This is a genomic window from Priestia sp. FSL W8-0524 (genome assembly GCF_038005965.1).
GTDB classification, from domain to species: domain Bacteria; phylum Bacillota; class Bacilli; order Bacillales; family Bacillaceae_H; genus Priestia; species Priestia zanthoxyli.
Map to the genome: position 1 here is coordinate 3444173 of NZ_JBBOUG010000001.1, position 113300 is coordinate 3557472.

The 113300-nt window shown below is 39.6% G+C and carries 127 protein-coding genes and 2 riboswitches; of the genes, 45 read left to right on the plus strand and 82 right to left on the minus strand.

What is annotated here, in order from left to right:
- Nucleotides 1–102: 102 nt before the first annotated feature.
- Together NST66_RS18065 and NST66_RS18070 are read right to left on the minus strand one after the other, a co-directional pair.
- On the minus strand, nucleotides 103–288 hold the full coding sequence (locus NST66_RS18065; protein WP_340843621.1) for a hypothetical protein: 186 nt from the start codon (nucleotides 286–288) through the stop codon (nucleotides 103–105).
- Nucleotides 289–519: 231 nt separating this feature from the next.
- Nucleotides 520–1302 (minus strand): GNAT family N-acetyltransferase, encoded by a 783-nt coding sequence (locus NST66_RS18070; RefSeq protein ID WP_340843622.1) that lies wholly within the window; start codon nucleotides 1300–1302, stop codon nucleotides 520–522.
- Between the two features lie 149 nt (nucleotides 1303–1451).
- On the opposite strand from NST66_RS18070, the gene NST66_RS18075 reads away from it, so the two are divergent.
- Together NST66_RS18075 and NST66_RS18080 are read left to right on the plus strand one after the other, a co-directional pair.
- Nucleotides 1452–1883, plus strand: coding sequence for a hypothetical protein (locus NST66_RS18075; RefSeq protein WP_033580003.1), 432 nt, complete (start codon nucleotides 1452–1454; stop codon nucleotides 1881–1883).
- 434 nt (nucleotides 1884–2317) lie between these two features.
- A complete protein-coding gene (locus NST66_RS18080; protein WP_014458777.1) occupies nucleotides 2318–2449 on the plus strand; it encodes a YvrJ family protein in 132 nt (43 codons plus the stop codon).
- Between the two features lie 14 nt (nucleotides 2450–2463).
- Here NST66_RS18080 and NST66_RS18085 read toward each other — a convergent pair whose 3' ends face one another.
- Nucleotides 2464–3729, minus strand: coding sequence for a molybdopterin molybdotransferase MoeA (locus NST66_RS18085; protein WP_328153397.1), 1266 nt, complete (start codon nucleotides 3727–3729; stop codon nucleotides 2464–2466).
- A 114-nt stretch (nucleotides 3730–3843) separates the two neighbouring features.
- Here NST66_RS18085 and moaC point away from each other — a divergent pair, with 114 nt between their 5' ends.
- The gene (moaC, locus tag NST66_RS18090; protein ID WP_033580001.1) at nucleotides 3844–4332 is read left to right on the plus strand and encodes a cyclic pyranopterin monophosphate synthase MoaC; all 489 of its coding nucleotides are present in this window, start codon (nucleotides 3844–3846) and stop codon (nucleotides 4330–4332) included.
- Between the two features lie 12 nt (nucleotides 4333–4344).
- Nucleotides 4345–4857: a MogA/MoaB family molybdenum cofactor biosynthesis protein gene (locus NST66_RS18095; protein WP_047750056.1), complete on the plus strand. Its 513-nt coding sequence runs from the start codon at nucleotides 4345–4347 to the stop codon at nucleotides 4855–4857.
- A 33-nt stretch (nucleotides 4858–4890) separates the two neighbouring features.
- Here the strand turns inward: NST66_RS18095 and NST66_RS18100 are convergent, their stop codons facing one another.
- The 5 genes from NST66_RS18100 to NST66_RS18120 all read right to left on the minus strand — a co-directional run bounded on the left by NST66_RS18100 (nucleotide 4891) and on the right by NST66_RS18120 (nucleotide 10149).
- Nucleotides 4891–5553, minus strand: coding sequence for a sulfite oxidase-like oxidoreductase (locus NST66_RS18100; protein ID WP_328153395.1), 663 nt, complete (start codon nucleotides 5551–5553; stop codon nucleotides 4891–4893).
- A gap of 24 nt (nucleotides 5554–5577) precedes the next feature.
- Entirely contained in the window at nucleotides 5578–6495 is a 918-nt protein-coding gene (locus tag NST66_RS18105; RefSeq protein ID WP_047750055.1) for an ABC transporter permease, read from the minus strand.
- Nucleotides 6482–7549 (minus strand): ABC transporter permease, encoded by a 1068-nt coding sequence (locus tag NST66_RS18110; RefSeq protein WP_034267581.1) that lies wholly within the window; start codon nucleotides 7547–7549, stop codon nucleotides 6482–6484. Before NST66_RS18110 ends, NST66_RS18105 begins: the two co-directional genes overlap by 14 nt.
- Nucleotides 7524–9056, minus strand: a complete 1533-nt coding sequence (locus NST66_RS18115) for an ABC transporter ATP-binding protein (RefSeq protein WP_340843776.1) — start codon at nucleotides 9054–9056, stop codon at nucleotides 7524–7526. The genes NST66_RS18110 and NST66_RS18115 overlap by 26 nt, the downstream gene beginning before the upstream one ends.
- An 82-nt stretch (nucleotides 9057–9138) precedes the next feature.
- Nucleotides 9139–10149 carry a BMP family protein gene (locus tag NST66_RS18120; protein ID WP_033579996.1) on the minus strand — a complete coding sequence of 337 codons (1011 nt, stop codon included), beginning with the start codon at nucleotides 10147–10149 and terminating at the stop codon, nucleotides 9139–9141.
- Nucleotides 10150–10224: 75 nt separating this feature from the next.
- Nucleotides 10225–10331: riboswitch (SAM riboswitch) on the minus strand.
- A gap of 352 nt (nucleotides 10332–10683) precedes the next feature.
- Here NST66_RS18120 and NST66_RS18125 point away from each other — a divergent pair.
- A complete protein-coding gene (locus NST66_RS18125) occupies nucleotides 10684–10833 on the plus strand; it encodes a hypothetical protein (protein WP_156830712.1) in 150 nt (49 codons plus the stop codon).
- Between the two features lie 90 nt (nucleotides 10834–10923).
- Here NST66_RS18125 and NST66_RS18130 read toward each other — a convergent pair whose 3' ends face one another.
- Nucleotides 10924–11292 carry a hypothetical protein gene (locus NST66_RS18130; protein ID WP_034267584.1) on the minus strand — a complete coding sequence of 123 codons (369 nt, stop codon included), beginning with the start codon at nucleotides 11290–11292 and terminating at the stop codon, nucleotides 10924–10926.
- 13 nt (nucleotides 11293–11305) lie between these two features.
- A complete protein-coding gene (locus NST66_RS18135; RefSeq protein ID WP_340843623.1) occupies nucleotides 11306–12916 on the minus strand; it encodes a putative polysaccharide biosynthesis protein in 1611 nt (536 codons plus the stop codon).
- 332 nt (nucleotides 12917–13248) lie between these two features.
- On the opposite strand from NST66_RS18135, the gene NST66_RS18140 reads away from it, so the two are divergent.
- Nucleotides 13249–13833 (plus strand): YjgB family protein, encoded by a 585-nt coding sequence (locus NST66_RS18140; protein WP_340843624.1) that lies wholly within the window; start codon nucleotides 13249–13251, stop codon nucleotides 13831–13833.
- 27 nt (nucleotides 13834–13860) lie between these two features.
- On the opposite strand, the gene NST66_RS18145 is transcribed toward NST66_RS18140, so the two are convergent.
- The 3 genes from NST66_RS18145 to NST66_RS18155 all read right to left on the minus strand — a co-directional run bounded on the left by NST66_RS18145 (nucleotide 13861) and on the right by NST66_RS18155 (nucleotide 16588).
- The gene (locus NST66_RS18145) at nucleotides 13861–14703 is read right to left on the minus strand and encodes a GNAT family N-acetyltransferase (protein WP_340843625.1); all 843 of its coding nucleotides are present in this window, start codon (nucleotides 14701–14703) and stop codon (nucleotides 13861–13863) included.
- On the minus strand, nucleotides 14700–15365 hold the full coding sequence (locus NST66_RS18150; protein ID WP_340843626.1) for a cyclase family protein: 666 nt from the start codon (nucleotides 15363–15365) through the stop codon (nucleotides 14700–14702). Before NST66_RS18150 ends, NST66_RS18145 begins: the two co-directional genes overlap by 4 nt.
- A gap of 95 nt (nucleotides 15366–15460) precedes the next feature.
- Nucleotides 15461–16588: a 2-methylaconitate cis-trans isomerase PrpF family protein gene (locus NST66_RS18155; RefSeq protein WP_340843777.1), complete on the minus strand. Its 1128-nt coding sequence runs from the start codon at nucleotides 16586–16588 to the stop codon at nucleotides 15461–15463.
- A gap of 184 nt (nucleotides 16589–16772) precedes the next feature.
- Here NST66_RS18155 and NST66_RS18160 point away from each other — a divergent pair, with 184 nt between their 5' ends.
- From NST66_RS18160 to NST66_RS18170, 3 genes are all read left to right on the plus strand, one after another.
- A complete protein-coding gene (locus NST66_RS18160) occupies nucleotides 16773–17633 on the plus strand; it encodes a LysR family transcriptional regulator (RefSeq protein WP_033579989.1) in 861 nt (286 codons plus the stop codon).
- Between the two features lie 297 nt (nucleotides 17634–17930).
- Nucleotides 17931–19247 (plus strand): CitMHS family transporter, encoded by a 1317-nt coding sequence (locus tag NST66_RS18165; protein WP_034267599.1) that lies wholly within the window; start codon nucleotides 17931–17933, stop codon nucleotides 19245–19247.
- A gap of 67 nt (nucleotides 19248–19314) precedes the next feature.
- Nucleotides 19315–19476, plus strand: a complete 162-nt coding sequence (locus NST66_RS18170) for a hypothetical protein (protein ID WP_165636182.1) — start codon at nucleotides 19315–19317, stop codon at nucleotides 19474–19476.
- Between the two features lie 105 nt (nucleotides 19477–19581).
- On the opposite strand, the gene NST66_RS18175 is transcribed toward NST66_RS18170, so the two are convergent.
- Both NST66_RS18175 and NST66_RS18180 read right to left on the minus strand, forming a co-directional pair.
- The gene (locus NST66_RS18175) at nucleotides 19582–20265 is read right to left on the minus strand and encodes a hypothetical protein (RefSeq protein WP_340843627.1); all 684 of its coding nucleotides are present in this window, start codon (nucleotides 20263–20265) and stop codon (nucleotides 19582–19584) included.
- Between the two features lie 142 nt (nucleotides 20266–20407).
- Nucleotides 20408–20860, minus strand: coding sequence for a hypothetical protein (locus NST66_RS18180; RefSeq protein ID WP_028414939.1), 453 nt, complete (start codon nucleotides 20858–20860; stop codon nucleotides 20408–20410).
- Nucleotides 20861–21060: 200 nt separating this feature from the next.
- Between NST66_RS18180 and NST66_RS18185 the strand changes: the two genes are divergently transcribed.
- Entirely contained in the window at nucleotides 21061–21303 is a 243-nt protein-coding gene (locus NST66_RS18185) for a hypothetical protein (RefSeq protein ID WP_048020409.1), read from the plus strand.
- A gap of 84 nt (nucleotides 21304–21387) precedes the next feature.
- Here NST66_RS18185 and NST66_RS18190 read toward each other — a convergent pair whose 3' ends face one another.
- The 4 genes from NST66_RS18190 to NST66_RS18205 all read right to left on the minus strand — a co-directional run bounded on the left by NST66_RS18190 (nucleotide 21388) and on the right by NST66_RS18205 (nucleotide 23729).
- Nucleotides 21388–21522 (minus strand): hypothetical protein, encoded by a 135-nt coding sequence (locus tag NST66_RS18190; RefSeq protein WP_257041728.1) that lies wholly within the window; start codon nucleotides 21520–21522, stop codon nucleotides 21388–21390.
- A gap of 140 nt (nucleotides 21523–21662) precedes the next feature.
- The gene (locus NST66_RS18195; protein ID WP_028409806.1) at nucleotides 21663–22307 is read right to left on the minus strand and encodes a Bax inhibitor-1/YccA family protein; all 645 of its coding nucleotides are present in this window, start codon (nucleotides 22305–22307) and stop codon (nucleotides 21663–21665) included.
- Between the two features lie 145 nt (nucleotides 22308–22452).
- Nucleotides 22453–23034, minus strand: coding sequence for an ATP-dependent Clp endopeptidase proteolytic subunit ClpP (clpP, locus tag NST66_RS18200; protein ID WP_034271305.1), 582 nt, complete (start codon nucleotides 23032–23034; stop codon nucleotides 22453–22455).
- A 29-nt stretch (nucleotides 23035–23063) separates the two neighbouring features.
- Nucleotides 23064–23729, minus strand: coding sequence for a sigma-70 family RNA polymerase sigma factor (locus tag NST66_RS18205; RefSeq protein WP_033579985.1), 666 nt, complete (start codon nucleotides 23727–23729; stop codon nucleotides 23064–23066).
- Nucleotides 23730–23881: 152 nt separating this feature from the next.
- On the opposite strand from NST66_RS18205, the gene NST66_RS18210 reads away from it, so the two are divergent.
- Complete coding sequence (locus NST66_RS18210) at nucleotides 23882–24421, plus strand: DUF2199 domain-containing protein (RefSeq protein ID WP_340843628.1); 540 nt, start codon at nucleotides 23882–23884, stop codon at nucleotides 24419–24421.
- A gap of 39 nt (nucleotides 24422–24460) precedes the next feature.
- On the opposite strand, the gene NST66_RS18215 is transcribed toward NST66_RS18210, so the two are convergent.
- From NST66_RS18215 to NST66_RS18230, 4 genes are all read right to left on the minus strand, one after another.
- A complete protein-coding gene (locus NST66_RS18215; RefSeq protein ID WP_340843629.1) occupies nucleotides 24461–25711 on the minus strand; it encodes a C40 family peptidase in 1251 nt (416 codons plus the stop codon).
- 207 nt (nucleotides 25712–25918) lie between these two features.
- A protein-coding gene (locus tag NST66_RS18220) for an IS3 family transposase (RefSeq protein ID WP_310878861.1) occupies nucleotides 25919–27069 on the minus strand; the annotation gives its coding sequence in 2 pieces (ribosomal slippage) (nucleotides 25919–26799 and nucleotides 26799–27069; 1152 coding nt in all).
- Between the two features lie 111 nt (nucleotides 27070–27180).
- Nucleotides 27181–28380: an MFS transporter gene (locus NST66_RS18225; protein WP_340843630.1), complete on the minus strand. Its 1200-nt coding sequence runs from the start codon at nucleotides 28378–28380 to the stop codon at nucleotides 27181–27183.
- On the minus strand, nucleotides 28349–28801 hold the full coding sequence (locus NST66_RS18230) for a MarR family winged helix-turn-helix transcriptional regulator (RefSeq protein ID WP_013058498.1): 453 nt from the start codon (nucleotides 28799–28801) through the stop codon (nucleotides 28349–28351). The genes NST66_RS18225 and NST66_RS18230 overlap by 32 nt, the downstream gene beginning before the upstream one ends.
- Nucleotides 28802–29054: 253 nt before the next feature.
- Between NST66_RS18230 and NST66_RS18235 the strand changes: the two genes are divergently transcribed.
- Complete coding sequence (locus NST66_RS18235; RefSeq protein WP_028414946.1) at nucleotides 29055–29483, plus strand: hypothetical protein; 429 nt, start codon at nucleotides 29055–29057, stop codon at nucleotides 29481–29483.
- 14 nt (nucleotides 29484–29497) lie between these two features.
- On the opposite strand, the gene NST66_RS18240 is transcribed toward NST66_RS18235, so the two are convergent.
- From NST66_RS18240 to NST66_RS18255, 4 genes are all read right to left on the minus strand, one after another.
- Nucleotides 29498–29875 carry a hypothetical protein gene (locus NST66_RS18240; protein ID WP_028414947.1) on the minus strand — a complete coding sequence of 126 codons (378 nt, stop codon included), beginning with the start codon at nucleotides 29873–29875 and terminating at the stop codon, nucleotides 29498–29500.
- Between the two features lie 149 nt (nucleotides 29876–30024).
- Nucleotides 30025–30675 (minus strand): RNA polymerase sporulation sigma factor SigH, encoded by a 651-nt coding sequence (sigH, locus tag NST66_RS18245; RefSeq protein WP_049165990.1) that lies wholly within the window; start codon nucleotides 30673–30675, stop codon nucleotides 30025–30027.
- Nucleotides 30676–31060: 385 nt separating this feature from the next.
- Nucleotides 31061–31216 carry a DUF3934 family protein gene (locus NST66_RS18250; RefSeq protein ID WP_162837669.1) on the minus strand — a complete coding sequence of 52 codons (156 nt, stop codon included), beginning with the start codon at nucleotides 31214–31216 and terminating at the stop codon, nucleotides 31061–31063.
- Nucleotides 31217–31293: 77 nt separating this feature from the next.
- Nucleotides 31294–31494 carry a cold-shock protein gene (locus NST66_RS18255; RefSeq protein WP_013058502.1) on the minus strand — a complete coding sequence of 67 codons (201 nt, stop codon included), beginning with the start codon at nucleotides 31492–31494 and terminating at the stop codon, nucleotides 31294–31296.
- A gap of 482 nt (nucleotides 31495–31976) precedes the next feature.
- Between NST66_RS18255 and NST66_RS18260 the strand changes: the two genes are divergently transcribed.
- Nucleotides 31977–32651, plus strand: coding sequence for a hypothetical protein (locus tag NST66_RS18260; RefSeq protein ID WP_098999648.1), 675 nt, complete (start codon nucleotides 31977–31979; stop codon nucleotides 32649–32651).
- Nucleotides 32652–32692: 41 nt separating this feature from the next.
- On the opposite strand, the gene NST66_RS18265 is transcribed toward NST66_RS18260, so the two are convergent.
- The 3 genes from NST66_RS18265 to NST66_RS18275 form a co-directional block, all read right to left on the minus strand.
- On the minus strand, nucleotides 32693–32806 hold the full coding sequence (locus tag NST66_RS18265) for a YjcZ family sporulation protein (RefSeq protein ID WP_080754474.1): 114 nt from the start codon (nucleotides 32804–32806) through the stop codon (nucleotides 32693–32695).
- A gap of 545 nt (nucleotides 32807–33351) precedes the next feature.
- On the minus strand, nucleotides 33352–34740 hold the full coding sequence (locus NST66_RS18270) for an amino acid permease (RefSeq protein WP_335426602.1): 1389 nt from the start codon (nucleotides 34738–34740) through the stop codon (nucleotides 33352–33354).
- A gap of 41 nt (nucleotides 34741–34781) precedes the next feature.
- Entirely contained in the window at nucleotides 34782–36176 is a 1395-nt protein-coding gene (locus tag NST66_RS18275) for an amino acid permease (protein WP_028414950.1), read from the minus strand.
- Between the two features lie 528 nt (nucleotides 36177–36704).
- On the opposite strand from NST66_RS18275, the gene pruA reads away from it, so the two are divergent.
- The 3 genes from pruA (at nucleotide 36705) to NST66_RS18290 (ending at nucleotide 40238) form a co-directional block, all read left to right on the plus strand.
- Nucleotides 36705–38273, plus strand: coding sequence for an L-glutamate gamma-semialdehyde dehydrogenase (pruA, locus tag NST66_RS18280; RefSeq protein ID WP_028414951.1), 1569 nt, complete (start codon nucleotides 36705–36707; stop codon nucleotides 38271–38273).
- A 72-nt stretch (nucleotides 38274–38345) separates the two neighbouring features.
- Nucleotides 38346–39260: a proline dehydrogenase gene (locus NST66_RS18285; protein ID WP_340843631.1), complete on the plus strand. Its 915-nt coding sequence runs from the start codon at nucleotides 38346–38348 to the stop codon at nucleotides 39258–39260.
- 174 nt (nucleotides 39261–39434) lie between these two features.
- Nucleotides 39435–40238, plus strand: a complete 804-nt coding sequence (locus NST66_RS18290) for a YwqG family protein (protein WP_049165992.1) — start codon at nucleotides 39435–39437, stop codon at nucleotides 40236–40238.
- A 62-nt stretch (nucleotides 40239–40300) separates the two neighbouring features.
- Here NST66_RS18290 and NST66_RS18295 read toward each other — a convergent pair whose 3' ends face one another.
- Nucleotides 40301–40828, minus strand: coding sequence for a YcxB family protein (locus NST66_RS18295; protein ID WP_340843632.1), 528 nt, complete (start codon nucleotides 40826–40828; stop codon nucleotides 40301–40303).
- 172 nt (nucleotides 40829–41000) lie between these two features.
- Here NST66_RS18295 and NST66_RS18300 point away from each other — a divergent pair, with 172 nt between their 5' ends.
- The gene (locus NST66_RS18300) at nucleotides 41001–41387 is read left to right on the plus strand and encodes a glyoxalase (RefSeq protein ID WP_274862844.1); all 387 of its coding nucleotides are present in this window, start codon (nucleotides 41001–41003) and stop codon (nucleotides 41385–41387) included.
- 123 nt (nucleotides 41388–41510) lie between these two features.
- Nucleotides 41511–41690, plus strand: coding sequence for a hypothetical protein (locus NST66_RS18305; RefSeq protein WP_340843633.1), 180 nt, complete (start codon nucleotides 41511–41513; stop codon nucleotides 41688–41690).
- A gap of 10 nt (nucleotides 41691–41700) precedes the next feature.
- On the opposite strand, the gene NST66_RS18310 is transcribed toward NST66_RS18305, so the two are convergent.
- Nucleotides 41701–41847, minus strand: coding sequence for a hypothetical protein (locus NST66_RS18310; RefSeq protein WP_176343531.1), 147 nt, complete (start codon nucleotides 41845–41847; stop codon nucleotides 41701–41703).
- 190 nt (nucleotides 41848–42037) lie between these two features.
- Here NST66_RS18310 and spoIIP point away from each other — a divergent pair, with 190 nt between their 5' ends.
- On the plus strand, nucleotides 42038–43222 hold the full coding sequence (spoIIP, locus tag NST66_RS18315; protein ID WP_340843634.1) for a stage II sporulation protein P: 1185 nt from the start codon (nucleotides 42038–42040) through the stop codon (nucleotides 43220–43222).
- Between the two features lie 257 nt (nucleotides 43223–43479).
- Here spoIIP and NST66_RS18320 read toward each other — a convergent pair whose 3' ends face one another.
- From NST66_RS18320 to pgaC, 4 genes are all read right to left on the minus strand, one after another.
- Nucleotides 43480–45195, minus strand: a complete 1716-nt coding sequence (locus NST66_RS18320; RefSeq protein ID WP_047750026.1) for a putative bifunctional diguanylate cyclase/phosphodiesterase — start codon at nucleotides 45193–45195, stop codon at nucleotides 43480–43482.
- 380 nt (nucleotides 45196–45575) lie between these two features.
- On the minus strand, nucleotides 45576–46442 hold the full coding sequence (icaB, locus tag NST66_RS18325) for an intercellular adhesin biosynthesis polysaccharide N-deacetylase (protein ID WP_028414957.1): 867 nt from the start codon (nucleotides 46440–46442) through the stop codon (nucleotides 45576–45578).
- A complete protein-coding gene (pgaD, locus tag NST66_RS18330; RefSeq protein WP_033579969.1) occupies nucleotides 46439–46900 on the minus strand; it encodes a poly-beta-1,6-N-acetyl-D-glucosamine biosynthesis protein PgaD in 462 nt (153 codons plus the stop codon). Before pgaD ends, icaB begins: the two co-directional genes overlap by 4 nt.
- Nucleotides 46858–48114 carry a poly-beta-1,6-N-acetyl-D-glucosamine synthase gene (pgaC, locus tag NST66_RS18335; protein ID WP_033579968.1) on the minus strand — a complete coding sequence of 419 codons (1257 nt, stop codon included), beginning with the start codon at nucleotides 48112–48114 and terminating at the stop codon, nucleotides 46858–46860. The genes pgaD and pgaC overlap by 43 nt, the downstream gene beginning before the upstream one ends.
- A gap of 292 nt (nucleotides 48115–48406) precedes the next feature.
- On the opposite strand from pgaC, the gene NST66_RS18340 reads away from it, so the two are divergent.
- The 4 genes from NST66_RS18340 (at nucleotide 48407) to NST66_RS18355 (ending at nucleotide 50656) form a co-directional block, all read left to right on the plus strand.
- Nucleotides 48407–48928: a ferritin gene (locus NST66_RS18340; RefSeq protein ID WP_014458733.1), complete on the plus strand. Its 522-nt coding sequence runs from the start codon at nucleotides 48407–48409 to the stop codon at nucleotides 48926–48928.
- A gap of 22 nt (nucleotides 48929–48950) precedes the next feature.
- Nucleotides 48951–49151: a hypothetical protein gene (locus NST66_RS18345; protein ID WP_014458732.1), complete on the plus strand. Its 201-nt coding sequence runs from the start codon at nucleotides 48951–48953 to the stop codon at nucleotides 49149–49151.
- Between the two features lie 142 nt (nucleotides 49152–49293).
- On the plus strand, nucleotides 49294–49449 hold the full coding sequence (locus NST66_RS18350; protein WP_014458731.1) for a hypothetical protein: 156 nt from the start codon (nucleotides 49294–49296) through the stop codon (nucleotides 49447–49449).
- Nucleotides 49450–49930: 481 nt separating this feature from the next.
- Nucleotides 49931–50656 carry an AbrB/MazE/SpoVT family DNA-binding domain-containing protein gene (locus tag NST66_RS18355; RefSeq protein ID WP_034271259.1) on the plus strand — a complete coding sequence of 242 codons (726 nt, stop codon included), beginning with the start codon at nucleotides 49931–49933 and terminating at the stop codon, nucleotides 50654–50656.
- A 100-nt stretch (nucleotides 50657–50756) separates the two neighbouring features.
- On the opposite strand, the gene NST66_RS18360 is transcribed toward NST66_RS18355, so the two are convergent.
- On the minus strand, nucleotides 50757–52106 hold the full coding sequence (locus tag NST66_RS18360; RefSeq protein ID WP_328141742.1) for a TcaA NTF2-like domain-containing protein: 1350 nt from the start codon (nucleotides 52104–52106) through the stop codon (nucleotides 50757–50759).
- A 156-nt stretch (nucleotides 52107–52262) separates the two neighbouring features.
- Here NST66_RS18360 and NST66_RS18365 point away from each other — a divergent pair, with 156 nt between their 5' ends.
- The gene (locus tag NST66_RS18365) at nucleotides 52263–52997 is read left to right on the plus strand and encodes a class I SAM-dependent DNA methyltransferase (protein ID WP_328141744.1); all 735 of its coding nucleotides are present in this window, start codon (nucleotides 52263–52265) and stop codon (nucleotides 52995–52997) included.
- A 321-nt stretch (nucleotides 52998–53318) separates the two neighbouring features.
- On the opposite strand, the gene NST66_RS18370 is transcribed toward NST66_RS18365, so the two are convergent.
- Nucleotides 53319–54869 (minus strand): ABC transporter substrate-binding protein, encoded by a 1551-nt coding sequence (locus NST66_RS18370; protein ID WP_033580331.1) that lies wholly within the window; start codon nucleotides 54867–54869, stop codon nucleotides 53319–53321.
- A 205-nt stretch (nucleotides 54870–55074) separates the two neighbouring features.
- Here NST66_RS18370 and NST66_RS18375 point away from each other — a divergent pair, with 205 nt between their 5' ends.
- The 3 genes from NST66_RS18375 to NST66_RS18385 all read left to right on the plus strand — a co-directional run bounded on the left by NST66_RS18375 (nucleotide 55075) and on the right by NST66_RS18385 (nucleotide 58064).
- Nucleotides 55075–56571, plus strand: coding sequence for a carboxypeptidase M32 (locus tag NST66_RS18375; protein WP_340843635.1), 1497 nt, complete (start codon nucleotides 55075–55077; stop codon nucleotides 56569–56571).
- Nucleotides 56572–57001: 430 nt separating this feature from the next.
- Nucleotides 57002–57385 (plus strand): CidA/LrgA family protein, encoded by a 384-nt coding sequence (locus NST66_RS18380; RefSeq protein ID WP_033579963.1) that lies wholly within the window; start codon nucleotides 57002–57004, stop codon nucleotides 57383–57385.
- Entirely contained in the window at nucleotides 57360–58064 is a 705-nt protein-coding gene (locus NST66_RS18385) for an LrgB family protein (protein ID WP_340843636.1), read from the plus strand. Before NST66_RS18380 ends, NST66_RS18385 begins: the two co-directional genes overlap by 26 nt.
- Before the next feature lie 66 nt (nucleotides 58065–58130).
- On the opposite strand, the gene NST66_RS18390 is transcribed toward NST66_RS18385, so the two are convergent.
- Nucleotides 58131–59009 carry a 5'-methylthioadenosine/S-adenosylhomocysteine nucleosidase gene (locus NST66_RS18390; RefSeq protein ID WP_033579961.1) on the minus strand — a complete coding sequence of 293 codons (879 nt, stop codon included), beginning with the start codon at nucleotides 59007–59009 and terminating at the stop codon, nucleotides 58131–58133.
- 156 nt (nucleotides 59010–59165) lie between these two features.
- Nucleotides 59166–59269: riboswitch (purine riboswitch) on the minus strand.
- A 230-nt stretch (nucleotides 59270–59499) separates the two neighbouring features.
- Entirely contained in the window at nucleotides 59500–60510 is a 1011-nt protein-coding gene (locus NST66_RS18395) for an aldo/keto reductase (protein WP_033579960.1), read from the minus strand.
- A 277-nt stretch (nucleotides 60511–60787) separates the two neighbouring features.
- Between NST66_RS18395 and NST66_RS18400 the strand changes: the two genes are divergently transcribed.
- Nucleotides 60788–61042, plus strand: coding sequence for a hypothetical protein (locus NST66_RS18400; protein WP_258524412.1), 255 nt, complete (start codon nucleotides 60788–60790; stop codon nucleotides 61040–61042).
- Between the two features lie 124 nt (nucleotides 61043–61166).
- A complete protein-coding gene (locus tag NST66_RS18405) occupies nucleotides 61167–61808 on the plus strand; it encodes a pyridoxamine 5'-phosphate oxidase family protein (protein WP_033579959.1) in 642 nt (213 codons plus the stop codon).
- Nucleotides 61809–61819: 11 nt separating this feature from the next.
- Here NST66_RS18405 and NST66_RS18410 read toward each other — a convergent pair whose 3' ends face one another.
- Complete coding sequence (locus NST66_RS18410; protein WP_167387332.1) at nucleotides 61820–61987, minus strand: hypothetical protein; 168 nt, start codon at nucleotides 61985–61987, stop codon at nucleotides 61820–61822.
- Nucleotides 61971–62453: a DinB family protein gene (locus NST66_RS18415; RefSeq protein ID WP_340843637.1), complete on the minus strand. Its 483-nt coding sequence runs from the start codon at nucleotides 62451–62453 to the stop codon at nucleotides 61971–61973. The genes NST66_RS18410 and NST66_RS18415 overlap by 17 nt, the downstream gene beginning before the upstream one ends.
- Nucleotides 62454–62834: 381 nt before the next feature.
- Here NST66_RS18415 and NST66_RS18420 point away from each other — a divergent pair, with 381 nt between their 5' ends.
- Nucleotides 62835–64064, plus strand: coding sequence for an IS110 family transposase (locus NST66_RS18420; protein ID WP_050691787.1), 1230 nt, complete (start codon nucleotides 62835–62837; stop codon nucleotides 64062–64064).
- 115 nt (nucleotides 64065–64179) lie between these two features.
- Here the strand turns inward: NST66_RS18420 and NST66_RS18425 are convergent, their stop codons facing one another.
- A complete protein-coding gene (locus NST66_RS18425; RefSeq protein ID WP_340843638.1) occupies nucleotides 64180–64719 on the minus strand; it encodes a GNAT family N-acetyltransferase in 540 nt (179 codons plus the stop codon).
- Nucleotides 64720–64780: 61 nt separating this feature from the next.
- Nucleotides 64781–65281: a hypothetical protein gene (locus NST66_RS18430; RefSeq protein WP_033580330.1), complete on the minus strand. Its 501-nt coding sequence runs from the start codon at nucleotides 65279–65281 to the stop codon at nucleotides 64781–64783.
- 250 nt (nucleotides 65282–65531) lie between these two features.
- Between NST66_RS18430 and NST66_RS18435 the strand changes: the two genes are divergently transcribed.
- Entirely contained in the window at nucleotides 65532–65726 is a 195-nt protein-coding gene (locus NST66_RS18435) for a hypothetical protein (RefSeq protein ID WP_048407606.1), read from the plus strand.
- An 18-nt stretch (nucleotides 65727–65744) separates the two neighbouring features.
- Here NST66_RS18435 and NST66_RS18440 read toward each other — a convergent pair whose 3' ends face one another.
- Both NST66_RS18440 and NST66_RS18445 read right to left on the minus strand, forming a co-directional pair.
- Entirely contained in the window at nucleotides 65745–65903 is a 159-nt protein-coding gene (locus NST66_RS18440; RefSeq protein ID WP_162200723.1) for a hypothetical protein, read from the minus strand.
- A 62-nt stretch (nucleotides 65904–65965) separates the two neighbouring features.
- Entirely contained in the window at nucleotides 65966–66136 is a 171-nt protein-coding gene (locus NST66_RS18445; protein WP_165573631.1) for a hypothetical protein, read from the minus strand.
- A 186-nt stretch (nucleotides 66137–66322) separates the two neighbouring features.
- On the opposite strand from NST66_RS18445, the gene NST66_RS18450 reads away from it, so the two are divergent.
- Nucleotides 66323–66709: a MerR family transcriptional regulator gene (locus tag NST66_RS18450; RefSeq protein WP_033579956.1), complete on the plus strand. Its 387-nt coding sequence runs from the start codon at nucleotides 66323–66325 to the stop codon at nucleotides 66707–66709.
- A 36-nt stretch (nucleotides 66710–66745) separates the two neighbouring features.
- Here NST66_RS18450 and NST66_RS18455 read toward each other — a convergent pair whose 3' ends face one another.
- Nucleotides 66746–67708 carry an aldo/keto reductase gene (locus tag NST66_RS18455; protein WP_033579955.1) on the minus strand — a complete coding sequence of 321 codons (963 nt, stop codon included), beginning with the start codon at nucleotides 67706–67708 and terminating at the stop codon, nucleotides 66746–66748.
- 227 nt (nucleotides 67709–67935) lie between these two features.
- Nucleotides 67936–68616 carry a CPBP family intramembrane glutamic endopeptidase gene (locus NST66_RS18460; protein ID WP_033579954.1) on the minus strand — a complete coding sequence of 227 codons (681 nt, stop codon included), beginning with the start codon at nucleotides 68614–68616 and terminating at the stop codon, nucleotides 67936–67938.
- A gap of 83 nt (nucleotides 68617–68699) precedes the next feature.
- Here NST66_RS18460 and NST66_RS18465 point away from each other — a divergent pair, with 83 nt between their 5' ends.
- The 3 genes from NST66_RS18465 to NST66_RS18475 all read left to right on the plus strand — a co-directional run bounded on the left by NST66_RS18465 (nucleotide 68700) and on the right by NST66_RS18475 (nucleotide 71174).
- The gene (locus NST66_RS18465; protein WP_049166009.1) at nucleotides 68700–69437 is read left to right on the plus strand and encodes a MerR family transcriptional regulator; all 738 of its coding nucleotides are present in this window, start codon (nucleotides 68700–68702) and stop codon (nucleotides 69435–69437) included.
- Nucleotides 69434–70678, plus strand: a complete 1245-nt coding sequence (locus tag NST66_RS18470; RefSeq protein WP_230624681.1) for an MFS transporter — start codon at nucleotides 69434–69436, stop codon at nucleotides 70676–70678. Before NST66_RS18465 ends, NST66_RS18470 begins: the two co-directional genes overlap by 4 nt.
- Nucleotides 70679–70892: 214 nt before the next feature.
- The gene (locus NST66_RS18475; protein ID WP_028414975.1) at nucleotides 70893–71174 is read left to right on the plus strand and encodes a hypothetical protein; all 282 of its coding nucleotides are present in this window, start codon (nucleotides 70893–70895) and stop codon (nucleotides 71172–71174) included.
- Between the two features lie 40 nt (nucleotides 71175–71214).
- Here NST66_RS18475 and NST66_RS18480 read toward each other — a convergent pair whose 3' ends face one another.
- The gene (locus NST66_RS18480; RefSeq protein ID WP_165573632.1) at nucleotides 71215–71388 is read right to left on the minus strand and encodes a hypothetical protein; all 174 of its coding nucleotides are present in this window, start codon (nucleotides 71386–71388) and stop codon (nucleotides 71215–71217) included.
- A gap of 132 nt (nucleotides 71389–71520) precedes the next feature.
- Nucleotides 71521–72999 carry a glycoside hydrolase family 32 protein gene (locus tag NST66_RS18485; RefSeq protein WP_033579951.1) on the minus strand — a complete coding sequence of 493 codons (1479 nt, stop codon included), beginning with the start codon at nucleotides 72997–72999 and terminating at the stop codon, nucleotides 71521–71523.
- Between the two features lie 327 nt (nucleotides 73000–73326).
- Between NST66_RS18485 and NST66_RS18490 the strand changes: the two genes are divergently transcribed.
- A complete protein-coding gene (locus NST66_RS18490; RefSeq protein WP_013058548.1) occupies nucleotides 73327–73800 on the plus strand; it encodes a YtxH domain-containing protein in 474 nt (157 codons plus the stop codon).
- 43 nt (nucleotides 73801–73843) lie between these two features.
- Here the strand turns inward: NST66_RS18490 and NST66_RS18495 are convergent, their stop codons facing one another.
- The 3 genes from NST66_RS18495 to NST66_RS18505 all read right to left on the minus strand — a co-directional run bounded on the left by NST66_RS18495 (nucleotide 73844) and on the right by NST66_RS18505 (nucleotide 75478).
- A complete protein-coding gene (locus NST66_RS18495; RefSeq protein WP_033579950.1) occupies nucleotides 73844–74182 on the minus strand; it encodes a hypothetical protein in 339 nt (112 codons plus the stop codon).
- 290 nt (nucleotides 74183–74472) lie between these two features.
- The gene (locus tag NST66_RS18500) at nucleotides 74473–74733 is read right to left on the minus strand and encodes a hypothetical protein (RefSeq protein ID WP_016765166.1); all 261 of its coding nucleotides are present in this window, start codon (nucleotides 74731–74733) and stop codon (nucleotides 74473–74475) included.
- Between the two features lie 136 nt (nucleotides 74734–74869).
- Nucleotides 74870–75478: a hypothetical protein gene (locus tag NST66_RS18505; RefSeq protein WP_340843639.1), complete on the minus strand. Its 609-nt coding sequence runs from the start codon at nucleotides 75476–75478 to the stop codon at nucleotides 74870–74872.
- A 173-nt stretch (nucleotides 75479–75651) separates the two neighbouring features.
- On the opposite strand from NST66_RS18505, the gene NST66_RS18510 reads away from it, so the two are divergent.
- Nucleotides 75652–76017 carry a DUF3221 domain-containing protein gene (locus NST66_RS18510; RefSeq protein ID WP_034263841.1) on the plus strand — a complete coding sequence of 122 codons (366 nt, stop codon included), beginning with the start codon at nucleotides 75652–75654 and terminating at the stop codon, nucleotides 76015–76017.
- An 11-nt stretch (nucleotides 76018–76028) separates the two neighbouring features.
- Here the strand turns inward: NST66_RS18510 and NST66_RS18515 are convergent, their stop codons facing one another.
- The 6 genes from NST66_RS18515 to NST66_RS18540 form a co-directional block, all read right to left on the minus strand.
- On the minus strand, nucleotides 76029–76961 hold the full coding sequence (locus NST66_RS18515; RefSeq protein ID WP_028414980.1) for a patatin-like phospholipase family protein: 933 nt from the start codon (nucleotides 76959–76961) through the stop codon (nucleotides 76029–76031).
- 126 nt (nucleotides 76962–77087) lie between these two features.
- Entirely contained in the window at nucleotides 77088–78998 is a 1911-nt protein-coding gene (locus NST66_RS18520; RefSeq protein ID WP_340843640.1) for an ABC transporter permease, read from the minus strand.
- A complete protein-coding gene (locus tag NST66_RS18525; protein ID WP_155007716.1) occupies nucleotides 78985–79752 on the minus strand; it encodes an ABC transporter ATP-binding protein in 768 nt (255 codons plus the stop codon). The genes NST66_RS18520 and NST66_RS18525 overlap by 14 nt, the downstream gene beginning before the upstream one ends.
- Nucleotides 79749–80105, minus strand: a complete 357-nt coding sequence (locus NST66_RS18530) for a YxeA family protein (protein ID WP_034263848.1) — start codon at nucleotides 80103–80105, stop codon at nucleotides 79749–79751. Before NST66_RS18530 ends, NST66_RS18525 begins: the two co-directional genes overlap by 4 nt.
- 87 nt (nucleotides 80106–80192) lie before the next feature.
- Entirely contained in the window at nucleotides 80193–81227 is a 1035-nt protein-coding gene (locus tag NST66_RS18535) for a sensor histidine kinase (protein ID WP_154989849.1), read from the minus strand.
- A 1-nt stretch (nucleotide 81228) separates the two neighbouring features.
- Nucleotides 81229–81900 (minus strand): response regulator transcription factor, encoded by a 672-nt coding sequence (locus NST66_RS18540; RefSeq protein ID WP_028414985.1) that lies wholly within the window; start codon nucleotides 81898–81900, stop codon nucleotides 81229–81231.
- A gap of 325 nt (nucleotides 81901–82225) precedes the next feature.
- Here NST66_RS18540 and NST66_RS18545 point away from each other — a divergent pair, with 325 nt between their 5' ends.
- Nucleotides 82226–83044, plus strand: a complete 819-nt coding sequence (locus tag NST66_RS18545) for a squalene/phytoene synthase family protein (protein ID WP_155007715.1) — start codon at nucleotides 82226–82228, stop codon at nucleotides 83042–83044.
- Nucleotides 83045–83079: 35 nt separating this feature from the next.
- Here the strand turns inward: NST66_RS18545 and NST66_RS18550 are convergent, their stop codons facing one another.
- Together NST66_RS18550 and NST66_RS18555 are read right to left on the minus strand one after the other, a co-directional pair.
- The gene (locus NST66_RS18550) at nucleotides 83080–85029 is read right to left on the minus strand and encodes an FUSC family protein (RefSeq protein WP_047750005.1); all 1950 of its coding nucleotides are present in this window, start codon (nucleotides 85027–85029) and stop codon (nucleotides 83080–83082) included.
- 156 nt (nucleotides 85030–85185) lie between these two features.
- Entirely contained in the window at nucleotides 85186–85446 is a 261-nt protein-coding gene (locus NST66_RS18555; protein ID WP_013058561.1) for a metal-sensitive transcriptional regulator, read from the minus strand.
- Nucleotides 85447–85824: 378 nt separating this feature from the next.
- Between NST66_RS18555 and NST66_RS18560 the strand changes: the two genes are divergently transcribed.
- Entirely contained in the window at nucleotides 85825–86265 is a 441-nt protein-coding gene (locus NST66_RS18560) for a NucA/NucB deoxyribonuclease domain-containing protein (protein WP_033579940.1), read from the plus strand.
- A 35-nt stretch (nucleotides 86266–86300) separates the two neighbouring features.
- Nucleotides 86301–86708 (plus strand): competence protein ComJ, encoded by a 408-nt coding sequence (comJ, locus tag NST66_RS18565; protein ID WP_340843641.1) that lies wholly within the window; start codon nucleotides 86301–86303, stop codon nucleotides 86706–86708.
- A 101-nt stretch (nucleotides 86709–86809) separates the two neighbouring features.
- Here comJ and NST66_RS18570 read toward each other — a convergent pair whose 3' ends face one another.
- From NST66_RS18570 to NST66_RS18585, 4 genes are all read right to left on the minus strand, one after another.
- On the minus strand, nucleotides 86810–87400 hold the full coding sequence (locus NST66_RS18570; protein WP_028414990.1) for a CPBP family intramembrane glutamic endopeptidase: 591 nt from the start codon (nucleotides 87398–87400) through the stop codon (nucleotides 86810–86812).
- Between the two features lie 395 nt (nucleotides 87401–87795).
- Nucleotides 87796–90114 carry an RNA polymerase recycling motor HelD gene (gene helD / locus NST66_RS18575; protein ID WP_155007714.1) on the minus strand — a complete coding sequence of 773 codons (2319 nt, stop codon included), beginning with the start codon at nucleotides 90112–90114 and terminating at the stop codon, nucleotides 87796–87798.
- A 243-nt stretch (nucleotides 90115–90357) separates the two neighbouring features.
- A complete protein-coding gene (locus tag NST66_RS18580) occupies nucleotides 90358–90483 on the minus strand; it encodes a hypothetical protein (protein WP_016765178.1) in 126 nt (41 codons plus the stop codon).
- A gap of 139 nt (nucleotides 90484–90622) precedes the next feature.
- Nucleotides 90623–91138, minus strand: coding sequence for an enoyl-CoA hydratase/isomerase family protein (locus NST66_RS18585; protein WP_049166019.1), 516 nt, complete (start codon nucleotides 91136–91138; stop codon nucleotides 90623–90625).
- Nucleotides 91139–91380: 242 nt separating this feature from the next.
- On the opposite strand from NST66_RS18585, the gene NST66_RS18590 reads away from it, so the two are divergent.
- Nucleotides 91381–91749: a winged helix-turn-helix transcriptional regulator gene (locus NST66_RS18590; RefSeq protein WP_013084552.1), complete on the plus strand. Its 369-nt coding sequence runs from the start codon at nucleotides 91381–91383 to the stop codon at nucleotides 91747–91749.
- 23 nt (nucleotides 91750–91772) lie between these two features.
- Here the strand turns inward: NST66_RS18590 and NST66_RS18595 are convergent, their stop codons facing one another.
- The 8 genes from NST66_RS18595 to NST66_RS18630 form a co-directional block, all read right to left on the minus strand.
- Nucleotides 91773–92987, minus strand: a complete 1215-nt coding sequence (locus NST66_RS18595) for a cytochrome P450 (RefSeq protein WP_049166020.1) — start codon at nucleotides 92985–92987, stop codon at nucleotides 91773–91775.
- A 169-nt stretch (nucleotides 92988–93156) separates the two neighbouring features.
- The gene (locus tag NST66_RS18600; protein ID WP_013058570.1) at nucleotides 93157–93552 is read right to left on the minus strand and encodes a DoxX family protein; all 396 of its coding nucleotides are present in this window, start codon (nucleotides 93550–93552) and stop codon (nucleotides 93157–93159) included.
- Between the two features lie 155 nt (nucleotides 93553–93707).
- Nucleotides 93708–95129, minus strand: a complete 1422-nt coding sequence (locus NST66_RS18605; RefSeq protein ID WP_049166021.1) for a glycosyltransferase family 2 protein — start codon at nucleotides 95127–95129, stop codon at nucleotides 93708–93710.
- A 44-nt stretch (nucleotides 95130–95173) separates the two neighbouring features.
- Nucleotides 95174–96397, minus strand: a complete 1224-nt coding sequence (locus NST66_RS18610) for a nucleotide sugar dehydrogenase (RefSeq protein ID WP_328173650.1) — start codon at nucleotides 96395–96397, stop codon at nucleotides 95174–95176.
- Nucleotides 96390–97916 carry a glycosyltransferase family 2 protein gene (locus tag NST66_RS18615; RefSeq protein WP_340843642.1) on the minus strand — a complete coding sequence of 509 codons (1527 nt, stop codon included), beginning with the start codon at nucleotides 97914–97916 and terminating at the stop codon, nucleotides 96390–96392. Before NST66_RS18615 ends, NST66_RS18610 begins: the two co-directional genes overlap by 8 nt.
- A 2-nt stretch (nucleotides 97917–97918) precedes the next feature.
- Nucleotides 97919–98119, minus strand: a complete 201-nt coding sequence (locus NST66_RS18620; protein ID WP_033579930.1) for a hypothetical protein — start codon at nucleotides 98117–98119, stop codon at nucleotides 97919–97921.
- 18 nt (nucleotides 98120–98137) lie between these two features.
- Entirely contained in the window at nucleotides 98138–98485 is a 348-nt protein-coding gene (locus NST66_RS18625; protein WP_033579929.1) for a hypothetical protein, read from the minus strand.
- 258 nt (nucleotides 98486–98743) lie between these two features.
- Complete coding sequence (locus NST66_RS18630) at nucleotides 98744–99418, minus strand: C40 family peptidase (RefSeq protein WP_249886560.1); 675 nt, start codon at nucleotides 99416–99418, stop codon at nucleotides 98744–98746.
- A 185-nt stretch (nucleotides 99419–99603) separates the two neighbouring features.
- Between NST66_RS18630 and NST66_RS18635 the strand changes: the two genes are divergently transcribed.
- Nucleotides 99604–100893: a globin-coupled sensor protein gene (locus NST66_RS18635; RefSeq protein ID WP_168761200.1), complete on the plus strand. Its 1290-nt coding sequence runs from the start codon at nucleotides 99604–99606 to the stop codon at nucleotides 100891–100893.
- Nucleotides 100894–100933: 40 nt separating this feature from the next.
- On the opposite strand, the gene NST66_RS18640 is transcribed toward NST66_RS18635, so the two are convergent.
- The 3 genes from NST66_RS18640 to NST66_RS18650 all read right to left on the minus strand — a co-directional run bounded on the left by NST66_RS18640 (nucleotide 100934) and on the right by NST66_RS18650 (nucleotide 103021).
- Nucleotides 100934–101464 carry an HTH-type transcriptional regulator Hpr gene (locus tag NST66_RS18640; protein ID WP_028415001.1) on the minus strand — a complete coding sequence of 177 codons (531 nt, stop codon included), beginning with the start codon at nucleotides 101462–101464 and terminating at the stop codon, nucleotides 100934–100936.
- Nucleotides 101465–101660: 196 nt separating this feature from the next.
- Nucleotides 101661–102524, minus strand: a complete 864-nt coding sequence (locus NST66_RS18645) for an RsiV family protein (RefSeq protein ID WP_340843643.1) — start codon at nucleotides 102522–102524, stop codon at nucleotides 101661–101663.
- Complete coding sequence (locus NST66_RS18650) at nucleotides 102521–103021, minus strand: RNA polymerase sigma factor (RefSeq protein WP_047749995.1); 501 nt, start codon at nucleotides 103019–103021, stop codon at nucleotides 102521–102523. The genes NST66_RS18645 and NST66_RS18650 overlap by 4 nt, the downstream gene beginning before the upstream one ends.
- A gap of 159 nt (nucleotides 103022–103180) precedes the next feature.
- Between NST66_RS18650 and NST66_RS18655 the strand changes: the two genes are divergently transcribed.
- Nucleotides 103181–104590: a polysaccharide deacetylase family protein gene (locus NST66_RS18655; RefSeq protein WP_154992290.1), complete on the plus strand. Its 1410-nt coding sequence runs from the start codon at nucleotides 103181–103183 to the stop codon at nucleotides 104588–104590.
- Nucleotides 104591–104618: 28 nt separating this feature from the next.
- Here NST66_RS18655 and NST66_RS18660 read toward each other — a convergent pair whose 3' ends face one another.
- From NST66_RS18660 to NST66_RS18670, 3 genes are read right to left on the minus strand one after another with little or no spacing between them, the layout of a single operon-like run.
- Nucleotides 104619–105734, minus strand: a complete 1116-nt coding sequence (locus NST66_RS18660) for a GerAB/ArcD/ProY family transporter (protein ID WP_028415005.1) — start codon at nucleotides 105732–105734, stop codon at nucleotides 104619–104621.
- A gap of 17 nt (nucleotides 105735–105751) precedes the next feature.
- The gene (locus NST66_RS18665) at nucleotides 105752–106981 is read right to left on the minus strand and encodes a Ger(x)C family spore germination protein (protein WP_028415006.1); all 1230 of its coding nucleotides are present in this window, start codon (nucleotides 106979–106981) and stop codon (nucleotides 105752–105754) included.
- Nucleotides 106971–108593: a spore germination protein gene (locus NST66_RS18670; protein WP_049166028.1), complete on the minus strand. Its 1623-nt coding sequence runs from the start codon at nucleotides 108591–108593 to the stop codon at nucleotides 106971–106973. The genes NST66_RS18665 and NST66_RS18670 overlap by 11 nt, the downstream gene beginning before the upstream one ends.
- Before the next feature lie 157 nt (nucleotides 108594–108750).
- Between NST66_RS18670 and NST66_RS18675 the strand changes: the two genes are divergently transcribed.
- Nucleotides 108751–108984 (plus strand): hypothetical protein, encoded by a 234-nt coding sequence (locus tag NST66_RS18675; protein WP_050689902.1) that lies wholly within the window; start codon nucleotides 108751–108753, stop codon nucleotides 108982–108984.
- 167 nt (nucleotides 108985–109151) lie between these two features.
- Nucleotides 109152–110324, plus strand: a complete 1173-nt coding sequence (locus tag NST66_RS18680; protein ID WP_223546227.1) for a hypothetical protein — start codon at nucleotides 109152–109154, stop codon at nucleotides 110322–110324.
- Between the two features lie 50 nt (nucleotides 110325–110374).
- Here NST66_RS18680 and NST66_RS18685 read toward each other — a convergent pair whose 3' ends face one another.
- From NST66_RS18685 to NST66_RS18695, 3 genes are all read right to left on the minus strand, one after another.
- Nucleotides 110375–111808, minus strand: a complete 1434-nt coding sequence (locus tag NST66_RS18685) for an amino acid permease (RefSeq protein WP_165636147.1) — start codon at nucleotides 111806–111808, stop codon at nucleotides 110375–110377.
- 231 nt (nucleotides 111809–112039) lie between these two features.
- A complete protein-coding gene (gene rocF / locus NST66_RS18690; RefSeq protein WP_034270538.1) occupies nucleotides 112040–112939 on the minus strand; it encodes an arginase in 900 nt (299 codons plus the stop codon).
- Nucleotides 112940–113028: 89 nt separating this feature from the next.
- Nucleotides 113029–113289, minus strand: a complete 261-nt coding sequence (locus NST66_RS18695) for a hypothetical protein (RefSeq protein WP_311283439.1) — start codon at nucleotides 113287–113289, stop codon at nucleotides 113029–113031.
- Nucleotides 113290–113300 lie beyond the last annotated feature (11 nt).

Here is a 113300-nt window from a genome sequence, read left to right on the forward strand (position 1 = left end):
GATTCGTGTACTTTAGATGTAGCCTATACACGAGTAGTTACTGTAATGTAATAAGCTAAAAAAGTGCTTGGATAATGTTTATCCAAGCACTTTTGAAATTAATTATGTATGACTTTTCTTTTTAATTTGTACACCTGTATAAATAGAATTACCTGTTAATATTACGGTTCCTAGAAGCCATCCCACCGTAGGAGAGTACTCAAATACATTTTTCAAAGCCATCCCTAAAGAAATAGCTGCCATTCCTAACATTAATAAAAGGACGGTAATGCCTTGCTGTCTTTGCATATATACCACCTCAGATGCTTTTTCTTCTAATCATTGTTTCCTCGGCTGCTCTTTTTTCCCTACAATCCAAGCTAAAGATAAAATTGAAACAGTTACAACTACTGCTGTCAACATCCCTATATCCACCTCTTCTTCCTTATAATTACATTGTAACATACCTATCATAATTAGACTTAGTTAACTTAAAATATGTTGTTGGTACAAAGAAAAAAACCATATTTCTAGGGCTTTTCATTTTAATACATATAGAGCGTAACTCTCTTCATTAGAAAATCCAAGTTTACTAGCTAATACTTTTGACGCTTCATTATTATTATCGCAATCCCAAGCAGGCATAACGTTCTTTTCTAAACACTTTTTTACAAACTCTTGACCTACTATCTTTCCCAGTCCCTGTCCTCTATAGCTAGGATTAGTCACAATATCGATTTCAGCTATTGTTCCACTATGAAAGATCGACACACATTCAGCGACAATATTTTCTTTATAAATAACACAAACGCCTAATCCGTTTTTCAGAAAATGACTTTCTGATCCCCAGTAATCCACTATATATGATTCATTAAAATTCTTACTTTTTCTTAAAGCATCGGAGTTAAAATCTTTTAACTCATAAAGATCGGGAAGATTATACTTAGAAGGAACTTTTGAAGGAACAAATCTGTACTTAGAACGCATCATTTTCTTTACGTACGGTTCGAAAGTCTCGTCAAAAAAAGCCTCCCAGTCGGTCGATGGAGTAAAAACAGTAAAACGTTTTTCCTTACCATAAACATTCTCAACAAAGTAACGATAGAGAGATTTATTAAACACCCCATCATTTCCTTTACCAAATACATAATAGTCACCTGCAGGTATTCTAAGAAATCCTGACGTTGGCCTCATACGATCATTTACATACACAGATCCTTCAATAACATGATTAACGACAGAAAAAGCAAATGTAGGAGTCTTAAATGACGCTTTTAAAATGTTATGTATCTTATCATAATCTTTTGGTTCTAAATAATACATTTTATCTACTCCTCCTTAACAAAGTATATGTTTATATATTTGTTAATTAATACCACACAAGACTATTTTACTGTAAACTGAATACTACAGATTTAACAATATCTAATTTATAAAAATATCGTACATGAACATGTTAGCAGGAGGAACTTATGATATCGCTTCATAGAATTTTAAAATTGCGTGATTTAGAGATTTTCCATGTAACAAGAAATGGAAGAATTATATCTTATGTAGTTATTGAAGACACTCGAAATCCATTTACAGAAGAAGATAAAAAACTAGATCCGTTATGTTATATGGATGCAGAAGATATTGACGCAATTTTAAACGTTTTTAGGATTTCGATCATTAATGATGAAAAATTAAACGAAGAAGATTCAGACCTTATAACGTCGTTCTTTTCAGATTTTGTTAATAATACAAATTTAACAAACTTTATTATAAAAGAATACATTCAAGAAGATTTGTATGATCATGAAGTTAATCTAAAATTCTTCAATAAAATGTTAAAGAATATAGGTTCAAATTATAGTATTGAAGAATTTGATGAAATCAACTGGATTTATTTATCTCAGGATTAAGACCGTGTACACAAACCACCCTCTTAGGCACACAGGAAAAAAGAGAACCCCTAGGGAAGTAAGAGTTCTGAAAAAGTCTCTTTTATAGAATATGCAGCTTTTTATACATCCTTAATTTAGTTGGTTCTTCATTAGGAGGAACAATTAAATCGATGAATTAAAAGTGCACCTCTTATTCATATGTTAGAACACATCAAAAGTATTATTTATATTTTAAAATATGTTATAGTTTAATTCCAATAATCGTTCATACTTGAATACGTGTGAATGAACCCTTATAAAAAGCAGCCTCGCTTGCCAATGCCGAGGCTGCTTTTTCTTATTTCTTAAGGACTTTTGTCTTAAAAATGGACGTATGCCCTGTGAACAAATACTTAGAAATCACATATTATAGTGTATCTTCTAATTGAAGGAGGTATGCAATTATAGAAAACTTGGTTAGTTATATTAAAGAATTAGGCTTTCCAGTTGCGCTATCTTTTTACTTACTCGTGCGCATTGAAAGCAAATTAGATCGAATTACAGAACTGCTTCAAATTCTTATTGAAAAAAAGGACAAGCAATAAGCAGACTTCTGCTTTTATACCCAAAGCGAACTTGTACCTTCGTCTTCAAGATCCAGCACGTCCACTTCTATTCCTTTATCATATCCATGCTCTCCGCCTGGAAGAACAATCAGTGCGTTTGCTGCAGCTAATGACGAAATAGCGCCTGACTTGTCCATGCCAACAGGCGTTACTAAGAGCCCTCCGCCTTCGTCTGTCATTTCTCCCCGTACCATTCTTGTGAATGCATTAGGCTCTTTAAAACGGCCGTTTAACACCGCTTTTGTTTTATGTAAATGAGGCGCCGGTGAATGTAAAAAGCTGCGAACAATCGGACGTACAAACAGTTCAAACCCGACATAGCAAGCAGATGGGTTTCCTGATAATCCAAACAGCAGCTGTCCGTTTCGTTCTGCGACTGTTGTGACGCTTCCCGGTCGCATCGCAATTTTGTTAAACAGCACATTGGCACCAAGCTTTTCATAAATAGCCGGCAAATAATCATAGTCACCAACGGATACCCCTCCGGTTGTCAGTAAAATATCCACTTCTTCAAGTGCTTTTTCTACCGCTTCATAGCAGCGGTCAAAATCATCTTCAAGCTTCCCTAAATATTTCGGAATTCCCCCGCTTCTTACGATTTGCGCAAGTGCCATATAAGAGTTGCTGTTGCGGATTTTTCCTGGCTCTAGCGGCTCGTTTACATCAAGCAGTTCACTTCCCGTTGTTAACACGCCAACCACCGGCTGCTTCACCACGGCTACATCCGCATAGCCAAACGTAGCTAAAAAAGCCGTGACGCCCGGATTAATGCGCGTTCCTTTTGAAACGAGCACGTCTCCTTTTTTTGTTTCTTCTCCTTTTAACGCAATGTGTTCCCACTTTGAAGCAGGCCTGCTTAACGCCATATACGTTTTGCCTTCTTTTTCATACGACTTCGTTACTTCAAGCATCACAACCGCATCACATGAATGAGGCACTTGCGCTCCTGTCATAATGCGCACTGCTTGAAACGGCTTTACTTCTTCTTCAAAAACAGAGCCAGCGCCGACTTCACCTACAACTTCGAACTCTACAGAATGTTCATTTGATACTTCTACGCAGTCTTGTGCTCGAACCGCAAAGCCGTCATAAAGCGATTTATTAAAATGAGGCACGTTTTGGTCGGCAATAATATCTTCTCCTAAATAGCGCCCGTAGCTTTCGGTGATCGATACGCGTTCGATGCTGCCTTTTCTTTTATATGTCATAACTTTTTCAATTGCTTCAGGAATTGAAATAGGTGTTCTGCTTTCTAACATACATTCTTCACTTCCTTTATGTCTGTTCACTTTTTACGCTATGGTGTAAAATCATAGCATATCTCACTATTTCTATCATACAACAAAATTTACTGAAAAAGGATGAAAACACCGATGTCTTCTTTTACACATTTTAATGACCAAGGCCGTGCCAATATGGTCGATATTAGCGAAAAATCTATCACTCGCCGCGTTGCAACAGCTCGTTCAAGCATACTCGTTAACAAAGAAATTCACGAAGCCATTGTAGAACATAAAATCGGAAAAGGCGATGTGCTTGCTGTCGCACAAGTAGCAGGGATTATGGCAGCAAAACGCACGTCTGACATTATTCCGATGTGTCACCCTCTTTTATTAAAAGGCGTAAACCTTTCATTTGACTGGGATACAAGCAATGACAAGTATCGTTTATTAATAGAAGCAACTGTTAAAACGGAAGGCTCAACGGGCGTTGAAATGGAAGCTTTAACTGCCGCTTCTGCCTGCGCTCTAACCGTTTATGATATGTGCAAAGCCATTGATAAAGGCATGATTATCGGCGAAACATATCTGCTTGAAAAATCAGGCGGCAAAAACGGTGACTACAAGCGTACGGAAGCGTAAAGGAGGTACATAATGAGCGTACATGAACATAAATCCAAAGCAACTCAGCCCGTTCGCTGCAAAGTCATTACGGTATCCGATACACGTACAAAAGAAACCGATAAAAGCGGCGCGCTAATGATCCAACTTCTGAAAGAACACGAGATGCAGGTCGCTTCCTATGAAATTGTAAAAGACGATCAAACGTCGATTCAACAAGCGATACTTGCCGGATGCAGTGCTGAGGACATTGACGTTGTTCTCACAAACGGCGGCACCGGCATTACAAAACGAGACGTCACAATTGAAGCCGTTCAAGCGCTGATTCATAAAGAAATCGTCGGGTTTGGCGAGCTGTTTCGCATGCTGAGCTACACCGAAGACATTGGCAGCGCAGCGATTATGAGCCGAGCAATTGCCGGGACGATTAACGAAAAAGCCGTTTTTTCTACACCAGGATCAAGCGGTGCTGTTCGCCTAGCTATGACCAAACTGATTTTGCCTGAACTTCGCCACGTTGTGTGGGAATTAAACCGCCAGCGCTAACAAAATGCCTATGCGCAAGCATAGGCATTTTCATTAATCATAGTCTTTATGTACCCACTCATCTTCTGGAATGCCTAAATCTTCTCCAGAAAAACGCTCTTCTTTAAACGGATCTCCTCTAAGATGAAAGCCGTTTTGCTCCCAAAAGCCCGGATGGTTTTCATCAATAGCTTCAAAGCCCCGAAGCCATTTGACACTTTTCCAAAAGTACAAATGCGGCACAACCAATCGCAGCGGATATCCATGCTTAGGTGTAAGCGGCTCTCCGTTAAAGGAATGAGCGAGAAGAATATCGTCTCTCAGTAAATCTTTTACTTCAATGTTTGACGTATAGTCATTATCTCCGTGCAGCATGATGTATTTACTTTTCAACTCCACGCCAACTGCTTTTAAAAAGTCTGTAAACAGCACGCCCGTAAATTCATTATCAAGTCTTGTCCATCTCGTTACGCAATGAATATCACATTTCACCGTTGTTTGAGGCATGTTCAATATATCTTGATACGAAAGCGTCACTTCTTTGTCTACCAACCCAAACACGCGAAGCGTCCACTCCTCTAAGTTATACTCCGGCACGTCGCCTTCATGTAAAATGGGAAAGCGCTCTGTTACTAACTGACCCGGAGGCACTCGTCCTTCATACTTTGGATCAATTTCCGGTGTTTTCATTCGTTTAATACGGTCTGCTTTGTTCATAGGTACCACCTCTTTATTTTTTTATCAGCGTGCACTTTGCTGACTTGTTTGATTCGTTTCGACTCCTTTATCTCGCAGGAAAAACATCGCTGCTAATGTAAGTACATACGGCACCATCATCGTGAACTCGGTCGGTATTGAAAAACCTTGCAGTCGTGTGCTCACCGCATCCATTAAACCGAAAAGTATACTCGATGCTAAAATACCGATCGGATGAGACTGACCGAGCATCATCGCAACAAGTGCAATAAATCCACGCCCTGAAGTCATGCCTTCTGAGAACATAGTGACTTGCCCTAATGAAAGCTGTGCTCCTGCAATCCCACACAGAATTCCGCATGCTGCAATCGCAAACAGCTGATATCTTATTGCTTTTAACCCAAGCGTACTTGCTGCTACTTGATTGTAGCCTACTGCTAGAAGACGAAAACCAAAAATCGTTCGATAAAAAAAGATATAAAAAGCAATAGCTGCTAAAAATGCAAAATAGACAAGCGGTGACTGCCCGGAAACAATGTCGCCGATTATAGGTATGTCTTTAATTAAAGGAATATCCCATGTGCCTATTCCATGCATGTTTTTATCGTAATAGGCACCTTTTGTATGAAAAATAGTCCGGAGTAAAAATGTCGTTAAGCCCAGTGCTAAAAAATTAATAGACACCCCAACAACAATTTCATTCGCTTTAAATATCACGACCATCATCCCAAACAGCAACGCAAAAAGTAAGCTTGCTCCAGCCGCAATCACGATCGCAAAAAAGACATTGTGAGTATAATAGTTACCGGCAATTCCGCTAAAAGCCCCAATCAATATCAGACCTTCTAGCCCTACATTAAATATGCCCACGCGCGCGCAAAGCATTCCGCCTAGCGCCGCTAATAATATAGGCGCAACCATTCGCAGCGTTGCATTTAACAGTGACCAATCAAGCAGCTCCACGAATATCAGCTCCTTTCTTTTTTGCTTTCCACCACTGCTTTGTAAATTTTGCTGAGATAAATAGAATGAGTACAGCTTGCATAATACTCGCAATTTCTAACGGAATTTCTGTATTACGCTCTAGACCCATCGCTCCTGTTTGCAAAGCGGCAAGTAAAAGAGACGTAAAAATAATGCCGATTGGATTCGATTTTGCTAACAGAGCAGCCATCACTCCAGTCCATGCATATCCAGGAACGGTAAGCGCACCGTCTACAAATCGGTACTGTGAACCAAGCACTTCAAACCCTCCTGCTAATCCAGCCAAGCTCCCGCTAATGAACATACTGAACAGCATGACTTTTACTTGATGAATGCCTCCATACGCTCCGAACAAGGGATTTTTTCCTGATGCGTTCACTTCGTACCCAAACACAGAGTAGCGAAGCACCGTCCATAGCAGTAGCGCACCGATTAAAGCAATGATAAATCCGACATGAAGAGGCATTCCTTGAAACACTTTTCCAAGCCACGCCGATTGCTCAATCATAGGCGTTTGAGCGAGAGCTGCTGAGCCTGTTTTATCTTGAAATGGGTGACCTGCTAAATAACTTGCAAATAAAACAGCGATATAATTTAATAAAAGCGTCGAAATGACAAGCTGAATTTTAAACGCGGCTTCCATCCAGCCTGCTAAAACAGAAAGCAACCCTCCTGCCGCAACAGCAGCTGCAATAGCCGCTATAAGCTTGACCATCCCTGGAGCCGGTAGGTAATAAGCAACAATCGCTGCGCTAATCGCTCCAACGACCATCTGCCCTTCTCCCCCTAAATTAAACACACCTGCTCTAAAAGCAAACCCGACACCTAACGCAATTAAAAGAATAGGTGTAGCGCGAGCCAGCGTAGTGGTGAAGAAATAAAAATTACCAAACGCTCCATTCCAGAGCTCTGTATATGTTTGAAGAACCGAACCACCAGTTAAAGAAATAATAATGCCTCCTATTGCTAAGCCAAAAATGACTGCAATAACTGGCTGGATTAATGATTTAAGAAGTTTCTGCAACTGTATCACCTTCTACCGTTCCTCCTGCCATTAATATGCTTAATTTCTCTTCCGTTGCTTCTTCCCTTGTAAGCTCTCCAACAATACTGCCTTCGTACATCACTAAAATTCGATCTGATAGTGAGATAATCTCCGACAGCTCAGAAGATACAAGTAAAATAGCCGATCCATTATTGCGTTTTTGAATCAAAGCGTCGTGAATACGTTCCATTGCCCCAATATCCACTCCTCGCGTTGGTTCGGCAGCAAGTAGAAAAGAAGTGTTTTGGCCAAGCTCTCTGGCAACAATCAATTTTTGCAGATTCCCCCCTGACAGTTCTCCTGCTTTTTGCTTAGATGAAGTGGCTTTAATCGAAAATTCATTTATCCATTCCTCCACGCTCGAATTGAATATCTTTCTTTTCAGCCAGCCCATTTTCGAGTGAGAAGCTTTATACTGATAGCCCATCAGCGCATTTTCTTCGATCGTATCGTCTTTAGAGGCTCCCCACATATAGCGGTCTTCTGGAATATGAGCGATTCCTGCTTCTCTTCTTTCACGCACAGATTGCCCTGTAAGATCTTCTTCTCCAAGTTTAATACTTCCGCTGTCTGTTTCTACTAATCCAGCGATTGTTTGAAGCAGCTCTGATTGCCCATTTCCTGAAACGCCTGCAATACCGACAATTTCTCCTGCTGAAACGTGAAGAGACACATTTTGCAATACGTTTTTTTGTCCTTTTCCTTTTAAAAAGAGATTTTGTACGCTTAAATGAGAAGTGCTTTGTGATGGCACTCTTGCAGGACGCTCTTTTAATTCTCGTCCTACCATCAGCTTGGCTAAATGGTGAGCATTAGTAGATTCTTTATTTGTGACGCCGGCTACTTTACCATTTCGCAGAACCGTGATGCGGTCCGCTACTTCCATCACTTCTTGCAGCTTATGTGTAATAATAATGATGCTTTTTCCTTGTGAAGCCAAAAAACGGATTGTTTTTAATAGTTCCTTCACTTCATGAGGAGTAAGTACAGCGGTAGGCTCGTCTAAAACAATGATTTCTGCTCCTTGATACAGCACTTTTAAAATTTCAATCTTTTGCTGTTCTCCAATTGAGCAATGCTTTACTTTTTTATGAACATCTACTGAAATCTGATAGGTTTGGGTTAATTGCTGAACATCCTCTTTCGCTTGCCTTCTATTAAAAAAGAGACCTTTCTTTGGCTCATGCCCCAAGACAATATTTTCAGCCACTGAAAAATGAGGAAAAACCATAAAATGCTGATGCACCATGCCTATTCCGTTTTTAATCGCATCCGCAGGAGATGAAAACGAGACGGTTTTCCCATGTAGCTGAATACTTCCTGAACTCGGCTTTTCCATTCCGTAAAGCATCCTCATCAACGTTGTTTTACCAGCACCGTTTTCTCCGACCAGCGCGTGAACCTCGCCTTTTTTTAGCCTAAAAGACACGTTATCGTTTGCTAAAAATGAACCGTATTTCTTCGTTAAATTCGTTAACTGCAGCAGCTCACTCATTCCATTCATTGCTCTTTTCCCCTTTAGGTTTTTTTCAAAAATAAGAAAGAGAAGCCAGCCTTACTCGACTTCTCTTCTCAACTCACTTTGCTAACGGATCTTTTACCACTGTTTTTCCATCAATAATCGAATCTTTAATTTCTTTTAATTGATTAATCACATCTTGTCCTACAAAGTCACTAAGAGGCGTCTTGCTGTCTTGAGTCACATACGTTAACCCAACACCTTTTTCTTTTAAGCCGTATGTCACTACGCCCGATTTAAATTTGTCATTTGCGAGTGCTTCTACCGTTTCATAAGCAGCTGCATCAGATCCTTTTAACTGCGATAAAACGATATGCTCAGGATCTACTTCCGTACGGTCAATATCTTGTCCTGCCGTATAAAAACCTTTTTCTTTTGCTGCTTCAAATACACCCAAGTCGCCTACTGCTGATGCTCCGGCGATAAAATCAGCGCCTTTTGAAGCTTGTAAAATAGCAAGTTCTTTTGCTTTAGCTGGATCAGAGAAGCTTCCAACATAGTTTACTAGAAACTCTGCTTTTGGATTTGTTGATTGTAATCCTTCTTTAAAACTTACCGTCCATTTTTTTAATAATGGAATATCATCAGCTGCAACCATTCCTACTTTATTCGTTTTCGTAATCAATCCTGCCGCTGCTCCTAATAAATATGAAGCTTCTTGCTCACGAAATACAACGCTTCTTACATTTGGTAAATCGACCACTGTATCAATAATCGCAAATTGACGCTGCGGATTTTCTTGAGCTACTTTTTTCAACGCATCTTCGGATTCAAAAGAAGATGTAATAATCAAGTCATAATTTTCGGCTACCGCAGCACGCAAATTACTTTCAATGGCTGCTTGGTCCGTAGATTCAATTGTCTTTACATCAATGTTATACTTCTTCCCAGCGCGCTTTGCTCCATCATCCATTTGCTGAAAAAACGGGTTAACTCCAATCTTTTCAGGCAAAACAAGAGCAATTCGCTTCTTTCCTTTCTCTTCACTTCCACTGCTTTTTGTACTTTTTGACTGACAGCCAGTTACGAGTAGTACAAGCGCAACTGCTAAAATAAGAAATCTCTTCATTTAACTTACTCCCCCTATAATATAAAAAAAGCTCTTCCTTTATATAAAGGAAGAGCTCGTTAACCAAACGTCTCTTCCTCATCTTCAAGAACATACTGTTCTTAAGGATTTGGCACCATTCTGTCATAGACAGCGGTTGCCGGGTTTCACAGGGCCAGTCCCTCCACCTCTCTTGATAAGGAAAACAATAGCTATTTGTTTTATGTAATATAGTCAATATTAATAGTTTTTCAACAATTGTCAATATTATTTTTCTTTTTCACGCAAAAAAACTTCAAAAACAGATAGGATTATACGGTTTTAGTCTACTAAAATATAAAATAAAAGTTAAAGCCTTTACCTCACTTCTTGAATCATTCTATACTTCTTCACAAAGCACTTATACTGAATCTGTTGACGGTCAAGAGGGTTTAGTGGTAGCAAATAAGTTCTATTATACCTCTTCGGTTAATGTGTTATTAATTGAAACCACTTTACCAATAATGTTAGACTTTTCCTTAGTAATATTGTTAAGAGGTGTTAACGGTGAAATTAATGAAAGAACTATCTGGCATAGCTATTGGGCTTATTATCGCTTTAGCCGTTTCAAAAACATTTTTTGATACCCCGACCAACATTGGAATCATAGTTATTTTTATTACGAGTATGGTCGTAACAGGGATAGCAAGAGTAAAACTAAGATGAGATAATCTAACAAAAAAACACCACCTTTTATTCGCAAGGTGGTGTTTTCTTTTAATGATTTTAGTATGTAGTAATTCCAAGTGAAGGCTTTTACCCTTCTCCATCAATCATCGTATACTTCCTAGCAAAGCGCTTGTAGTAAATTTGCTCATCCTCTTGTCCATTGTTAAAAACAAGTCGGTTATGATCAATATCTTTCTCTTTTAACACATAGCCTTTTTCATCCATCAGTTGAATATATTCATCTAAATGTCCTTTTTTCACCATATAGTAAAGAACATTATCTGAATCCGTAGTCTTTGCTACATCTTGACTTCCCACTTCTAACTTGAATACGGCTGTTGCTGTTTGAATGGGACGGTAGTCTCCGAACACCTTTTCCCAGTTTAGTAGCAGCAGCGCGCTGAAGATTATGATACATCCTCCAGCGGCTACGGTTAGTACAAATCGTTTTGACACTTCTTTCTCTCCTTTACATTCTTTTTCTTCTATTTAACACAACAGATTGCCCTAAACTTGTTTTGACGCCAAGCCCTAGATACACAGCAGCACCTAAAGCTATTGAAATACAAGACGTGCTAATCGCAAGTGAAGATGCAGACAGCTTATTTTCTAGAAAATAGTGAGAAGCATAATTGCCAATAAGCACAGCGGCTGACATCACACTTACTAATAAAACAGGCGTCAACGCGGCTTTTCCTAGTGATTGAACTCGGTAAGAAATGGATTTTTCAATTAAATAAAAGTTATAGATAACCGATACACCATATCCTCCGTACGTCGCGACAACAGGTCCAATTTCTTTTAAGCTTGAAACCAACAGTACGTTTAATACTATCTTCATAACAATACCTAAGCCCAAGCCAAAAATTAATTTTTTTTGCTGATTAATTCCTTGAAGAATCGCGGCTGTTACGGTAAAAAGAGCAAATAAAATGGCAGCAGGCGCATACCATTGTAAAACAACTCCACCGATTTCAGGACTGTTTTTCGCTCCAAAGATCATCATATATACCGGCTTACCCAATAAACAAAGCCCCACCGCAGAAGGAAGAGTAAAAAACAACAGCAGCTGCAGCGTTTTTGTAATCTTTCCTTTTACTTCTCGTAAATTTCCTTGCACAAAAGAAGATGTAATACCTGGAATCAGCGACATGCTGAAGGCAGTCGCTAGCGATACCGGCACCATTACTAAAATTTGCGCTAACCCAATGACAGAGTTGATTGTTTCGGCTTTAGCTTGTCCATACCCTATTGATTGAAAAAGCATGTTAATCGTAAACGTATCAATATTTTGATAGATTGGAATAGCTAAACCAACTAATACAAACGGAACAGCGTACGTCACAAGCTCTTTGAACATTAAAGAGAACGGAACAGATTTATTATTCTTTCCGCTGTTCACTTCCTTCATAATCAGCCGCTTGCGCTTTAGATACGTCGCACCGAGAATCCCTATTCCCCCTACGCCTCCAATAAACGCTCCAAACGTACCAATTCCAACAGCTTTTGTCATCGTGCTATGAAAGAGATGAATAACAGCGTATGCTCCTGCTAAAATAAACAGTACACGCACTATTTGTTCAATAATTGTACTCAGCGCGGATGGTCCCATGGACTGGTTACCTTGAAAGTAGCCTCGTAATAGACTCATAGGCGGGATAATAATTAAAGCAAAGCTCACCATTCGAATCACGTATACCACGTCTTTTTGACTATTTCCTGAGGAATCTTTTCCGTTAATCACTAGCTCAGCGAGCAAAGGCGCCATTGTATAGAGGACTAAAAATCCTATTATGCCTGTTATCGTCATTAATAGAAGGCCTGCTTTTAATAGATCTTGCCCTGCCCTGTAGTTTCCAAGCCCGTTATATTTCGATACATACTTCGAAACAGCAAGCGGAAGACCCATTGTCGATAAGCTTAGCATCAAGGTATATGGACCGTATGCATACTTATAAAGCGCGTAACCTGACGTTCCGACTAGCGCTGTAAACGGAATAATATAAATAAAACCCAAAATCTTTGTTAGCAAAGAAGACGCTGTTAACAAAAGCGTACCTCTCATCAAATTTTTTTCCATACATCAAAACTCCAGCAATAAATATTATATTTTTAACAAATACTTGATTTATTGTATCATACTTACAGTTATTATCTAGTTTTTTATAAAGACTTAGAACCCTCCCTATATTACGTTTTTTTACATAATAAAGGAATAAAAACAAATCTTTTAACCTATGATAAATGAATCGTTTTTTGCTTTTCACCTTACCTGACGTTTATATTCTGAAAGGCGTGTTACATTATATATATCAGTTACCAACTCAACTAAGACTCCTTGACCATTCTGGCCTACCTTCTCTTTTAGGTAGACTGAGATTGCTAAATCGTTATATATAGGAGGAAAAAATCATGAAAATGAAACAACGACTATCAAAAGCGGCTGCTGCTGCGACGATTACAGGAATTGCTGCGTTTGGATTTGCTCCTGTCGCTCAGCTTGATACACCAGCACATGCAGCTACATCTCAAGAAACAAGCAGTCAAAGTCAAACAGCTGTAAAGAACATTAACGAAATTTATAATGCGGCGGTGCAAGGTGAAGTGCCGCGATTAACAGCAGACTTAAAAATTGGCAAAAGCCTGCGTCAAGATGTTCGAGATCAGTTCGGTCCTCCGCCTGAAGGTTCATCAAATAACTTTGACTACTATCATGCGGAAATGGGCCATCCTGGATATGCATTTGGTTATGACCAAAATAATGTCATTAACGAAATCCGCTATTTTGGTACAAATGTAGAGCGTCAAACAAATTTAGGGTCCATCACGCAAGCTAACTTAAAGAAAGAATTAGGTCAGCCAAACTTTACAAGCAAAGTAAAAGGTGATGGTGCGACTCAAACGAGATACACGTATCACGCCGGCGCCTATGATCTTGAATTTATTTTTGATGATAGCAAAACGTTAAATCACGTTAATTTAGTTAAAAAACCTTAAGTAATAGAAAAAGTAGCAGACAGCCTGCTACTTTTTTTCATGAAATAAAACTAATGCTGAATCAGCTACGTGTTCATACCCAATCTCCATGTAAATCTTGTTAGACGTAGGGTTTGTCGTGTCCGTGTATAGACTTGTTGTTTGAAAACCGCTGTCTAGCATAAGCTGAGAAAGCGTGGACACACAGCTTGATGCATAGCCTTTTTTACGTTCTTCCCGCGGCGTATACACAAAGTTAATCGTAACGTTGTGGGTTGTCGGACGCGTAGCATTAGCAATGGACACATACTTGCCGTTTACTTCCCATAAAAATAGCCGTTCTGCTTTAATAAAAGCTTCTCCTGTTTTGACAGCTTGTTCTTTTGATACAGGCTCTCCAATGACGCCCATAAACTCCCAAATCCATTCCGTCACGAGCGGAAGATGCTCCAACTTTGCTTTTATCAGAACTCCGTCAGCGTCCGCAGCTTTTTTCACTTTGTCTAACCGGTAAATACGCTGATCCATTTTCAACGAAGCTTCTTGATTTTTTAGCGCTGCTAGTTTTTGAGAAAGATATAAAACCGTTTGCCTTTCTCCAACTAAGCCCGGTACGGCGGTTTCTTGTAACAGCTCCGCTACTTCGTTCAGCTCATCATCCGTTAGCTTCTGTATTTGAGACAGGATGATTTGCTGAGGATGGGTTTGCAGTAACACAAGCGCAGCACGGCTGTCTTTTAAAATAACACCCATAAAATTTGGTTTGCTGTTTTCCTGCAAGCTTTGTAAAATGCCAAGCGCTAAGTTGTGAAGAACTTCATTTTTCTCTAAAAACGGCTCGACTTGGTTTTTAAATTCCTGCACTTCCCTGTATCTATGTAATTGGATCATGTTCTTTCTACCTCCGCAAATGCTCTTACCGGAAATGTTCCGGCTCCTTTTATTTTAGGAGGCACGGCGTAAAATAAAAAGGACTCCGTTAGTTGATCTAAGCGACATAAGTGTTCAGCAATCACAATGTCCGCTCCTAACAGCAGCGTATGAGCTGGTCTTGCTTTTCCTTTTGTGTCGTCAATATTCATCGAATCAATTCCGACAAGAGCGGGCTGTTGAGATACTAAATAAGCCGCCGCGCTTTCTGTTAAGTATGGATGGTTTTCTAGATAATCGTCTGTATTCCAGTAGCGATCCCATCCCGTGTGAATTAATATCGCTTTGCCTTTTACGTCTATATGCTGAAAATGAGATTCATCAATAGCCGTTAAAGTCGGGTCGACTGAAACTACTATTCCTTCCAGTCCGGCTGTTTTATCAATAGCCGTTTGAGCCAAATCTGCTCCGTTTTTATATCTGTGAAACGGCACGTCAATATACGTACCGGTATTCGTGACCATTTCAATTTTACCGATTTGAAATTCAGTCCCTGGTTCATACAGCTTTTTAGACTCTTCTCGGCTTAAATAGTCGCAAATAATCGGTGCCGGCAAGCCTTTATGCGTGATAACTCCGTCTTCAATGACGTGGCTTAAATCAATATACGTTCTTTTTTTCATACTACCACCAACTTTTTTCAATATTTAGTAAAAATATTCTAACACAAAAAAACTCTTCCTAGTTTCCTAGAAAGAGTTTTTTTTAGAGAACGTTATTAACTTGATAAACATACATCGTACGCGTGCTTTGTATAAACAAATCCTTCAAAAATAAGACGGGCCGTACGCACTACTTTGATTCCATTAACCTGTCCTTCTTTTAGATCTACACTGGTTTCCATAATTCCCATTGGATGAGCAAGTCGAACCGTATCGCCTTTTAGTTGAACCATTTCTGACAGAAGCGTGCCTTTTGTATAGATAGCCGCCGTTGTACAAATTGCTCCTGTAATCGCAAGCGTTTGATGCGGTTTTTGCATCGACATCATGCGAATTAATACGTCCATTTGAGAAGCCTCTTTGTCTCTGCCAGTCCCGTCGCGGTGGTCCATTGGAGGAGCAATAATCGTCATTTTTGGAACCGCTGGTGATAGTTTAGTTGCTTTGTCTTGAGGTGCGAGCCCCGCTTTTTCCGCTGCAATGGAGCGAATTTCTTCAAATAGCTTCAGCTGTATGTCCTTGTATTCATGCGGAAGTTCTGTTCCTTTTAGGCCAATATCCGCTGCTTTAACAAATACAAGCGGATTTCCTACATCAACAATTGATGCTTTTACTGTTCCGATGGATGTTTGCAGAAGATCAATAGCGTTCCCGGTCGGAAGCAGTTTTCCGGTAACGGCTCCTTCTCCGTTTTCAAACGAAAGATAAATAGGTGAACCCGTACCTGGCACTCCAGGAATCATACATTCTCCTTCTGTTTTCACTTTCCCGTTTTCTACTTCTACTTCCGCTACGATTACTTTTTTAGTATTCGTATTATAAATCCGCACTTTGGTCACCGGTTCCACAGCTTGTACAAGTCCTTGTTCAATTGCGTAAGGCCCCACTGCTGAGGAGATATTGCCGCAGTTTCCTTTAAAATCAACGAGAGATTCGCTGATGCTGACCTGCGCAAACGTGTAATCTACGTCAGCTTCTTCTAAATCTGATTTTTTTATAATCGCAATTTTACTTGTCAGCGAATTAGCTCCGCCTAACCCGTCAATTTGACGTTGATCCGGACTTCCCATTATATCTAGCAAAAACGGTTCCCAATCCGATTTGTTCACAGGCATTTCTTCATGATTGATAAAGACCCCTTTACTCGTTCCACCTCTCATAACCGTTACAGGAATACGCGTCATCTTAATCACCTTTCTCCCCTACTAACAAACGCCGAGGCGTTCATCAAACCATTTTATTTTTTTACTATTTAGAACCGGTTCATTTGCCATTTATCGTATAATAGAGGTGGTCATAAGTAAAATACATAAAATTTATTGTCTTTTTAAAAATTTTTTTATAATCTAAATACAAGGGGGAATTGGGATGGATCAAAAAGATTGGATATTAATTAAAACGCTTCACGAAGAAAAGAACATTACGCGAACGGCTGAAAGGCTCTACGTATCGCAGCCTTCTTTAAGCTACCGGCTTAAAAATCTTGAAGAAGAATTTGGCGTGACGCTTTTTTTCAAAACGAAAAAAGGAATTGAGTTTACATCTGAAGGTGAGCATCTTGTTCGCTATGCAGAAAACATGTGGAAACAGCTGCAAGAAACAAAAGACAGCATGCGTAATATGAGCGAAACCGTTACAGGCACGCTTCGCTTAGGGGTATCGAGTAACTTTGCGCAGCATAAACTCCCAAAAATTTTAAAACAGTTTTCTCTTCACTATCCAAACGTACAGTTCAGTGTCAATACAGGCTGGAGTACGCAAGTTATGAATCTATTAGACTCTTCGCGTGTGCACGTTGGTATTTTGCGAGGCAATTACCCGTGGAACGGAGAAAAATCACTGCTGACAAAAGAGCGGCTTTGCTTAATTTCGAAAAAAGAAATTGCGATCGATGACTTGCCGAACCTGCCTTATATTAACTATAAAACCGATACGTCGCTAAAAGATCTCATTCAAGACTGGTGGCATGACAAGTTTTCAGAGCCTCCGTTTGTAGCGATGGAAGTTGACCGGCAAGAAACGGCCAAAGAAATGGTTAAAAATGATTTAGGCTTTGCGATTTTACCAGAAATTTGCCTTCACTCCAGCGACAATTTATATACATACGGACTTTCATACCGAGATGAATCACCTTTGCTTCGAAACACTTGGCTCATGTATGATCCTTCTTATTTGAATCTAGCGGTCGTGAAAGCATTTATTGACTTTTTAAAGCTAAGTGAAAAATAAAGCAAAAAGCAAAAAAGTTTGGGTCTTGGAAGAAACTTTCTTTTAGACCAAGCTTTTTTCTAGACTATCATTATAAAATTTTTTTATGAACTTTCTAAAAAAACCTATATTTCCTTTATTTTTCAAAATGTACTAACATGAAAACAAGAAACATCAGCGGGGGTAAAGAGCGGATTTAAAAATTCTTAATAATCAAACTACGTCTCATACATGGGGATGAGAGATGTTAGTCACGTTTTTTTACTCTAAAAGTAAACGCTTTCAAAGAAAAGAGGGAAAATAAAGGAGGTTGTTTGAATGCTAGCACTACTAGGTTTTACAATGATTATTGTCTTTACGTATCTCATTATGTCAAAAAGGATGTCTCCTATCGTAGCTTTAATGGTCATTCCACTTCTTTTTGCCGTGATTGGAGGATTTGGCAAAGGCGTCGGAGACATGATGCTAGAAGGGTTAAAACAAGTAGCTCCGTCAGCTGCGATGCTGCTGTTTGCCATTTTATACTTCGGCGTTATGATTGATGCCGGCCTGTTTGATCCATTAATTAAGCAGCTGTTAAAAATCGTAAAAGGCGATCCGCTCAAAATCGTGATTGGAACCGCTCTTCTATCGCTTTTAGTTGCACTAGACGGAGACGGTACAACTACTTATATGATTACGGTTTCTGCTCTTCTTCCACTGTATAAACGTCTGAATATGAGCCCGTTAGTGTTAACGACGGTTGCGATGCTTTCTCTTAGTATTATGAGCAGCATGACACCTTGGGGAGGCCCGGCTACTCGTGCGATTGTCGCCCTTCACCTCGATGCATCAGAGTTCTTTATTCCACTTCTTCCAACGTTAATTGGCGGAGCTTTGTGGGTGATTTTTACAGGCTATATTCTTGGAAAAAAAGAGCGCAGACGACTTGGTGCTATTGACATCGAGCAGTTTGAATTAAAAAGCTCGCTTGCTTTTGCTGAAGACGCGTCTTTAACTTCTCAAGAAGATATTACGCAGCCTAAAAAAATCTGGATTAACTTAGCTTTAACCATTGCACTTATGGTCGTATTAGTTTCTGGTATTTGGTCCGTTTCTGTTTTATTTATGATTGGTTTTGCGCTTGCTCTTATGATTAACTATCCAAAACTTGAGGATCAAAAAGAACGTTTAATGGCTCATGCAGGCAACGCGTTAACCGTTGCAGCCCTTGTCTTTGCAGCGGGTATTTTTACAGGAATACTCTCCGGCACTAAAATGGTTGACGAAATGGCAAGCCTGTTAATTCATTTAGTTCCTGATTCACTCGGTTCGTTTTTACCAACAATCGTTGCTTTGACAAGCATGCCGTTTACATTTGTGATGAGTAACGACGCCTATTACTTTGGTGTTTTACCAATATTCGCTGAAACAGCTGCTTCCTACGGAATTGATCCAATGGAAATTGCGCGAGCTTCAGTACTCGGACAACCTGTTCATCTATTAAGTCCACTCGTTGCCTCTACTTTCTTACTTGTAGGTATGGTAGGTGTTGATCTTGGTGAACATCAGCGCTTTGCATTTAAATGGGCCGTTTTAACGTCTCTTGTTCTCATTGTCCTTGCTATTGTCACAGGCGCACTTACGCTATTTTAATAGGGAATAAAAGCTGCTATAGCTTTTTATTAATAAATTCTACATGATAGGTGGAGGTACTTCTAAAATGTATGTGATTACGTGTTATGTCAGAAAAGATGAAATAAAAATGTACGAGTTTGATAGTAAAGAAGAAGCGCTTTCTCAGCTCAAAAAGCTGAAAGGCTGCAGTATTCTTTCAGAAGTTGCTTACTTTAATGATTCATCGGTTATTCCGATAGCTATTTAATTATGCACCACTCAACCCTATAGGTACAAATTTGATAAGCTTCCTTTCGCTCAAAAGGAAGCTTCTTTTTTATGTTCTTCTCAAGCTCCGGCCTCTTTTCTCTCATCAACGTTTTGTTACGTCTGGTTCGTTTTGTTTTCTTGCTTCAATCATATCAATAATTTGATTGGTATGTGGAGTTAGCACTGCGCACTTTTGATAAAAGGCTCCGTCTACAACAAGCAGCTCTTCGTCCATCCCGCAAAACTTGCAGCGGAGCTCTTGTGGTCCTGCGTATGAGGTGTGATAAACACTATCATTAAAGATGGTGTAAAAAGTATCTCGTTGCTGCGCGTCGTAAAAGCCATATTCTTTATTACTGTCATCACGGTAGTTAACTCCATAGTTCCGTTCAAATTCTTCTTGAGTAAACCCATCCTGCAAAAGTTCATTTTGTACTAGTTCTCTTAAACAATCCTCTATTTCTTCATCGTTAAATGAACAATTATGCGCGTAAACATCCAGTTCTTCAGTGCTGTTCTCTTTTACCATCACTTCACTGCCGCAAATCTTACAGGGGTGTTTAGGACGCTGTTGATTAAAGTAAGAGAGAGTTTGTACTTTTTCCACTGCTATTTCATCGCTCACCTTTTTAAATTTAATCATCACATTTTCTGTTTGACTAACGTTTTCGTTATACAACATCACTTCATATTCATCTATATTCTTTCCGTTTTCTTTTCGACTCGAATGCTCCATTACTTCATACGAAGAAATGGTAAAAAACTCGTTAAAATTCACCACTAGCATGCATCCTTCCAAAAAATTTGCGTTCTCTATGTACCTGCTCTATACTACCATTTTTTCAAAGGCTCGCACCACTAAACGAACTTCTTTTAAATTCATGCATGTATAGCAGTTCACTATAACTCCCAAATATCCGATCAGTTCGCTATTTCACATTCACATCAAATAAATAAGTTGCCTTTCCATGAGGCCATTTACCCGATACTTCGTAAAGATAGTAACCGCTCTTTGAAGACACTTCAATATGATTATCCGTTATTTTAATTTTTTCTTTTTGATTATTTTTGTTTAGTTGATAAATTGTAAGTTTTGGATTGTTTTTTAGTAGAATTGTAACTTTGGTATCTTTCTCTAGCGTGAGGTCATCAAATTCTTTAGCAACCTCTTTTGGTGAGTAAGAATCCGTTTTGGTTATGTGCGCACCATCGTCACCGTTCCATTCATATTCTCCTACTCGCATTTCATACTCTTTGTCATTAACCACAATGCTTCCTGACACTGGAACTTGTTCATCATTAGGTGTAGATACATTGACCTTTTCTTGGTTGCAACCAACTAGTAAGAAAAAGAATAACGATGTAAGAACTACTTTATTCATACTTCCCCTCCTCTTAAGACTCGCTCTTCTCCTCATCTTATTTTTCATCACAAATATATAATACCAAAAATATCCATGAGAGAAACCATGAAAAATCGTCACAATTATGATTTACATCAATCTGTTTGGTTACAACACCTTATGCATATTCTTTTACTATGCGGCATACGTAACACTAACCCTTTTATAAGGAGGATTCCATGAATACGTATGTAATCATCAGTATTGGCGTTGTTGCCAGCGCATTTTTATTTCGTAAATATCGAAAGCAAGTCGTTGAAATATATACAATCAGTGAATTTATTCATGCTAAAAACGGCGCGGTCGCTACAGGCTCCACGTGGCTTGAAAAGTTTTTGAAAGAACCTTACGCTACCGGACCAAACTATGAAAAAACAGAGGATGACGTTAGCGAGGATGGAGATGGGGATGGCGGAGAATAACTAAAACAAAAAAAGAGATTGTGATATAACTACATCAATCCCATCTAAAGATCAACAGATTGGATACATGAGGTGGACTGCTTATTATACCGCTGTTGATTTCCGTGCAAGGCTTCGCTTTCCACGGGCGGCCGCTGAGCCTCCTCGTCGCTTCCGCTCCTGCGGGTTCTCACCTATTCCGCTTCTCCCGCAGGAGTCTCCGCCTTGCCCTCCAATCAACAGCTAGAAGCATCTAAATGGATGACACCTACGCTCATCCTACCAATAAAAAAATCCGAACGGTGAAGATTCTCCATCAAGAATCTTCACCGTTCGGATCGCCCTTCAGTTAGAACACTTTTGTCCCAGCCTATTTCTTATTAATCATCGCTGCCTAAAATACCAAAAAAGCGAAGCAAGTTGATGAATAGATTAATAAAGTCTAAATAAAGAGATAGTGCCAGCAGTGGAACAAGCTCTTCTGTAATTTCACCATGCTTCATTTTGTTAAAATCATATAGTACGTAAAGTGAGAAAACGATGGTACCAATCACTGAGAATGCCATAAGTCCAGGCGTTGTTAATGGACTAAACAGCGAGAAAATGCTGATGCACACTAATGCTAGCAGCGCCACTAATAAAAAGCTACCTAAAAACCCTAGATCTTTTTTCGTTTTTGCGCCAATTACACCCATCACCGTAAAAATAACGAACGTGCTTCCAAACGCATAAAGAACGACTTGCGCTCCCGCTACTGATGCATAGTAGCTGACAATCGGAAACAGCGTGATGCCTGATATAAATGAAAAAGCATATGTAAAGCCATATCCTACGCTTTTTTTCTTTCGTAACATAAATGCGGCAACCAGCATCACAAGTTCAGCAATCGCTAATGGAAGGAAATAAGCCGGCGGCACATATTGACCTACATATAAGCCAACTGTTGAAATAAATAACGAAAAAATAAATGTGACTAATACTTTTTGAAACAGAGACCGCTGCTCTACTCCAATCACTTCTTGCATGTGTAAAACCTTCTTTCTAAAATCTGTTATATTTTATATAATACCTACCTTTTAAAGAAAAATAAAGATAATACTAAGGTCTTTTTTCTTATTTCTATAGACAAGCAAGCATAGACGCTGCCGTCTATGCTTCCTTATCACCTCTTTATTTCGGCAACAGAATACCATCAATAATTCCGTAAGTCATTGCTTCTTCAGCGCTCATAAAATAATCTCGTTCCGTATCGTTTGCCACTTTTTCAACCGGCTGCCCCGTTCGTGTTGATATGATTTCATTAATATGCTGCTTCAATTTTAAAATCCGCCGGGCGCTAATTTCAATTTCAGTCGCCTGCCCTCTAGCTCCTCCTAGAGGCTGATGAATCATAACTTCACTATTTGGAAGCGCATAGCGCTTTCCTTTTGCTCCTGCTAGGAGAAGCAGTGCGCCAAAAGAAGCGGCCATGCCCGTGCAAATCGTTTGAACGTCCGGCTCGATGTACTGCATCGTATCATAAATCGCAAACCCTGCTGAAGTCGAACCTCCGGGGCTGTTAATATACAGTGAAATATCTTTTTTAGGATCATCTGCCGCAAGAAATAAGAGCTGCGCGACCACGCTGTTAGCAATATGATCATTGATTTCATCACCAATTAAAATAATTCGGTCTTTTAACAGCCTTGAATAAATATCATACGAACGTTCACCGCGGTTACTTTGTTCAATTACATATGGAATGGTACTCATATATATCCTCCCTATCACACGTAATATGGCTATGCAGCCATGCAGAGAGTGCATGTCGGAGTATACGTCGGTTTTTGGATGATGCTTTTTAAGGAAGGTAAAGCTTGAATCAAAAGAGCTGGATCCTGCGATTCTAACGTTTTGTAAAACAGCTCTGACAGCTTTTTGCGTTCTTGTTCATTCCAAAAAGAATCTGTAGAAAACGGCTCACTGTCTTTTTCTAACCGCTGCTTAGCACGATGTAAATTGCTTTTCACCGCTGTTTCTGACGTTTGTAAAATCGAAGCGATCTCTTTCAGCTGATAGCGAAAGCCTTCTTTTAAAAAAAAGATAACCGCTTGCTTCGGCGTAAATTGACTAAGCAGCAGTTCGACCGAGTGTCCCTTACTATCAAACGCATGCTTATCGGCTTGTTGTTCCAAAGCTTTTTCTTCGACTATTCCTTCACGCTTTCGTTTTCGCAGCAGGTCAATCCAGTGGTGGTACGCAATTTTATTTAACAGCGCAGAAGACAAATTGTGCTCTTCGCCTTTATATCGCTGAGCTTTTAAAAACGTTTCTTGCGCGATATCATCTCCGTCCCACACATTTTGTGCTAAAAAGCGGCAGTACTGCTGCAGTTTTGGGTAATGCTCGTTCCAGCAGGCCTCATCAAAGCTTTCTGTTTGTTTTTCAATTTTTTTTGAATGTGACATGATTTTCACTCCTTTTGCACTCTCTATTTAGTAAACGATTAAAGGAAGTTCAAAAGATACGGGGAATTAAACTTTTTTATACATTATACGCTTAAGCAGCCATTTTTTTGTATTATAATGAAGATACTTTTATCTGAGGAGTCTAAAATGATATGCGAAGAAGACGATTATACGGCAAGAAGAAAACGAACAAACCTCACTATAAAGACTTAACCTGTGAACACCCTCTGCCCGCTTCGCCTATGAGCTATACAAGTGAAGCTCCTTTTTACTATTATGAGGCGTCAGAAGATGAAAAACAAAACGACTTTGAACTATATTCAGAGATTTGTATCATGAATCAAGAACATTTTTTCGTCAGAGGCTGTGTTGAAATTCCCGTTCTTAATGAAGAAGACCCTTTCATTTGGAACATTTGGGTTTCTTTAAGCGAAGAAAATTTTCATCGAATGATAAATTTATGGGAAAGTGACGAAAGAGAACATGAACCGCCTTATTTCGGCTGGTTTTCAGTTTCAATTCCAGGCTATCCTGAAACGTTAAATTTAAAAACAAATGTGCATACAAGACCTGTTGGAACGAGACCTCTCATTGAATTAGAACCAACCGATCATCCTTTAGCCATCGAGCAGCGGGAAGGGATAACGCTAGAGCGAATCAAAGATATACAAAAACAATTGGCTACCTATTAAAAAACCAAGACAGCCCCAGACTGTCTTAGTTTTTCACTTTTATGGCATGCGCTTTGCTCCGTAGTATTTAGGCGCCCAGTAGCTGTCTACTTTATAGTTTGTAATTTTCACGCCCTCAGATGTGGATACGTGAACGACATAGTCATTTCCAATATAGATAGATGGAATAAGTGAACTTCCTTCAAAAAAGACGAGATCTCCCGGCTTCAAGTCAGATTGTGAAATGGTTTCTCCTGCTTCCCACTGCTGACTTGCATAGCGCGGAATGTCTTTTCCAGCTGCTTCTTTATAAATGTATTGAACAAAACCAGCTGTATCAAAGCCTGTAGAAGGACTTGTCCCACCTTGTGCGTAAGGTACTTCTCCTACATATTTAAGAGATTCCGTCACAAATGGATTGTCTTTTGACAGCGATAAGTCATCGTAGCGCCTTGCTCCGGCGTACTTAGACGTCCAGTAGCTGCTTGTTAGGTAATCAACCGTCACATTTTCGCTACGCTTGGCGTGAATAAACTGATTGCCGCCTGCGTAAATGCCTACGTGTGAAATCCCTTCACGATACGTGTCTTTAAAAAAGATAACGTCTCCTGGCTTTAAATCTGCCCGTGCAACTTCTTCTCCAACTTGCCACTGCTGATCGGTTGATCGCGGAAGGTAGACGTCCGATGCATGTTGAAATACATAGGCAACAAATGCGGAACAGTCAAAACCGTCTGTTGGCGACTCGCCTCCAAATACATATGGCGTGCCGAGATGTTTTAATGCTTCTGCAATAACTTCATTATCTTTTGCAATTTCCGGTGCTCCTGTAATGTGCTTTGCTTTAGCGAAATGTGATGACCAATAGGCACTGCTTGAAATGTTTTTCACCACGACTTTTCCATCTGAAGAAGATGCATAAATCATCTCATCGTCTCCGATATAAATAGCGGCTACGTTCACTTCACCGTTTTCATTAGTGTCAAAAAACAATACATCACCCGCTTGCAGCTCGTTTTTATCAACGTCTGTCCCAAGCGCTGACTGTTCTTTCACGGAACGAGGCAGCGTTGTATCCAGCGCTTGCTTAAACACATATTGAACGAAGCCAGAGCTGTCAAACCCTTCGCTTAGCGTCTCTCCTCCAGATGTATAATCGGCTCCTTCATACGTTTTTGCTTTATCAGCAATCACGTTTTTATCTGTAGCAGCCTGTACTTGCACAACTTTTTCTGCAGGAAAAGCGCCTTCATAAAAAGTGGCAAGGCTAAGCCCTAACGCTGTGACCATAAGAGGTTTCATTACTTTCATGTTTGTTCTCCTTTGTTTTTTATTTCATCCAAGAAGTTTTATATGTAAATGGTTCCCCTGTTAAAGTATGGTGCAGATGGATAGGAATTGGCTAGTACCTTTTGACTTAAATATGCTTCCCTTCCAAAGTCCTGTAAAAAATCCATAAAAAAACTCGGCGCATATTGGGACTGACCCCTGTTTTTGAGACAGGGATCAAAACACCTTTTAAACGACCAGTTGCCGATATTGTACCGGTGACTGGTTGTTTAGTTTTGTTTGAATACGGGCATTGTTATAATAAGTAATATAGTTTTTGACGGTTTGCTCTACGATGGTGGTCGTAGTATATGTCAACTCGTCAAGGTAGAACGTTTCAGACTTTAGCGAGGAATGAAACGATTCGATAGAGGCATTATCTGCGGGAGTCCCTTTGCGGGACATACTCATGGTAATGCCTCTTTCTTTGATTTTTTGTTGATAAGCATACGATGTGTACACGGAACCTTGATCGCTATGCAGCGTGCATCCTTCAGGCAAAGAAGGAAGTTGACTTAACGTATCTAAAACAAACGCTACGTTTTGACAATCACCAATGGAATACGCAATGATTTCTCCGTTAAATAAATCCTGAATACTTGAAAGATACAACTGTTTGGGTCCAAAAGGCAAGTAGGTAATATCCGTCACTAGTTTTTGAAGAGGACGATCAGCTCGAAATTCACGATTTAATACATTCTCTGCAACCTGATAAGGTTGCCCTGTTCGCTGACGTTTCTTCCGTTTTACGCGACATTGCCAACCATACTTCTGCATGGCACGCTGCACAAACTTATGATTAATCTTCATCGTTCGATTGAGTAATGCTGTAATCTTTCGATAGCCATATCGAAACTTGTGTTTATGACATTGTTCACCAACTTGTTGTTCCATCCATTTCTTTAATGTATCCCGTTTTGTATGTTGCTTCCAACGATAGTAAGTGGATCGAGGGATATTAAGATGTAAACAGATTTGATAAATAGGCACCTGACCTTTTAGCTCTTCCACTGTGTTTACTACAATTTCTGGTACCACTTCCTTTCCAATTCCTTGTACTTTTTTAAGATCTCAATCTGTTGCTTTAACTGCCGGTTCTCTGCCTCTAACTTAGACGTCTCGCTTTTAAATTCAGGACCTTTTCCATATGAATACTGCTTGCCTACAGGCTGTCCAAATCGATGCATTTCTCCATTTTTATACCATGTCATCCACGTTTTCAATTGGGTATGATTACGAATATTCAGCTGTGACAATACTTCTTTTACAGGTATACCAGCTAATCTCATTTCAATCGCTTTTAATTTTATTTCTACCGGATAACTGACTCTTGTCCCCATAGAAAAAACACCTCCAAGTTATTGTTAGGTACTACATACCCGTTTTTTAACTTAAAGGTGTTTTTTATTTGTCTCACTCTAGGGGGTCAGTCCCTATTACGCCGAGCTTTTTTATTTCATGCCCACCTGGATATTTGCTGCTTTTTGTTTTTGACGTAAATTTGCAATCCACTTGTAGTAAAGTGTAATCAAAAGAACAAAAATACCAAGCGCAAAGTACAATTTTGAATAGCCTAAAGCACCTGCTGCAATTCCTAATACAAACGAACCAACTGCAATTCCGCTATCATAAAACGTAAAGAACGTGGCAGTTGCATATGCGCTTCGGTGAGCAGGCGCTGCTTGAATCGCCAGCGTTTGGAAGCTAGGAAGCAGCGTTCCGTAGCCTAGTCCTACTAATGCACCTGAAAACAGCAGCATCCAAGAAGAATGCGTAAAGCTTAAGCTAAATAGACCAATCGCAAAGACAACGCATGATGGAATAATCACGATGTTTGGACCAGATTTATCGAATAGTCTTCCGGTAAACGGTCGTGAAATCAGCATCGCAGCTGCGAACACAACAAAGAAAAAGCTTGCTGTTTTAATTAATCCAAGCGACTGTGCGTACACAGAAATAAACGAAATAATACTTGCATACGAAAAAGAAACGAGAATACCTACAGATGAAATCGGCATGGATTTCTTTTCAAACAAGTCGCTCAGTGAAAATGATTTCTTCACTGGCGAAGCGGCGTTTTCTTGAAGATTTTTGACCATCATTCCACACAGCCAACCAACGAGCATAATCACGCCAAATACAAGGAAAATAATGTTGTATGCCATGTATTGATGAAGCGTTAATGCTAAAAACGGCCCTGCAACTACAGCTAAGTTCATTGACATTCCGAAGTAGCCAAGCCCTTCTCCTCGTCGTTTAGCGGGAACTAAATCCGCTGCAATCGCTCCGGTGACGGTTGTCGCTAAGCTGAATGAAATTCCTTGAAAGAAGCGCAGTAATAAAAGCACGTTAAAATGGTGGATAAACGTATATAAGAAGGAAGAAAGCGCAAAAATGAGGGTACTAAATACAAGCGTTTTTTTCTTTCCAATGTTTTCAATGACTTTCCCTGAAAACGGTCTAACAATAATCGCAGATAATAAAAAGATGGTAACAACAAGCCCTGCCTGCGTACTCGTGCCGTCCAAGGCGTCTAATACATAAATCGGCAGCAGCGTCAGCAATGCATAAAACACGACAAAAATAAAAAAGTTGGTAATCGCAATGCTGATAAAGCTTTTAGTCCAGATTGGCTCCTGCTGGTTCGTCATTCATTTCACCCTTTTCTGTAGATTTACAAATTTTCTTTAATAACGAAATAAGCTGATCCTGTTCGCTGTCGGATAAAGCAATCAGCAAATTTTCTTCTAAACGTTCAATTTCTTGCTGAATTTCTGGAAGCTTTTTCTTCGCTTGAGGAGACAAATAAACGATGCGCTCTCGTTTATCACTGCCTGCTTTTCGAACGATCCATCCGCTTTTTTCAAGCCTTGTTAACGTGCGGGTAACCGTTGGCGCTTCGACATTTAAATACTGCCAAATCTCCGTTTGCGTCATCGAGCCGAATCGCTTTAAACAAAATAAAATCGAATACTGTGAGCTGTATAGCCCGTACGCTTTTAACACTTCATTTACTTCTTTAATAGACAATCTCGACTTTTGATGAAGCTCATGAAACACCAAGTTATTCACTTTTCTCACCTCACCTTTTCATTTTATTTACCTAGGTAACTAATTGCTCTTTTATTAGTATATGTGCTGCTAGTTGATGTGTAAAGGCGGCCAAAAAGAGTAAAAATCAGCTGTTTTCTCTCATTTTCTACTAATGATTTACGCTTACACTTCTGTTTTCTTATTCTTTCGTATCACGAAACTTTTTGTATAGATTTACATGCACCTGCAAACTCTGTTAAAGAAGACGAAACAATATGCGGGAGGCTGGTATATGTTTTCACTGCGCGGCGATGCTCATAAAGTCTACCTTAAACTGAAAAAAGCGGCTCATCAAAACCAAAACGCAGAAGATATTGATGAATTAGCGGAAATGGAAGAAATTCGGCAGCTTTACCTTACGCTCGACAGCGCTATTTTACGAAAAGTGTATTACCGAATGACCAAAGAAAAAAACGGCTCCGGCGTCATCCCTATCCTTGTTTCTGCCTTGCCTTGGCTCTTTTTTTTATTTTCGCAGCGGCTGCAGCAATTTTTATTTAAAGACGGCAGCTGGCTTTGGATTATTTTTGTCGTGCTGTATGTTTTTATTCTCATTCCAAGCGTGTTTCTTCATTTCCGTGAACAATCGTGGGCTTCTGTTCATATTGAAATTATTCAAGACATTTTAAAAGATCGTGAAAAAGAGCCGAAACCCCTTTGAGGTCCGGCCCTTTTCTATTCATGTAGCTTATTCATCACTTTTGGAATGACGTGAGACAGTAAAAACCTACCTAAAAGAATCAGCAGGTAAATCATAATGAATTGAAAAACAATGAACACATGATGCGTATGTGCCCAAGCAAGCATATGAGTCGTAGAATAAGCCAATACAACAATTAATAGTAAAAAACACAGTACGTATAAAATACGCTTACCCCAAGAGGTAGCTTTTATTTTCTTTTTAATAAGCCTGCGATGTTGAATTCCCTGTAAGCATATGTAGAGGGTCAATACAAATGTAAGCATATCTCGCATTACGAAAAAAGGAATAAGTCCGATTCCTACAATCATCCACGTTAGCTTGTCATAATGCTTGTCTAGAAAGAAAAACATAAAATCCTCCTTCGAAATTAACGTGCTATTAGTTTAACACATAAAGGAAATTATGGTAAAAACCTAAATTTGCTAAATATTTCAGTGCAGAATAGACACCTATTCAATAAAAAAAGAACCTTATTATCCAATAAGGTCCTCTTTACCTATTATGAAATAGCTTGTCTGCTTTCTACGTCTCGACCTAACTTTCTTTTGATACGCTGCAGCGCGTTGTCAATTGACTTGACGTGCGTGTTTAATTCTTTCGAAATTTCAGCGTATGAATGGCCGTCCATATACAGCGTCAATGCTTTTCTTTCCAATTCACTAAGTGTTTCCGCAATTTTTAACTCGCGGTCTTCCACTTTTTCTTGATGAATCAGCACCGCTTCCGGATTAGCAATTTGATCGCCAGGAATCATATCCATCAGCGTATAGTTTGATTCTTCATCATACAGAGGCTTGTCCAATGAAATGTACGAATTTAACGGACCGTGCTTTTGACGAGTAGCCGTTTTAATCGCCGTAATAATTTGTCTTGTGATACATAACTCCGCAAACCCTTTAAAAGATGTTAGCTTGTCTTCGTTAAAGTCGCGAATTGCTTTGTACAGTCCAATCATTCCTTCTTGGACGATGTCTTCTTTTTCAGCACCAATCAAAAAGTATTTTCTTGCTTTTCCCCTTACAAGATTTTGATACTTATTGATTAAATACTCCAATGATTTTTCGTCTCCGCTGTGAACCATTTCAACCAAAACATGATCTTCTAACATAGCATAATTTTGAACTTTTTCAATTACGATGCCTGCGCTCACTCATATCCCCCCGTTACACTTAGTTGAGTTTTGATGTGTTCTAAACTGATGCATGATCTACTTACTACGACGCTACTGCAATACGGTCCAGAAACGTAAAAAGCGTACAGAGTAAACTGTCGCTTTCCTCTCTCACTTTATGCTCCCCTGCATCTTTCTATAATCTATTATAAAGAAGTATAACCGATAAAAATCAAAAAGGTTGTCGAAATATGAAAGTGTTTGCAAAAAAAATCAATTTTTATAGAAAATTCACACAAATCACTTTATTATTTCATATAGTGACAGCAATCTGTCAAAAAAGCAATAAAAAAATAATTCCATATGAAATAAACTTACTCAAGCAGAGTAAGTCGAAGTTGCAGATGATACTGCGCATATAGGATTAGTTGCCTTCCGGCTTATCAGCATTTTTTGTTCCCTTGCTTTTATAAGGCTTTGCATTTTTCTTCTTTTTTGCACTCGCCTGCCAGCGGTTCCACCCTTTTTTGCCGGTGCCTCGCCCCGTGCCACCTTTACCTTTTGCTTTACTCATACGTATTCCTCCGTTACCTGCGTGTTTGCTACAATAAAAAAAGACCCCGTCCAAAGTCGGAGTCTTTTTTGGATTGCATAAAATTATGCTTTTACAACGTTAGCAGCTTGTGCACCGCGTTGACCTTGCTCGATGTCGAAAGTCACTTTTTGACCTTCGTCTAAAGATTTGAATCCGTCGCCTTGAATTGCGCTGAAATGTACGAATACATCTTCTCCGCCTTCAATTTCGATGAAACCGAAACCTTTTTCTGCATTAAACCATTTTACTGTACCTTCAGTCATACTATTTCCTCCAGTGGTGGAATTACTCCACACATATATTACTACCCTTGCTCAATCGTACTATTTCCAGATAAAAATTTCTATTGAAGAATATTTCTCTTCTTTCAATTTCATACCGAACAAAAATAATTAACCTTAGTGTAACATATCAATTTAGAAATAGCAAGTTTCTGTTCTAAGACAGGCTTTATCCTAATTATGCATCTGTTAAAACCCTCTGTGTAAGCTTTGAGGCTACCGACATTTCTGGATTGTGATGCGCCATAAAGTTTTTTCATTCTGCAATATGTATCATTTGCACAAAAATAAATATTTCATATCCTGTTTTCTAAGAAACTACGACGCTTATAAATGGACATGCACATTTTTTATCAATTTATTTTCCACTCTCTCTTCTCCCATGCAATAAAATAACCATTAATTACAAAAAAAGATAATAATAGTATATAATGATACGTGATTTATAGCTAAGGAGGAACAACATGATTCGTGAACGATCACTTTTGATAAAAGGACTCATCTTTTTACTAGCTGTTTTTATCTTAAATATCCCTTTCCCTAACTCAGCGCCGCTTATTAATTCTGTCTTTTCTTTTTTAGGCCTTCCCATTTATGGAAATGAAGAAACAATGACGGGATTCTATTATGCTAACAATGCTTGGGCAATCATACTTTTAATAAGTCTTTTTTTACTTTATAAAAGTTTAAACCGTCATCGTTTAAAACTAACGATTTTAGCTGCATTCATCGTTACTTCCGGCCCTGGGTTTATGATTGAAGTCATGCAAAAGACCGTGTTGTCAGGAATGTATGCTGTTTCTTACGATGCTGAAAACAGCAGTTGTACATTCGAGACTAATAAAAGAGAAACCATATTAACGGGAAACTGCAAGCTTTCCTTTGAAAATAACCGCTCAAAGCCTGTTACGTTTGAATTGGCAATTGATAAGCGCGCTTTTTTTGAAGATGAACAGCCTTTTTTACAAATGATGAATAAGCCTAAACTTCATACCATTACGTTAGAATCAAAGGGGTATCAAACTGTAGAAATTACTTCATCTGTCAAAGTAGCTGATTTACCCTCTAAACTCTATATCGGAGAAATGAACGGCTTTCACGTAAACATTTATCAAAACGGGAAAAAGCGTTATTTATAAGCATTGAAAAAAGCCCTTATAGGGCTTTTTAAATGAGTGAATTACCAGCCAAGGCCTCCGCCGTAGCAGCTGCAGCCGATGATTACTAATAAAATAAATAATACAACTAATAAAGCAAAACCAGATCCATATCCACATCCAGCGTTTCCAGACATACGAACACTTCCTTTTCTTTAGTTACTCTTTCCTCAAGAAAAACGCCGCTTGCATTTCGCTTGAGTTGGATTATCTTATGCCTGAACACGCCGATTTGACTCTGGTTTTTTCTTTTTTCTTTTTCCTTCTTGCCATGCACCTCATTAGTAAAAAAAGAAAGCACTCTACGAAAAGCGCTGACTTCGCTGCTTCTTCTCTATCCAAAAGAGATTGAGACATAACGAAATCGATTCAATCTAAAGACGAACAAATAAGATAAATAATCTAGACAGCTTTTTACAACGCCGTTAATTTCCGTGCAAGGCTCCGCTTTCCGCGGGCGGCCGGTGAGCCTCCTCGTCGCTTACGCTCCTGTGGGGTCTCACCTATTCCGCTTTTCCCGCAGGAGTCTTCGCTTTGCCCTCCAATTAACCGCTAGAAGTAACTATATACAGTAAACCTACGTTCATCTTAATCATAAAAAAATCCGAATGATGAATTTCGCTTCATCGTTCGGATCTTTTTCTTAAACTAAAATGCTTTTCAGCCCCTCTTACAAAATCATTTATTTCACTAGCTTACGTCTTTCAGAAGACCGTACTTCCGTGCGTTTACCGATACCTAGTACATAGTAGCTCAGCACGACAATAGCTAAAAAGATAATCCCAACAATCAGCGATATGCGCGTTTCATCATTAAACCACATGCCTACAAGCACCATAAGTAAAAACGCGATGGTTACGTAGTTCGTCACAGGAGCAAAAGGCATTTTAAATGGATGCTGATCCATCGCCGCTCCTTTTGCTTTTCGAAAACGAATTTGACTAATAAGAATGACAAACCATGGAATCATACCTGGAAGCACGCTCGCGCTGTACACGTACACAAAAACATTTGGCGGAGCAATATAATTTAAGACAACGCCCGCAGCTAACCCAATCATTACCGCAACGGTACTATAAATAGGTACACCGTTTCGAGAAACCTTTGTAAAAAACGCTGGAGCCTGTCCGTTTACGCCTAACGTATAAAGCATGCGTCCTGCGCTGAAAATTCCGCTGTTACATCCAGACATTGCCGCTGTAATGACCACAAAGTTAATGATGCCCGCAGCTGCCGTAATCCCTACTTTCGCAAATGTAGAAACAAACGGACTGCCGAGTGAGTCCAGCTCGTTCCACGGATATACCGTTACAATGATAAAGATGGCACCGATATAAAAGATTAATATACGCCAAATCAAGCTTTGAATCGCGCTTGTTAACGTTTTTTTAGGATCTTTGGCTTCTCCTGCTGTAATTCCAATAAGCTCTACTCCTTGATAGGCAGCAATCACAAGCGACAGCGCAAAGAAAAAGCCGGACCATCCGCCTGTAAAGAAACCGCCGTTTGCCCACAAATTCGATAGTCCAAGCGCTTCTCCCCCGTTTCCAAGACCGAAGAAAATAAGACCAAGACCGGCAATAATCATGAGAACAATCGTAACAATTTTAATCATTGCAAACCAAAATTCAAACTCTCCAAACGATTTCACTGAGATTAAATTTGCCGCACCGAGAATGATCATGGCGACAATTCCCGGAACCCACGCCGGCAAATGCGGGAACCAGTACTGCATATAAGCTCCGACAGCAATAATTTCTGCCATGCCGACAATGACCCACTGAAACCAGTTGCTCCAAGCCGTAATGTAGCCAGCTAACGGGTGAATATATTTATGACCAAATGTCGCAAATGAACCCGTACTTGGCTCTAAGTAAAGCATTTCACCCATTGCACGCATAATAAAGAAAATAAAAACGCCGCAAATAGCATACGCAAGCAGGACGGATGGCCCCGTCCATTTAATGGTGCTTGCTGAACCCATAAATAACCCTACCCCGATCGTTCCTCCAAGAGCAATCATTTGAATATGACGAGATTCAAGCCCTCTTTTTAACTCTTTGTTTGCCAATTTACTTCCTCCTAGCCCCTCGTGATGATTTTCTCTTTTATTTAAGAGATTCTTTTATTCCCCTGTCCTGATAGGGAATGATCATCTTTTTTCTTTTTCATAAAGAAGTACGAACATACCACAAATACAGCAATCAGCAGCGTGAGATAAAACTGAGTGCGAAGTGAATCAATAAATGCCATCGCAATAAAGATACTTGTGATCGCCGCAATCGTTCCATACGTTAAATAAGGAAACAGCCACATTCTGATTTTTAAAGCTTCTGGCTTTTCTTTTTCGTATTTCTTTCTCATGCGAAGCTGTGAAAAAGCAATAACAAGATACACAAGAAGCGCTACGCCTCCCGATGCATTTACTAAAAATAAAAAGATTTTATCAGGTGAAAGATAGTTAAACCCAACGCTGATGTAAGAAATCACGGTACATCCTACAATGGCATTAAACGGAATGCCTTTTTTATTCACTTTCAAAAACATACGCGGCGCGTCTCCTTTTTGCGCCATTGAGTACAGCATACGAGAACTCGTATATAGACCTGAATTTAAGCAAGAAAGAACGGCAGTCAGTACGATAAAGTTCATGATTTGAGCAGCTGCCGGAACGTTTACCAGCTCTAATATCGAAACAAACGGACTTTTCATCAAGCTTGAAGAATCCCAAGGAAGGATCGTTACTAAGATTAAAATAGACCCAAGATAAAAAATTAAAATACGATAAATAACGGTATTTGTTGCGATGGTGATCGCTCGCTCAGGCTGAGCCGATTCTCCAGCCGCTGTTGCGACAATTTCTGTTCCCATAAAGGAAAACATGACAATCGCCACTCCTAAAAAGACGGAGCTGATTCCATTTGGAAGAAATCCGCCTCTATGAAGAAGGTTCGACGCTCCCGGAGACTCTACTCCCGGTATTAAACCGAGGATGATCGCTCCTCCTAAAAGTAAAAACAGCACTAAACTAACTACTTTAATAAGCGAAAACCAGTATTCAAATTCACCAAATGATTTAACAGAGTATAAGTTCGTTAACGTTAATAAAAATGTCAGGAGCAGACTCACACCCCAAGACGGTAGAGATGGAAACCAGTATTGAATAATCGTTGAACCAGCAATCGCTTCAACAGCAATAACAATTACCCAGAAAAACCAGTATAGCCAGCCGATTGTGTAGCCAGCCCACGGTCCAAGCGCTTCTCTGGCATATGTCGCGAACGAACCGCTTGAAGGATTAGCCGTAGACATTTCCCCCAGCATTCGCATCACTAAAATCACCAGCAAACCGGCAAACGCGTACGAAAAAATGGAACCAGGACCTGCTGCGTTAATAAGCGATCCGCTTCCAATGAACAAACCGGCACCAATGATTCCTCCTAAAGAAATCATGGTTATGTGTCGAATTTTTAATTCTTTTTTTAACTCAGGCGGTTGATGACTCATATTAAAATCCTCCTCATAGAAACCGTCATTTAAAGAATTACACGTTCTTCGCATCGCGCGTTAAATATGTAAGCCCTTACAATATCGTGGACAAATAACTGCCGTTTTCCTACCCTCCTTCTATCTGTGCATGCAAATGAAACTTTCACTTAACGCAAAAGTCAGCTTCATTCGACAAAATTACTTTTCGAATTATATGATAATTTATTTTGAACAACTTTGTCTATTGTTTTTTGATCGAAAAAGTATTTTACCTTACTATCGATAAACTCTTTCTTTTATCGTAATTCTTCACTTCAAAATATCTTTTCATCTACTTACTCATATCCCTTTCTTTTCTTTTTGTTCAAAATCACTATAAAAAACATCGTTTTATTGGCTTTTTAAACAAAAGTGTTTATTTTAAAAATTTTTGAACATTTTTGTTAAAAAACTATGTACAAAACGAGAATAAGGTGATTATAATACAGGTATAGGGTGTTGGAATATTAATTATGTTGTAAATTTTCTAAAAAAGGGGTAATGAAAATGAACACAATGAATATTAACGAAATCAAACAATACAAACACGAGCCTTTCACGGACTTTACGGTTGCTGAAAACAAAGATGCGTTTGAATCTGCATTAGAACTTGTACAATCAGAGCTTGGAAAGGACTATCCTCTTGTAATTGGCGGAGAATTCATTACAACAGAAGATCAAATTCAGTCCATTAACCCAGCCAATAAAGCAGAAGTTATCGGACGCGTGTCAAAAGCAGATCAAGACCTGGCTGAAAAAGCAATGCAAGCAGCACTTTCTACATTTAATACATGGAAAAAAGAAGCGCCGGAAGCTCGCGCTGACATTCTTTTCCGCGCAGCGGACATCATTCGCCGCCGCAAACATGAATTTTCAGCTTACCTTGTAAAAGAAGCAGGAAAGCCGTGGAATGAAGCAGATGCTGATACAGCAGAAGCAATTGACTTCCTTGAATATTACGCTCGCCAAATGGTGCAGCTAAAAGACGGCGCGCCTGTTGAGAGCCGCGAAGGTGAAGAAAATAAATTTAACTACATTCCGCTTGGTGTCGGCGTTATTATTTCACCGTTTAACTTCCCGCTAGCGATCATGGCTGGAACGGCAGCAGCAGCAATCGTAGCAGGAAATACGGTTCTATTAAAACCTGCTAACAACACACCGGTTATCGCAGCAAAATTTGTAGAAGTAATGAAAGAAGCTGGCCTTCCAGACGGTGTACTGAACTACGTGCCGGGAAGCGGAAGCGAAATTGGCGACTATTTAGTAGATCATCCAAAAACACGATTCGTTTCATTTACAGGTTCTCGTGAAGTAGGCTGCCGCATCTATGAACGCGCAGCAAAAGTACAGCCTGGTCAAATCTGGCTAAAACGCGTTATTGCTGAAATGGGCGGAAAAGACACGGTTGTTGTAGATAAAGATGCTGATTTAGATTTAGCTGCTTCTTCTATTGTGTATTCAGCGTTTGGCTTCTCTGGACAAAAGTGTTCAGCGGGCTCTCGTGCAGTTGTTCATCAAGACGTATACGATATCGTTCTTGAAAAAGCAGTTGCGCTGACAAAAACATTAACAATGGGCAGCCCTGAAGATGTAAACACGTATATGGGACCTGTTATTGATCAAGCTTCTTTCAACAAAATTACAAAGTACATTGAAATCGGTAAAGAAGAAGGCCGTTTAATGACGGGCGGAGAAGCAGATGATTCAAAAGGCTACTTCATCCAGCCTACGATTATTGCAGATGTAGATGAAAAAGCACGTTTAATGCAAGAAGAAATCTTCGGCCCAGTCGTAGCATTCTGCAAAGCGCGCGACTTCGATCATATGATGGAAATTGCGAACAACACTGACTACGGTTTAACAGGTGCCCTTCTTTCAAATACGCCTGAACACATTGAGCGTGCGAAAGAAGAGTTCCACGTTGGAAACCTTTATTTCAACCGCGGTTGTACAGGTGCCATCGTTGGGTACCAGCCGTTTGGCGGATTTAATATGTCAGGAACAGATTCAAAAGCTGGCGGTCCTGATTACTTGATTCTGCACCTGCAAGCAAAAACAACAAGCACAACGCTTTAATACTCAGTAGAGCAGCCCTAGGCTGCTCTATCTTAAAACAACAAGGGATTTTTTCTATAGGGGGAGATATTTATGTTAGCAGAGGTATCTAAAAATGTGTTTCTTCACGCTTCCCAAAATAAAGCGCTAAACAAAGCGGCGAAAAAATGGGGTCTTCGCTTTGGTGCAGCTCAAGTGGTAGCTGGCGACACAATTGAACATGCGATCAAAAAAGTACGGGAATTGAATGAAAAAGGGCTTGTTTGTACGCTTGATCATTTAGGGGAATTTGTTTCAAACAGAGAAGAAGCTATCGAAGCAACTCAATATAACATCAGAACACTAGAAGCTATGGGCCAAGCCGGTGTAACGTGCAACTTATCTGTCAAAATGACGCAGCTTGGTTTGGATATTGACCGCAGCTTTTGCGTTGAGAACATGCGCCGCATTCTTGAAACGGCGAAAAAATACGATAACTTTGTTCGAATCGACATGGAAGACTATGCTCACTGTCAAATGACGCTAGATATTTTACGAGAGCTTCGCGAGACGTTTGATAATGTTGGAACGGTTATTCAAGCTTACCTATTCCGCGCTGAACAAGATGTAAAAGAGCTAAAAGGCATTCCTCTTCGATTGGTAAAAGGCGCGTATCAAGAATCACCAACCGTGGCGTTTCAAGACAAAGCCCAAATTGATGAGAACTATATGCGAATTATCGAAGAGCATTTGCTCAGTGGAACATACACGGCTATTGCATCTCACGACCACAATATTATTGCAAAAGTAAAAGAGTTCGCTCACAAAAATAACATCCCGCGCACGCAGTTTGAATTTCAAATGCTGTACGGATTCCGAACAGATATGCAGCTTAGCCTTGCAAAAGAAGGCTATACAATGCGCGTATACGTTCCCTTTGGCAACGACTGGTTTGGCTACTTTATGCGCCGCTTAGCGGAAAGACCGCAAAACGTCGCATTTGCTTTAAAAGGATTCTTTTCTAAATAAGCAGTTCGTTTAGTAAGGTTCGTAATGAAAACGCTATCATTTCTTTGTGCCCTTTGCGGATGCTTCTGCAAAGGGGTTTTTTTATACGATTTCTCTTCCCTTTTCGTATGTATTACGATAAAATACAAGTACGAACAAACGTTCTTTTTATTACAAACAAAAAGGAGAGTACATATGAATCCTCTATCAAAATTAGCACTGCCTCTCAAGCTAGAACCTTACCGAAAAGAAATCGAAAAAACATGTAAACCTTATATCCACATCCATACGGTCAGGAATAGTCCCAAATTATATGACAGCAAGTTCGGCGGCAACCCTTACCTGCCTCTAGAAGCAAATCATCCTCTCGACTCCGAGGGCAAGCCTATGTTAATGATGGCACAAATCAATTTTTCTGACGTGCCTCCCTATGAAAATATGCCTTCTCAAGGCATGCTTCAATTTTTCATTTGCGGAGCTGATAACAAAAACACCGGTGATGTGTATGGTCTGGATTTTGACCAACCCACGTCTCAAAAAGACTTTCGCGTCGTTTTTTATGAAGACATAACAACCGACGAAAACAAGTTAATAACCGACTTTACGTATCTAGAAGACGTTGACCGAGATATGTTCCCTATTCCTCAAGAAGTAGGCCTACAGTTTGAAATAAAAAGCGAACCCGTGTCTCCTACTGACTATCGATATAATGATATGGAATCAGATTTATTTGATGATGAAGAAATGGAAGAGATCTACTGGGATGAGCTTACGGGCGAGTATCATAAAATGGGCGGATACGCTTTTTTCACTCAAAGCGATCCTCGAGACTACGATGAAGCGCTGCGCGCATATAACGTTCTGCTTCTTCAATTCGCCATGGACGACGAAGCGGATATTATGTTTGGTGATGCGGGAGTGGCCAATTTCTTCATTAAAGAAGAAGACCTTCGCAACCGTAACTTTAAAGATGTTTTGTACAACTGGGACTGCTGTTAAAAAAACACCCTCTTAGAAAAGTATCTAGGAGGGCGTTTTTTTACATTATTATTATTTACTACTCAGCCTGTTTTTCCAGCCCTTGCAGCATTCAGCGTTTCTTTAAACTGCTGTAGCGCTTTTACATCTGCAAATGCGCTTGTAGGAATAACGTATCCGCTCATTGCACTAACAAGAATAAAGATATGTTCATCGGTTTCTCTAATTTGAGTGATGCTTGACCAAGGAGTCTTCACTTCTCCTTTTAAGCTTTTCTCTACCAAGCCATCTTCCGTAACCATCATAGTATGCTCACCTGTCAGACTGCTGTTATCTCCTTCATTTATTACCTTTATAATGTTCTTTTTAATACTTCCGTAAAAATACTTCGGATAAAATAAAAACCAAAGAACCGCAAGCAGCGCAAATGCTACGAACATGCCAAGTAAAAACTCTCCTTCAACCCACGAAACAAGCAAAGGAATAAGAAGAAAAATAAGCGACATCCATCGCTGAACTTTCAGCACTTTTTGTACTCTTTCCGAATGTTGAGCATGATGCACGTTAAAAGCCACATAATCATCTTTTGTTAACGTATAGTGATATTCCATATTAATCTCCAATTCTTTTAAATAACAACAAAATAAAATATACCTCATTTGGTGTTATATGTATATAAAATAATAAGTTTTTCTTATGAAACACATCAACTTTTTATCATTTATTTACAGTGATACATCACGTAAACTTAACTAGTACTCTACTAGTTAAGGGGGAATGTTTATGACTTTTACACTAACGCATATTGATCATATTCAGCTAGCTGCACCACCGCATTCAGAAAGCAAAGCACGACACTTTTTTGGAACCATTCTTGGCTTAACAGAAATTGAAAAGCCGGAAAGTCTTAAAAAACGCGGCGGCGTGTGGTTTGAATTTGGTTCTTATCAGCTGCATATTGGTGTTGAACCTACCTTTTCACCTGCCAAAAAAGCGCATCCAGGCTTTTATGTTAAAAACCTCCCTGCGTTCAAAAATCATCTGAGTAGCTTCGGTATTTCTTTTATAGAAGACAAAAACATTCCCGGTACTGAAAGAATTTACGTGGATGATCCATTTGGGAACCGTATGGAGTTCTTAGAAAGAAAAAACCTTCCTTTTCCCAGCTGAAATTCGGACAAAAAGACTGTGACAAACGTATTTTAGTTGAAGGAAGATCCGAACGATTATTCGTTCGGATTTTTTTATTGGTATGGTCAACGTAGGTTTCGTGTATGTAGCGGCTTCTAGCGGTTGACTGGAGGGCAAGACGAAGACTCCTGCGAGGAAAGCGGAACAGGTGAGCCCCTGCAGGAGCGTGCGCGACGAGGAGGCTCACCGTCCGTCCGCGGAAAGCGAAGTCTTGCACGGAAATCAACCGCGGTGTCAAAAGCGCTCCATACTAGCTCCTTTACCTCATTTGTTCGTCTTTAGATTAAATGCCTCAATCTCGTTGTTTTCGCCCTTCTTTTTGCTTTTCTTTCCACAGCATGTATAGCAATAGCCCCAGTACACAAAATGCCACGCCAAACATCGTTAAAGGAAATAACAGTGTATTAATAAAATGATGATAAACCCATGAATCGTTCATCTAACCAGCTCCAATATGCACCGTTTTTTTATAGTATGCCCTACTATAACCTTTTTTATATTGTTTTAAATATCATGGTTTCTATCATATTTCTTTTTCTTTTTAATAGAGTAAATAGTAGATACATAACATTCTCCTCTTAGAGTTCTTATTCGCTGATTTCAAAATTTTATTAGAGGAGGTTTACTCTATGAAAAAAAAGTTCACTGAAAAGCCTAAAAAGCTTTTTTGGATTCTTTCTTATAAATCATTAATTATCGCTATACTATTTGTTCTGTTAACATCTGCCGCTATTTTTACCGTCACGTATTCAACTCTTCAGCATACGCTGCGCTCGAACGTTGTCTATCAAGCCCTATCAAATTATAAAGCTCAAAGCTTGTTCTACTTCATGCATACGGAAAACCATCATTTCTCTCATGCCTTTGAAGAAGACTTCTCCCCGCCTCCTCTTTCTTCTGTCGCCCTGCAGCTTGCGACGAATATTCGCGTGGCGGATACAAGAAGTCTATTTGGATCAGAACTGCCCGGCTTTTCTATTTTTGATTCTCATATTCTGTTAGCCGGTGAAGGAACGGATTATACCACGATTCCTCATGAATCGGCTCCTCCTCTCGAAAGCATTTCTGGAGAGCGTGATTTGGATCCTGCTGAAAGCAAAACGTACGAAGAAAGCAAAAAACAGTCTCAAACACAGGCTAAGCAAAGCACGGGAGACAGAAAAGTTGTGTACATCTACCACACGCACAGCTGGGAATCTTATTTCCCTTTACTTGGTATGCCAGGTGAAGCGAACGAAAATAAAGCAGTAGATAACAAAACCAACATCACGCTCGTTGGTCAAATGCTAGGAATGGAATTAAAAGCAGACGGAATCGGATCGGAAGTAGATACAACCAACATGACGCAAAAGCTGAATGAAAAAGGCTGGGGTACAGGACGAGCCTATGCGATGTCTCGAAGCGTGGTGGAAACAGCTCTTCAGCAAAACCAAGACGTCGATTATTTAATTGATATTCATCGTGATTCACTGCGCCAAGAAAAAACAACGGCTGCTATTAACGGCAAATCGTACGCTAAAATGATGATTGTATTAGGTGAAGCAAACCCGAAATTTGATGAAAATGTAAAAATGGCTAAAGCGATTCATGAAAAACTAGAAGAAAAATATCCAGGCCTTAGCCGCGGAGTGTTAAGCAAAAAGAAAACAAGCGGCAATAATGGGCTATATAATCAAGACTTATCCGACCGCTCCATTTTAATCGAAGTAGGGGGCGTCGATAACAATATGGAAGAACTCACAAATACCGTCAAAGCCTTTTCTGATGTGTTCAGCGAGTATTATTGGCAAGCTGAAAAAGTGAATGCGCAGTAAATAAAAAACTAGCTACTCAAGGTAGCTAGTTTTTGTTTTTATGAGAGTCACGCTTCTCCTTTTCTTCACAAGCAAAGCAGACAAGCTTCCCTTCAACAACCACACCGTTCAAAAACCCCTCTAAACAGTACACGTTCTTTTGACATATCGTGCAGATTCCAACGTACTCTTTCACGACTTTCTCACTCCTTACATACGATTAAAAACCATAAAAAAAGCTCTATTAAAGAGCTTCTTTCCGTACATAGGATTTTCCTTCATTTCAACAAACGGCTCATTTCCTCAGGAGAAAGCGGCTTATCAAATAGATAGCCTTGACCGATATGACAGCCTTGTTCCGTCACAAACTGCAGCTGTTCTTCGTTTTCGATTCCTTCTGCGGTTAGGGCAAAATTAAGTTTTTTCCCCATTTGAATAATCGTTTCCACCAGCACTTTTCCAACTTCATCTAAGTCGTCAATAAATGATTTATCAATTTTTAACGTATTGATTGGCAAGTGTTTAAGATAGCTGAGAGAAGAGTAGCACGTTCCGAAATCATCCATCGCCACTTTTATCCCTAGACTCCGCAGGCGGTTTAGCACTTTTTTCGATTCTTGACTGTTTTGAATAACGCTTTCGGTGATTTCAAGTTCTAGAAAGTGCGGCTCAAGGCCCGTTTTCTTCAAAATTTGTTCCATGTCCGTTACAAATCGTGAGGACTTCAGCTGAATAGGTGACACGTTCACCCCTATTTTACTCGCTTTTAAATTTATCTCCGTCCATGCTTTCATTTGCTGACATGCTTCTTCTAATACCCATTTGCCAACCGGTACAATCAAACCAACTTCTTCTAAAATGGGCAAAAATTCATTTGGATAGACAGTACCAAATTTTGCGCTATTCCAGCGGATAAGCGCTTCTGCCCCTATGACATCAGACGTTTTCAAATCGATTAACGGCTGATAAACGAGCTGAAACTCATTTCTTTCTAACGCATACTTTAACTCATTCTCCATGCTGATCGTTTTAATGATTTTTTCATTTGATGAAGAAGAACTCATTTCATATGTGTTTCGCCCATTTCGTTTTGCTACATACATCGCAATATCTGCTTGCTTAATTAACCTGTCAATTAGTTCATCTGCGTCTTTTGGAATAATATGCTGCTGACATTCCTTTGAAAATAGGCTGATGCCAACGCTTGTAGAGGTTAGCACTTTATCTCCGTCTATATAAAAAGGAAGCGACATTTCTTTTACAATCTGCTCGGTCATTTCTTCAATTTCCTCAACAGTTTTTAGTGTATGAAGCACTAAAATAAACTCATCGCCCCCGTGCCGCGAGATAAAATCAGAGGACGGAATACATTTTTTTAATCTTTCTGCTACGCGCCTCAGCAGCACATCGCCGTGATGATGGCCAAGCGTATCATTTATTGATTTGAAGCGGTCTAAATCTAAAAATAAAATAGCCAGCAGTTCTGGAGATTCTTCATCTAAAAACAGTTTTTTTAGCTGTTTGTTTAACCAGTAGCGGTTAGGTAAATTAGTTAACGGATCATAATAAGCCATTTGCTTAATTTTTTCTTCATATGCTTTTCGCTTTGTAATATCATTGCGAATTGATACGTACTGATACGGTTTTCCTCGTTCATCTAAAAATGGAACAATGGTTGTATCCACCCAGTAATACGAACCGTCTCTTGCCTTGTTTTTTATTTCTCCGTGCCAGACCTTACCTGAGCTGATTGTACTCCATAACTCTTTAAAAAACCGTTTTGAGTGATGTTTCGAATTAATAATACGATGATCTTGACCAAGAAGCTCATGTCTTTCATACTTAGAAATTTCACAGAATTTATCGTTCACGTGATTGATGAATCCGCGACTATCTGTAATCGCTACAATCGATGATTCATTTAACGCAAGTTCAATATCATTTAGTTTTTTCAGCGCTTCTTTAAATTTATATTCAAAATGCCTGTTTTCCATATCCTATACACCTTTATCAAAATTTTAACGATAAAACAAAACCCATGACGAAATGATAGAGAGGAATCGTGAATAATGAATACAATTTAATTAGCAATGGACAGCGAATTAGTTTGTCCGATTGCCTTACATTCGTAAAATAGTAAGCGTACAATTGCCGCTTTTCCTCTTTACACCTTTACAAACTTCTTACACGCAGTTTGTAAAAGGATTGATAGATAGTTTCGTTTATCCATATCTGTTATCACAACTTTTCTATGGTAACATTAAAATGATTTTTATAGAAATGAAAGTGTACTTTCTTCACGTAATTGACATACCTTTTGATGGTAAACAGAAAAAAGCCTCTGCTTTAGACAGAGGCTTTTTTCACTTTCTTCTCATGAGCTCGTACGCGTCAGCCACGGAAGAATAAGATATTGAAAGGTTTTGTTGTACACAACAATCCGGTTAAGATAATACGGATCGTTGTCTTTTGTAATAACATGAGGGGCTAAAATAGCTGCTTGGTGAAAACCAGCATCTTTCACAATCTTAGCTACGTCATCATTCGTATTGCCGTATGGATAGGCAAAGTAAACGGGGTCTATTCCTAAATGGTTCTTAATCGTTTCTTTGCTTTTTCGTAAATCACGAGCAAACGCGCTGTATTTAGCAGGCGTCAGAAATAAAGGCTTGTCTTCTTCTAAACGGTGCATATCATATGTATGCGAACCGATTGTCGCAAGGCCGCTGTCTTTCATTTCTTTTAGCTGACTCCATGAAGCCATATTTAAATTTTGAAAGTCCTCTGCTCCCACTTGTCCTGCGATTACATATAGCGTAAACGGAATGTTTTCCTTTTTCAAAATTGGAAAAGCGTTTTGATACACGGTACGGTCAATATCGTCAAATGAAATCCATACGCAGCGTTTTGGAAACGTGCCTTTTTGCTGATACGTTTCAATATCTTTTGGCGTAACAAACGTAGCGTCAAGTTCCTTCAGCTTTTTTAACTGTTGTTCAAAATCATTGCTGTAGACGCTGTACTCTGTCAGTTCGTCAGACTTTGTAACTGAGCTGACAATTCGATTAAACCAATTATGCTTGCGCACGCGATGATAATTTAAGCCTAAGCATCCGTTCGTCTCAAGCGCTGGCTCCACGGTCGTTGTTGCTTTCGCCTTATCTTCCCAGTTCACTACTTTAAAGAAAATAAAGCCAACTACCGCTGCCGCAATTAAAAGAAAGAATACATATTTCTTCATGCGTGCTTCCTCTCCTCAGTATGTTTTAACGGATTAACATCAAACTCGATGTAATGTGCACGCTGAAGCTCTTGAATTTGATCCTTCGATAAAAGCTCAAGACGCTCTAAATCTTTAATACTCGTATACGCCGGCTCTTTTCGTCGGTTTAAGCTTCCAAATCTCTTTTTGTTGTAGAATCTCCATAAAAACAGAGCCAGGAAAAAGAAGCAAAAAATAGCGAGTCCAATTACTAAAAACGTTCGAATTTCGCCGTTCGTCGTTTTGAACGCAATTTTTAATACCCCGCTGTAACGGTCATTTACGCCGATAACAGCTGAAAGGAAAAACCAAAGAACAATGGCACAATACAGCCAAAAAACAGATGAAACAATGATGCTTATCACGAATCGAGCAAGAGGCTGCTTGGCTTGAATCATGATTTGCTCTTCGTTAAGCCGCGGTCTGGACTGCTCCATGTGGCATAGCCTCCTTTCACTCTAGATCTGATAGCACGAGGAAACGCGCCCACTACCACAATCGTATTGACAATCCAGTAAAGCGCTGGGTACCATGCAGCCCAGACGTAATACCGCTTCACGTTGTCGTATTTCGAATCAATTTTCAGCGCAATAAACAGCTGAATTAAGCTCATAAATACAAGGGAAAATGACGTAAACGTAAACCAAAACAGTATGTCTTGAGGACTGCTCGCGGTAACAAGCAGCATGATCGTCACAAACAGCCATGCGAATGACCAAAGAGTACTGATCCACTGCTCTAGGTATACAATCCAAATTCTGCGCTGCTTCCATTTTAATAACACTTTCCAGTGGCGAAGCATTACCTCTTGCCCACCTTGAGCCCAACGTACTCGCTGCTTCCAAATTCCTTTTAAGGTTTCGGGCACAAGCATCCAGCACAATGCCCGCGGTTCATAGCGGATATCCCAAAAGCGCTGCTGCAGCTTCCAGCTTACGGCGATATCTTCCGTAATCATGTCACGATCCCACAGCCCGACGTCCACAAGTGCTTTTTTTCGAAAAGCCACTACTACGCCTGAGACCGTCATTACTTTTCCTAAAATTCGCTGTGTTCGTTTAATAGAACCGATAATAGAAGAATACTCAACTAGCTGAATGCGACTCAGCAGCGTATTACGGTTTCGAATGCGCGGATTTCCGGTAACGGCTCCCAGCCGTTCCCCTTTATGAAGAAAATGATGGATTAGATAATACGGAGCGTCTTGATCTAAAATAGCGTCTGAATCTAAGCAGATTAAAAACTCAGCTTTAGATGCGTGCGCACCTAAATGCAACGCGTTGGCTTTTCCTTTATTTTCATAAAGCTGAATCACACGAACTTCAGGGTGGTTCCTGCTGATTTCCTTTAAAATATCAGCTGTTCCATCGGTGCTTCCATCGTTAATAAGAATGATTTCTTTAGACGGATAATCTAACGCCAAAAGGTGCTTAAGCGTTTCTTCAATCGTTTCTTCTTCATTATAGCAAGGCACTAAAAAGCTCACTAACGGCCAATCAACTGTTGAAAAATCAACTTTAGGATCTCGGTCGCGATAGCGTATGTAAATAAGCGTGCCCGCAATCCAAAATAAAGACATAATAAATGGATACCAGAAAACAAAGCTCGCGAGCTTTTCAAATCCAGGTATTAATACGTGTTGCATATTCATTTTTCTGACTCCTTCATACCAATTAAAATTGCACAGAGTGACAATTTTATCATTAAATTGGTTAAATAGAACATAGTAATTTTAACCATCTAAAAAAAGAGTCTTTTAAACTACGTTTATTCCTATATTATACAACCCCTTTATGTAAGTAAGAAGCACCAATAAAGGATGGGCAAGTTGCCTACTTAAAGAAGTGACATATAGTATCACTGTAGATTTCTTTCACCATAAAAAACATGAGGGTTGCAGCTAGTATATGAAAGAAATTCTTTCCTAAGGAGGAATAACAAATATGAACGAACAAATTCAAAAACTGCTCAATAACTTAATTCAACTTGAACACGTCTCTTCAACTTTGTACCTAGCTATGTCTAACTATATGAATCGATTAAACTATAAAGGAATGGGCAGCTGGCTACGCCTGCAGTCTGAAGAAGAACGCACTCATATGCTAAAACTTATTGACTACTTAGTTGACCGTGGCGGAACGGTTGAATTAAGTTCTTTACCTGCTCAGCCAAGTGAGTTTGGGACACCGTTAGAAACGTTTCAAAAAGTATTGGAGCATGAAAAGTTCGTCACAAATTCTTATCGTCAAGCGTTTCAATTTATCAGCCAAGCGAACGATCCTCAAACCCTAGTCATCGTGCAGGACTTTTTGAGAGAACAAGTCGATGAAGAAGCTCAGGCTCAGACAATTGTAGACCGCTTAAAAATTGCTCAAAATAACCCTGCAGCTATTTTTATACTCGATCAAGAACTAGGACAGCGAAAAGCTGCGCCGGCGGCGGGCGGAGCAGCTGCGCAAGGTTAAACGCGCAGAAGAGCACCGAACAATGTACAAAAACAATAACACGCCTCCCGTTTCCTTGCTTCGAGTTGGGATTCATCACGGCTATTACGGCTATCCGCCCAATGTGTACGACGCCATTCAAAGGCTTATGAATCAATATATGCATCAGCTTCACTATCATCGTCCTCAGTACGTTCACGTGTACTACGTGCACCCTTCTCTTATTCACTACTACCTTCACTGAGTGGAGGAAAACAGGAATTTTGTTTCATGAAGAAATTCACCGCTTTTCCACCTAATTCAGGAATTCCAATCAAAAATATGGATATTTATGCTAATATAAAATTTGTTAATCATATAAAAAAATAATATTAGCGGGGTGTCATATGGATAATCAATACGTTGTAGGATGGGGAACGCTGGCTCTAATTAATGCCGGATTAGCGCAAGGTAAAAATCGAACCGGTCTGAACTGGTTCTTATTATCTCTTGCTTTAGGACCGCTTGCTACCTTCATCTTACTGCTGGTTGAAAAACGATAAAATTAGCTCAAAGCTCATTACATTGAGCTTTTTTCTTTATTCTTCAACTATAACTGCTCTCCAAAACAAGTAAAAAAAGCACTGCTTGAAATTTTTTTCTAGGCTTAATATGCATAAATCTATTCATCATTCAGACTGAGTTCCGCGGCATTTTTTGATTAAAAACCTACATCTACTCTTTAGAAATAGGGTATTGGCCCTTTTTAAGCCTTTTTTTCTTTCTCTTCTTGCAATAAAACCAAAAGAAAGAATAACGCTTTTATTCTATGCTTTTTCAATTATAGATTAACTTGTTTTCTTCAGATGATTACCATTTACACGGGAAAGCTGTGCATCTACTGAATGAGGTCAAACTTCCTGTATTTCTCAATCTGTAGGATGAATAAATACTCATTTGCTTCATTTGACAAAGAAATAAATGCTGTGTAATTTAAGTAACATACCCCATCTAAACTGTTTTTAGAAAGGATTAAGTAGCAAGATGCGTACAAAAAAAGAAGAGTGTATAATTGATGAAATGGGAAGAGTATCCCTTCCTTCTTTGTTTATGCAAATAACGAAACTCGAGACGAACGACAAAGTTCTTTTACGGAGCTGTGATGATTGGATTATTATTGATCATCATGATGAAAATGTCCCCGTTCCTTCTCATATCTTCATTCGAACAATTGACCATATGGGTAGAATAGTCATTCCCAGATCCCTACGAGATGACTATGAACTTAAGCCCTTTGATTATGTAGAACTATACTTAGTAGAACAGCAAATTGTTGTGAAAAAAAGAGACGAAAAATCGATAGCGCTTTCACAAAAACCTGCGGCGTCTCCTCCTTATTATGCATCATTAACCGGACGGCAGATTCAGCTCACTTCTGAACTGTTAACGTCAGTCGAATTGGGTGCAAACATGGAGGTTCAATTTTTTATTAACCAAGAAAATAACATTGTGATTCGAAAATATGAAATGAGTTTTGGTCAGAAAACGTCTTTAACATTTACGGCTCAATCTCGAAAAATTGATGACCGTTTTCGACTTACTATTCCTAAAAAGCTGCGAGATGATTTCTCTATTCACTCAGGTACAATGTTAAAAATAAAGAAGGGCAATAAGCAGCTAATTTTAGAAAAAGTGGAAAATGAAAAAGAGATTAGCAGCGTATTATCTCAGCAAATAGACGCAGCAATTGTTGAAAAATTACCGAAATAAGAACGACGCCAAAAACAAATGGTTTCCTACGGATTCAAAGCAAAAGCTAAGAGTTACGCATAGACTGACCCTTTCTATACTCAACTCTTAGCTTTTAGACTTATCTTTTTATTTCTTTATATATTGTCTCTACTGGATAATCGCTAAAGCGGCTCATCCACTCTTTTACTGTGAGTGTGATACGATCTCGATATGCAGGATTATTCGTGTAGAATTTCACCTTGTCACTGTCAACAATTAACGCTACGTAATAATAGCCTTGCTTATCATACTCAATGATTCCTTCCATAAGCGTATACAAACCGGTTACTCCACCTGACAGCGCTGTCGCTCCTAAGCCGTCTAAATCTTTTTCTTCATGGACGATTTGAAAGTTATCAACAAGCGCTTCGTAGTCATTTCCTACAAGTTTTTTCACATTTTCATCCTGTTTACTTGGAAGGATATCGAGTTCTGATAAGGTTTTCGTATGTTCTGTGATCTTTCCTTTTTTATACGTGCCGTCAAAAGAAACATTTAACCCACCGTAATAGGAACAGCCTGGAGTAGCATCAATTTTGATTTCTTTTTGACTTAACGTGAAGTTTAGTACGCATTCCGTAGCTTCTTCCATGTCTTTATAAATAGCTTTATTTCCTTTCACCTCTGCTTTTCCTTCTATTCCTCCTGCATGCGCACCGTATACTGCACCTATTGTAAAATTAAAAGAGCCGCTTGTTGAATTAGTGATGGTTAACCCTGCTTCTTGATGATGAATATCTCTTGACCATCCTCCATCATAGTTGCCGCTGCTTTGATTCGATGGTGCTGATGTTTTTGTTGAAGCAGTGTTCTCTGCCTTAGAAATATCCTTTAAGCGTAATTGATCGCCCGACCATACCGCTGAATATACCCAATCATACTCCTTTATCTTTTCTGAACCATTAGGCTGAACAATCATAATCACTTCATGAGTTTGGATATCATAAGCAGAGCCTGCTTTTTTAAAGTCAACCACTTCATAATCTACTAATCTTTCTTGAATTCCTTTGCCATGTAAATGACTAATTAAAGACTGCTGATCTTTATAAAGAGAACTTCCTTTCACCAGATAGCTGTTTACTTCTTTAAAAGAACCGTTGTTGATTCCTTTTATTAAACCTTGCAAATAGGACTTGATTAATATATTAGCCGTTTGTTTTGTAGGGGTGGATACGTTGTTTTCATCTTTAGCAGAGGCTATATTACTTGTTGAAGAAGTGCTTGACTTTTGATAGTTGCCCTTTTCCTTATCATCATTTTGCTCCGATGTATGAATAGCACTTTCTTTTTGTTCAGGATGTTGAGCACTTGAAGTGATACTTTCTTTTTCGTCGCGGGAAGATACCTCATTTTGCTGACAGCCGCTTATGAATAAACTAACCGACAGCAGAATACTAACCACACTGACGCTTATAGTGGAACGTTTCATGACTTCTCCTCTTTTCTTCTCTAGTTACACAGAACGATTCATTAACACTACAATTATACTAAAATAAAACACTATTTCCATATCCATCAAAATAATTGTAAATAATTTGAATATATGATTATAATAAGATACTTTGCATAGAGGAGGCTGATTTAGTTGAAGATCTCAACAGGAGCTGAATTTTACGATAATGACGAGACGTTTTTGGCTTATACAAAACGCAGGCAGCAAAAAGAAAATGCCAACGATACGATTGAAAAACCGGCCATTTTACAGCTTCTAGGTGATGTTGCAAATGCAAACGTTTTAGACTTAGGGTGCGGAAACGCTGGATTTGGTGCGGAGCTTCTTGCACAAGGCTGTTTCTCTTATACCGGAGTAGACGGCTCTATCAATATGATAAATGCAGCTCAGCAACAGCTTTCAAACTATCCAAATGCAGAAGTGATCCATGAACCGATGGAGCACTATACTCCGCCCCGTGACAAATACGATTTAGTTACCGCAAGACTGTCTCTTCACTATATAGAAGACTTAGCTTCCATTTTTACTAAAGTAAATCAAGCACTCAAACCTGAAGGAAGGCTTATTTTTTCCGTTGAACATCCAGTTATTACGTCTACTCTTCAGCCTTCCGCTCTCCGCACAAACTGGACCGTGGACAACTATTTCTTCATGGGATTCCGTCAGCAGCACTGGATGGGTGGATACGTTCAAAAGTATCATCGCACGCTTGAAGAGTACTTTTCTTTGATGCAGCAAAGTGGATTCACCATTACAAATTTAAAAGAAGCATGTCCTCAAAATGAACATTTCGACAGCGCTGAAACTTACGAGCGTCGAATGCGTATTCCTTTGTTTTTACTGATGAGCGGTGTGAAGAATAGATAAATAAAAGAGATTGAGACATAACTCAATGGATTCAATCTAAAGACGAACAAACAGGATTAACAATCTAGCATGGATGGCTACACCGCTGTTAATTTCCGTGCAAGGCTTCGCTTTCCGCGGGAGTCTTCGCCTTGTCCTCCAATCAACCGCTAGAAGCACCTACATACATGAAATCTACGTTCAACCTAACCATGAAAAAATCCGAACGAGTTAGATTCCCATTTAGAATCTTCACCGCTCGGATTTTCTTTTAACTAAAATACTTTTGTTCTAGCCTCTCTCGTACCTTTAAAACCGCTTTTTGTTTAAACTTAGCGTATGTTATTTATTCACGCTCACGTTATAAAATACAGGGCCTAAATTAAAATCATAGCCTTTTACATGTGTAGACACGGCGTTAATATTTACTTTATGACCAATTAACGTAAACGGAAGCTCATCCCATACGTATTTCTGCGTAGCATCAATAGCTGGTCTCGCATCTTTTACAGAAGCAGCCGCTTTAATTTTATCTAAGTACTTTGTTGATTTCTCAACAGGAGCGCCCCCTGACGTCCAAAATCCTTGGAAAATGGTTGAACGCGCCGCCCAGTCTACCGGGTAAATATCCCATGCTTTAGGATCATTTACTTTATCTGTAAACGTTGCCCAGTCATACACTTCTAGCTTTACTTTTACACCGATTTTTTCAAGCTCTTGCTGGACGATAACAGCCGTATTGTACTGATCTTGATAATCGCGTGAAGTTAAAAGACGCAGTTCCTGCCCGCTGTATCCAGCTCTTTTCAAATAGCTTTTTGCTTTCTTTTCATCATGCTGATTGTACTCTTCTTTTCCTGCTTCACTGTAATAGTTAGGAAATTTTTTATTCACAATCGATGAAGTCAGTTCATAATAATCGGAATCGCCGTATGAACTTGATAAAATATCTTTTGCATTAATCGTGGCATTTACAGCTTTTCTAGCATTTAAATCGCTAAAGAACCCTTCTTGCGTGTTATAAAATAAACCAATAAATCCTCCTGGAGCCAGCTTGTTCTTAACGTTTTGCGTACTTTCAATTTGTGACGCATTGTCGCTTGAAACACCTAAGGCAATATCAAACTGTCCAGCTGTAATGCCTGAAATTCTAGTAGATTCATCGCTTAAAAAACTAATTTTAATTTCATCTACGTGAGGAGTCTTTTTAATTTTTCGTCCTTTTGAAGAATAATCTTTAAATCTCTCTAGCGTGATATATTGATTCTTTTTCCATTCCTTCACTTTAAATGGCCCTGTGCCAACGAACTCAGTAGCTCCTTCAGCAGGTGCTTTTTCGATAATTTCTTTTGGAAAAATAGCGGCTGCCGGAATTGGATCTGCTAGCAGTGCCAGCGTATTCACGTTCGGTGTTTTCAAATGAAGCTCAACCGTATAGTCTCCTGTTCTTTTAACTTGTGCACCAACAAAGTTTGTTTTGCCAAGTGAAGACAGCTTAATCCAGCGGTTAATCGAAGCTTCTACATCGTCCGCTGTCATTTCCTTTCCGTTATGAAACTTTACGCCTTTTCGCAGCTGAAACGTGTAGACTTTTTTATCATCGCTTATATCAATTTTTTCTGCTAAATCAGGCTCTACATTGCCTTTGCTATCAAAAATAACAAGTCCTTCGTAAATATTTCGCGCCGCATCTTTAACTGAAGAATTTCCAGTAATCTGAGAATCTAAAGTTGTTGGCTCGCTTTGAAACGCAATGTTTAGCGTACCTCCGTCTTTTTGAGCGGCACTGGTGCTTTTATCGCCTGAGCTTGCTTGATTATTGCTGCACCCGGCAACAAATAAAGCAATCACAATAAATAATAACCATTTCACCTTAACCTGTTTCAACGTCATTCCCCCAATAATTAAAATCACTTTTTAAAACCTACTATTTTTGTAAGGTTAGTAGGAATATAAACCATCCTACCACCTTTCCATTTGTTTGTGAAATTAGCAAAATTAAACTGTTTCTTTGCAATTACTGATTCAATTTGTCTTGTTTCAATTCTCAATTCTTAGTATGTTTATAAGTAAAGTATTTTATCTAAAGGAGGATATTATGAACTCTGCCATCCGTCTTCATACTAAAGAACATATTGCAACGATTGAACACTACAAACAAGCTTTATCTCTTCTATCATGGGACGCAAAAACATCCGCTCCTCTTAACAGTCAAAAGCAGCATGCAACCATTCAAGGCACGCTTTCCAAAGAGCTTTATTTGCTGCAAACAGATCCAGCCTTTGCAAAAGAATTGCAGCATCTTCAAGAACAAAATCTAAGTCAACTACAGCAAAAACAAGTACAGCACTATTGGAACATCTATCAAAAACTTTCCGCTGTACCACTGGAAGACTATCATCAATTTTCTGTTTTAAAAGCTTCTACTCATGCTCTTTGGTCACAGGCTAGAGAGCAAAATAACTTTAAGCTCGTTGAAGACAACCTGCAGCAGTTGATTCATATGCATAAAAGATTTGCGGAGTACCGTAATCCTCACCTCGCTCCTTACGAACAGCTTTTAGAAGAATATGAGCCTGAAATTTCTAGTGAAACCATCGATTCGCTTTTTCAACAAATTAAAGATGCTATTCTTCCTTTGCTGACAAAAATCAAACGCTCCTCGGTTACACATGATACATCGTTTCTCCACGAATCGTTTTCGGTCGAAAATCAGCAAAAGCTCGGAAAACACCTGCTAACTGCGATTGGCTATAACTTTAAGTCGGGACAAATAGGCACCACTACCCACCCGTTTAGTGCAGGCATTCACCCTCACGACGCAAGGCTTGCAGTAAGATACGACGAACACAATGTAAAACTGGCAGCTTTTATGTTTTTACATGAAGGCGGACATTCTATTTATAATCAGCAAATTAGCTCTGAGTTGCTTGACACAGGGTTAGGCGCATACACGTCTATGGGACTGCATGAATCTCAATCTCTTTTTTGGGAACGCATCATCGGAAAACATGAAGGGTTTTGGAGAAATCACGCTCACTTATTCAAAGAGTTAGAACCTGCGATCTACGGTAATATTTCATTTGAAACTCTTTACTTTGCCTTAAATGAAGTCACACCTTCTCTTATTCGTTTGCAAGCAGATGACCTTACGTATCTGCTGCATATTATCATTCGCTACGAGCTAGAAAGAGATTTATTCGCTGACAAGCTTCGCGTCTCGGATCTTCCTTCCGCATGGAATACAAAATATGAAGCGTACTTAGGAATCAAACCAGAAACGGACATTGACGGAGTATTGCAGGATGGCCACTGGTACGGAGGAGCGTTTGGCTACTTCCCTTCCTACAATCTAGGATTTATTTATGCAGCTCAGCTACAAGAAGCCCTAATCAATGACCATCCTGACTTTGATAAAATCATTTCGAGTCAAAATCTATCGCTTATAGCAGACTGGCAAAAACAGCATATTCACCAGTATGGAAAACTAAAGACGCCAAAAGAGATATTAACTGGTCTTTCTATAGATAGAATTGATGCTCAGCCGTTAATTAATTATTTGACGAAAAAGTATGAAAAGTTGTATAAACTTTAAATTTACCATCATAAACTTCATTCACATTAATCAATCCAACTATTCCATAACATTTTGATGTTATAACAGTAAATTCCTATAGACATAATGCATATAATTTATCGTTTATATGTATTTTACGAAAGAAAAAAATCAAGTTACAGTATATAGCGTAGCAATCATAATTCCACGCGGTATTATCAATCAAAATGGATGACAATTTTCACACAACACAAAGGATTCACAAATGAACAGCATATACAGCAACAATTGAGTTGATAAACGTGACAAAAATTAAAAAGCTTTAGCACTAGGTGCTAGAGATTTTATTTCATTGGTATACAGAAATGAATACCACATTTAGATGCCGTCCTGCTGCGTGACGGCTCTTTTTGTAAAAAAGATTGTGAAAAAGTAAACAAACTAATTTTTAAAAGGATGGCTATCACATATGAGGTTGATCATAAAATTTTTTCAAATATGTTTTCTTTACGTTTTTCTCATGATAGGGAATTTTTTAAGTACCTATCTACATTTGCCTGGCAGTGTTTTAGGACTGCTTCTTTTATTTTTGCTGCTGCAGGTCAAGATAGTGAAGGTAGAGTGGGTAGAACTTGGTGCCGCTTTACTTTTAGCACAATTACTTCTTTTTTTCATTCCTTCCTCTGTAGGTATTATGCAGTACAAGCAATTTATTGGTTTTCAAGGAGCAAAAATTATTTTAGTCATTATACTAAGCACCGCAGTTGTGATGGCCTCTACCGGACTCTCGTCTAAATTTTTATCCAAGCTTAGAAAGGATGTAAAACATGAATCTACTTCTACAGATCGTTAGTATTGCAGGAACGTTTTTTATATTTGAACTGTGCAAAAAAGTGTACGGGCGCTGGAATGTTGTATGGCTTTCTCCTATTTTAACTTGTTCTGTTATTCTTATTTCTCTTTTAGCAATTTTCCATATCCCCTATCAAACTTATAACGGAGGAGCTAAGGTGCTGACAAATTTACTTGGTCCAGCCACCGTTTCTTTTGCCGTTCCTATGCACAAGCATTTTCAGCTTTTAAAAAAACATGGAGTTGAAATTATTGTGAGCATAGCAATTGGTTCTGTAGCCGCAATCGGATCTTCGTTTCTCTTTGCTAAATGGATGAAGCTCAGCACGTCTCTTATTAATAGTTTAGTACCGCGTTCCATTACCACGCCTATTGCGATGGATATGTCGAGAACCGTTGGAGGAATCCCTACAATGACGACTATTTTTGTTATCATTACCGGTTTAGCAGGAACCATTCTAGGCCCTTTACTAATTCGAATTCTTTCCATTCAAACCATAACATCAAAAGGACTACTTCTTGGTATGGGCGCCCATGGAGCAGGAGCCTCTAAGGCATTCGAAATAGGAGAACAAGAAGGAACGTTTGCAAGTCTAGCTATGGTAGTAGCTGCAATTATTAGCATCATCCTCGCTTATACGTTTTTTCCTTTTTTTACTGAATATTCTCTTACTGATTAGAGATGAAAAAAGCATCACAACCTTTGTTAATGAAACAAAAGTTGTGATGCTTTTTTAAATAAAGATTTACTTAGCGTTTGTGCTGATATAGTGTTTAATTACTTCATAAACATAGTCTTGGCAAGCGGCTGCTGTATTTGGATTATATTTTCCACCGTTTACTTTGTTGTTAGATAACACTCTGATACCCAAGAATGGAACGTCGTAGCTTCCTGCAATTTGTGCTGCCGCTGCGCCTTCCATTTCTTCTACAGACGTCCCGTACTTAGTATGGAACCACTTAATTCGATCCACTTCGTTATTCCACGTGTCTGCTGATCCTATCGTTCCTTCAACCACTTTACCTTTTTTATATGTATCTTTTACTGCATTTGCAGCCGCAAGTAACTTCTTATCTCCTTCATAATAACGAGCTTTTTCAGCATCAGGATCTTCTCCAGCGCTTCCTTCAGAAGCCATTAAATCCATCGGCTTCCACGCAGTAGGATCCATTCCTTCGCCTTCTTTTTTATCTTCTGTTTTTAAAGAGCCTATATTCGTTGTTCGCTTTCCTAATACAATATCAAACACGTTCAGGTTTTCATCATGCCCGCCCGATGTTCCTTGGTTGATAATTGCTTTAGGATGGTATTTTTCTATAGCTATCGCTGTAGCAGCTGCCGTGTTTTCCATTCCTTTTCCTGTTTTAACCACGATGACTGGATAATTATCGACAGTTCCTTTGTAAAAAACAAAATTCCCTGACTTTTCTTCTTTTACATTTTCTAATTTTTTAGCGAATTTCTGCGCTTCTATCGGCATCGGTCCTTGCACAATAATAGGCTGCTGCTTCTGTTTATCTCCGGCTTCTTTTTTTGAAGCTGAATTACACCCGGCAAGTATAGATAGCAGTAAAACCATACCAATAGTAAATAAAGCACCTGTTTTTAACATCTTGTTTTTCATAGATCGTTACTTTCACTCCATTTCGTTTTGCTGTTTCATACACTCGATGATTGGACAAAAGAAAAAAACCTAGAGCATGTTTCATGGTCTACGTTTTTTAGAGTCAAAGTATAAGAAATTAAGTACGGAATACAGCTTCTGTCTGGGTAAACCGAACATTTTTATACTTTAACTCGTAGTCCAGTTCTTTGAATGGGAACCAGGTAGAGACACTTAGACCATATTTCCAAGCATATACGAGCAATATTTTTCACTTTCTAAATGTATCAAATACAAAATGGTTATTCAATATAAAAAACGAATATTTTAATATTATTTATTTAAATTGTTCGTATTTAACCAATTCTTACTAAATATATGACAAATCCCTATTTCAAAACAAAAAAAACGAACCACTAATCAAAGATTTTGATCAATGGTTCGTTTTTCACTTCCTCTAAAATACTTTTGTCCCAGACTCTTTTTCTACTTACTATTTACCGTTCTACCTTCATTTAACGTTTATTGGCAGCGGTGCATGAGACGCTACAAGCTGCTGTTCACGCATTTCTTCCCAGAAGGCTGCCGGAATTACCGTGTTTAATGCCGCTTTGTCTTCTGCAATACGCTCTGGACGACTGGCCCCAGGAATAACGGCAGCAACCGCTGGATTAGCCAGTGAGAACTGTACAGCAGCAGCCTTAATGCTGATCTGATGACGATCTGCAATGGCTTTGATTTTTTCTACTTTTTCCATAATGTCTGAAGACGCTTTTTGATATTCAAAGTGTGTACCTCCAGCAAGAACGCCTGAGCTGTATGGTCCGCCGACAACGATGTCCATATTATGCTTTACAGCTTCGGGCATCACTCGCTGCAGCGCACGTTCATGATCTAACAGCGTGTATCGGCCAGCGAGCAGCGATACATCAGGCTTTGCTTCTTCTAGCTCCAGCATAATTTCGATTGGTTCCACTCGGTTTACTCCAAGTCCCCATCCTTTTATAACTCCTTCTTCGCGCAAACGTGTAAGCACACGAAATGCGCCCGTTCGAGCAGATTCAAATTGTCCTACCCACTCATCTCCATAAAAATCTTGCGCAACATCATGAATATACACAAAGTCTAAGCGATCTGTTTTTAAACGGTTTAAGCTTTGCTCAATTGAACGAAGAGTTGCATCAGCGCTATAGTCATTAATAATTTTATTTTTACGGCCGAATTCAAAAAGCCCGCCTTTTTCTCCCATATCACGTGAAGATGTGTCTTCCAATTCATCTGAAATGACGCGACCTACCTTTGTACTTAGCACATACTCATCGCGGTTTCTTTTTGATAGTGCTTCACCAAGGCGCATTTCTGCTAAGCCAGCTCCGTAAAGAGGGGCTGCGTCAAAGTAGCGGATGCCGCTTTCCCAAGCAGCATCAACCGTTGCGATGGCCTCTTCTTCTGGAATATTGCGATACATATTGCCTAGTGGTGCTGTTCCAAAACCTAGTTTTCCTTGCAGTATCTCTCTCATATGAATAAAACCTCCTGAAATTTTTATACCTCTATTTTAGAATTTGATTCGTATAATCAATTTATTAAATGTCTTATTATTCCCTGACAAAATTTATTATGAAGCATGGAAACACGAAAAAAAAGTACGCACTTTAAAGTAATATGGGAACTAAAAAGTAACCTACTAAGATGCAAATGAGCTTTTTAGACTCTTTTTTCTTTATACCCTTTCTACTTCTTACTCATGCAAACAAACATTTTGCATACAATAAGCAGAAAGCTACTTTATAAATGAGGTGAGAATTTTGAGAGATGAATACTTCAAAAAAATTGAAGATAAGCTCGATAAGCTCGATGAAATGGACGATTCCACAATGAAAGAAGAACAAAAAGATGAGTATTTTCAAAGTTTGCTAGATGATATGGATGATTTGTTAAAAGACATGCGCCAGAGAGAAAAAGACTCCGACCATCTTGTCAGTGAACATATGAAAACGGTTAATGACATATTTGATAACGCAATCAAAAACTTAAAAAAAGACCGAAATTAGCGTTACCATGCTTCTCCTTCTTTTCAATATACTGATTTTTCTGTTTTTTTAATATAAAAACATAGAATTTCATATGTAAAAATGGTATTTTCAGTATACGCAAACTGTAGGAGTGAAAAGAGGAATGAAAAACGGTCACTTTAAAGAACGAGTAAAAACGAAGGAAGAGCTTCGACGTATAGTCGGCGCGCCTAACAAATTGGCGCATCAAAAAATAATTCCTTATTTAGATCGACACTGCCGGGAATTTATTAAACATTCCCCTTTTGTCATCATCGCTACAGCTGATCATAAAGGAATTTGCGACAGCTCTCCACGAGGTGATCATGCTGGTTTTGTACAAGTCGTCGATGAGAAAAGGCTGTTGATTCCAGAGAGGCGCGGCAATCAAAAAGTAGATTCATTGGAAAATATTTTATCTAATCCTCAAATAGGGCTGCTTTTTTTAATTCCAGGCATAGAAGAAACGCTGCGTATTAACGGCAAAGCTTGCATTGTAAAAGAAAAAGCGCTGCTTGAAACAATGGCGGTTCACAACGAAACTCCGCTGCTCGCTATCGGCGTCGAAGTACAAGAGTGCTTTCTCCACTGCAGCAAAGCGTTCAAGCGATCAAAACTGTGGAACCCAGAATCTTGGGAAAGAGTCGAAACGCTTCCTTCTGCAGCTAAAATAGTCGCAGAACACGCAGGCTTTTCCACCCTAGAAAGCCTCAACAATCCCGAAGGAAGCAAAACCCAGCACCTCTATGAAAAAAAGTCGCTATAATGCGGCTTTTATCATTTTACCATCAAAAAAAATATACCTCCAGCAATGATCAGAACGGGTAACAAAGCAAGAAGCACGCCCTTTTTCGAAGCTCCTATGTATTCATGGTCACCATAGGCGCGGCCTGCTCTCAAATCGACTTTCACCTGAGATTCTTCTTTTTTATGTTCTTTTTTCATCCTCTTTGCCTCCTAGCGGCATTTGAGCGTCGATTTGCTTGATATGATGCTCCAAATGAGCGATATAATCTTTAGCCAACCATTCAAGCGAAACGAACTTTCCATCTCCTAGTTCGAATTGATACATATGCTTTTCTATTGGTATATGCAAAAGAACGGAAGCAATTTGCTTATTTAAGTTGCTCCATAGGGCAACTACTTCTTCCATGGACGTATCTTGATAGTGCTGCAGTTCTACCCATTCATCTTGTTTGTAAGGTATCAGGGCCAAAGGTATTTTTTCATGTTGCACGTTGATAAAGCGCTGTAAATTGTGAATGGCTGAGTCACATAAGTGCCCCACAATTTCTTTTGGTGACCATTTCTTAGGAGCAGGACGGTTTGACGCCTCTGCTTCAGAGAGTACTTCAAGCTTTTTAGGAAGCTTTATCACCCATTCATTTAACTGAACAATCGTCGTTTCCATGTTCATTTCTCCTCGTATATTATATTTAAGCCCTATTTAGGAGCTAAGATCTGTTTCCATATTAATTAATAAACTAAATAACATATTACTTGGACGTCTCAAGATATTTCTAGATAATGATCATAGGATCATTTGGGACAATTCTTCTTTCTCCTGTGGATTAACCACAATGTAAGACTGTTTCTCAGTGAACGCGCGGGACTCCCTACTCGCAGGCTGAGCAGCCTGTCATTCGAACCTAGAGGGTAGTAGCTCTATGGCGGCTTTCGAATGCAGGGGAAGCTCTGATACACGAGGTTGTTGGTCGGCGTACACACTAGAGATATCTCGAGACGTCCAAGGAAATGCCAAGTGATTCTAAATCGAAAGGAGGTCTCTCCCGTGAGATTATTTGTTGGTTTAGATGTAAGTTCGTTTGATATGAAAGTATGCATTTTAAATGGTGAAGGAGAAAAGCTGAATGCCTTTACCGTCACCAATGACTTACCAGGCGCGACGTTGCTTAAAGAGCGTTTATTGGACTGCATAGGCGATCAAGAAGTTGACGTCTTAAAGATTGGCTTAGAATCTACATCGGTCTATAGTTTTCACCCGTCGATGTTTCTCCATCATGATGAAGACTTAAAAGTCTTCGGTGCCAAGGTGTTTGTCATGAACCCTAAACAAATAGCTAATTTTAAGAAAAGCTATTCGGACATGAACAAAACAGATGAAATCGATGCCTTTATCATTGCGGATTACTTACGTTTTGGACGTAACCAGATGTCAGTGGTCAAAGAAAGCCAATACGTGGCCTTACAACAACTGACTCGGTCCCGTTACCAACTCATTCGTATGATGACAAAAGAAAAGCAGCATTTTCTTCAACACCTAAGCTATAAGTGTAATACTTTCTCTCAAGAAGTAGACTCCTCGGTCTTCGGTAACGCAATGATGGAGCTTTTCTTAGAGAAATACAGCTTGGAAGAACTAGCCCACCTACCACTGGAGGAACTAGCAGCATTCCTTCAAGAGAAAGGGAAAAACCGATTTGGTGACCCGAAATGTGTGGCAACCTCCATTCAGAAAGCCGTGCGATCTTCGTATCGCTTGGACAAGGTAGTGGAAGATTCCATGGATGTGATACTTGGGACCTCGATCGAGGTCATTCGCACCTTCCAAAAGCAGATAAAAGAAATTGACAAAGCGATCAAAAAACTGATGGCTGGATTGACACACACGCTTGAATCCATCCCTGGAATTGGTCCCGTATTCGCTGCGGGTATCATAGCTGAAATTGGCCAAATAGACCGGTTTGATGATGAAGCTAAAGTAGCAAAATACGCAGGTCTATACTGGCGAAAGCATCAGTCTGGGCGCTTTACTGCCGAAGACACGTCCCTATCACGTAACGGTAACCACTACTTGCGATATTACTTAGTTGAAGCCGCCAACTCCGTACGAAAGCAAGTTCCAGATTACCGGGATTACTACGTGAAAAAGTACAGTGAAGTACCAAAACATCAACACAAACGTGCACTCGTTCTAACCGCAAGAAAACTCGTGCGATTGGTGGATGCGCTACTACGCAGTCACCAACTCTTTACGCCAGAAAGGGGCGTGAAAATATGACATAAAACTTGTCATCGCTACCTTTCAAATATTTTCCAGTAAATAACATTCGTTACTGGTCTAGTTTCGTGATGCTTTTTTTAAGTAAATTGCCCTTTGATAACTTTACGTTCTTTCATTTTTCAGTTGACATACTACCGCAGGTCTTTAAGCACGTTTTTTCAAAAACCTTCCCCATATAATATTCATCGACTGATTTTCCGTCTACAACGAGTGAACATACTTTTTTCCCTTCTATTTCAAAACCCATCTTTTTATACAGCGAAATGGCCGGTTCATTGTGGGTCATCACCGTTAGCTCTACTCGTTTAATGCCGCTCTGTGCTGCCCATTTCTCCATTTCTTCAAACAACGCAGTGCCGATACCTCGGTTTCCATAAGAATGAAGCACGCCAACAGCTAAGTATGCGCTGTGTTTTTTTCGGTTAACGCTTCCTCCAATCACAGATAAATGCCCAACAAGCTGTCCGTCTTGTTCCGCCACTAAAATGGTCGAGTTCGGCATCTTTAAAAAAGTGGTAATCATTTTTTTCTGCTGTTCAAGCGTAGTCGCACGCTCATTTTCCTCGTACAGCATATAGGCGGTTTCTTTATCAAGCTTTTTATTTAACGTTAAAAAAGCGGCTGCATCAGAAGATGAAATTTCTCGAATCACGTTTACCCCTGCTTTCGTCAATAGTAGTTAACTAGAAAAAAACGTTAAAAAGCGGATGATATCATGACACACGCGGTGAACGTTTTCCTAGAAACGCAGTGAAGATGAAGCATATACTAAAAGCGACGGCTGAGACGAAAAAGCCAAGCATCCATCCTAAAGCTCGCATAAACGTATCTTCATTAGGATACAGAGGCTTAACGCTTAGCCACTGGCTCACCATAATCAATGCCACTATCAAGTAAAAGCTGCTTCCTGTTAAAGCCATTTTAAGACGGTTTTTAAATGACCCTGTCCACGCTGTACTAAAAGCGCTCCACGTGAAAATACTTACAATCGTCGCTAAAAACATAAGAACAAGATGTAAATAAGGGATATCTGTAAACATAAGAAGATAGAGTAAAAATATCGTAGTGCCAAAATATAAAGCATTAATGCCAAACAAATAGCCTCCGCTCAGCCAGTGGTTTTGAAACCACTTTTTCTTGCTGAGACGTTCTACCACTCCGCTGGGAACCCACAGCGTACGCGAAAAAACAATCATCACCAGCACAAGTACCATGCCGGCCAAAAAGAATGTTGACACCTTTTCATCAGCCTTTCTGTCTAAAATAAATATGGTTAATTATACTATTTATCACAAAATTAAACTATTGTTTTCTTTACTAATGAAGAGGCTGAAACAAACGTATTTTATTAGTAGTAGGGAAATTTGAACGATGCATTGAGATTCTTGGTAGAGAATTAAATTCGTTCGGATTTTTTATGGATAGGCTGAATGTAAGTTTTATGTAGGTAGCTGCTTCTAGCTGTTGATTGGAGGGCAAGGCGAAGACTCCTGCGGGAAAAGCGGAACAGGTGAGACCCCGCAGAAGCGTAAGCGACGAGGAGGCTCACCGGCCGCCCGCGGAAAGCGAAGCCTTGCACGGAAATTAACAGCGGTGTCACAAACAATTCATATGAGCTCATTTATCCTATTTGTTCGTCTTTCAATGGGAGTAATTTAGAGATGTCTTAATCTCTATTTACATTCTTCCTCCGGTAAACGGATTGATTTCCCCTGTTAAATCACGTCCTGCTTTCTTTTCTTCGTAAGCGATGCGCTTGCCAATCGCAATTTTATTCCAAATTAGTGGAACCCAAATACACGCTCCGAAAAAAATCATCCAAAAAAGTTCTCCCATTTCTTCCACCCTTTCATTTTTTGCTTTTATTTTGAAGACAATAAGAAACGCGCATACGGTTTTTATTCTTGATTTGAATCACTCATGCCGTATGAAAAGAAATAAACCAGGACTGATAAAGCCATTCCGTAAGCGGTCCAAGCCGCTAGTAAAATGGCGTACTGATGATTGATAAAAAACACTCCGCTTGAAATCAGCAGCAGTATAAAACTAATCCATTTTATTTTTTTCATTACTCTATCCCCTTTACTTAACCTTTTACAGTAAGTTTCTTATTGTCTACTTGTTATTACGGACAAAATGTATAAAAGTTCCATTTTTTTAAAGATAACCGAAAAAGAATTTGATAAAACGTTCAACTATCGATTATCATATACCTTAAAGTAAGCTTTACGATTCATAAGTGGGAGTGAACAATCTTGTCTTATAGCATGAAAGAAATGAATGAAAAAACCGGGCTTTCCGCACCAACTTTGCGCTATTATGAAAAAGAAGGAATCCTTCCTTTTGTAGAACGTGATGAAAATGGAAAGCGCCTCTATAACGATACGAATATTGAGTGGATCCGTTTTATCTTAGCTCTGCGCTCAACTGGCATGCCGCTTGCAGAAATAAAGCGCTATGTAGAGCTCTATAAACAAGGGGAAAGCACGATTAAAGAACGAAAAAACATGATGCTTCAGCACAAAGAAGCGGTAGAAGAAGAAATGGCCAAAACCTTTAAATACCTCGAGCAAATTAACTACAAGTTGGCTTTGTACGACTCACTAGAAGCAAGGTTAGAGCAAAAAGAAATTAAAATATAAACACAAAAGTCCGCAGGTGCACCTGCGGACTTTTTATTAATACAGTGAATTTACGGTGTTTAGCAGTTCTTCTGACCATGTCCAATCGCTGATTTCAACTGCATCTGTTACGTGGTGCAATTTACTAGCTCCGATAATACTTGATGTCACAGCGGGCTGATTTAGCACCCATGAAAGAGCAAACTGAGACAAGCTTACTTCATGTTGTTCTGCTAACTTGCGATACTGCTCCACCAGCTGAAAGTTTCGGTCAGTAAAGTAGTTTCGCAGCAGCTTTTCACCATGTGCAGCACGGCTTTCTGGCGGCACGTCATTTGGTGTTTTATATTTGCCTGAAAGCATGCCGCGCGCTAACGGACTGTATACCATAACGCCTACACCTTCGGATTGACTAAACGGCAGCAGCTCTTGTTCAATTTCACGAGAGAGAAGATTGTACTGAGGCTGAACGGAAATAAATTTTTCAAGATTCATGTTGTCACTAATATGATGAGACTTTGCGATTTGCCACGCGGCATAATTGGAGCAGCCAATATAACGAACTTTGCCTTGACGAACTAAATCATCTAGCGTGCGAAGCGTTTCTTCCATAGGTGTATGGTGATCAAAAAGATGAACTTGATAAAGATCGATGTAGTCCGTCTGCAGTCGTCGCAGCTGATTATCAACTTCTCTCATAATATGTGTACGTGAAAGACCTTTATCATTTTTGCCTTTTCCTACGGCAATGCCGACTTTTGTTGCAAGCACAACATCATCTCGTTTTCCTTTTAACGCGCGTCCAATAATTTCTTCAGATTCCCCTGTGCCATATCTAAACTCTTCATCCTGCCCTTTTCCGTAATAGTTGGCTGTGTCGATGAAGTTAATTCCGTTTTCAATGGCGCTATGTAAAATAGCTGCCGACGCTTTTTCGTCAATCCATCGTCCAAACGCCATGGTACCTAGACATAAATTTGATACTTCCAGACCTGTTGTTCCAAGCTTTCGATATTCCATCGATACCCTCTCCTTTTTATTTCTGTTTATAGTCACTATTATCATACACCTTAATGTGCACTTTAAGACAAGCCTTGAGCGTGCGTGCATATACAAAAAACTGTTAGGAACAGGCAGTGCTTCTAGCAGTTTTTTGGTTCATTTCCCGCTTATTTTTTTACAATTCGCTTCTTCATTATACATAATATGGTAAGATAAATCATAGCTTACCCATTATCGAAACTACATTAAGCTGCCGCTGTTAAAATAACGGCGATTCCATTAAAACAAGCATGAATGATCATACTCGGAAGCAACGACTTTGTTTTTTCGTACACCCAAGCGAATACGAGACCTGAAAAAAAGTTAACGGGCAAGGTATTGTACGTTGGAATATGCACCAGCATAAAGATAAACGAACTTCCCGCCAATCCAAATACAATCCCTCCTTTACGTTTCAGCCACGTATAAAAAAAACCTCGGTAAATAATCTCTTCATAAAAAGGTGAGATCACAGCGGCTGAAACAAAAGCAAGTATAAATGAAAACAGCGACAGGTCATGCTGTAAACTGGCTGTTTTTTTATTTTCATACGTCATACCAAACCATTCCATGAGTACAACAATTGCCACACTTCCTAAGATCAGCACAAAAAGCCAAAAAAGAATGAGCGGCCAGTGACGTTTTGAAAACGATTGAAAACCAATTTTTCTATCACCAGCCTGCACCATCAGCCCATACAGAGCTGATAAAAACACAGTTGCCATAACAAATCCAGTAGCTGTTCCAGCATAGAGCTCACTTTTAAATAACGACTGGAAAACGTGCTGCAATGCTCCTTCAATGAAAACAGGAACACCAATAAACGTAACGACTAGCATAATTACAAATGATTTTATTGTCCATAATCCTTGATTTTGTTTTTTCAATTTACTTCGCCTCCCTTTTACCTATATTCAGTGTAAAAGGTGACGTAACGTTACCTGCAAGCATTTTTTTGGAGGGATTAAACATGATTTATTTTTCTACGGGGCAAGCCGCTAAAAAATTAGGACTCACGGTGCGTACGCTTCGTTACTACGATCAAATCGGATTGCTTCATCCATCGTCAAAAGCCGAAAATGGAAAACGCTCCTACTCAGAAACGGACTTAGTCACACTAGAGAAAATTACCCTGTTAAAAAACTTAGCCGTTCCTTTGCGAGATATTGAACTTATTCTTCATCAAGTAAGTATTGATGAACTTTTAGCGATTCATCAGCAAAAACTTCAGCAGAAAGCTTCAGAAATTCAGCGAGCTTTAGAACACACCCACACTCTTCGCAACAGTATAAAAATAGAAGGTGAACTAAACTGGAAGCAGCTCCTTCCTTTAGTTCACAATCAGCCTACTACACAAAGCAGCTGGACTGATCTGCTTTCAATAGAAGAAAGTGAGATTCTGCAGCGTGATATGCCTAAACTGGAGAATGAGAGTGCTGATAAATGGATCAGCATCATTAAACGAATTCAGCTGTGTTTAAAGCATCAGCGTTCACCACAGTCTGAAGATGGCCAGCTGATTGCGGCGGATATACTGCTTTTATCAAGTGAGCTATTTGGCCCTCATACCGATTTAGAGAAAGCCTTTTGGGATATTCGCAAATCTCCTGAGGCATCCAGTTCACTTAATCTCTATCCTATTGACAGCGAAGTCCTTCAATTTATTGAAGATGCGATTATTTTTTACGAACAACACATAAAGGAATGAAAGTATTGAAAAAAGAAAAGCTGTTTGCTAATTCTTCTTATAAAAAATTATTTATTTCAAGTACTGCGGCAAGCTTCGGAGATTTATTTGATATGTTTGCGGTGATGACGCTTTTTACATACGTGTGGCACGCAAATTCCCTCTGGATTACGCTTATTCCTGTCGCGTACGCTTTGCCTAGCATCCTGCTAAGTCAAGCAGCTGGAAATTTAGCAGACCGCTACAATAAAGTACAGCTGATGTTTCTGTCTGAACTAGTCCGTCTTCTGTTTACATGTCTGTTATTTTTCACAAATGAACCGCTTTTGGCACTAGGGGTGCTGACGCTGCGCTCTATGAGTTCTGTTATGAAAGTGCCCGCACAGCTTGCTTACGTTCGAGAAGTGGTCAAAGAAGACCAGCTGCTGCAGGCCTCTACTTTACAAAACATTATGTTTCAAATTGCCAAAGTTGTGGGACCGTTTCTCGGAGCCGCCGCGCTGACGTTTACAACACCTAAAGCATGTATTTTAGTTAACGCCGCAGCTTGTATGATTTCTATCGGCGTGCTGTTTTCACTTAAAAAAGCAGGTAAAAATATTCAAGGGCAAGCTGCTCGTTCTTCCCATCAACCGAAAGAAACGTACTCAAACGGCTGGAAACTCGTTTTTCAGCACCCGATTCTTTTACGTGTCGTTGTTTTGTTTCACGTTTCATACTTTGTCATCATGCTTGTTGATGCTCAAATTAGCATCTTTCTTCGAGATGTGCTCCCTCATAACCCGGAAATGCTCGGCTGGCTGCTTTCTGGAATCGGGCTGGGAGCGCTAGCAACAGGAGTGTATCTTAATCGAAAAAAACAGGTTCACCATCCATTTAGACTTTTATCACTTGGACTGCTTCTATTTGGAGGTTCTTTATTTTTTATTAGCTGCTTTAACCCAGCCGTTATGTCGCGCTATTTTATTTTGATTGCTGCACCTATCGGTGGCGCCGGAGTTGGACTTAATTTGCTGCTGTTTAACTATATCGTTCAAAAGTACAGTGACAAAGAGCATCTAGGAAAAGTGTACGGATTCATTAACACCTTAACGAGCGCCGTTTTACTTACTGCTCCTGTTCTTGGAGGCATGGTCGTAAAGCTTGCAGGTGCTCAGACGACTTTTTTAACGGCGGCAATCATCGTAGTAGTCGTTGGATTTGTGAGTATGGTGATGCCGCTGCGTGATAAACCGGAAAGAAACGTTCAGATTGACGCATAAAAAATATCTTTCCTTATTCCCCTGCAGCTGGCTGGATTTTAGGGACACTGCTTTTGCTAGGAAACTCTTTTTATACGAGAAGATATTATACGAGAAGATACTTACATAGAAGAACAGCCAAAAAGTAAATATCAGTCCGGAGCCGTATATACAAACCTTCATTCGGTTATGGTAAAATAGATAAGCAAAAACTGGATGTAAGGAGATTTTTAGTTTGAAAACGGGATTAATATCTGGCATTATATCTTTAATTATTGTGATTATCATTTCTATTACAGCAGGCAACTGGCAGTATATTTACTATATTTCAGGCCCTCTTGGCATATTACTTACGGCAATTGCACTCGTAACCTTACTGGATACATTTCGATTTGAAACGAGAGGACCTTACTTTACCCCGGTCCGGCAGCGAGAGGATACAGAATGGATGAAACGTTTTATTATTGCAGCTGTTCCTCATTTAGTTGCTTCTTGTATTTGTATTTTATTTTTATAGAGCTCAAAAAAAGGTTAAAACATAACGAAATGAAGCTAACCTAAAGACGAATAAATGAGATACATGAGCTGAACCGCTTGTTACACCGCAGTTGATTTCCGTGCAAGGCTTCGCTTTCCGCGGGCGGCTGCTGAGCCTCCTCGTCGCTTGGCTCCTGCGGGGTCTCACCTCTTCCGCTTGTCCCGCAGGAGTCTTCGCCTTGCCCTCCAATCAACTGCTAGAAGGAACGAAACAGATAAAACTATATTCACCATCGTAAAAAAAACGAACCACTAATCAAACATGTTAATTAGTGGTTCGTTTTTCACTTGCGCTAAAGTACTTTTGTCACAGCTTCTTTTCTCATTTACGAAATGCCGCGCGACATACCGTAATAATCAATACGGTAGTCCACAGATCCCTCTGCAAATACATTTACAGCTGATTTAGAATCTTTTTTCGGGAATACGCGGGAAGTGAAGACAATTTTACCGCCGTTTATATAAATTTCGACAATGCTTTTGTCGACAAATACGCGAACATCGACTTCATTTGACGCCGTCCATTTTTCAGAGCGAACGACACCGTATTCCGTTGCATATTGATGGTGGAATGAAGAGCGGTCAAGTCTCACTTCTTGCTTTTCTGTATCAAACACAAGGCGAAGCTCTTCTTCTTTACTATTAAACAGCTCTAAACCAAACTGTTTGGCCCCTATCTCGCGGAACGTCATATTGATTTCATAGGCATTGTTTGTTGCTTCATCAATAATCACTTCTTCATTTTTTAGCGTGCCTCTAAAATGAACCGCTTGATCTCGAAGCTTATTTAACTCTTCTACAGGCTTTTGAACAAGTTCATTTCCTTCAAGGGAAAGCTCACGAGGAAGCGTTAATGCATGGGCCCATCCGTATTCGTCTGATGGATAGTCAACGTCCGGGTTTCCAATCCATGCAAATAGCAAGCGACGTCCGCTTTCATCTTGAAACGTTTGCGGTGCATAAAAGTCAAATCCTTTATCAATTTCACGGTAATACTCCATTTCAAACGTTAAACTTTCCACATCAAAGGTTCCCACCGCGTAAATCACATTATAAATATTATGAAAATCGTGGCTGTCCGCTTTGATTCCCTGCGGTGAAAAGACAAACACATCTTTTCCGTCCAGTTTAAAGTAATCCGGGCACTCCCACATATAGCCAAAGTCAGGAAGCGATGTTTGAACTTCGCCTTTAAATGACCACTGAAGCGCATCGCTTGATTCATACACAATTAATGCGCCCGTTTCGTTTTCACGCTGAGCGCCCAGCAGCATATAATATGTATCATTTTCTTTCCATACTTTCGGATCGCGCACATGTCCTGTATACCCATCAGGAACGCCTCGTACCGCTGGATTGTTCGTGTATTTTTCTACACTTCCATCCCTTTTTAGCATCGCGATACATTGATTAGCTGAACGTGAGCCGTCTTCGTATTTTACATTCCCCGTATAAAACAGCAGCCCTTGACCATCTTTTTTGATAGCGCCGCCTGAGTATGCGCCGTGCGATTCATATTCTTCCGTTGGTGTTAGGGCAACCGGAAGGCGTTCCCACGTTACTAAATCCGTAGATTTCACATGAGCCCAGTGCTTCATTCCATGCATCGCACCGTACGGATACCACTGATAAAACACGTGATATTCACCGTTTAATTGAATCAATCCGTTTGGATCATTCATCAGCCCGTACTGTGGATGAATATGATAAATCGGCTGCCAGCTGTCTTTGATTGCTTTGTCTTTTAATGCTTCTAACTCTCCAGATTTTGCTTCTAAAATCGTTCTGTACTTCGATTCAGCCATTTCTTCAATCCCTCCAGCATCTAAAAAAAGAGAACGTATTCTCCTTGCACTCTATGATATAAAATTTCAAGTGAAAATGCTACCAAAGAACGAATGTTGTCGTTTTCTTGTGTCGGATTTTATAGATAAGTTTTTTTCTGTTTTTATAGCAGAAAAGAAGGTTTTTCTGTCAGGTGGTTGAATACTATATACAATCAAATTTCACCAGCCTGTACGAGCGTCCGACGGCACTTGCAGATTTTTTTAGCGAATCATTTGCGTTTTGCAGGAAGTATTCAACAAAATGGTAAACCCTTCATATTACATATTATAAAAGGAGGAAATGTCATGACAAAAGAAAACGTAAAAGAAACAGTGGGTAAAGAAACAAAAGGTGGAAGCAAAGAGTTATTAGTCGGCACTTTAGTAGGCAGCGTAGTGGGTGTAACAACAGCTTTACTAGTAGCGCCAAAGTCAGGAAAAGAGCTGCGTGCTTCTATTCAAGACGGAGCGAATCAAGCACTTGCTAAAACAGGTCAAGTGAAAGAAACGGTATATGCAAAAGGCCAAGATCTCAAACAGCGCACGGCTCGCCTTTCACAAAAAGTCTCCGAACAATCTTCGCAAGTTGTCAACAAAGTGAAATCTCTACGCACTGCTAAAGAACAGCCGCTTGCAGAAACGGCTGCAGCAGAAGAGCTTGAAACGACAGAAATCGTTCAAGATCCTGTTCTTGAAGCTGAAGCGGTGCAAGAAGAATTAAATACAATTACGCAAGAAGTAAGTGACTTAGAACAATCTGTCGATGAAACAAGACGTTAATAACGAGCTGTAGAGATATCTCTACAGCTTTTATGTATATTCGCTATCCTTCCTTCCACCCTTCAAAAAAATAGCCTCCATACGGACACGGCTCTGATTCCGGCAGTTCTTCATAACGCTGTCCGCTGTAATACTTCGCCAGCACAATCTTAGGCTTAAAAGCCGCTACCCCTTCACTGTCTTCTTGCTCCGCTCCGCGTTCTCTCATCAAACAAAAAATATCCATTCCCGCAAACTCTCCGTACCCTTGATAGCACGACTCATAATAAACTTTACCAGGTGTCACCAAATAACACTCCCGCTGCCACGACGGCTGCTTACTGTAGACACTCGCAATACTTATTCCACTCACTGCACACTTCCAGCTGCAAATTCCAACCATATAACGCCTCCAACGACTTAATAGTCTATTCATCTACAACTTTTGATGAAATCAAACGTCCTGAGAAATGTACAGCATTTTATCGTCGACCAAAAACCTACGCTACCAGATTCCCTGACCCCTTGAATTCCCCCAAAAAGGTCCACCTAAGCGGAAGTTGGCAGGCCGCAAGGGAGGACAACTTCCGCTTAGGTCTAGTTCTGTCTCCTTGGCTGCTCTTTAGCCACGGAGACAGAGCTACATCGATAAAAATAAAAAAGGTCTGATAAATCGACCATTTCTGGTGATTATCAGACCTCAAGTTTTTCTGCATTTGAGCGGCTTATTTGCTGTTCAAGCGATTTAGCCAGCAGGACAATTTCATGATCTACATATTTTGTTTTGATTTCTTCAATTTCCATTAATGTTTTAGAAAAGCTTTCTGCATTATTTCCCTGTCTGTGCTGCACATCTTTAAAGAAATCAAGCAGTGCCTCGTTAGACTGCGTTGGACGGCTAAAATCAATCGTGTACATTTTGTACCCCAGTGTTAAATTTGTTGTAGTTGTCATAATTATTTCCCCCATTCTTCCTATAGTGATATATCTTCTACTCTTTACCCTTTAATTCCTTCTTTTTAACCTAAATTAATTATTTTTTTCAAAAAAACTTCCCATTATAAGAAAAAACACCCTTATAACAAGGATGTTAGAGTATTCTTCCCTTCGGTACAATTCCAGATGCAAAGTCATCTTTGAACTTAAAGCTAGCAGAATTGTTTTCCTCTAGAAAATGTATTTCCCATTTAAAGACGGGATATTCAGGCTTGTACATTTCGACTTTCTGATTAGGATTTTCTTCTAATCTTGTAATTACTCGTTTGAATCCTTCATATGCAATCCACCAGTCGCTTCCGGTTTCATCGGTAATAAAACAAATAGAACCGTCAATTAAATGAAGGTTTTGCTTGATATCATCAGCATTGGTAAAATACGCATTTCCAAACGTTTGAAGACAACGATCGCAATAACCTGCTTTGCCTCCATCTTTATAAATCCAGTGTGCGATTGGCTCACTGCAGTCTTTACACGTATTCGTCACTTCTTGAAGAAGTGTCTTGCCGCTCCACTGTTCTTTTTCATTTTCAAACACGGTCCATACTAAATAATCCCCCGTTTGCTCTGAAATAAAAAGGCGAAACGGCTCGTCTCGATGCCAAAAATGAATATTCTGTTCGTCTGATTCTTCAAAGTCTATGACAAAATTATCTCGTTCTAATATATGTCGAATAACATTGGTTAAAAAGGTAACATCCATACAAGGACCTCCCGTACTAAGCATAGCTTCTAGTAATATAGCGTTTATGAGTTAAAACATATCACGCGCGCTGAAATAACGTCAATGATTACCTCTTGCTTCCTCCGAAAACTGGAAAAGAAATGGTCAAACGCGCTATAATGGTAGTCATGTTAAAACGGAAAGGAGATTTTATGAAGTTTAACGTTCAATCAGCTGCACTTTTTCTTCTCTTTTTTATTTGTTTAAGCGGCTGTTCGGATAACGCCGAGCAGTCAAAAAAGCCAGCCGGCTATTTAGTTCAAGGGCGCATTTTACAAGTGAAACAGAATGAAATTCTTATTGCAAACGTCATTCCGCGAGATACCGCGCTTGACTATACAACAAAAGAAATACTTGGTTCAAGCGATGTACAGCCTATCTATGTAAAAGTTGCGGATGATCAAACATACAAAAAAGGACAGCTCGTTAAAGCATGGCTCAAAAAAGACAAAAGCGTTCAGTATTCTGTTCCCGCAAAAGGCGAGGCTGTGGAAGTCAACATTTTAAAACAGCCGTAGAAAAGCTCCTGTTACAGGAGCTTCCTTCGCGTCAGCGGACGTTCAGTCCGATTCATTTTATGCTGTTCAAAATCCCACTTTTCTAAAAAGCGCTTGGCTGATATATAACCAGATTCATATAAAAACTCGATTTCTTCTTCCTTTAAGGCAAAATCCGTTGCCGTAATCACACCCGTTGGAATTTGTACGGTTCGTTCTTTTGTCTCCGCGTTCAAATACCGCAAATCGTGAGCTTGCAGCATCGTTGTAAACATGCTTTTAAATAAATGGACAGGTGTTGGAATAATAGCAGCTGTATCAATTTCTTCTTTTACAAATCGAAAACCAAACGTCGGGAAACGCGGATGCTCCGTATCAAACAGCCAAATCGGAAAATTGCTTAAAAGCGCTCCATCGACAATGTATGACCTCTTGAACCCTTTGGATTTCCAAATGACGGGACGAAAGAAAAAAGGAATGGACGCACTCATCATCACGGCTTGTGAAATCTTCATATCGCTTGGCTGCATTCCGTATCGGGGCAAATCGTCAGGGAGCACAAGCATCTGTCCGTTCGAAATATCTGAGGCAATAATTTTCAGCTTATCTGCAGGCAAATCTGCAAACGTTTCGATTCCTTTTTCACGCAGCAGACCGTACACCCATTTTTCCAAATAATCATTTTTATAAAAACCTAAATGAACCATCAGTTCAATTAAGTTGCCAATGAGAGGAATTCGGTTAATGATCGTTTTTCCGCGAAACTTGGCATAGTCCATGTTTTGAAGCTCCTTGCGAATTTCCCCGCTTTTATAGCCGCTCGCCAAAAGTGCCGCAATCAACGCTCCGGCTGACGTACCTGCTAGACGCTGCCATTCTACATTGCTTTCTTCCATTGCTTCAATCGCACCCGTGAATGCAATTCCTCGAACGCCTCCCCCTTCAAACACAGCATCTGCTTTCACATTTTTCCCCTCCCTTGCAACTCTCTAGTTTTTATATACCCTTTTTTATATTCAGGTTTTCGCTACTCCATACCTTTTATTTTTTCAACAAAAAAGACTGTTTCATTTATCGAAACAGTCTTTTCTTTACAGTCGCTTTATTACCATTCGATAGTAATTCATTGTCAGCCAGTAGAAAATGAAATAAATAACGCCGTATACTGCATCCGCTATTAAAACAGGAACGATCAGACTTTCACCGGTTAGATTCGTAATGACCTTCAGCGCAAATAGACTGTGCAAGATGCCAATTACTAAAGGCAAACCAAACGTAAACAGCTGCTGCTTTCGAACGGCGCTCATCATTTGAGACACTGAAAACCCAAGCTTGCGCAGTACTTCAAATCTTTTGCGCTCTTGTTCGGCTTCGGAGATTTGCTTAAAATAAATAATACTGCCCGTTGCCATCAAAAAGACGAGCCCTAAAAATCCTCCAATAAAAATAAACAATCCTTTACTCATTAAGCCTGCCTGAAACACATCATAGTATGAAGTACGGCTTTCTCCAGCTTCTTTTGCGATTTGATGATAGTTCTTAGTAAGTTCATTTTGTTTGTTTCCATCATCGGTATTAAATACGTACACCGCTTGCTTTTTTCCAGCCTTTGAAAGTTTGATAAACGTGTCGTGATTGACTACAAACTGATAGCCGGCACTGTCAGAATCAAGAATGAGCAAAGGCTCGGATTTAACGACTTTTAAAGCAAGCTGTTCTGATTCCTTCAGCTGCACAGCTGCGGTTTTACCTGTACTAGGCTTAAACACTTTTCCTTTTGCCATTGAATCAAAAATAACGGTTTCGTTTGCGCTTAGCGCAGGAACGGAAACGCCATTTTTCCGCACTTCTTCTTCATCTAAAAAGCTGATTTGTTCCCTATCTTTATAGTAGCCCGATGTAATAAATCGAAAATCCGATAAATCAGCGGAATGCTTCACGATATGATAGACATACTGATTTGATTGGATATCTAACTCACGCAGTACATCCATAAAGCCTTGCGCTGCGTTTTTACTGTGCAGCGCATAGTCATAAGGCTGCATGCTTCTGGCATCGGCTTTTGTGTTATAGTACGAGGAATACGTCACACCAACTGCTACAAGTGTAGTAGCCGACAAAATCGTAATTAAGGTTAACACTCGTGCATTTGCTTTAATGCGATACATCATCGTAGAAACGCTTAGCATATTTGCAAACGAATAATATCGGCTTGCATGCTCTCGGTAAAGTCCCATCAGCCACTCAATTGTGGCTTTAAAAAGTAAAAATGTACCGAAAATGACCGAGAACAGTACAACGGCTACAATTAGAAAAAAATTAGGCGTCACAATGTTTCCCGATGAAAGGTAGTACCCATAGCCAACGAGTAAGATACCCAGTCCTCCCACTGCAATTGAGCGTTTCGAATTCATTTTATTTACGCGTTCACTTTTGCTTTCTGCTTGAAACAGATCTAATAGCGTATAGCGGTACATAATAAAATAGCCTTGAAACGAGATAAAAATGGTAACAATCAAAAACACTACGGCTGTTTTTAAAACCGCTTGAAGAGAAAATGTGAGCGTAATAGAAAGCGACAGTCCCATAAGCTTTAGTAAAAACAGCACAAACAGCCTTGAAAACACGGTACCTAGTAAAATACCGACCACCAAAGAAAAAATCCCCAGCAGCATATTCTCGTAGAAAATCATTTTCCCAATCGTACGTTTTTCAATACCGACTAAATGATACAGTCCGAGCTCTCTCTTACGCTGTCTGATAAAAAATGAGTTTGTGTACCAAATAAAGACAACAATAAAATTAAGCAGAACGTAATTTGAAGCATTAAAAATGCCCTGCAGCCTCATCTCTTCTCCAATCACTTTTGAAATCGATTGGTCGTACTGAAGCGTAGCAAACACATAGTACACAACAATACTAAAAATCATTGAAAAGAAATAAAGGCTGTACCGACTAATATTTTTGCGCATATTCTTTTTAACAAGATCAAATACGGTCATAGCCTTCACCGCCTAATGCGCCTTGAATGTTCATAATTCGTTTGAAAAATTCTTGTCTCGTTTGTTCGCCTTTAAACAGCTCCGTGTAAATTTGTCCGTCTTTAATAAACAGCACGCGGCTGCAGTAGCTTGAAGCCAGCGGATCATGCGTCACCATAATAATGGTGGCACGGTCTTCTTGATTTAACTGGGACATCTTTTCAAGCAGGCTTGAAGCGGCCTTAGAATCAAGAGCTCCGGTAGGTTCATCGGCGAAAATAACGGCTGGATTCGTAATCATTGCTCTCGCTGCTGCAACGCGCTGTTTTTGTCCACCAGAAATCTCATACGGATACTTATCCGCTAGCTCATAGATGCCCAGTCGCGTTGCGGTGTCTTTCAGCTTCGCTTCCATTTCTTTCTTAGACATTTTTGTAACCGTAAGCGGCAGAAGAATATTTTCTTTTACAGTTAACGTATCCAATAAGTTATAATCTTGAAAAATAAATCCTAAATGATTGCGTCTAAAAGCAGACAGCTTCTTATCTTTCATGAGCGCCACGTTTTCTCCTTGAATCCATATCTCGCCGTCGGTGGGACGGTCAATCGTTGAAAGAATGTTCATCAGCGTCGTTTTTCCCGCTCCAGATGGTCCCATAATACCGACAAACTCTCCTTCTTCGATTGTAAAATCAATTCCTTTTAGCGCTTCGTATACGTTTCCTCTTGCTCCAAACGTTTTGGTTACATTTTTCCCTTCAAGGACAATACTCATTTCCCTTCCTCCTTTCGTTCTTTTGTAGGCCACACGCTTTTCACCCGCTGCGGCAGCTCATTTTTTGTTATAATGTCATATTTCCGAACTTCGTTACCTCGAACAAAAAGGTCAATAACCGTTCCTTCTTTTAACTGTTTAATCGTCGTAAACGTTTGAAACGTTGTTTGTCCTTTTTCGTTTATTACTGAAATGGTATATTGAACTCGTCCATAGTCGTCCACTTTTTTTGCTTCTTTTGGGATGATCCCGTATTGATGCTCCGTTGCGGCGTTTTGATAAATCTTTATTCCTCCTATACATGCTCCCACAATAAAAATCAGGGCTAAAAGGCTAATCCACTTTCGCTTCATGTACGTTCCCTCCTTGTGTATAGCTCTATCTTACTTCGTAACAAGGAAAGATTCGTTTGAAGCAGATGACAATCTCGGCTTTCAACCTTACATTTTTGAAAGGTTATCAAAAGAATTCGGTTTGTAGAAGGTCAAAATTACCGTGGTTCCTTCGTGTAAAAGTGAATGTACCTCTATTCGATGGCCAAGAGCATCTGTAATTTTTTTTGAAAAATACAGCCCTAGCCCCGTAGCTCCTTTCGATTTTCTTCCGACATTTCCTGTAAATCCTTTTTCAAATACGCGCGGAAGGTCTTGTGGTGGAATGCCCTCCCCTTGGTCAACGATAAATAACTTCACATACTTCGGCGTTTCTTCACTAAAAAAAGAAAGCTTTCCTTCTAGAGGGCTATATTTAATTGCATTGGATAACACTTGCCTCACAACAAACTGCATCCACTTTGGGTCAGTGTGCACTAACGTATCTAGATTCTTTTCATCAATATGCAGTCTTTTCTCAATACACCATTTCGAGAAATACGCAACGTTTGGAAAAACAAGTTCGCTTAGCGACACTGCCTGCACCTGGTAATCTTTTTCTAAGTGACGCAGACGTGCGGCATATAAATTCTGATCTACTAACCCATCAATTTTCATCCATTCATCTTCAATATCCTTAAGCCAAGGCCATTTATAAAGCTCTGTACGACGAGCGTTAATAAGCAGCTTCATAGCAGTAAGCGGCGTTTTGATTTCATGAACCCACGTCGTTATATATTCCTGCTGTTCTCGCTGCTGTACGTGAAGAGCGTGAGTTTGTCTGCGATAGACACGATCTATACGCTGCAGCAGACTCAGCATGTCTTCATCTGCTTTCGTCCGCACGTATGAATGCATTTCTTGTAAATCGTACGCGTCATTCTGCAGCATTAAACTTAATCTTTTTATAAATCTTCTTTCTTTTACTCCTCTCCATAAAAGAAACAGAATTAACATACACAGCGTTAAAAGATTCAAGTACCAAAACGAAGTAGACGATACCTTAATATCATACTCGAGAAGCAGCAGAGCATCGATTACACTCAGCCATAGAAGAACGAATAGAATCCAGCTTAGCCTTTCTCTTAAAAAACTTTTCCACATCTTAATTCACCAGATATCCTTGACCTTTTTTGGTCACGATTTGATCATTCAGCCCGATTTCTTCCAGCTTGGTACGAATGCGTGTGATGTTGACTGAAAGCGTATTGTCACTTACAAATTTCTCATCTTCCCATAATCTTCGCATAAGCTCTTCTCGCGATACAATCTTGCCTCGCTCTTCCAAAAGAAGCCGTAAAATAAAAAATTCATTTTTCGTTAAATGAACTTCTCGATCGTTATAATGCAAACTTCCTTTTTTTAAGTCTAGCACCGCACCGTTCCACTCGATAACGTCTGAAATCGTGTCTCCATACGAATACGTTCTGCGCAGAAGTGCCTGCACTTTAGCAATAAGAACATCCAAGTTAAACGGCTTTTGGATATAGTCATCCGCCCCAACATTCATTGCCATAACAATGTCCATTGGATGTTCACGAGACGACAGAAATACGATAGGAGTTTTTGAAACTGTACGTATTTGCTGACACCAGTAAAACCCGTCATATACAGGTAAATTCACGTCTAAAATGACCAATTCTGGGCTTTCTGCAATAAATACTTCCATTACCTTTTGAAAATCTTCTACTCCAGCCACTTCAAATGACCACTGTTCGAATTTTTCTTTCACTAATTCATATATTTTGCTATCGTCTTCTACAATTAAAATTTTCATACCTTCACCTCTGTATTCTCCTATGTATTATGTATACCCGACTGTTGAGGGTTTTCTTAAAAGTTCATCTAACCCATTAGCATGACGGCAATTTTCTTAAAAATAAACTTTTTATGTCTGTAAAATGAAGAATGAACGAGTATTATCGTAGTGTAAACTTGTGCATGATACAAGTATCTCTGTTTAAATACTACAAAATAATGACAATATCGTTAATAAGTAATCTTTAAACTCCATTAAATGCTCATTTTTTGTTACTATAGTATATAAGATGAAAACTTAAACTAATTTGACATGTGGATATGTAAAAAGGAGCTAGTTATCAATGAGTGTACCCAACAAATTACGCGACAACGCAATGGTGATGTTAAAAGAGACAAGCCGAACATTTTTTATTCCAATTAGCCACTTGCCGGCAGAATTGCAAGATGCAGTAGGATCTGCTTACTTATGTATGAGGGCAATTGATGAAATTGAAGATCACCCTGAGCTAGAAGCCGGTGTAAAAAGCCGCTTGCTTTACGCCATTAGTGACCTGTTAAAAAAGTCTTTTAACGAAGACGACTACATGGCATTAGTAGGTCCTTATCAAGCTAATTTACCTGACGTAACGCTTCAGCTCGGCAACTGGATTGCGCTTTGTCCGACTGGAGTTGCAGATCAAGTATTAGATGCAACTTCTATTATGGCCAAAGGAATGGCCGATTGGGTAGAAAAAGACTGGCATATTCAAAATGAAGCGGATTTAGATGACTATACGTTCTATGTAGCTGGTCTAGTAGGCGTGATGCTTAACGACATTTGGAAATGGTATGACGGCACGGAGACAGACAAAGAATTAGCCATTGCATTTGGACGCGGCTTGCAGTCTGTAAATATTCTGCGCAATACCTCGGAAGATTCAGAGCGTGGAGTCAGCTTCTTCCCTAACAACTGGAGCAGAGAAGATATGTTTGCCTATGCTCGCCGCAATCTGTCACTAGGAAAGAAATATTTAGAAGATGTCAAATCGCTTCCGATTCTTCATTTCTGTAAAATTCCGTTAGCGCTTGCCGATGGAACGTTAAACGCCTTAATGAAAGGAAAAGAAAAAATGACGCGTGACGATGTAAATAAAACGGTAAGTGAAGTTGTGGATATGTAAAAGCAAAAGCACGGAGCCCATTGGTTCCGTGCTTTTTATATTTCTACCTGCAGACTTTCATATAAAGCAGTTATTTCCCCTTGAATAATGGGGTAGCGTTTCAGGGTCGGAACACTTGAAAGCTTTGGCGCTCGCTTTTGCTCTGCTGCTGCGGCTAGCTGAGCAAACGTTTCTTGAAGCTCTCGCTTTTCCGTTTCTGACAGCTCATATCCTTCATACGACGCAAGAAGCATATAACCTAACTGCTGCGTAGCGACAACTGCCGGCCACAGTCCTTCAAGCTTGACGGCCGTTTTAGAATATTCCCCAATCACATTATCATAAAGCGCCCGAAGATTAACTAGTTCCCCTTGAAGCTTATTTCTTTCTTGTTTAATTCTTTCTTCATCTTGTTCAGTGCTTAGCATTTCTAAAAATTGTCCTTCTTTCCGAATGACATCTCCAAGTAAATACGGCAGACGAAGCGAAGAAGCTCGTTTAAAAACTAATACCGTACCGACCACTCCAATAACAGAACCAATAACAATATCAATCACCCGAGCGGACGTAAAATAGCTAATCGCTTTGTCCGGATGACCGCTTTCAGCAATTAAAAGAGCATTCGGTGTGATAAAAAGCGTACCGAGCGCGTAGTTTTTAACAATCACAATTTCAATCGTTGACTGAAGCACAAAGACAATGAGCGCAATGACAATTCCCGTTGGTTCAAGCATGAGAATCCCGGTTCCAATTAAAATACCTAAAATGGTTCCGACAGAGCGTTGAATACCTCGCTGAACCGTCGCACGAACGGTTGCCCCAAGCATCACTCCTGCACACGTGAGAGGAATCCAGTAAGACCTTGGAATGTCTGTCGTGTAGGCAACAGCTGCGGCGATAATCATAATAATTCCGTAGCGCAAAGCGTTTTTAAGTACATACGAACGTTTGTGAAAAGCAGCTTTTAACCGTGCTTTTACGCTGCCTTGTGAAAATTGAATATACTCCGTTTCTTTTAATTCCTTCATTTGAAGAACGTCGTTTACATCTAGTAACAATGTGCGCAGCTCTTCTTTGATGGACAGCTCTTCAATTTCTTCTCGCACGTCTCGAATTTTTTTATGTTTTTTTAACGTGGCCATTTCGGATGCGAACGTTTCAATTACCGCTTGTGCTTTTTTCGAAACAGCCGGATTAAAATCATTCGCAGCGGCCATCACAAAAATAAACAGCCCTTCAGCTTTTTGGTTTAATAAAAACAGGCGGTGAGAAAACGAGGATTTTTTTCGATTAATTTTCGCTTGCTTCATCGCTGTTTCCGCTGCCCGAAGCTCTACAACCGTTTTGTGCTGCTCAGCGTGAAACGATTCCGTGCCAAGTGATCCAACAAATGAAGCTAGCTGCCTATAAGCTTTCGCCACAGCGGCCGTTTCAGGCCCGCGCGGATTAATAAGCCAGCCGCTCATGCTAATACACCAAGATAGTGCTCCTCCTAAAAAAACGAGACCTGCATGCAAAAAAACTGCCTGTAAATTCGGAGCTGGAATGCTTGTACTCACTGCAAATGAAAGGACAAAAAACATCGCGGAAGGTCCCGGAATTTTTAAAGCTCCGAAGATATAAACCGATACGGCTCCAATCACACCAAATAAAATAGTTTTCATCCACTCCACGTCAGCGAATAACGAGCCTAGCGTAAAGCACAGCGTAACGCCAAGCAAAGCTAAAAATAACTTAACGGCACGCTGCGCGTAAGGTTCATCTTTTGTATACAAATATGTAAAGCCGCCAATACTTGCAATGAGTCCGTACTGCAAATGATCAAACAAAATTCCTATTAAAATCGGCAAACTTGAAGACAAGCCCGAGCTGATTCCTCTTACCCACGGAGAAGAAGCGTGGTTAAAGCGAAAAGCAGCTTTGATTCCCGGCGCTTTTGGAGAAGCCTCAATTTTATGATGAATTTCCGTATGATTATATGTTGGTGACTTTTTGTCATCACTCACCTTGACCTCCTCCTTTCTCTTCATATATCTTTCCTGTTCTTAAAACGAGATAAACCTAAAAAAGCGCTGTTCCTATCCGTATTGTGTTTAGGAACAGCGCTTTTTATCCTTATGAGCAGCGTACAGTAAAAACAAAAAGCAGATGAAACGAATGTCTCATCTGCTTTTTACTAACAGCTCTACTGCTTCTTTTACTAAGTTTTCGGTATTCTCGCCTTTTTCAATGCTTTCTCTTACGCATTGTTCAAGGTTTGTGCTGACAATAACACCCATCGTGCGATCAATTGCACTTCTGGCTGCTGAGAGCTGTGTCACGATGTCGCGGCAGTCTTTTCCTTGTTCCATCATATTCAAGACGCCTTTTAACTGACCTTCAATTCGTTTCAAGCGATTTTTAACTTGCTTATCATATTCCATCATACTACTACCTCCGCTCATGCATGATTGCGTTTCTTGCTTTTAAGCTATACGCAAGAAGTAAATGTATACACAACTTTATACCTATTAGGGTATGATGTCAAGTAAAGGAATTTGACTCTTTTTTTCACCTAGGACTCACCCACATGCAAATAGACACTTCACACTCCATTTAATCTGAATCGTAAGTAGATAAACATCAGAAAGTATAACTCTCAGAATATTATGGGGGCTTTTTACATCTTACAGACAAGACAAAATGATCATTTTTACATAATTGTTAATACTTGTTTACACCGTATTTATTGTCCTGTAATCTAAACTTAGCAATCTGAGAGTATAGTTAAGCTGTAAAAACGACTACACTGGAGGTTTGAGATGAGTACATACGGGAAAAAATTAATGGCAAGTCTATTCATTATCATTGCATGCGTTTTAGGGTTTATAGGACATGCAGCGTTTTTAGCTCCTGAAAAAACGGAAGCCGAAGTAAACTATGATGCAACGCTTTATTTTCCACTGGACCGATATCCTGAAACGGGTGATCATATTCGCGACGCGATTGCCGCTGGTCACTCTTCCGTTTGCACAATTGATCGCGACGGTGCTGAAGCGAATCGGGAAGAATCGCTGAAAGGATACCCAACAAAAACAGGATATGACCGCGATGAATGGCCAATGGCTATGTGCGAAGAAGGCGGAGCGGGAGCTGATATTCGCTATATTTCACCTTCTGATAACCGCGGAGCGGGCTCATGGGTTGGAAATCAATTAGAACAATACCCAGATGGTACACGCGTACAATTTATCGTGCAATAATAGCTGAACAAGCTTTACTTTGAAGAGGTGAAAAGATGAAAACAAAATGGAAAGAACAAGAGCTAACGATGTCATATCATCAGTTTACGCTGTTTCAAAAAGGACAGCTAAAGCCCCATCACGACTGGAGTGATGAAGATATTCAAAAAGGATATGTCGCAGATGATAAAGCCATTTCGTTTGAAGCCGTGTCGAACACAAAAGCCATTGTCGAAGTGTGGGTAAACGAAACTCCAGACGCATCACAAGCTGAAAAGACGACTCGCCTTCCATTTCACGTCGAAAGCGATGGCATTGAAATCAAAAGCGTCCTATCTGAAGCCTTAAGCTATGATATTCCAAAAGGATATTATTACGTTACATGCCTGACCATTCCTCTTCAAGAAAAAACAAACTCAGGCCTTTATTTAGTGAAGTATTTGCTGCATTTTGAAAGTCAATAAAAAAAGACGACCTACTGTAGACAGTTCAGGTAATATACAACACTAATAACTCATAAAAAGCTCAGAGCGATATATAGCTCTGAGCTTTTTGGTGCAAGATACTAAAATATCCATCCGTTAAAGACCATGCCTAAATTAATAATAAAATGAAAAACTACGGCTGGGTATATGCTTTTCGTCTTTAAAACGACAAATGCATAGAAAAGTCCACCAAAAGAAAAAAGTAAACTTGTTACCACAGGAATTCCTATTGATATGTGCAAGAGACCAAATCCAATACTCGTAATAAAAACAGCGTAAAAAGTCGATAGATTACTTTTTAATTGAGATAACATGATCCCTCTCCAAAGCACCTCTTCTAAAATAGCGTTTATGATTGAGAATACTATACCGTATATGACGAATGATTTTGTATAGCTTATATCTTCAGCGAATAGTAAAGGTACAAAAATTGTAGCCGAACCAATTAGACCAAACAGTAAAAAATACGTTAGCTTAATTGAATGATGTGGCATCACTATGCGTTTCTGCCAGTCTGGTAATGATGCAAAAAGAAATACCTTTTGCTTGGACAATAAAATTGAAAGCAATAGTCCACCTATGATAAACAAAAGTAAAACTCTGTTTACAATGATTTTCATCTCTTTAGATAGATCCCATTCAATGAAATAATTGCTTCCTACTTGAAACATACATGTCCCTACTAAAAAGAATAGAAACAGAGAAACAGTTGAACGATATTTAGAGGTTAAAGCGTAGATAAAAAGCAAGCCTATGATGGGCAACATTCCTGCAGCAAATAACTTATAAGAAAAAAGAATAATACCCGAGAAAAATAAACTTATCAAAGAGGTGAGTAATACATTTATTCGTAAATATTGGATATAAAAATCCTCCTTTCACTGTCTTTCTAATTCGTTTTATAGTAGTGGAAACTTAATCAAACAATTTTTATTTTGGCAATGAACAGGAGCTGAATCCACATAAATAAAAAATCGAGGGTAAAACCTTTGCGATTTCACCCTCGATTTTCCGTACTACTACTCCTCCACTTTCTCAGATACTCAAGCCACTGGCCGTTCTCTTTTTATTGTGCTTGGTATTCATAAGTTTCTTTATTTGATATAAACGGGCTGATTTCACCAAGTGAGAACAAGTGCAGCTCATGCATCGCTCTTGTACATGCTGTATAAAATAAATTTCTCTCATATTCATCCTGATAACATTCACTCGAGGCATTGTAAATGATGACTGCATCAAACTCAATTCCTTTTGCTAAGTAGGCTGGCAGGACAAGCATGCCTTTTTCAAATGAACTTGTTTCTTTTGTCAGCAGCCTTGCAGACATCGAATCAGGCAGTGCTTTGAATGCTTCTCGGCTTTCTTCAGCAGTTTTGGCAATCACAGCAATTGTTTTATAGTTTTGCTGCTTCAATTCATTAATTTTGTGTATAATTGCCTCATGCAGATCTTTGACGTTACCTGCAGCCGTCACGGTCGGCTTCGCTCCGTCTCGATTAAACGGATCGATTAAATGGCCGTTTGCCACCATATCCCTTGAAAACTCGACAATTTGACGCGTTGATCGATAGCTTCTTGTAAGAGTCAGCGTTTCTGCTTCTTTCTCTTCGTACAGTTCGCTTGAAAGAATGGTCGGTGCGTTCAAGGCGTGCGCATAAATCGCTTGATTCAAGTCTCCAAGCAGCGTCATTCTAGCATGTGGAAACAGCTCTTTTAAAAACGCTAGCTGAAACGGTGAATAATCTTGTGCTTCATCAATAAACAAATAGCGAATGACAGGATTGGCTTTTCGCCCTTCAATTTGATCTTTTATATACAAGTAAGGCGTTACATCTTCATAAGACAGCCTCATGTTCATAACTCTTTCCACCGTGTTTTTAGCTGTTTCGTCCCATCCTTCTACATGTGAAAAAAGGTGATGTCTTTCAAACAGCTGCATATAGATACGGCGAATATCGATAAATTTAAGCTGTTTGATGGCCTGCTTAATAAATTTCATTTTCTTAGCTACAACGGCTTTGGCTAAATACGCTTGTTCCCGGTCAAAGTCATCAAATGAGCTTTCCGTATAGCCTTCCTTTTTCTGCAGATGCTGATAGGCCTCGACATAATCTTCTTTTTCTAAAAGCTGAATTTCTTCTTGAACCCAATCTTTTTTACGTTCAAGTTTTTCAAGCTGGTTGATGAGCTTAAGCGTCCACTCGGCTACGAGCTGCATTCTGTTAGGAATGGAAATTCCCTTATCAAGCGAATAGAAATAAGATAACAAACGCCGAGCAGATAACACGATTTCGCCGCGAAACTTAATATTTTTAAAAATGATGTCTTTAGTAGACAGCTCTTCGATATACGCATCTACCTGCTTTTTAAATTCACGGCTTGCTTTGTAGCGGATTTCCTGCATTTTTTGTTTTTTTGCCGCGGCATCTTTTTCCGTTAGTAAATATTCAATTTGAACGAACAAATCCTCCACGTCAAACTCGTTTCCTAACCGTCCGTCGGCATATTGCTGAAACGTTGTTTGTTTCATATTGTCTTCTCCAAGCTCCGGAAGAACAGTTGAGACGTAGCTGTTAAAAAGCGGATTTGGCGAAAACAGCATCATGTTTTCTGCAGTCAGCTGCTTTCGATGATGATAGAGAAGATAAGCCACCCGCTGAAGAGCTGCAGACGTTTTACCGCTCCCTGCCACTCCTTGGACGATCAGCACTTTATTTTTTTCATTTCGAATAATTTGGTTTTGTTCTTTTTGAATGGTCGCTACAATACTTTTCATTTGACTGCTTGCATTATGTCCGAGCACTTCTTGAAGCAGCTCGTCTCGAATGGTAATTCCTGTATCAAACATGCTTTTAATTACGCTATTTTCGATAATAAACTGACGCTTTAGCTTCATCTCGCCTTTTATCGCTTCACCTGGCGTTTCGTACTGCGCTTTTCCCGGTGAATAATCATAATAAAGACTCGAAATAGGCGCACGCCAATCATAAATTAAAAACTCTTCATCTTTTTGATCCATTAAAGAGCCTACGCCCACATAAATAGCTTCCGCTTCTTTTTCACCATTCTCTATAAAATCAAAACGTCCAAAATAAGGGGATTGCGTTAGCTTTTTTAATGTTTTTAATTGATCATACGCTTGTCTATGGGTAATTTCACGTTCAGCTAAAAGTTCTGCCTGCTGCTTAATGCTCGTAAATGTCTCAATCACGTCATCCGGCTCATCCATATTAACCGTGACATCGTCCCAAAACGTGCTTCGCAAATCGACAATTTCGCCTTTTACGCTTCCTACGCTTTTGCCTATTTTTTCAGCTTTTTGGCTGATTTCTTCGACTACCCAATCAACTCGCTGCTGTTCTTCTGTTAAATTTTTATCTTTCACTTATCCACACCCCTTACACACGTTACCCGATAACAAAACTTGTTACCGGGTAAAAGCGATCATTGTTTATTTTTTCAGAGTCTACATACTTCCCTACTGAGTTCGTAAATCCCTGCTATGTAACCATATTATGTCTTAATTTCCACCGTTAGTATACTGAAAAATAATGAGCTCCACAACAAAAAGGGCTGAGAAAGTCTCAAGCCCCTTATCTTTATAAGTTGTTTCTCTACTTATTAGCTATTACTGTTTCCAAAAAGTTAGCAGATGAATGATGGCTGACACCACTTCTACCCCTTGAAACGCCAGTAAACCTGCTGCTGCCGCTGTAAACAATCCGACTACCGCTTCTTTAAAAATGAATGGCATTGATACCAGCTCCTTTGCTTATTTAAAATAAGTAGATTTGTTATCATTCTACTCCTTTTTTCAGAATTTTCAATACCTTTTTATCAACAAAATAAAATAAAAACGCTTTCACTTTATAAAAATAAAGTGAAAGCGTTTTTTAAGCTTCCTTTTCTAATGCGTTCAGCGCAAGCGAATAGTCCAACCCTTTTCCTTTTTGCACAATATGCTGCACTTTACCCATGTTGCATGCTTCTTGCGCACTAACGGTCATACCGTTTGTTAACTTCAGCTGCACAGATTCTTCTGCAATTCGTACGTCGCATGCTAAAGCTAACTCATACCCTCCGCCAAACGTAAAGTTTGTAAGAAGCGCAATCGTTTGTTTGGAGCTGCATGAAATGCACTGAAAAATCGCTCGAGCTGTTACTGCATGAATCGGCTGATAAAGCCTTCCTGTTTCTTCACGTAGGAAAGAAGTTGTTCTATGATCGCCGTTCATTTTATAGTACTCTCCCATAAATACAATAGATCCAACCGACGCATCGTGCTGCAGCTCATTCATCGTTTCTTGCAGCTCATACATAACTTCACTGTTCAAACGATTAAGCATCGACTGATTCATTCGTACAACCGCCACGTGATTTCTTTTTTCTACTTTGATAAATCTTTTCATCGTTCCTCCGCCCTTTCCCCTGTCGTTCTTTATAAATAAAGCGCTTTCAAAATATTTCGCTTTTTAATAGAAAAGTTATTTTCATAGTTTCATCATACAACAAACTCATAATTATTTCCATTACTTTTTTAATTTTCCGTCAATAATTCCATGAATCATTTCCATGTTTTTATCAAATAAGACGTGCTATAGTATAAACAGCACAAATGCAGCTGAACTCACGGATAAAAGGAGTAATCACTATGAAATACGACTTAACAAAATGGGAGCCTCACGGCTATTCTTGCCCTGTGGAAGCAGCCGTTGATGTAGTCGGAGGCAAATGGAAAAGCGTCATTTTATATCAATTATCGAAGGAACGCCGGCGCTTTAATGAACTGCGCAGACTCATTCCAGGCGTGACGCAGCGAATGCTCACGCTGCAGCTTCGCGAACTTGAGCGCGACGGAATTATCCACCGCGAAGTCTACAAACAAGTTCCGCCTAAAGTAGAATATTATTTAACGCCTTTTGGAGAAACTCTCATTCCTATTATCGAGCTGATGTTTAAATGGGGATATGATCATACGGATAAAATTGCTGAAGCGAGAATTCAGGCAGAGAAAGAGTAAAAAGCACGCAAAGCGTGCTTTTTTTATACATGTTTACGAATCAATAATTCTTCTAACCCGTATACAAACGTGCTTTCAATCGGCTTTAACTCAAATGCCGGGCTCCAGTCCATATGCGGATAGCGGTCAATCAGCTCAGCCAGCATAATCTTTGCTTCGATTCGAGCAAGCGGTGCTCCTAAGCAAAAATGAATCCCTCTTCCAAATGCCATATGCATATTTGGCTTTCGGTCGATTTTAAATACATCCGGGTCTTCAAAGTACTGCGCGTCTCGGTGCGCGGATCCCATCCATGGAATAACGTGTTCGCCCGCTTTTAGTTTTTGACCTGCAAGAGTCACATCTTTTTTTACGATTCGGTGAAGAGCCTGAACGGGTGAACGATAGCGAAGAACTTCTTCGATCGCAGAAGGCAAAAGCTCTTTCTCACGTTTGAGGTGTTCAAAAGAAGCCTTATCTTCCATTAAACAATAAATTGTATTTGAAATTAAGTTCGTAGTTGTTTCGTTTCCTGCAATCAGCAGCAAAATGGAAAACCCGACGATTTCTTCATCCGTTAGCTGCTTCCCTTCTTCTTTTGCTTGAAGAAGCACGGAAATAATATCATCTCCTGGCTGCGTGCGCTTTTCTTCAATGATTCGATAAAAGTAAGTTTCTAACTCATCGTTTGCTTTCATTTTCTCTTGCTGCAATTTTTCGAGCGTTTCACGTTCATTATTCGATGGACCCGCTACGATAATATCCGACCAGTCTTTAAACTGACGCTGATCTTCTATCGGGACGCCTAAAATATCGGCAATTACCATAACCGGAAGCGGATAGGAAAGATGCTCGACTATATCAATATCTTCAAGATGCTCAACTTCTTGTAATAATTCAGCGGTAATGCGCGCAATTTTAGGCTCCCATGCTTTCATTGCTTTAGGCGTAAAAGCTTTATTAACAAGCGCTCTCATTTCAGCATGCTTAGGCGGATCAATATTAATTAGGCTCGTTCCTAGAGCAGTTTGTCTTTGGTTTTGTGGAGGTCTTCGATCAGAAGAAAAAATATTTTTTTGTTCCAGCACTTCTTTGACCCCGTCATAGTGAAAAACATCCCATACCTGCCTTTCTTCATCCCATCGCACAGGCGCGCTGTTTCTCATCTCTTCATACCATGAAAAAGGATTAAAGCGCTCTTCTTTTGTTTGAATCGTATTCACTTGACGGACGATTCCGTTTTCTCTTTCGGTTTTCATGTTAAAACCTCCCCGTATCGTTCAAATAGAATGACTGTATAGTCATCTATGACCAAATAGTACCATATATACGAATTTTCTTAAAAAGGATAGCTGTATATTTTAGTAAAAATGAATCGATAGAAGGATATATTTTACAAAAAAGGGTAGGCGCATAGCGCCTACCTTTTTAAGAATAATGTTCTTCTGGTTTTTGTAATCGGTTGTCTAACGCGTACGCGCCGCTTCCTGCTAGAATCATATGAAGCGAAACGACAAAAAGGGCAACCTCAAGCTCATAGCCACCTGTAAAACCAGCACCGCTTTTCGCTGTAAAAATAGCGCCAATCATCACAATCGCAAACAGAACACCTATTAAACGCGTTTGAAACCCAAGAATCATAGCGGCTCCCCCTACGAATTCAATAACCGCAACCGCATAAGCGAAAAACGCAGGAATGCCCATGCTGTGGAAAAAACCGACCGTATTATCAATACCGCTTTGGAATTTGCCAAGACCATGAATAAAAAACGTCAGCCCTAACATAAGACGAAGTAAAAACGTTCCAAGCTGATAGCTTTTCATTTCTTTTCCTCCTTTTTTACTTTTGTCTGCACATGTAACAATTTTAGTTACAACTGTGAACAAATTCAAGGGGTTAGAACAGAAAAACAAGATATCAGCAAATTTTCTTATCTCATTTTAAAACGTTTTTTTGAAAATAAGGCCATACTCTCTGATCAGTCACGCTGAAGATAAGAGAGAAAAGCAAAAATATGATCGTGAACAATGAGTTCTGCCGTAGGAGAATGGCTCTTCAATGATAGGTGTTCAGAATATCGAAACCGATTAAATTTATTTACGTCAACATGATGAACGGCCTGCACATGAAAATTTTCTATTATTGCTTTTACTTGAGCAAAAGGCGGCATCACAAGAGATTCAGCTCCAATTTTTTGCAGGCACTCTCTGCTTATGGCATGAGGAACAGCTGTCATCGAGCTCATTAATAAATCTTTTCTTCCTACTGTCTCATTTAACACGTACTTCCACCCCTGCACAACATGCGTGAGCTTGGCTTCATCTTCACATACGTTTAAAGCTACATCAACACCGCTCGCTACCGCTGAAGCAAATGGATACAACTCTTGAGCTGAAAGAACAAAATCCCCGTCTATAAAGAGAAGAATATCTCCCGTTGCTGCAAGGGCCCCCGCAGCTCTTCCGCAATCATGCCCTAACCGCTCATCGTAAACAATGGTTTTAACACCCTGTTCTTTGGCATACGCCTCGGACTGATCAGTAGAACCATTAATCACGACAATAATTTCTAATGGCTCGAGTTTTCTTGCTTCTGCAATCACTTGTTTGATTGTTCCTTCTTCGTTGCAAACCGGAACAATAACAGACAGCTGTTTGCCTCCATAAAAAGAAGATAATTTCCCCCAGCCGTGCTCCACAACTGGAAGAGGCTGTGCGAGCATATCCACTCGCCTTTTACGATTTGACGCAAGCGTATAGTATGTTTGAAGAAGCTGCTGGTAGGATTGAATTCGTTCTCTGCTACGCAGCGGGCGATCAAACGGACGAAAGCTTCCCTTTCCCTGCGTTTCAATCGTAATATGCGAGCTTACACGATACTGTGTTAAGAACGTCACAAATAAAGAAAGAGGCGGCAACTCCCAGTGGTTCTTTAATACGCTTACTAGCACACCGTAAGGCGCTTTTAAACAAGCGTTGGCACGATGAGGCTTTCCAAGTGCATGATGCAAAACCGTACTCCACGTAAGCTCGCTGCGGTTAAAAGTATTCATCTTTGTTTTTTCCCACTTGTTTAGCACCACATCGCTATGCCCAAATAACAGCGCCTGCACAAAACGCTCAATCTCAGAAGACGAAAGGATAATGTCTCCGTCTACAAATAAGACGGCATCTCCTTTAGCAGCCTTTGCCCCTTCCATTCTCGCTTCATGTGGAGACATACGCTTTTCTATTACTTTTACCGTGCACCCTTCTTCTTTCGCTATTTTAACTGAAGCATCGGTACAGCCGTTTGCAACTATGATAATCTCAAGCACGTTCACTTTTTTAATTTGTTTAAGCACGCTTTTTAGCGTTTCTTCTTCATTGTAAACGGGCAGCACGACAGAAAGAGTTTTCATTGATATCACCCCTAAAAAAAGAACCACTGAACAATTCAGCGGCTTCATTTGTTTAAAATACCTCTTGTATCGACAACTTTTTTTGCGTATTTTACAATCGACCAATCGATTTGACTGTGATCGGTTAACACAAGTACAACATCGCTTTTTTTAACTTCTTCTTTTGTCAGCGGGACAGAGAAATACGTTTGCTTATTTAATATAGCGGAGTCAATGTAAGGGTCATGATACGTCAGCTCATATCCTTTTGCTAAAAGACCTTCACATACCGTCAGCGCCGGCGATTCACGCATATCATTTACGTCTTTTTTATACGCGATGCCTACAACAAACACGCGTTTCTCATTTGCTGCGAGCTGCTTTTCAACACGTCTAATTACTTTATTTGGCATTTCTTCATTAATATGATGAGCAGCTTCAATAAGTTCGCTCGTTAACCCATTTTGCTTTAGTTTCCATAAAAAATAAAGCGGATCAACGGGTATGCAGTGCCCTCCAATTCCGGGTCCTGGATAATACGGTGTGAACCCAAACGGCTTAGTAGATGCCGCCTGTAATACCTCATGAAAATCAATCCCTAATTCCTCGCACAATTCATTTGTTTCATTCACCAACGAAATATTGACAAGGCGCTGAATGTTTTCAAACAGCTTGCACATTTCCGCTACTTTTGGAGAAGAAACAGGCACCACCTGCTGAAAAATACTTTCATAAAACGTCTGCACGTGATAAAGGCAGTCTTTGCTGTAGCCGCTAATCACTTTTGGAATATGCTCAATATCGTATGATTTGTTTGCCGGATCAACTCGTTCTGGAGAATAAGCTAGATAAAAATCTTTACCTGCCTGTAAGTTGGAATCTTTCAAAATAGGCAAAACGACTTCTTCAAGCGTGCCTGGGTAAGTAGAGCTTTCATAAATAACGGTTTGCCCTTTTACCATATGTTCTTTCAAAAATTTAGATGCGCTAATGACTGGTCCTAGATCGGGGTTATGATTTTCTGTAATAGGAGTTGGCACAGTCACAACTACATAATCGCATGCTTGAAATGCGGAAATACCTTTTTTCAATTCATATGCTTGAAAGTTTTTCTGGGTTTGAATCACATCATTACGTACATCTGGAATATAGCTTTTCCCTTGTTTTAGCGCTTCAATTTTTCGTGCGTCAATATCAAGACCAACGACGCTATAGTTTTTCTTTGCAAATAAAAGAGCAAGCGGCAATCCAACATAGCCAAGACCAATAACAGCAACTTTTTTATTCATTTTTCAACACCTCAAACAAGATATCATGTCTTCGTATGTCCGGAAGAAACTCGCCTCTTTCACTTGTTTGGCTAATATAGTATGCAAGGGCCTCAACATAATCTCCTAGAATACGCTGCGTTGATGCCGCCAAACCTTTGACTTTCATGTGCTCTTTTCGAATCCGGTTCGTTCGCGCCACATCAACAAAATGAACGGGCTGAACCATAAAGCCGTACATAATACTTTTTAATTGAAATAAAGGCGGAATAATAAGAGATTCGTAGCCAACCTTCTCCATTACATCCCGTTTAATTGCATGCGGAATCGCCGTCGTTGTATTGATTGTCAAATCAGGACGTTTACAAATGATATTAAGAAAATATTTCGCCGCACTTACAGAGTGAATAGGATGCACTTCATCCAGCAAACACTCTAAATTATTAAGCGCTACATCAATTCCTTGATCAGCTGCTTCTAGATACGGACGTAAATTTTCTGCAGAAATGACGATATCTCCATCTACGAACAAGCAAACTTCACCGCTACTGTACATGGCACCGATTGCTCGAGGTACATTATGCCCAAGCCGCTGCTTGTAATGAAGAACAGTGGCTCCAGCTTCAATTGCTCGTTTAACCGTCACTTCATCGGCTCCGTTGGCAACCACGATGATTTCTTCCACTCCTGCTTTTTTCACTTCTTGGATCACGCTTGCAATCGTTTCTTTTTCTTCACCTACTGGAATAACGGCGCTGTACTTAACGCCTGTTTTCCGTTTCACATTCGGTGTATAAGCCGAAACAACTTCCCGGTTTCGATCGCCGTCTGTTAGTCCGCCTCTTATTCCTTTTTCTTCAATAAGATGAGCTAACGCTTTAATGTGATCTCCAATGATATAGTTAGTGGAAATAGGAAAAGGGGAATTGGTAGGAATGGTTTTATGAGTGTTTCGAATCTTGTTTGTATAAATAACGTCTGAAGAACACGGTGCAACAATTGACATTCCTTTTAAAAGAGCAATCGTATGAGCGAGGGGCGGATGAGCTAAATTCTCATATCCGATTTTAGCTGCTGATGTTTTTTTGATGGCATGAGGAATGGCTGTTAAGGCTTGAACAGATAAATCTTCACGCTGTAAGCACAAGTTCAGCATATATTTGGCAACAGAAACAGGATGAGGACGCACCTTTCGTTTCATAATCCATGTAAGATTATTTAAAGCGATATCATGACCGGTTTCTATAGCTTGCGTATATTTCATCAGCTCCTCATGAGGAACCGCTATATCTCCGTCCAAAAAAAGCAAAATATCTCCTTTTGCTTTTTTAGCCCCAATGGCTCTTCCAATATTAATACCAAGAGCTTCTTCATAATAAACAACGCGGCATCCTGCATCCTCGGCTATTTCCTTTGTTGTATCACTGGATCCATTTACTACGACAATAATCTCAAACGGCTTCATTTTTTGAACTTCTTTAATGACAGGTAACAAAGAATCGGCCTCGTTACAGGCTGGAATAATCACTGATACTTTCAAACTCACTCAACTCCGCTAAAAATTCGAACATACGTAATGGATACTAGTGGAATGGTTACATCCGTTGGCTCACCATATGAGCTTGATGTACGTACAACAGCAGCTGCGTCCGTAACAGCAAGCAGTGTTCCATTAATAACGTCAATAGCTGTGATGATTTGCACAAATGAACCCACATTTTCTCTTAATGCATCTTGAAACATACTTTTCTCTCCTTTCGTTTAAGCACTTTGAATGGTGACGATGCTTGTAAATGGCAGTAATACCGTTGATGTGGAAGACTCTATCAATTCTAAATAGTTATCCCCAACAAACGTCACGACGCCCTCAAGCGGACCAGCCGTTGTTTCAATTACAACTTCTTGTCCGATATACTGCTTGGCAATTTCTTTAAAAGGTGATTCTTGAGCTTCTTTAATAATACTGATCACATATTCTTTAAACGTGTCGGAATAAACAACGTCTTCTACTGCTTTTTTTGTGTTTTCCTGAATAAATTCAGCAAATCGATTTGAAAACAACAGGTGTTTTATCTTTTCTACATAGCGACGGTAACAACAAAAAAACATAAAGTTTGTTCCTCCTTTTTATGCTGCTATCCCTTCAAATTACCTATAACCATTGACGTAACTTAAGAGATTACTTTACCAATATATACAAGCTTTATCAGAAAGGTGACAGAACTTTTATCACGTTTTTATACAAATACGCACATGACCAGCCCGTTTTGCATAGGATTATTTCCTACTTCCTCCTACCTACTGAAACCCAAACAAAAAAAGACAAAGCTCCTAAGCTTTGTCTTTTCTTATCTATTAAATGAAGAATCAGTTGACTGCAATACGCTTTGCTCCTATATAACGCTCTTTCCAATAGCTTGAATTTTTATCGCTAATTGTAACGCCTTTAGAAGACGATGCGTTAATAAACTGTCCGTCTCCAAGATAAATGCCTGCATGAGAAGGACCTTCTTTGTACGTTTCAAAGAAAACAAGATCTCCTACCTGCGGTTCACTTACATTTTCACCTGCTTTATAGATATCTTCAACCGTTCTTGGAATATCAACGCCTACGCTTTCTTTATATACATACTGAAGATATCCGCTGCAGTCAAATCCCGAAGGTGTAGTGCCGCCCCATTTGTACGGGGTGCCCATTAAGGATTTTGCTTTGCTGATTACTTTATCCGTATTCACTTCTGATTCGCCTTCTACAACGCCGCCTTTACTTAATGCATTGTATGTATTCTCTCCAACAATTCCATCTGCTTCTAGGTTATGTTTCTCTTGAAAAGCCATAACCGCTTTTTTTGTTTCATAATTAAAATAACGCGATACTTCGCCTTTTAAAAATCCTTTATCTTTTAACACCGTTTTAACTTGTTCAACATCATCATTTGTCATCCCTTGTTTTAAAACCGTGTCGCCAAACGCAGCATGTCCCATTGCCGGACTTGCAAATAAAGCTCCTCCTACAAGAAGCGCCGATAGCATTTTTTTCATTTCGTTTCCTCCCCGAATCATGTTTTAAGCACCGTACAACCATACCATCTGCGGATAACAATTCAATTAATAGAAGATAACAATTTGATAACAATCTTTTTAAACAGCCTCAACTCTTGGACGTAAAACGCCGAAATATAAGAAGAAGAGAAAAACAACTATTCTAGCAAATAAAGGTGATAAACATGAATTGGTTTAAACGAAACAACGTGCACCCCGAAGCCGCGGCTGTCGAATCCATCACTGTAAAGCTTCATGTATCGGACCCGATGATAAAAAAGCAGATTAACATGATTTCCTTAACAGCAGAAGACCTCGAACGCATTGCCAGATTTCAAGTTCACGCGCTGAACGCCATCGAAGAGATCGTGAATGATTTTTACAAAGCTATTGGCGAACAGGCTCATTTGGTTGCGATTATCGAAAAGCACAGCAGCGTCCATGCATTAAAACAAACGTTAAAACAGCACATCTTAGAAATGTTTGATGGACAAATAGACGACGCTTTTGTGGTAAAACGTCAAAAAATTTCCAAGATGCACGTTAAAATTGGACTTGAGCCAAACTGGTATTTGTGCGCATTTCAAAATTTATTTACGTCGCTTCTTTCAGTATGTGAACGTACGATGGAATCAAAAGAAGAATGTCTAGCTTTTATCGCAAGTATGACAAAGCTTATTAGTCTAGAACAGCAAATTGTGTTAAAAGCCTATGAGCTTGAATATGACGAGCAGCGCGCTGGACTTCAGACTCAAAAAGAGAAAATTCAGCTAGAAATCTCTCGTACATCATCTATCCTTTCTTCGTTATCTGAAGAAACGAAGAAATTTATGAATCAAATGCACAATCAGTCTTCTGACGTCGTTTCTTATGCAAACAAAAGCTCCCAATTGGCAGAAGTCATTGAGAAAGAATCCGTTACGAGTCAAGCAAAATTAAAAGAAGAACAAAACATGCTTGGAAGCATACAAAAAAATACGTCGCTCATTCAAAACAAAATGAAAACGCTCGAACATACATCACAGCAAATCCATCAAATCGTTTCGATTGTTACTTCTATTGCGGAGCAAACGAATTTATTGGCATTAAACGCTTCGATTGAGTCCGCTCGAGCAGGTGAGCATGGAAAAGGATTTGCAGTGGTAGCACAGGAAGTACGGAAGCTTGCAGAAGAAACGAAGAAATCGATTTCTAATATTTCTACTTTTATCGGAGACATTCAAAAACAAATCGAAAGCGTTTCGGCGTTAGGTGGAGAAGTCGCTACATTAACAAAAGATACGGCTGACAACATGAACAACATTACTTCTTTTTTTACGAACGTCCTTAGCATAACAACCGAGAACAAACAGCAAACCGTTCTAACAAAAAAAGAGCTTGATAAAATCGCTGACGCAATGAAGCAGCTATCTCTGCGGATTGAGAAGATGGCCCATTCCTCAGAAGAACTTGAACGGTTAACTGAAAAAAGTTGATATGCAAAAAAGCCTTCTCAGCTTGCACAAGAAGGCTTTTTTATTTTTTCAAGCTAGCGGGCTCTTGAGAAGAACGTTCGATGAACTGGACAAAATCATCTCCGTATATGCTTCGAATCAGAGCCGTCAGCTCAACAAAGTCAGGCAGCTCTCCGTAAACATCTCGCAGCGGCATCGCTCCTTGAAACAAAGGATTTTCAAGAGGGTTATAATCCTCGATCGTTTTTAAAAACATCTTTTTTCCTTCTTCTGTGAGCTGCACGTATGTATTCCGCTTATCTTTCTCATTTTTAGAAAGGGTAAGATAGCCCCGCAGGTGCAATTTTTTTGCAAAGTTAAAAGCTGTGGATAAATGCATGACGCCTAGCTTTGAAATGTCGGTCATCGACGCAATTTCCAGCTGATAAGCAATCCCTAAAATGTGATGCTCATTAATGCTCAGATCGTACGGCTTAACCCACTGTTCCCAATCCTTTTCAGTAGACTTCCAAAGAGCTTTGCTTACTTGCATCACAAGCTGATTAAACAGCATGGCATCTTTAATCGTATCTTGATTTAACGTGCGTTTCACCTCTTCACTTCCTCTCTAGAAATGCAACCGTTCACATCATTTGTCCCTAAGACTTTATAAATAAAAAGAATGAAAATATATACAGAATATTATACATGATTGCTTATATATTTCAACTTATTTTGCATAAAAATAAATTTAAACGTTTCTTTATGTAAAAAACCAGACGTGAACGTTCAGTGTTCACGTCTGGTTTTTAATGAATATACCGTTTACCAACTAGAAGGTTTGAAATAACGTCCGTTGGAATTTCAAACTCAATGTTTCCCATATATCCTGGAGCGACTTTGTATTTATCAAATACAATTCTAAGCTTGTGATCTTTTGTAATGTAGAAGCTTTGATTTTCAGCAATCTCTTTAAAAGGATCCATATCTTCTTCAGTCAGCCAGTAGATTGTGCCTTCTTCATGCTTCATTTGATCTTTCATTTGCTGTTTAATATTTTCACTAATGACCTTTATATAGCTTTTATCTTTGAACAAACTTGGAAGCGTAACGAGCACTTCGTGTTTTTTATCAATCGTGTCGTACTGATTAACGCTCGACGTTGAAGCTCTCGATTCTTCCACATATCGATGAACCACAAGCAAATCATCGGTATCCGTCATAATATCATAGCCGCTGCTGACAGCCACGTTTCCTTTCTCTTCTTTTCGTAATGTTTTCATCTCTTTTTTAAACTGTTCATACAGCTGTTCATTTTCTTTTATATACTTTTCATTTAAGCTTGTTTGAAGACCTTTGTTTTCCAAGCCTGAAATCGATGGTGTTTTCACGTCAATACGAGAATGCTTTTCTTCTTGTTTCAGTTCCTCAAATGTAATTACTTCTACTACTTTTCCCAGTACAGGAATTTTTGCCATTGCATTTGCCGCATCTGGACTTACATTCACCGTTGTGATAAAAATCATCGCTGCTGCCGCAATCGAGCTCGGCCAAATATAGAATTTCTTTTTACGAGGGTGTGAAGAAAGTGCCTGTGCAACAACACCATCTAATTCGTCTGGAATAGGAATGTCATGATACTGCTTCTTTAACTTTTCTATTTTTTCATTCATTGTTCTAAGTCCTCCTCCGTCATCGTAATCCGCAACAGGTTCAACGCTCTGTATAGCCTTGTCTTTACTGTATTTACATTTTCCTCAATGATTTCCGCAATTTCGTCCATTTTTAAATCTTCGAAAAACCGCAGAATAATAATGGTCTTATATTTAACCGGCAGCTGATCCATTGCTTGCTTTAAATCAATATCTTCATACTGATCTTCACGTCCGCTGCTCAGATACTCAAGCTCTTCATCGCCCATAAGCGTTAAACGTTTATGCTTACGCAGGAAATCGATTGCCGTTCGTACAACAATTTTATAAAGCCAGCTTTTAATCGATTGAATATCTTTGATACTGTCTATTGAAATGAGTGCTTTTTTAATCGATTCTTGCACAATATCAAGCGCATCTTCTTGATTTTTTACATAGCTAAAGGCAAGCCGGTAAAAATCTGCTTTATGCTCGGTTATGCATGCTACGAGCATCTGATGTGCATCGTGTTTTTTCATTGTCTTTCATACCCCTTCTATTTTCTCTTGCTGAAGTACATCTATAAGGTAGACGGAATGAGTAGAAAAATAGTTTGGTTTTTTTAAAAAAAAGTAAAACTAAATGATGGTCTCATGCGTCTATTAGGTAGATATATACAAAAAGGGGAATATTACTACATGAAAACCATGGGCTACAAACGTATTTTGACACTGCTTGGATGCTGTATTTTGTTTCTTGGTACAGCAGGGTATATCGTCAAAGCAAACAGTACAGAGAAAAAAACGGCAAGTATTCAAACAGATCAAACCTATCCAGACGTTGAAATTCAAACGCTAGTTAAGGACCTTACAGACGGAGGCTATGCCATTAGCTACCCTTCCTTTGGTAAAAAAGAAATTGATCAATCCATTCAAGCTTACGTAACAGATCAAGTGGCACACTATGAAAAAAATCTGAAGAAGCAGTCAAAAAAGAAAAAATCTGAATTAACGATTACATATAAAATCGTCCATTACAGCAAGCAAACGCTAAGCGTTGTCTTTGATGAATATGAATCTATAAATGGAGAGAAAGGAACGTCTTCTCTCAAAACCTTTACATTTGACCTGCCTGCTCAAAAACAAATGACGTTAAAAGATTTATTTAACGAAAATGCAAACTATTTAGATCGCCTTTCGGCTATTTCATATGCTGAATTAAAAAAACAAATGAAAAAAGCTGATTTTGACCCGGGCCTTCAAAAAGGAACTCAGGCAGCCAATCAAAATTTCAGTCAGTTTGCGCTGCTTGAAAACAGTATTGTGATCTACTTTAAGCCTTACCAGCTAGGTGCTGAACAAACGAAAACCAAAACAATCGCTATCCAAAAAGATTTATTTAAAGACATGCTGAGTGATACTTACAAAGACGAAGCAGCAAATAAAAATAAAGTCAAAGAAACGCCTCCAAAACATATCGTTAACGAAATACCGCAGCAAGGAGCGCCTATTGATCCAACTAAAAAAGTCGTTGCGATGACCTTTGATGATGGACCTAACCCTGCATCTACCAATGTGATTTTAGATGGATTAAAAGAAGTGAACGGACACGCTACCTTTTTTGTGTTAGGAAGCCGCGTTCAATATTATCCTGAAACAATCGAACGTATGGTGAAGGAAGGCAACGAAGTCGGAAATCACTCTTGGGACCACCCTCAGCTCACACGTTTAAATGAAGCGCAGGTCAAACACCAAATAGGCGATACCCAAGCGCTTATTAAACAAGTGAGCGGCTATGAACCACTGCATGTACGTCCTCCTTATGGAGCTGTGAATGCAAATGTAAGACGTTATGTCGGAAATGTTGGCGTGACTCTATGGGATATCGATCCTGAAGACTGGAAATATCGAAACGTTCCTCACTCCGTTCAAGCAGTTATGAGCCAAGTCGGAGACGGAAAAGTTATTTTAATGCATGATATTTATCAAACAAGTGCCGAAGCAGCGGTTGAAATTATGAAGCAGCTTCACGCACAAGGATATCAGCTTGTTACGATTTCACAGCTAGAACAAGTAAAAAAAGAGCGGGAACAGCTGCACTTGCAGTAGAAGATCGCAGACGAATGCGCTGCAGCCATTAGGATGGCTGCAGCGCTTTTGTTTTTTTTATGCGATGTTTAATAAAGGCTATACAGAGCAGCGTAAGCGGAATCACTACGTGAAAAGGGATAAAAAGTAGCACCGGCATAATCGTTAAGCCTTCTTTTAAATGCTCTTGAAAATTACTTGCAATCGTCAAAGAAAAAAATAAAATCACCGTGCCAACAGGATATGTCAGCGCAGAAGGTCGTTTTACCTTAAACAGCGTGGAAAGCCCCACAATTACCGCGTAAAAAAAGACGCTGATTTTAACAAATCCTCCAATGACTAACGCAATCATAAAAAACACGTCTAGCCGCTCTAAAAAATCAGCTACTCTAATGCTCTCTACCGTACTTAAAAGCGGAAAGACCGACCTGTTAGTCAACCCTATCCCTAATACACTCACGTTAATCGCCATGGTGATTGCTAAGTTAATGCCGCTTAGTACAATGCCGCAAAGGCCTACAAGCTTTACTTTTTTAGGATCTTTTACATATGGAAAAATCATCGTAAACACAACAGCTTCTCCATACGGAATATACAGAGTCTGAGTGGCGACTGTTTTTAAAACCGGCCAAATCCCATCTCCAAGTATCGGTTTTAAAGAAGTAAAATCAATTAATCCTGAAACAAAAATAAGCACAAATCCTGCTACAGCCAAGATATACATCAAAATAAACATGAGCTCTCCTGCCCGAGCCACTACTTCAAGTCCTTTGTGCACAGTATAAATAATCAACAGCATCAGCATCGCGTTCACGACAAACAAAGGGCTGTCGGGGTAGCCAAATGTCAGCAGCATTTCTCCAAAATCACGAAGTACGCGAGCGGCAGCATATGAAAAATGAAGCAAATATAAAAAAGCAAGTGCAGATCCCAAGACTTTCCCTAGCAGCTTTTGCATGTATTCTGTCGGCAGCATGTTAGGATAGTACCTATACAGCCGGTAGTAAATGAGGTAAAGCAATAAGCTCCCAAACATACCGAGTAAAATAGCAAGCCAAGCGTCTTGTTTTGCATCCATTGCAAGCGGAATGAGCAATGCGCTTCCATGTTCAAAAAGGACAATTAAAATAAAAAACTGCACAGAGCTAATTTTCACTTTTTCCACTCATTGCTCCCTCCTGTTTACTGGCGTTGTTTTACCGCATCAGACATAAACGACTTGTTTCGCAAACCTGCTCGTCTTACATACGCTTCTACTTTCACATCCATCTCCACTTCAGGAAAATACACATCGCTCCACTCATGCTGAAGCCTTTTCCACTGCCTCGGATAATTTTCGTGCACGACTTCTCCAAATCCCACAACGTCCGTCTGTTTTTTTTGAGCAAAAGCAAACGCTTCTTTTATTTCGTTTTCAATGGCTGCTTCTATTTTTTTTTCAATATCAAGAATCACAAATGGATTTTTAATATCTATAGGTACTTCCATTTCACCAATATCTCCTTCTACTCTAGTTCGTACAATCATCTTTGGTTTGCCGTTTACCATATTTGCACTCACGTTTGTTCGCTGACGGACGACTTGATAAGCAATGGCTTTCTTTTTATCTTTCCATGAAATATTCACATCTGTTCCCTGCACTTTATCCCGCAGCCACATCACGCCTCGCGCTTTTTTTCCATATAAAAATGTAATCAACTTCCCATCTTTAAACATGCCGAGTCCTTCTGCACGAAGAGTCGATTCAGGAGCAGTTTGCTGAAGATTTTGCAGCGTTTGGGCTTTTTGAGCGCTACCTCTTATTCCAAACCCTGACATCAGCGCTTGACTTCCCGGGGATTCAAGGTTTTTCATAACTTCTTGAGCCGATACTTTCATATGTTCTCCCCACTTTTGTTCGGTGAGCTCCAGCGTTTTAAGGACTTTATTAGCTGGAATTTTATCAATTGGCGTAAGAGATTTTACAAAACTGGAAGCTTTTACGCCGTTTGCAATGACCATATCAGATGTAATTCGAAATTCCGGATCTCGGTCAATGCCATCAATAATGACATCAATGCCCTCCGTTCTCGCTAGGCTTTCTCCGATAACAATTAAGTTTGTATGAGCGTAGTACAGTCTTCTTGATACCGTGCTCGATGCTCTTCTACTTGCTTCCACTAGGTTTGCGCCTTTTGCTCCGTATACGGAAACAGACGGACTTTGGGTACCACCCCCGCCGCCTTGAAGACCGCCGGCTACGTTACCTGGATTAATAATTTGCAGCGTGATTTGATACTGACCATCTTTTGTTTTATCAATTCCCATCGCTGCGACAATCGCTAAATCGGTTAATTCCTTACTGCTCCAGCAGCTTGAAAGGATGCAAATCGAAAATGCCATAACTGTACATAAAAGCCCTTTACGCATCACTTTGATCGCCTTCTTTCACCGTAGTGTTTGCCATTCCCCGGCTTTTAGGAGGCATTGGGCGCTGGTTGTCTCCTTCTCTCACCATATTTCCACTACTGATGAGCCTTGGTCTTTGTCTAAGCGTCCACCACGGCATGCGAACAATGGTATCACCTGAATTGCTCGGAATAAATGGAGCAAGAGGCGTCATGTATGGAACACCGAATGAACGAAGACTGCAGAGATGAACAATCATCATTAAAAAGCACAGGATAATGCCATAAAACCCGAAAGTAGCTGCTGCAATCATAAAAACAAAGCGAATGAGCCGAGCAGAAATCGCAATGGCAAATGAAGGCGTCGCAAAGCTTGCAATCGCCGTCATCGCTACAACAATAACCATCGCTGGAGATACAATCCCTGCTTGAACCGATGCTTGCCCAATCACGAGCGCTCCTACAATTGAAACTGCAGAACCGATCGCCCTTGGAAGTCGAATACCAGCTTCTCGCAAAATTTCAAATGTGACTTCCATAATGAGCGCTTCAACCAAGGAAGGAAACGGAACATCTTCCCGCTGTGCAGCAATGGCGATGAGCAGCTTCGTCGGAACCATTTCTTGATGAAAAGTTGTGATCGCTACATACGTAGCCGGTGCAATCAGTGAAATAAAAAAAATAAGAATGCGTAAAAAACGAATCGACGTGGCAATATCAAAGCGCGAATAATAATCTTCAGGAGACTGAAAAAACTGAATGAAGACAGCAGGTGCAATCAGCACGAATGGCGTTCCGTCTACAAAAATCGCAATACGCCCTTCTAAGAGATTTCCTGCAACGATATCGGGACGCTCCGTGTGATACATTGTAGGAAAAGTAGTGTACGTTTGGTCTTCAATAAGCTGCTCTACATAGCCTGATTCTAAAATGCTATCGATATTAATTTGGTTAAGACGCTGCTTTACTTCTTTTACGATTTTGTCATTGGCAATCCCATTAATGTACATCATTGAAACGTCTGTCTGCGTTACTTTCCCAATCTTCATCGTTTCTACCCATAAGTCAGGCGATTTGATAATTCGCCTGACCATGGGCATGTTTTTAGCAATCGATTCCGTGAACCCTTCCTTAGAACCCCGAACGACAAGCTGTGTAGTCGGTTCTTGAATTGAACGCCACTCCCCGCCTTTCGTACCTGCACTCATCGCATGGTTGTTTCCATCTATCAAGATAAGCGTGTCTCCTGACATCAAGGCGGGAAACACTTCACTCCACGTATGTAAAATCGCAATGTCTCCAATTCCTACTACATCTTCTTTTAATAACGTAAAAGCATTTTGAGGTGTTATTGGTTCAGAAAACACGTCATCTTTCATCATGGTGTCTACTAAAAGCTCTTGGATAGACTGATTGTCTACAATTCCGTCTATATAGATAACAGCGGCTTGAATGGCTGCCCTTTCCCCAATTTTTATATAGCGAATCACCATATCCGAGCTGTTCCCCGTTCGCTTTTTTATGTTAGCTATATTACCTTCAAGCGACTGCATCAGCAGTTCTTGTTCCTCTGGTAGCGAACCTTCTGTTTCCTTTTTATTGTCTTTGCTTTTTTTATTTTTAAATAAAGAAGGCACGATTAAAAACACCTTTCTTTTCTTTTTTTTAGCTTTTTCCAAATAAATGCTTTGTATGCAATTTTTAATAGAACAATCAAAGCGTAAGACCAAAAAAATAACAAAAACTATCAGTAGAATGTTTTTAAGAAAAAAATAAAAACGGAGAGTGAGACATATGAAAATCGTTTGGATATCAGCTTTGCTGTTAGGATGCTTAATGGGATTTTCTATCGGTGTGGATATGATGCAAGGATTTAGTTTTTCAATGGCTCTTCAAAATGCCTACAGCCCGTTTCGCGTAATGGAGTTCGCCGAATTATTTGTTCTTTTTTTCCTTTTATTCTGTTTTGTAGCTGAAATATTTTACCGCTCATACAGAGTAAAAAAGGCAAAACAGCGCCAAAGATAAAACTCTGCGAAAAACACATATTTCTCCCTTTTACCACCTATTCTCCTTTTCATTTAAATGTTATAATTTTCATAATTGGAAAAACTTTTACACGCCTTTCTGCATGGAAAGCTGTACGCTTAAACTACAAAATAAATATTAACTTTGAACTAAAAGGTGAAGAAATGATGAAAAAAAAATTAGCCGTTATTAGTACAGCTTGCTTACTTATTCTTGCAAGTGACCCCATCTCTTCTTATGCTACTCCTGATTCCCCGGATTCCTCTTCCGATGTTTTGGACCAGTCAACGGACGTGGATACAACTGAAGATGTAAAAGCTATTTTTGACTCTCTCTATCAAGAAGGCTATTCGCTCGGAGAAGAAGATGGATACGCACAGAAAAAATTCGAGCAGTTCGATCAAACAACAGGACTGGACAAATCTTCTGAAGAATTCACGTGGTTTATGATGGGGTATACGGTAGGATATAAAAAAGGACAGCAGCAAAAAGAGGAAGAACTCAAGACTGAACAAGAAAATGAAATGGCTGCCGGCGAAGAGGAAGGCTATCAGCAAGGCGTCCTTGATTACAAACATGCTACTATTCAATCGGAAATCGACCCCTTCCCTTCTAAGTCATCCGACTGGAATAAAGGTTATGTTCAAGGCTACAAAAAAGCTATTTCTTTAATGGACCTATCTGTTAAAGCAAAAAAAGAAGGCTATGAACAAGGTCTTGAAAATGATTCGATGAGTGTTCCCAGCATGTATGATGATGAGGATGTCACACGTCAGGCTTTTACAGAAGGCTTTGAAACCGCTCAAGCCGAAGTACTGAATCAGCAAAAAAAGCAGTTTGAAAAGCAAGGCTACGTACAAGGCTATCACGACCTTCCACTCGAAGTACCTGCAGAAGCAGAGGGCGAATTGCAAACAGCCTTTGAACAAGGATATGAAAAAGGACAGAAACAAAAACAAAAAGACGTAAAAGCAGATGGATACGACTCAGCTTTCACTTATCAGACCTATAGAGCGCCTAAAAGTCTTCAGGACAAGCCTCAACTAGAAAAATGGTACAAAGCAGGTTTTTATTCGAATAAAGATGTGAAATCTTTACAGCAAAAAGCTTATAAAGACGGCTGGAAACTAGGAAAAGAAATGAGCGTTCCGAAAAAATACAAGCAAAATAAAGCTGCGGTGGCGATGTACAAGAAATATTTTGAACAAGGCCAAAAAAAGCAGGATAAAACAGTGAGTCATATCCTGCTCGGCAGCGGTATCGTTCTTACACTGCTTGCCCTTATCACGCTATGGAGACTTCGCCGCCGTAAAAATGAAGATACAACACTAGATAGCTAAAGACAAGTACATAAAAAACCCGAAAAATCATGATTTTTCGGGTTTTTATGTTAAATAATCATTCGTTTATTTTCCGCAAGCTGAACTTCTTGCTCCTGTTTTGACTGATTTTGTTTTCGAATTTTCAAATAATAATAAACATAACAGCCTATAAAGAAGATACCTCCGCAGTATAACGCCATTCGCTGCTCAGGATCAAACGCAAGACTGATCATAACAATACAGTTCGTAATAAGCGCTACGATAGGCAGAACCGGATAAAGAGGTGTTCTAAATTTCAGATCTTCTACTTTTCCACCTTTAGCCACGTAAGCACGACGGAATGCAAGCAGTGAAGCTGTAATCGCAATCCAGCCAATTTGAGCGCCAAGTCCAGCGAGTGAAATCAGCCATACGAAAACGGTTTTAGCTGCCACTACGCTTGAAAGCAGCGAAAAGCATGAAATCACAAGCGTAATTAATAGTGCATTAAACGGTACACCTCTTTTGTTGACTTTTCCAAGCGCAGGACTTGCCATTCCTTCTCTTGAAAGAGAATAAAGCATACGTGTAGCCGCGTAAAACCCAGAGTTTGCGACTGAAAGAAGAGCTGTTAAAATGATAAAGTTCATAATATCCGCCGCGTAAGGTACACCTACACTATCTAACACAACAACAAACGGGCTTTCTACAACGCCTGCTTTTTCACGAGGAATCATGCTTGCTAAGACAAACACGGATAAGACGAAAAAGAAAAGCGTACGCCAAACCGTTTGCTTGATCGCTTTTGGAATTGTTTTTTCCGGATTTTCACTTTCTCCCGCCGCAATTCCAATCAATTCTGTTCCTTGAAACGAAAAGTTCACCGTAATCATTGTAATCAGCAAAGCCGTTACTCCATTTGGAAACAGCCCTTCGGCAAAGAAGTTTGATAAAAGCGGTGCTTCCTGTCCGCTTTTCATATCAATGAATCCAAACATTGCGGCTCCGCCTACAACAATAAACATAATGATGGCGAAAATTTTAACGCTTGAAAACCAAAATTCTGTTTCACCAAATGCTTTAGCTGAAAGTGCATTTAATGAAAAAATTAACGCTCCAAAAATGGCACACCATAACCAAACGGGCGAGCCTGGGAACCATCTTTGCATTAACTGTCCGGCAGCTAAAAACTCAAGTGCCACCGTTACTGCCCATCCTAGCCAGTACAGCCATCCAATCGCAAAACCTGTTGCAGGGCCGATAAATTTAGTGGAGTACGTTTGAAACGATCCTGCAACTGGCATAGCAACGGATAATTCTCCAAGACACAGCATCGTTAGATACATAATGATCCCTCCTACTAAGTAGGAAATCATTGCTCCCATCGGACCTGCTTCATTGATGGTATAACCTGACCCAAGGAAAAAACCGGTACCAATACATCCCCCTAGTGATATCATAAAAAGATGCCTTGTTTTCATCGTTCTTTTTAATTCTCCTGGCTGTCCCTGTGGAATATTCATCCCATTTCCTCCCTTTGCTGCACAAAAAATGAAATCGCTTTCATTTTTTTAGGTTTATTTTGTTTTTATAGCCGCTTATTAGGCAGCTCTTCCTGACTGAAGTCAATTGATGCCGGATGATTTTCAAATGGCGCCACCCCCGTAGCGAAGATGGCAGCCGCTTAGTCCTGCATGACCGTTTCTTGGATCACAACAGATTTTCTCCACACGATACCTGTAAGTAGCTTTTTCTTATAAAAGCTTATCGCCAAACAATGAACTCATTAACGCAACCGCTACTTCTGCAGTTTTGTTATGCTGATCTAAAATGGGGTTCACTTCTACAAATTCAGCAGATGTCACCATGTCTGCTTCCGCTAGCATTTCCATTGCTAAATGACTTTCTCGGTAGCTGATGCCGCCTTTTACAGGTGTACCTACGCCTGGTGCATCATCCGGATCTAAGCCGTCTAAGTCCAGCGACAGGTGCACACCGTCTGTACCGCTTAAATAATCAATCGTTTCTTTCATCACTTGCGTCATACCTAAACGATCAATTTCATGCATCGTATACACTTTAATTCCTTTTTCTTTAATTAACTCTTTTTCACCATCATCTAGTGAGCGTGCACCGATAATAACTAGATTTTCAGGTTTAATTTTTGGTGTATACCCTCCAATATTTAAAAGTACAGGATGTCCAATACCCAGGCTCACCGCTAACGGCATGCCGTGAATGTTGCCCGATGGAGATGTTTCAGCGGTATTTAAATCACCATGAGCATCATACCAAATAACGCCTAAATTTTCTGAACCTTTTGCCACTCCTGCAAGCGTTCCAATTGCAATACTGTGATCTCCGCCTAATATTAACGGAAAGCGGTCTTGCTCTTTCACTTCTTCAACTCTTGCAGCAAGCTGTTCATTTCCGCTGGCTACAGCCGCTAAGTTTTTCAAATTCGTATTTTTATCCACGTCTGCCCGTTCTTTAATCTCTACTTTAATATCGCCTTCATCATGTACGGTATAGCCAAGAGCTTCTAAGCGTGTATTCATGCCCGCATAGCGGATTGCGCTCGGCCCCATGTCTACGCCCCTTCTTGTTTGTCCGTAATCCATTGGTACACCGATAATTGAAATTTCTTTTTTCATTTTCTATACCTCCGTTGCATGTTAGTCTGTGTGAAGTAAACATAGGCGTTTATTTAACTATGTATTTTTTCATTGATACAGCCCCTCATCTATTTCTTATGCAAAAATGATGCCAACTTTGTTTGTAGCATTCTATCAGTCTTTTTATCACAGTTTTTCTTACACATGCCAAAAAAACTGTCGATTTCTACAACTTTTTGGCAAACTACGCCAATTTTTTTGTCGTTTGGTTTAAAATCGCCAATTTTATTTGCTTTCTTAAAAAGGAGTGAGCCAATATATAAATGAAACCTACGTTTACCATCGCAATAAAAAAATCCGAACGCTTTAGATTCTCTATCAAGAATCAAACGCGTTCGGA

Excerpts from the sequence above, each read along its gene's own strand:
- NST66_RS18195 (WP_028409806.1), bottom strand. The coding sequence starts at position 22,307 with ATGCAAGAAGTGATTGGAGTAGAGCAGCGGTCTCTGTTTCAAAAAGTA.
- comJ (WP_340843641.1), top strand. The coding sequence starts at position 86,301 with ATGAAAACAAAATGGAAAGAACAAGAGCTAACGATGTCATATCATCAG.
- NST66_RS18235 (WP_028414946.1), top strand. The coding sequence starts at position 29,055 with ATGTTTTCACTGCGCGGCGATGCTCATAAAGTCTACCTTAAACTGAAA.
- NST66_RS18170 (WP_165636182.1), top strand. The coding sequence starts at position 19,315 with ATGTATGTGATTACGTGTTATGTCAGAAAAGATGAAATAAAAATGTAC.
- clpP (WP_034271305.1), bottom strand. The coding sequence starts at position 23,034 with ATGAGTACCATTCCATATGTAATTGAACAAAGTAACCGCGGTGAACGT.
- NST66_RS18210 (WP_340843628.1), top strand. The coding sequence starts at position 23,882 with ATGCGAAGAAGACGATTATACGGCAAGAAGAAAACGAACAAACCTCAC.
- NST66_RS18155 (WP_340843777.1), bottom strand. The coding sequence starts at position 16,588 with ATGACGCGTATTCCTGTAACGGTTATGAGAGGTGGAACGAGTAAAGGG.
- NST66_RS18505 (WP_340843639.1), bottom strand. The coding sequence starts at position 75,478 with ATGGATGTTACCTTTTTAACCAATGTTATTCGACATATATTAGAACGA.
- NST66_RS18650 (WP_047749995.1), bottom strand. The coding sequence starts at position 103,021 with ATGAAAAAACACGATGCACATCAGATGCTCGTAGCATGCATAACCGAG.
- NST66_RS18100 (WP_328153395.1), bottom strand. The coding sequence starts at position 5,553 with ATGAACAAAGCAGACCGTATTAAACGAATGAAAACACCGGAAATTGAT.
- NST66_RS18300 (WP_274862844.1), top strand. The coding sequence starts at position 41,001 with ATGACTTTTACACTAACGCATATTGATCATATTCAGCTAGCTGCACCA.
- NST66_RS18260 (WP_098999648.1), top strand. The coding sequence starts at position 31,977 with ATGATTCGTGAACGATCACTTTTGATAAAAGGACTCATCTTTTTACTA.
- NST66_RS18395 (WP_033579960.1), bottom strand. The coding sequence starts at position 60,510 with ATGAGAGAGATACTGCAAGGAAAACTAGGTTTTGGAACAGCACCACTA.
- NST66_RS18440 (WP_162200723.1), bottom strand. The coding sequence starts at position 65,903 with ATGGGAGAACTTTTTTGGATGATTTTTTTCGGAGCGTGTATTTGGGTT.
- NST66_RS18595 (WP_049166020.1), bottom strand. The coding sequence starts at position 92,987 with ATGAAAACCGAAAGAGAAAACGGAATCGTCCGTCAAGTGAATACGATT.
- NST66_RS18635 (WP_168761200.1), top strand. The coding sequence starts at position 99,604 with ATGAATTGGTTTAAACGAAACAACGTGCACCCCGAAGCCGCGGCTGTC.
- NST66_RS18205 (WP_033579985.1), bottom strand. The coding sequence starts at position 23,729 with ATGTCACATTCAAAAAAAATTGAAAAACAAACAGAAAGCTTTGATGAG.
- NST66_RS18445 (WP_165573631.1), bottom strand. The coding sequence starts at position 66,136 with ATGAAAAAAATAAAATGGATTAGTTTTATACTGCTGCTGATTTCAAGC.
- NST66_RS18135 (WP_340843623.1), bottom strand. The coding sequence starts at position 12,916 with ATGGAAAAAAATTTGATGAGAGGTACGCTTTTGTTAACAGCGTCTTCT.
- NST66_RS18375 (WP_340843635.1), top strand. The coding sequence starts at position 55,075 with ATGAACTCTGCCATCCGTCTTCATACTAAAGAACATATTGCAACGATT.
- NST66_RS18290 (WP_049165992.1), top strand. The coding sequence starts at position 39,435 with ATGAATCCTCTATCAAAATTAGCACTGCCTCTCAAGCTAGAACCTTAC.
- NST66_RS18485 (WP_033579951.1), bottom strand. The coding sequence starts at position 72,999 with ATGGCTGAATCGAAGTACAGAACGATTTTAGAAGCAAAATCTGGAGAG.
- NST66_RS18560 (WP_033579940.1), top strand. The coding sequence starts at position 85,825 with ATGAGTACATACGGGAAAAAATTAATGGCAAGTCTATTCATTATCATT.
- NST66_RS18470 (WP_230624681.1), top strand. The coding sequence starts at position 69,434 with ATGAAAGTATTGAAAAAAGAAAAGCTGTTTGCTAATTCTTCTTATAAA.
- NST66_RS18350 (WP_014458731.1), top strand. The coding sequence starts at position 49,294 with ATGGATAATCAATACGTTGTAGGATGGGGAACGCTGGCTCTAATTAAT.
- NST66_RS18295 (WP_340843632.1), bottom strand. The coding sequence starts at position 40,828 with ATGGAATATCACTATACGTTAACAAAAGATGATTATGTGGCTTTTAAC.
- NST66_RS18490 (WP_013058548.1), top strand. The coding sequence starts at position 73,327 with ATGACAAAAGAAAACGTAAAAGAAACAGTGGGTAAAGAAACAAAAGGT.
- NST66_RS18680 (WP_223546227.1), top strand. The coding sequence starts at position 109,152 with ATGAAAAAAAAATTAGCCGTTATTAGTACAGCTTGCTTACTTATTCTT.
- NST66_RS18625 (WP_033579929.1), bottom strand. The coding sequence starts at position 98,485 with ATGTTTTTTTGTTGTTACCGTCGCTATGTAGAAAAGATAAAACACCTG.
- NST66_RS18285 (WP_340843631.1), top strand. The coding sequence starts at position 38,346 with ATGTTAGCAGAGGTATCTAAAAATGTGTTTCTTCACGCTTCCCAAAAT.
- NST66_RS18535 (WP_154989849.1), bottom strand. The coding sequence starts at position 81,227 with ATGTGGAAAAGTTTTTTAAGAGAAAGGCTAAGCTGGATTCTATTCGTT.
- NST66_RS18520 (WP_340843640.1), bottom strand. The coding sequence starts at position 78,998 with ATGACCGTATTTGATCTTGTTAAAAAGAATATGCGCAAAAATATTAGT.
- NST66_RS18620 (WP_033579930.1), bottom strand. The coding sequence starts at position 98,119 with ATGTTTCAAGATGCATTAAGAGAAAATGTGGGTTCATTTGTGCAAATC.
- moaC (WP_033580001.1), top strand. The coding sequence starts at position 3,844 with ATGTCTTCTTTTACACATTTTAATGACCAAGGCCGTGCCAATATGGTC.
- NST66_RS18645 (WP_340843643.1), bottom strand. The coding sequence starts at position 102,524 with ATGAATGAAAAAATAGAAAAGTTAAAGAAGCAGTATCATGACATTCCT.
- NST66_RS18545 (WP_155007715.1), top strand. The coding sequence starts at position 82,226 with ATGAGTGTACCCAACAAATTACGCGACAACGCAATGGTGATGTTAAAA.
- NST66_RS18160 (WP_033579989.1), top strand. The coding sequence starts at position 16,773 with ATGGATCAAAAAGATTGGATATTAATTAAAACGCTTCACGAAGAAAAG.
- NST66_RS18590 (WP_013084552.1), top strand. The coding sequence starts at position 91,381 with ATGAAATACGACTTAACAAAATGGGAGCCTCACGGCTATTCTTGCCCT.
- pgaD (WP_033579969.1), bottom strand. The coding sequence starts at position 46,900 with ATGGAGCAGTCCAGACCGCGGCTTAACGAAGAGCAAATCATGATTCAA.
- NST66_RS18465 (WP_049166009.1), top strand. The coding sequence starts at position 68,700 with ATGATTTATTTTTCTACGGGGCAAGCCGCTAAAAAATTAGGACTCACG.
- NST66_RS18610 (WP_328173650.1), bottom strand. The coding sequence starts at position 96,397 with ATGAATAAAAAAGTTGCTGTTATTGGTCTTGGCTATGTTGGATTGCCG.
- NST66_RS18125 (WP_156830712.1), top strand. The coding sequence starts at position 10,684 with ATGAAAGAACTATCTGGCATAGCTATTGGGCTTATTATCGCTTTAGCC.
- NST66_RS18685 (WP_165636147.1), bottom strand. The coding sequence starts at position 111,808 with ATGAATATTCCACAGGGACAGCCAGGAGAATTAAAAAGAACGATGAAA.
- NST66_RS18140 (WP_340843624.1), top strand. The coding sequence starts at position 13,249 with ATGAAAATGAAACAACGACTATCAAAAGCGGCTGCTGCTGCGACGATT.
- NST66_RS18570 (WP_028414990.1), bottom strand. The coding sequence starts at position 87,400 with ATGTTTCAAGTAGGAAGCAATTATTTCATTGAATGGGATCTATCTAAA.
- NST66_RS18165 (WP_034267599.1), top strand. The coding sequence starts at position 17,931 with ATGCTAGCACTACTAGGTTTTACAATGATTATTGTCTTTACGTATCTC.
- NST66_RS18215 (WP_340843629.1), bottom strand. The coding sequence starts at position 25,711 with ATGAAAGTAATGAAACCTCTTATGGTCACAGCGTTAGGGCTTAGCCTT.
- NST66_RS18385 (WP_340843636.1), top strand. The coding sequence starts at position 57,360 with ATGAATCTACTTCTACAGATCGTTAGTATTGCAGGAACGTTTTTTATA.
- NST66_RS18345 (WP_014458732.1), top strand. The coding sequence starts at position 48,951 with ATGTACAAAAACAATAACACGCCTCCCGTTTCCTTGCTTCGAGTTGGG.
- NST66_RS18525 (WP_155007716.1), bottom strand. The coding sequence starts at position 79,752 with ATGAGTATTGTCCTTGAAGGGAAAAATGTAACCAAAACGTTTGGAGCA.
- pruA (WP_028414951.1), top strand. The coding sequence starts at position 36,705 with ATGAACACAATGAATATTAACGAAATCAAACAATACAAACACGAGCCT.
- NST66_RS18175 (WP_340843627.1), bottom strand. The coding sequence starts at position 20,265 with ATGCTAGTGGTGAATTTTAACGAGTTTTTTACCATTTCTTCGTATGAA.
- NST66_RS18150 (WP_340843626.1), bottom strand. The coding sequence starts at position 15,365 with ATGAAAAAAAGAACGTATATTGATTTAAGCCACGTCATTGAAGACGGA.
- NST66_RS18370 (WP_033580331.1), bottom strand. The coding sequence starts at position 54,869 with ATGACGTTGAAACAGGTTAAGGTGAAATGGTTATTATTTATTGTGATT.
- NST66_RS18240 (WP_028414947.1), bottom strand. The coding sequence starts at position 29,875 with ATGTTTTTCTTTCTAGACAAGCATTATGACAAGCTAACGTGGATGATT.
- NST66_RS18360 (WP_328141742.1), bottom strand. The coding sequence starts at position 52,106 with ATGAAACGTTCCACTATAAGCGTCAGTGTGGTTAGTATTCTGCTGTCG.
- NST66_RS18065 (WP_340843621.1), bottom strand. The coding sequence starts at position 288 with ATGCAAAGACAGCAAGGCATTACCGTCCTTTTATTAATGTTAGGAATG.
- NST66_RS18540 (WP_028414985.1), bottom strand. The coding sequence starts at position 81,900 with ATGAAAATTTTAATTGTAGAAGACGATAGCAAAATATATGAATTAGTG.
- NST66_RS18070 (WP_340843622.1), bottom strand. The coding sequence starts at position 1,302 with ATGTATTATTTAGAACCAAAAGATTATGATAAGATACATAACATTTTA.
- NST66_RS18075 (WP_033580003.1), top strand. The coding sequence starts at position 1,452 with ATGATATCGCTTCATAGAATTTTAAAATTGCGTGATTTAGAGATTTTC.
- NST66_RS18380 (WP_033579963.1), top strand. The coding sequence starts at position 57,002 with ATGAGGTTGATCATAAAATTTTTTCAAATATGTTTTCTTTACGTTTTT.
- NST66_RS18225 (WP_340843630.1), bottom strand. The coding sequence starts at position 28,380 with ATGACGAACCAGCAGGAGCCAATCTGGACTAAAAGCTTTATCAGCATT.
- NST66_RS18415 (WP_340843637.1), bottom strand. The coding sequence starts at position 62,453 with ATGGAAACGACGATTGTTCAGTTAAATGAATGGGTGATAAAGCTTCCT.
- NST66_RS18145 (WP_340843625.1), bottom strand. The coding sequence starts at position 14,703 with ATGATCCAATTACATAGATACAGGGAAGTGCAGGAATTTAAAAACCAA.
- NST66_RS18310 (WP_176343531.1), bottom strand. The coding sequence starts at position 41,847 with ATGAACGATTCATGGGTTTATCATCATTTTATTAATACACTGTTATTT.
- NST66_RS18115 (WP_340843776.1), bottom strand. The coding sequence starts at position 9,056 with ATGAGTGAGCTGCTGCAGTTAACGAATTTAACGAAGAAATACGGTTCA.
- NST66_RS18655 (WP_154992290.1), top strand. The coding sequence starts at position 103,181 with ATGAAAACCATGGGCTACAAACGTATTTTGACACTGCTTGGATGCTGT.
- NST66_RS18600 (WP_013058570.1), bottom strand. The coding sequence starts at position 93,552 with ATGAAAAGCTATCAGCTTGGAACGTTTTTACTTCGTCTTATGTTAGGG.
- NST66_RS18430 (WP_033580330.1), bottom strand. The coding sequence starts at position 65,281 with ATGGTACTTGTGCTGGTGATGATTGTTTTTTCGCGTACGCTGTGGGTT.
- NST66_RS18390 (WP_033579961.1), bottom strand. The coding sequence starts at position 59,009 with ATGAAAAACAAGATGTTAAAAACAGGTGCTTTATTTACTATTGGTATG.
- NST66_RS18675 (WP_050689902.1), top strand. The coding sequence starts at position 108,751 with ATGAAAATCGTTTGGATATCAGCTTTGCTGTTAGGATGCTTAATGGGA.
- NST66_RS18185 (WP_048020409.1), top strand. The coding sequence starts at position 21,061 with ATGAATACGTATGTAATCATCAGTATTGGCGTTGTTGCCAGCGCATTT.
- NST66_RS18495 (WP_033579950.1), bottom strand. The coding sequence starts at position 74,182 with ATGGTTGGAATTTGCAGCTGGAAGTGTGCAGTGAGTGGAATAAGTATT.
- NST66_RS18120 (WP_033579996.1), bottom strand. The coding sequence starts at position 10,149 with ATGAAGAGATTTCTTATTTTAGCAGTTGCGCTTGTACTACTCGTAACT.
- NST66_RS18320 (WP_047750026.1), bottom strand. The coding sequence starts at position 45,195 with ATGGAAAACAGGCATTTTGAATATAAATTTAAAGAAGCGCTGAAAAAA.
- NST66_RS18085 (WP_328153397.1), bottom strand. The coding sequence starts at position 3,729 with ATGTTAGAAAGCAGAACACCTATTTCAATTCCTGAAGCAATTGAAAAA.
- rocF (WP_034270538.1), bottom strand. The coding sequence starts at position 112,939 with ATGAAAAAAGAAATTTCAATTATCGGTGTACCAATGGATTACGGACAA.
- icaB (WP_028414957.1), bottom strand. The coding sequence starts at position 46,442 with ATGAAGAAATATGTATTCTTTCTTTTAATTGCGGCAGCGGTAGTTGGC.
- pgaC (WP_033579968.1), bottom strand. The coding sequence starts at position 48,114 with ATGAATATGCAACACGTATTAATACCTGGATTTGAAAAGCTCGCGAGC.
- NST66_RS18585 (WP_049166019.1), bottom strand. The coding sequence starts at position 91,138 with ATGAAAAGATTTATCAAAGTAGAAAAAAGAAATCACGTGGCGGTTGTA.
- NST66_RS18275 (WP_028414950.1), bottom strand. The coding sequence starts at position 36,176 with ATGAGTCATCAACCGCCTGAGTTAAAAAAAGAATTAAAAATTCGACAC.
- NST66_RS18340 (WP_014458733.1), top strand. The coding sequence starts at position 48,407 with ATGAACGAACAAATTCAAAAACTGCTCAATAACTTAATTCAACTTGAA.
- NST66_RS18555 (WP_013058561.1), bottom strand. The coding sequence starts at position 85,446 with ATGGAATATGATAAGCAAGTTAAAAATCGCTTGAAACGAATTGAAGGT.
- NST66_RS18355 (WP_034271259.1), top strand. The coding sequence starts at position 49,931 with ATGCGTACAAAAAAAGAAGAGTGTATAATTGATGAAATGGGAAGAGTA.
- NST66_RS18530 (WP_034263848.1), bottom strand. The coding sequence starts at position 80,105 with ATGAAGCGAAAGTGGATTAGCCTTTTAGCCCTGATTTTTATTGTGGGA.
- NST66_RS18455 (WP_033579955.1), bottom strand. The coding sequence starts at position 67,708 with ATGGAATATCGAAAGCTTGGAACAACAGGTCTGGAAGTATCAAATTTA.
- NST66_RS18410 (WP_167387332.1), bottom strand. The coding sequence starts at position 61,987 with ATGAAAAAAGAACATAAAAAAGAAGAATCTCAGGTGAAAGTCGATTTG.
- NST66_RS18580 (WP_016765178.1), bottom strand. The coding sequence starts at position 90,483 with ATGCCATTCATTTTTAAAGAAGCGGTAGTCGGATTGTTTACAGCGGCA.
- NST66_RS18180 (WP_028414939.1), bottom strand. The coding sequence starts at position 20,860 with ATGAATAAAGTAGTTCTTACATCGTTATTCTTTTTCTTACTAGTTGGT.
- NST66_RS18510 (WP_034263841.1), top strand. The coding sequence starts at position 75,652 with ATGAAGTTTAACGTTCAATCAGCTGCACTTTTTCTTCTCTTTTTTATT.
- NST66_RS18255 (WP_013058502.1), bottom strand. The coding sequence starts at position 31,494 with ATGACTGAAGGTACAGTAAAATGGTTTAATGCAGAAAAAGGTTTCGGT.
- NST66_RS18605 (WP_049166021.1), bottom strand. The coding sequence starts at position 95,129 with ATGAAAACTCTTTCTGTCGTGCTGCCCGTTTACAATGAAGAAGAAACG.
- NST66_RS18405 (WP_033579959.1), top strand. The coding sequence starts at position 61,167 with ATGAAAAACGGTCACTTTAAAGAACGAGTAAAAACGAAGGAAGAGCTT.
- NST66_RS18095 (WP_047750056.1), top strand. The coding sequence starts at position 4,345 with ATGAGCGTACATGAACATAAATCCAAAGCAACTCAGCCCGTTCGCTGC.
- NST66_RS18265 (WP_080754474.1), bottom strand. The coding sequence starts at position 32,806 with ATGTCTGGAAACGCTGGATGTGGATATGGATCTGGTTTTGCTTTATTA.
- spoIIP (WP_340843634.1), top strand. The coding sequence starts at position 42,038 with ATGAAAAAAAAGTTCACTGAAAAGCCTAAAAAGCTTTTTTGGATTCTT.
- NST66_RS18500 (WP_016765166.1), bottom strand. The coding sequence starts at position 74,733 with ATGACAACTACAACAAATTTAACACTGGGGTACAAAATGTACACGATT.
- NST66_RS18630 (WP_249886560.1), bottom strand. The coding sequence starts at position 99,418 with ATGAAAAAAATGCTATCGGCGCTTCTTGTAGGAGGAGCTTTATTTGCA.